Consider the following 115,343-nt stretch of genomic DNA (forward strand, 5'->3'; position numbering starts at 1 on the left):
CCGAGTTGCCGTCCCCGGGCTCCTACTGCACCAAGACCGTGATGGGGCGCTCGATCCTGCTGACGCGGATCTCCGATGGAACGGTCAAGGCGTTCAACAATGTCTGCTTACATCGCCAGTCGCAAGTGGCGAGTGGCTGCGGCAGCGCGAAACGGTTCACCTGTCCCTACCACGCATGGACCTATGACAACGCTGGGCGGCTGGTGGCGGTGCCCGGTCGCGAAGGCTTTCCTACCGTGGATGTGAAGTCGGACGGGCTCACGGAGTTGGCGGCCACCGAGTTCGCCGGATTCCTGTGGGTGTCACTCGAACCGGGCGCGACGCTGGATGTCGCCGAACATCTAGGTTCGCTGGCCGAGGAACTCGACTCGTGGGGCATCGGACGGTGGTCTCCGTTGGGCGAGAAGGTGCTCGACTCCCCGATCAACTGGAAGCTCGCCGTCGACACCTTTTCGGAGAACTACCATTTCGCTACCGTGCACCGACAGACGTTCGCCACCATCGCACGCAGCAACTGCACGGTCTTCGATGCGTTCGGCCCGCACCACCGGTTGATTTTTCCGCTCAACTCAATCCTCGATCTGGAGAACGTTCCCGAAGACCAGTGGGACCCGTTCCAGAACATGGTGGTGATCTATGCACTGTTTCCCAACATCGTGTTGTCGGTGACGATCGCCAACGGCGAGCTGTTTCGCATCTACCCGGGCGACAAGCCGGGCAGATCGATTACTGTCCACCAGAACTCGACACCGCTGGAGCTCGCCGACGAATCCGTCGCCGCCGGCGCGCAAGCTGTCTTCGACTACGCGCACGCCACGGTCCGGGACGAGGATTACCGGCTTGTGGAAGGCTTGCAAGCCAACCTCGAGTCCGGTGTGCGCGATCAGTTGTTGTTCGGCCGCAACGAGCCCGGGCTGCAACATCGTCACCTCAGCTGGGCAGATGCGCTCGCCTCGTTCTAGGCGTGTACGTCGGCCAGTTCCCAGTCGCGGTAGAGTGCCAGCGAGCGCTCGTAGAACCCGAAGCCGCTCACCGGCTCTCCGCGGAAGGTGCCGTGGTAGCGGTATGGCCCTTCCATGTATTCGATCGGCAGGGCATGCGCCGGGGCGGGCACCAGCGGCTCGCCCACCAGATCCAGTTGCAGTGTGGCGCAGCTGAGGCGGTGGCGATCGGGCATGAACCGGTCGGCGGCCAGCGGCGGTACCAGTGAGCGAACTGAATCCGGCCAGCGCACATAACTCTCGATCACGACCTCGACATCCTCGGCGCACTGCGGTTGCTCTTCTGGATAGCTGACGGTCACACCCGAGAACGGTTGCAGGGCGTTGTTGTTGGTGCGGTCGAACTGTCGCCAGATGCTCAAATCCACACCGGTGTCCAGGTTGATCGTTCGCCATTCGTGTGAGCGGGCGCGTGGATCTCCGCCGGTTCCACCGCCGCCCGCATAGCGGGGAAACCACTGGCGATCGACATGACCGGCGCTGCCACTGACTTGTTCGCGGACGTCGCCCCAGCGCAGGCTTCCGGTCATCGCCATCCGGGTCTGGAAATACGAATAGGTGTCGTGCTGGCCGAAACAGGCGATGCGGCCGTTGTAGGTTGACGCGCCCAGCGGTACCGGCGGTCGGGTGGGTGTGACGGTCAAGTCCAGCGCCATCGACTGACCCGCTTGGTCGGTGCCGACCAGAGTCAGTCGATAGGTGTAGGGCAGCAGGTTGCCGTCATCGCCGCGGCGGCTCGTCCACTCCGCGGTGCCGGCGCTGCTTCGGTATTGGATGTCGAGATACCCGTCGACGGCCGATAACTTGGGGGGCGCGTCCGTGTTCACGTTGGCCGGCGGCATGTCGTAGTCAGTATAGGTGCCGTATGTGCCTGTGTCACAGTCGAATAGCGCCATGGTGTAAAAGTCGGCGACCACTGTCTTACCGGGACGGTTCCTGTTGAAGATGGTCAGAAACGCAAATGATCGTCCAGTTGCCGCGGTCAATTCCCCGGCGATGAACCAGGTATCCGACTCGTGGTCAGCGTGCTGCCCTTCGGCGGCGGGGAATTCCAGCATGCTGTCATCGGGCACCAACTGGAACGGGTAGCCACGCCAGTCGGATTTCACGGCGGCCTCACTCGGTTCTTGCGGCGACCCGCTGCGGGAGTCGTTTTTTTGTTATGTTAGCAGCAATAGCAGATTTGACCTCCCCGAGGTGGTGCCCGATGACGGAACACCGTTCGTATGACCAGCTTTTCATCGGTGGGCGGTGGCGCAAACCCGCGAGCGGAGAGCGGCTGACGGTCATCTCGCCACATTCCGAAGAGCCGGTCGGCCAGGCTCCGTGCGCCGGCCCAGCGGATGTCGACGCGGCGGTGACCGCGGCGAGGCAGGCCTTCGACCATGGGCCCTGGCCGCGACTCGACCCAGGCGAACGGATGGCCAAAGTCGAGCAACTCGCCGCGATCTATGCCGGCCACATCGACGAAATGGCCGATCTGATCACCGCCGAGATGGGTTCGCCGCGCAGCTTCAGCCGGTTGGGTCAGGCGGCCGGGGCGGCGTCGATGATGCACCTCGCGCTGGCGGCCGCGCGCGACTTTCCCTGGGCCGAGCGCCGCCAAGGTGTGCTCGGCGAAGTACACCTGCGCCGGGCGCCGGTCGGGGTGGTGGGCGCGATCGTGCCGTGGAATGTGCCGCAGTTCTTGATCATGCCCAAACTGATTCCCGCCCTGATCGCGGGCTGCACCGTCGTCGTCAAACCGGCGCCGGAAACCCCGTTGGACGCACTGTGGTTGGCCGAGATGCTCGAGCAGGTCGAGCTTCCCGAGGGTGTGGTGTCGGTGATCACCGGCGGCCGTGACGTCGGCGAGGCGCTGGTTCGCCATCCCGGCGTGGACAAGATCGCGTTCACCGGGTCGAGTGCCATCGGCCGTCGCATTGCCGCGATCTGCGGGGAGCAACTCAAACGCGTCAGCCTGGAGTTGGGCGGTAAGTCCGCGGCGATCATTCTCGACGACGCCGACATCGGCAAGACCGTCGCCGGACTCAAAAACGCCGGCCTGATGAACAACGGGCAGGCCTGCGTGGCGCAGACCCGCATCCTGGTGAGCGAACGGCGCCGCGACGACGTCGTCGACGCGCTGGCCGAGATGATGTCGAGTCTGCAGGTCGGCGATCCGGCCGACGAGGCGACCGATGTCGGCCCGCTGGTGGCCCAACGTCAACAACAGCGGGTGCAGGACTACATCGGCTCGGGGATCGAAGAGGGCGCCCGCATGGTGCTCGGCGGCAAGGACAACCCAAGCGATCGCGGCTGGTATGTGCAGCCAACGCTGTTCGCCGACGCCACCAACGAGATGCGCATCGCGCGGGAAGAGATCTTCGGTCCGGTGCTGACGGTGCTGACCTACCGCGACGAGAACGACGCGCTGCGTATCGCCAACGACAGCGACTACGGACTGGCCGGATCGGTGTGGACCGCAGATGTCGCCCACGGCTTGGAGATCGCTGCAGGTGTGCGCACCGGCACCTATGGCATCAACATGTACACGCTTGACATCGGCGCTCCATTCGGCGGTTTCAAGCAGTCCGGCATCGGACGTGAATTCGGCCCGGAGGGCCTGGCCGAATACGTCGAACTGCAGACGGTGGTCAGCAAGGGAGCGATGCCGCCGCTGTCCGCGTCTTAGTCCATCGGTTGCCACGCGGGATCGCGGCCGAGCCGAGCAAGAAGTTTCGACTGCGCATCGGCCTGATCGTTGACATCAACTGGTGCATTGAACATCCCTGATGCGGTCAAAGCCTTGGGATCATCCGGCAGTTCCGCGTAGAAGTGCTCGCACCAGCGAAGGTCGAGCCGGTCATCGGCTCCTACGGCGCGAGCGAGGTCCCAGGTGTGCACCAAAACATCACGGGTCAGGTTCGGCACCAGTGCGCGTGCATCCAACCGCGTCGCCGGATTGCTGCCCACCGCGGGTACGTCAACGACGCGTTGGAACAGCCCGGCAGCAAACGCCTGCTCTAGGTGGTCGTAGGTCAGCGCCCACCGAACCTGCGGGTCATTCCGCGGCCGCTCCGGCTTCAGGCCCAGTGGCCGTAGCAGTAGCACGTCGTGAAAACCGATGACGTGCTCGAGCACTCCTCTGGCATCCCAGGCATTACACGGAGAGCGACGATCCCAATTTCCGTCCGCAGCGCGAACCGCCTCGCCAAATCTACGACACACCGCTAAATGCAGTTTTCCTACGTCATGGACCATCGCGGTTATCCCGGCGGTACCTGCAACGTGAGTTCGACAGGACAGCACAACTCACCGCGCTGGTTGCGCAACTCAATCTGCAGATCCACCAGGTGGCGGGGCGGGTCTACGGTGGTGTCGCAGCGCTTGGCGACGACGCGTCCGCGCCCAATCATGCTGTCCCCCGCATAGATGGAACCGGCCAGCGTCATCTTTCGGCGCACCACCCGGCTGTGCGGGCCAGCCCAATCGGTGGCCATCCGGTCGGCGAAGCCAGCGAGGTGCATGGTGTTGACGAAAATTGTTGGGTGACCGTGGCTTTTGGCGTAGCCAGGGTCGAAGTGGCCGGGGAAATAATCCCAGGTCGCACCGGAGTTCATCACCACACGCTGGTAGTCGATCTCGTCGACCACCTCCGGCAGCTCGAGCGGGACGCTGAGTTGCTGCCATTGCACACTCATGGCGTCCGCTCAGGGGTGAAGCGGAACAATGTGTTTCGGTTGCGGGCCACCACCGCACCGTCCTGGCGGCTGAAAGTATCGAGCGTCTCGACGAAATGGCCGACGCCGAGCCTGGTCCGCTTTTCCGGCGACACCGATACCACCTGCTCGACGACGGTCAATCGGTCCCCCTCGACGATCGGCAGCAGAAATTCAGCGTCGTTGGCGGCGTTGATGAACGTGGTGCCCGGCAGCGGTACCCGTAGCGCAATCGCTGACACTCGCGGTCCGTCGGTGGGTTCCCATGGCGGCGGGGTCAACCACCCCATCAGCAGCCCCGGTGGAGCCAACAGCCCTCCCCAGGTCTCACCGGCGAAGTCGGTATCCCAGTACGACGGATTACCGTCACGGACCATCGAGGCGAACAACTGGATCCGCGCGGCACTGACCACCGTTCCTGCCGTGCGTGGCTCGGCCGACGTGCCCACCATTCGCAGCGCGTCCTGGTAGCTGCCAAAGGCGAGTTGGGGGATCATCACACGTGGGCGGGCGTCGAATCCCATTGCAGCTCACGGGAAGCGAAGTACCAGCCACCGCGCTCGTAGACCAGCCGGTCGCGATAGGTTCCAGTGGCCTGCAGCGTGCTGACACCATCGTCGCCCACCGCGAACAGCAGCGCGACGCAGCGCTGGGTGGCCTGGACGCCATCGACATTGATCTCGTGGTCGACGCAGATCAGTCGCTGCCCGCCACCGCCGTCGAAACCAGCGCCCAGATCGTTGAACTGTTCACCGCCGCGGGTGAAGCTTGCCCCGGAATGCCGGAACGTCGCAATCCAGCCGTGGCGGTCGCCGTCGGAATAACACCGGTTGTGGCGTGCGGTGAGATCCAGTATCGCGGCGCGACCCGCAACGCCGTCTAGTACATACTGTTGCTGGTAAGTCATGGTCATCGTGGTTTCTCCAATGTCATCGGCTGACGATGTATCCGTGGCTTTCGCGGTCCCAGACCCCGGGCCGCAGTCCTCGGGCGCGCAGTACGTCTTTGCGTACCCGCCCGATGATGGTCTTGGGGATATCGTCGACGACCTCGACGTAGCGCGGTATGCAGAAGTACGGCATCCGCGCCGAGCAGAAGTCCAGTAGATCGGTGTAATCCAACGACGACTGTGGATCCAGTCTCACGATCAGCAGGATGTCGTCCTCGCCCAGGTCGCTGGGCACCCCGACCGCGGCGGCCTCGGCGACCGCCGGGTGGGCCATGACCGTGGTTTCGATTTCGACCGACGAGATGTTCTCGCCGCGCCGACGCAGCGAATCCTTCAGCCGGTCCAGGTAGGTCAGGTTCTGATCGCCATCCAGCACGCCGAGGTCTCCGGTGCGAAACCACTCAGGGTACGGCTGGACCGTTCCATCAGAGTCGACATACCCCTCGCTCATCACGTACGGAAAACGGCCTCGGCACGCGATTTCGCCCACCTCGCCGGGCGGCAGCGGATCGCCGTTCGCGTTCAGGATCGCGACGTCGAAGCTCGGGTTCGGCCGGCCCGACGTACCGGGCACCCCGTCGTCGTCGACAGCTTTGACCGCGATCGGGAAGGCCTCGGTCATGCCGTACATCGTGACAACACGGCAACCGTAGCGCTTTTCGATATCGCGATAAATTCCGGCGTCGATCGGCGCCGCGGAAATGAACCGCAACGGCAACTGCGCGTCACGCGGATCTGGCGGTTGATTCCACAGCATCGACACCATCGCTCCGGCACCCGCGAAGCCGATGGCACCGCATGCTCGGACCTCGTCCCATACCGTCGCCGGGTGAAAAGCCGACGCCAGCACAGTGGTGCCGCCGACCAGCATGGGCGCCAGCACCATCGGGGCCGCGCTGAGATGAAACAGCGGCATGGCGCTCCACAACACCTCGCCCGCACTGAACTTCCACGCGGATGCAACCGTCGACGCCGCAGTGAACAAGTAGTGCCAGCTGGTGGCAACGGCTTTCGATGGGCCAGTGGTGCCCGAGGTGAAAAACAGCGACCCGACCTGTCCTGCTCCGCCCGGATGGCCGGTCGGTTGTCCGGTTCGATGCAGTACCGCATCAAGCGTCTCGCCCCGGACCAGAATTCCTTTCAGCTTCGGCAGCCGGTCGGCGACCTCGTCGACGCGCGCACGTCTTTCGGCATCGGTGATGATCGCCTGCGCCTGTGACAACCGAAGTGCGTGCAGCAGGAACTCGCCTTTGTTGGCGGCGTTCACTGCGGCGGTCACCGCGCCGATCCGTGCGGCGCCCAGCCAGAAGTAGATCCATTCCGGGCAGGTCGCGGTGAACAGTGCGACGCAATCCCCGCGGCCAATACCCATGTCGTGCAGGAGGTTCGCTGCCGCGCAGGACCGCTGCCGCATCTGCTCGAAGGTCACCGGGGTGCCGGCGATCGATATCAGAACCCGGTCGGGGTACTGCTGGGCGCGACGATCGAGCACCGCTGGCACGCTGAATTCCGCCACACCGAACTCAGCGGGCCCGGCGGGCATCAGGCGTCCGCGGCCGCCGGGTCGGGCTGGCCGTCGGAGGTGTACCCGAAGTCGTCAGGCGCGCGCTGTTCGCCCGGATAGAAGCGGTGTGCCCAACGACGCAGCGCGGCATAGTCATGCGCTTCTTCGGGTGCGAGATTGGGCTTTTCCAGATACTTCATGTTCTCCCAGGTGAAGAAGTCCTGCTTGATGACTTCTTGTTGCAGCGCAAGGAATCTCGCCGCACGCCCGCTGGGCGCATCACCCGTGTCGCCGGGGTCGCGCACCGATGCCTGTGTGTAGAAGTAGTCGGTGTAGTCCTCGTCGACCGGCGTCTGCCCGGTGACTTGGATGGTGGCGACCAGCTCACTGGGAAAACGTACGACCCCCAGGCCCAGCGAGTAGTTGTCGTAGATGATTTTGGCGTCGACCGGGCCGTTGGGGGTCAGCCAGGTCTGGGCACGGCCGCCGCCGAAGTGGGCGTTGACGGTGGCGTGCAGATGGTAGCCGGACACCTCGAACGAGGCAGTGTTGGCCGGGTTGGCGGCCTTGTGCACGTATTGCACGTGGTAGGGGTCGGCAGCGTTCTCGATGATCATCTGTGCGTGCACCTTGACCCGGTTGAGCATCCGGCTATGCGGGTGCAGAGGGTAGTACTCGTCGGTCTCCAATTCGGCCAGCACCGGCGGCTGCCAGTACGGCGACCGGCCATGCCGCTCGTGCCAGACCAGGATGAAGCCGTACCACTCGACACTCGGGTAGGTGCGAATACGGACGTTTTGCTTGCAGCCGATCTTGCTGTAGGGGATCAGCGCATTAGTTCCGTCGCCGCGCCAGTGCCAACCGTGCCAGGGGCAGACGATGTTCTCGCCCTCCACGGTGCCGCCGACACTCATGTTCGCACCCAGGTGCTGGCAATAGGCGTCCAGCACGTGCACGTCGCCGGACTCGGTGCGAAACAGCACCAACTCCTCGCCGAAGTAGTGCGCCCGCTTGACGTCTCCTGCGGCGAGGTCGGAGGCGAAGCCGACGATGAACCACCCGGTCGGGAAGCGGTACTTCGACAGCGCAATACCGGTTGGCCCGAATTCGCGTTCAGATGGGTCTGCGTCCGAAACCGTGTGCGTCACTGCCTCTCCGCTCTCACACAACCTGGCGATAAATTGGTGGCCCTTAGACCACTCCGCGGCCGCCCGGCGGCTTCACATCGAGCGTACGCACGACAAACGCCCACATCCATGGGCCTTGCTAGTGAACTATTTTTGCTATTTTAGGTATTCTAGTCAACACCTCAGCGACCTCCAGAGCGCACGTCAGACAAAGTCTGAGCCGCCATCGACGTTGACCGTCGCACCCGTCACGTATCCGTTGCGTTGGGAAGCCAGATAGGTGGTGATGGAGGCGATTTCCTCGGGTAGCCCGGCCCGACCAAGGTCACATGGCTGATGGAAGTTGTCGTCGATCCACTTCATCACGTCGGTCGGGTTTGCCGCGTCCAGCCCGTCGGCCGCGAGGACATCTTTGAGAACCTCGGTGAAGCTCGCGGTCACGATCGTCCCCGGGCACACGCAGTTCACTAAGATGCCATCCTTGGCCAAGCTTTTCGACAGATTCTTGGTCACGCTGCTCAAGGCCGCTTTCGAGGCGGTATAGGCGACGATGCGCGGGTTTTGCCGTTGGATCGAATGCGCGGACAATGTCACGATGCGCGCCCAGTCGGCGGCGCGCAGCATTGGCAGTGCGGCGCGGACCGATCTAACGCCCGACATGGTGCCGAGGGCGAAAGCCGCGTCCCAATCTGAATCGTCCATCTGCTCGAAGTACCCATCCGCCGGGCCGATCGTGTGGACCAAACTGTTCAATTCGCCCCAACGCTGGGCGACGATCCCGAATGCGGCAGCGATCGAATCGGCATCGGACATGTCGACACTGATTCCGACGGCGTCGGGCGCTCCCGCTTCCTGCAGGGATTCGACCGCGGCGTCTAGCGCCGCTTTCCCTCTTGCCATGACCGCTACGCTCGCACCTTCTGAGGCGAGCGTCTCGGCGATGGCCAGTCCCATGCCCTTACTGCCGCCTGTGACAACAGCTTTCGAGCCGGCCAAACCCAGATCCATGAAGTCTCCTCGAGTCGATGTTTTCCGTGGTTGAGTCAGTTCTGGCCGATAACCGCCGCGATCAGTGCAGGCGGGGCACCCAGGCCGCTCAAGCAGAAGCGCTGGGCCACTTTCCGGATTTTGCCGCGATGGCAATTTCCGGTAGCCCATTGCCGTTCGAGGCAGGCCCAGATGGCGCCCTGCAACAACTCCGCATCGGTCACCGGATCGATGTCGGTAAATATCCCCTGCTGCTTGCCGAGCTCGAGTTGCTCGATGAGTGGCGCCAGCATCTCCCGGTATGCCGGGCTCACCGCCTCAGGCGCGGCAAACATCTGCGTTTGGGCCTCCAGAGACAGGGTGCGAAGGTCGGACCGGACATCGTCGTCAAAAGCAAGATCGAGCCGCCCGTCGATCCATGCTGCCACCGCATCAACCGGATTCGATGCAGATCGCATCTTGCGGCGTAGTCGGAGCCTTTCGACACGAGCCATCTCCAGGAAGACGAATTGAACCAATTGGTCTTTCGAGTCGAAGTGCCGGTAAAAGGCGCGGGTTCCCAGCTTCGCGCGGCTCAGCACCTCCGCGACGGTCAGTTCGCGGGCTCCTTGTTCCCGAATGATTTTCGAAGCGGCGGATACCAGCGCGATGCGGTCGCCCGGGTTCGGGTTCCGGGTCCGCCGTCGTCGTTTTGGGGTAGGTCCAGCGGCCGCGGACGCTATCGGATCAGGCGGTGGCATCGTAGGTCGCGAGGTACTCGGTGAAGCGCTCCCGAACGCGCTCGGGCGTGAGACCATAATCAGAAAGCTGGTATTCATGTGCTCCGCGAGATCCCGGCGCGTGTTCAGCAGCCCATTGCTGCACTGACCGGCGAGTAGCGTCGGTGAAGGTCAGACCGAGCCGCTGGTAGCTGTTCTTCAGTGTGTTGACCGGGTCGGTCTGCAGTTCAGCGAATGACACGTCGGCAAAGCGGTCGTCGCCGGACCGCCTGCGGAAGTCCATCGCGCGCCGGACCCCTTCTGCCCAGCACTCGAGTTGCTCGGCGCCGAGTTCCTCAGCGTCGTCACGGTCACTACTCCAGCTGCGGACGTACCGAATGAGACTGCACACCGAGGCCATCACCTTGGCCGGATCGCGATGACTCCACATGAATTTGGCGTTCGGGTATGCCGCGACGAGCGCGTCGAGTGAGAACATGTGCACGGGCGTCTTGAGGTGCCACAGGCGGGGCGGACAGTGCCATTGCAGGACTTTGAGGACTCGCCGGTGATAGGTGTAGGTCTCGCACATGTCGCACGTCAACACCCACTCAAGGTATCTCGGTACCCGGACAACACCGTCGAAATGCACCGTGCGAAAACTCATTCCCATGAGGTCCTGACATTCGGTCGCCGCAGTCGCTTCCGAGTTGTACAGAGTTTTCATGAGCGGAAACATCTCATAGAGCATGGTGAGCCCGGCCTCGGCCGCTGCAATACGGGCGTCACTGTGCTGGGTGGTCGCCTCAGGAGGCGGTGTGGGGGCCTGTGACTCCCACATCCGCAGTGAACGAAATTGCGGATCGGCGCCTACTAGCTGGCTCAAAGCCGTTGTGCCCGTTCGCGGCAAACCGATGATGAAGACCGGTCCTTCGACGACCTCGTTGTCGATCTCCGGATGCTGCTTGTAGACGTCTTCAATCTTTAGACGTTGTATGAGGGCATTGCTGATGGTCGCGTGCTGGATCACCTGCCCGAGCGCGTTGAGACCGGCCTCGTTGTTCAACGCCTCGACAGTGCGCTCCAAGCCTTCGCGGTAGTAGGGCGAACCGAAGTCGTCCAGACCCGTTGCGGCACGAGCGCCATCCTCGAGTTCATCAACCGAAAAGCTCACCATGCGAACCTGTCGTGTACGGCGCGGCGGCGCGCTGTGACGATTGCCGCCCGCTCCTCAGCCGTGACCATTGTGGTGCCCGCAGGCAGCGCTGACTCGAGGTCGTCGAACTTCACCACCCGGGTGGCCGGCGTCGGTGCTGTGTCGGTGCGCACGCATCGCAAGATCATCGCCCCGTTGCTGTAACCGGCTGTATCGAGCCAATTCGCAACCCCAGGGTCGCGCGAACACACGACCACCCGAAGAAGCCCGTCGGAGTCGATAACTGCTTGGTGAGCATTGAGGCTGGATTGGTGCCGGCCGTAATGGATTGTCTCCCACCAGGGATTGCCCAGCGAGTAGCTCCAGTAGACACCCGTGGGCGGTTCCACCTCGAGAATCAGCGCCTCATCGGGCGCCAGCTCCCAGCGGCCGATGACAGGCCGGTTCTCCGCCGCCCCGCCGACCGCAGAAAGGTTCATCGGTGCGAGGAACCCGTTGGCGGTCGGTGTGCTACCCCAGTCATGGAAAAACTTCAGGTTGTCATGCACGAACTCGCCCAGTGCCACCAATTGCCGCGAGACCACCACATCATGATTGATCGTTGAAGCATTGCTCTGCGCGGTTGCGTCGACCCGTTCGATCCGCAACGACGACGGCACCTCGGTGTTCCAGTCATAGAAGAAGTGGCGGACGACCAAAGTGGGGCTGTCACCGTCGATCTGCATCCAGTTACCGTCGTGCTTGTCCGCTGAGATGATGACTTCGAAGTCGCCGCCTGGACCTCCCTCGAGCTCATCGACCAAGACGTTTGTGGTTGCGACGATCCCGTTCATGGTCTGCAGTCCGACATAACGGGCAGTGCCGCGGTTACCGAATAAGCGATAGGTCTCTCCGCCACGCAGCATCGCGCGGAAGTAGATCGCGTCCGGGCAGTCCATGCCCCACGTCAGAACGTCGTCGGTAGATGTCCGTGAAACACCAAGGACCGGATCTGGATCGAATCGCAACGCCTCGTCGATCCCCATTGCCAGCAGGACCAATAGGTGTCGCATTCCCGACGCCAGATCGAGCTGGTTCCGGGCGAACGGACTGCCCTTCACAAGTTGTGACGCTGCTTTCAACCGATCGAGGAGCTGCTCCCAGGCGTCCGCCACGTCGAGGTCGTCGTTGCCGCCGCCAGCTGCATAGGACGCCTCAGCGATGGAAAACGGCAACCACGACAGCTTCTGCGTCCCGCCCGTCATCCGCGCAGCCCAACCTCAGACATCTCGGGGCCCTTCTACGAAAACGATGTTTTCACTTAAGACCAGTGAACTATCACACCCACAGCCCACAACTGTCAATGGGTTCCGTAGTCTGCCGCTGTAGACCGAACGGAATGCGCGCGAAAGTAGTGTCGCTGCATGTGTATCTGCTCATGCACCGGCGACCGAGGAAACAGACAACTAAGAGCGCTCCAGCGCGTATGGGATGCGTGGGACGCGCATCAGTAAAGTTGAGCAAATCAACCCACTAATAGGGGCGGAGGGCTGGCCAGGCGGCCGAGTGAGCCCTATTATGCTTAAATAGCAAAGATTGCGGCCTTGGCGCTCGCAGTGTCTGCGGCCGCGACGCACTAGATGGGTGACCCCAGAATCATGACGACAGCCGAGCTGGATCTGTCAGATTTCGCTTTGTGGCATAACGGCTTTCCGGATGCGCTGTTCACCGATCTACGAGGCAGCCGCCCGCTTTTTCGGCACAATCTCACGCCCGGTGCCGCCAAGATGGGTGTCCAGCGCGAATTCTGGATGACCACCAAGCATCGCCACGCCGTGCGCATCCATCGCGACGCCGACTCGTTCACGGCCAAGGACGGCCCACTCATCCAGCCGCTCGACACGTTCTCGTCGTATCCGACGATCATCAACATGGACCCGCCGGAACTCAACAAGCGCCGCAAGCTCATCTCGAGCGCATTCACGCCACGGGCGATCGCCCAACTCGAGGACGGCATCCGGGCCCGGGCCGCGCGGATGATCGACAAAATACTGGGCCGCGGCGGCGGTGATTGGATCGCCGACGTCGCCGACGCTCTGCCGATGACCGTGATCGGCGACATCATCGGCATGCCCGACGAGGATCGGCCCCGCATCTTCGACGCCTTCGACCGTATTCTGACCGCCCGCTCGCCGAAGACCCGACTGTCGCAGCAAGAAGAGCTCGACCTCTACGCCACCATCTTCGGCTACGCGCTCGAACTCACCGACCAGAAGCGGCGCAATCCCGCCGACGACATCTGGAGCACGCTGGCTTCAGCGGTGATCACCGGCGAGGATGGGGAGCAATTCCGGTTGCCCCCCAACGAACTGGAGATCTTCTTTTTCGTATTGGCCTTCGCCGGCAGCGACACCACCAAGAACGCGTTGGCCGCCGGACTGCAGGCATTCGTCGCCAACCCCGAGCAGATCGAGCGCTACCGCGACGACGAGGCGGTGCGGGCGAGCGCCGTGGAAGAAGTGCTGCGCTGGGCGACACCGGTGGCGTACTGGACGCGGACCACCAAGGTCGACATCGACATGGACGGCCAGCACATCCCCGCAGGCGAGCGCATCGTGTCGATGCTGCGCTCGGCCAACCGCGACGAAGAGATCTTCGAGGAGCCGTTTCGCTTCGACATCGGCCGCCAGCCCAACCCGCACGTGGCGTTCGGCGGCGGCGGCCCGCACCACTGCCTGGGCGCGATGCTGGCGCGCGCCGAATTGCGCGCCGTGTTCGACGAACTGCTGTTGCGTTGCGACAACATCGAGTTGGGGCCGGCCACCGTGGCCTACCCCAGCCTGGCCACCAACATGTCGATCTACGACGAGATGGCGATCTCGCTGAGAGCGCGTTAGTCGACGATCCGCAACGCCGCCTTCGGGCACTGGTCGACGGCGGCACGAACGTCGATCTCCAAGCGCTCGGGCACCGGGCCCTCGGCGATCTGTACGACCTCCGCGTCGCCGATCTCGAATACGTCAGGCGCTAAAGACTCGCAGAAGCCGTTGGCCTCACACAACGACTCGTCGACGGTTACTCGCATCGAGTTGCTCCTAGTCTGGGTCCGTCGCTCACTTCACCATCATCAAGGATATTGGCAGAACCCACAATGAGCGGCAGGACAGGTGCATAACCGCTGCTCACGGCGGTTTGCATCGTTCTGTAGCTTTCCTAAAGAGTAGAGTTGCGGCATGACAACGCCGATCGCGAAGAAGGGCAAACCGACGAATCCAAAACCGGGGCTGCCGGACGAGTCCACCGGACGCGGCCTGGCGCGCTTGCGGGAAATGAACCTGGGAATTCAGACCCAGCCCTTGCGGGAGATGCGGCTGGAACTGAACCTCGACGTGCACGTCGTGTACTTCGGCATCCGGGTCCCGGTCGCCGGCGGCAAAACGCTTCGCATCCCGGTGATGTTGACGGCCAAACCAACGTTCAACTCGCCCACGTCATAATCCCTTGGGCCTCGTCCCGATCACTCCGGCCGACCTCAGACGGGCGAGGTCAGCGTCGGTGAGTCCACACCGGTCGCGCAATACTTCTTCGTTGTGCTCGCCGAGGGTCGGCGGAGCGCTCAACAGCCAGCGGCGTTGCCCGGTAAGCGGGGCGAACGGCGGACGCGGATACCAGCCGGTGCCGGTGCGTGGGTGATCTAACGCCTCGAAGAATCCCCGCTCGATTAATTGCGGATTCTCGGTCACCAACGATGGCGACACGACCGGTGCGGCGGGTATGCCCGTCCCCGCCAATTGCTCCACCACGGAGCGCAACTCCTGGCCGGCGAACCAATCGGCCAGCCGACGATCGATCTCGTCGCCCCGCTCCCGGCGGTCGGCGACCATGGCTAGGCCTGGGTCGTCGCACCAGGGCGGTCGACCCATCAGCTCGACCAGCGCCCGCCACTGCGCATCAGTGGTCACGGTGACCGCAATCCAGGCGTCGTCCCCGAGGCAGCGGTAAAGGTTTTGGATGGCGCAGCTGTGGCCGCGGTTGCCCTGGCGGCTCAGCGTCACGCCGAACACCTCGGCTTCCATCGGCTGAATTGCGGTGGCGTTCAACACCGTTTCAACCATCGGCAGCTCGACGAGTTGGCCGGCCCCGGTGCGTTCCGCGAATGCCAGAGCCGCCAGCACGGCGAAGGCGGCGTGGATACCGGCCAGCGGATCGCAGGCGCCGCGCGGCGGGACCGGCGGGCCGTCGGGCAGTCCGGTCACCCAGGCCAAGCCGCCGATCTGCTCCATGGTGGGCGCGAAACCGACCCGGTCGCGCCACGGTCCGTCAAGTCCGAACGCCGGCATCCGGGCAACGACCAGCTTCGGGTTGACGGCCAGCAGCACCTCTGCGGTAAGCCCGAAGTGGTCCATCACCCGCGGCGAGAAGTTCTCGATCACGACGTCGGCACCAGCCACCAGCGTCGTGAACTGGCGACGGCCCTCGTCCGACTCGAGATCGAGGGTCACCGAGCGCTTGTTGGTGTTCATCGCGTGAAACACCCAGCCGTACTCCCACCAGTCCTCGACGTCGGTGCGCATCCCGCCCGAGTACCGGATGCCGTCCGGACGTTGGATCGACTCCACCTTGACCACGTCGGCGCCGAACGCGGCCAACAGATGCGTCGCGGCGGGCCCGGCCCAGAACGCGGTCAGGTCAACCACTTGGACACCATCGAGTGGCAACCGGTGATCTGCCTGCCGCGTACCGGGTTCGCGCGTGGGCCAGGGTGATTCGCCGTTCGCCTCGCCGAGTCCAGGTGTGCCGCGCACCGGCGCCGGCTGGCACCGCGACATCAACCAAGGCGGGCGCGGCTGGTGATACCCGGCCGGGTTGCGCACGAACGCTCCGCGCTGGGTCACGTAGTCCAGGTCGCGGATGGTCGAACCGTTGCCCAATGCGGCGATCGGCAAGCGGAACAGCTGCCCGAGTTCGACGATCTCGTCCACGCTGCGCTCGGCAAACCACGGACGGATCCGGTCGCGAATCAGATCACGGTATTCCCACCGGCCGATCTGGAACCGCAGCTGCGGGATTTCGGTCAGCTCCGGGCAGTCCACCATCGCAGCGAAATCGAGCCACTGCTGGCCGGTGACCATGGTGATCCCCACGTAGCCGTCCTTGGCCGCTTCGATCGACGGCACCTCGACGGTACGCGTGACCGGTGGCACCTGCAGCAACTGCGAGTGCAGCCATTCACCGCTCTGCATCAGTGTCATCGCTTCGAGCATCGAAAGGTCAAGGTGCTCACCGGCTCCGCCGCGCTCGACCCGGCGGCGCAGCGCCAGCGCGCCGAACGCGGCGAACACCCCGCCCATGTACTCCCCCACGTCGCCGCCGATCGCGATCGGCGGCCCGGCCGGGTCACCGCGGAACCCGGGCGAGCCGGCCCACGCCTGCAGGGTGAATTCGCTGGCGGCGCGCTCGGCATACGGGCCGCTCCATCCGAAGTCAGAGATGGTGACCAGTACGACATGCGCACACTTGGCCAGCAAATGCTGCGCGTCGATGCCCAATTCGTTCGCCTGCGACCGGCTGGCGGCCAGCACCACAATGTCGGCGCCGGCGAGTTCAGCGTGGATTCGGCTGTCGCCGGGCAGCAGCATCAGACTGCGCTTGCCTGCGTTGAGGTAGCCGAACAGCGGTGCGTCGGTCCCGTCCGGGACCGGCGAACGGCTGGCACTGAACCGCCGGAACGGATCTCCCTGCGGCGCCTCGATTTTGCGGACATCCGCGCCGGCATCGATCAACAGCTTCCCGCAATAACTGCCGGCAATCCGATCACTGATTTCGACGACGCGCAGGTCGGCCAATGGTGTCGGACGACGGTCCGGCCTCTCGTCCACCTGGCTATTGTGCCATTACTGCTAAGATTGCATCCAATGGAGTTCGCGGGTTGGCGGCCGTGCGCTTCGTCGGATCATTCGCTCCTGGAATCGTATGACAGCACTCGGAATTGGCCCTGAGGCCCGACGCCGGTTGTCGGCGCCGAGGATAGCCGAGATCGTCGCCGACGAGTTGCGACGCCAGATCATCGACGGTGAATTGGCCGACGGTGACCTGCTGCCGCGCCAGGAGGTGCTCGTCGAGCAGTTCAACGTCAGCTTGGTCTCGCTGCGCGAGGCGCTGCGCATTCTGGAGACCGAGGGGTTGGTGTCGGTGCGCCGCGGCAATCGGGGCGGCGCCGTCGTGCATGCACCGGCGAAAACCAGTGCCGCCTACATGCTCGGGCTCTTGTTGCAAAGCGAGAACGTCGGTCTCGCCGACCTGGGCGCGGCGCTACGTGAGCTCGAACCGGTCTGCGCGGCACTGGCCGCCCAACGGCCCGACCGCGCCGACACCTTGGTGCCCGAGCTCAACAAGGTCAACGACGCGATGGCCGCTCACCTCGACGACGGTGGGCAATTCACCGAAATCGGCCGCCAGTTTCACAACCTTCTCGTTCGCGGCTGCGGAAACCACACCATGCTCGCGGTGGTCGGCAGCCTGGAGACGTTGTGGACCAGCCACGAGCAACAGTGGGCCGAGGAAAGTACTGCCAAGGGCACATATCCCTCGCTGGCCAAACGCCGCGCGGTGCTCAACACGCATGTCAAATTGACCGATTCGATCGAAGCCGGCGATGTCGACCGAGCCCGTCGTATCGCCGCCCGGCACGTCGCCGACACCCAGACCTATGTGCTGACCGGTCGCGACGACCACCGGATCTATGCGTTGTCGCCGCAGGCTCTGTCCCGGCCGCGGGAGAGTCGCCATCTCTGAGACGCGCATGCGCACCGCACTGGTCACCGGCGGTAGTGGCGGAATCGGCAAAGCCTGCGCCCGCAAGTTATCCGAGCACGGCTACGACGTGGTGCTCACTGCGCGCCGCGACGCCCCGTTGCGGGCTGCAGCGGACGAGATCGGAGCACGCTACATTGCTGCCGACGCCGTCGATCCGGTTGGGTTCGAGCACGCGATAGCTCCGCTGGAGCGGATTGATCTGGTGGTGCACGCGGCCGGAACGCTCGGTGGCACCTACGCGCGCAAGCAGACATTCGAGCAGTGGCGGGCGATCATGTCGGCCAACCTGGACTCCTGTTTCGTGGTGACCGCCGCTGTGCTGCCACGGATGCGAGCCGGTTCGCGGCTGGTGTTTATTTCCTCATCCGCCGCACACGAGCCGATGATGGCCCGTACCGCCTACTCGGCATCCAAAGCCGGGATGAACGCGTTCGCCCGGGCGCTGGCACTCGAAGTCGACCGGGACGGCATCTGTGTTCATATCGTGACGCCGGGGCCGGTGGAAACCGAGATGCTGCAGGATGTTCCGTTCGAGATGTACGCCATCCAGGTCGCCGACGTTGCTGACACTGTCGCCTGGCTCGATACCGTGGACCCGTCAGTGGATCTACCGGAGATACGGCTGAACGCCGTACGTCGCGGTCCGTTCGCCCGCGATCCGGTGGTGCCTACCGAGGCTCGCCGCCGCGCCGCGCAGGAAAACCCTTGATCACCGATTCGCCGAATTCGTGCAGCGATTCGGGAGCGGCGAAGTCGGCGAACCAGACGTAGAAGCGCTCGACGCCCAGGTCGGCCAGCCCGGCGAAATGCCCGATCAGCTCGCCGGCGTCACCGCAGACCAGGCCTGGTCCCAGATAGCCGAACCGCCGAGTGCTCACCTCGCGCACCGCGGCCGGGTCGGCGCCGTCGCGCACGAAACCCACCATCTGCTGGGCCGATACCCGTGCCGGTGCCGCGTCGGGCGCCAGCTGCGACAGCCGATCGATGTGGTTGGCGGGCACGTTCCACCAATCCGCGTATTGGCGAACGAGTTTCATCGTCCGCCGTCCCGTGCCGCCGAGTACCACCGGGATGGGATGTTCAGGCCGTGGCTGCTGGCTTCGCTCGGGGTCTTCGCCCCGACCCCAGTACTGCGTGATCAACTCGAGGTGGCGCCCCAGTTGCTCGACTCGGGCAACCGGATCTTGCTGCCCGACATCGAACCTGGCGAACTCGGCGGGCCAGGAGCCGGAGCCGAGACCGAGCTCGAATCGCCCGTTCGAGGCCGCCGAGAGCGTCACGGCTTGTTTGGCCAATACCGCCGGATGCCGGAAGGCGTCACAAAGCACGAGGTGACCGATCCGCACCCGCTCGGTTGCGGCAGCTACCCACGTTGCGACAGTCATTGCCTCCCAGATGCTTTCGTCGGGCAGCCCGGGCGCCTCGAGGTGGTCGATGAATGCGATGCCGTCGAAACCGCTGGCCTCGGCGTGGCGGGCGCGATCCACAATGTCGGCGATCGGCAACCGCAGTTGCGGCAGGAACAAAAACCACTCGACCATGGCTGACCACCATACGGCCTTCCGTTGACCGTCGTACGAGCAACGGTATTCAGCTAGTTTGCTATCTTTGCTATGTTAGGCATCATGGACGTCGGGCTGAATCCCGGGCAGCTAGCGCTGCGCGACACCGTGCGCGATGTCCTACATACCGAGTGCCCCACCGGCGTCGCCCGCCAGGCAATGACGGACTCCGAACGCTGGCGCACTTTGTGGAAAACCGTCGTCGACCTGGGTTGGACGGAGCTGGCTGCATCGGATGCGGGCGACTACGGCAGTCTCGACTTGGCGGTGGTGCTGGAAGAGTGCGGGGCCGCTATCGCGCCGATTCCGTTGCTGTCCAGCGTCGGTCTCGCCGCCGGGGTGCTGCGTGCCGCCGGCTCGGCAGTCGACGACGTGCTGCGTGACATCAGCGGCGGCGTCGTCGCCGCGCTGGCCGTGCACCCGCCCGGGACGCGGCTGCCTGGTGTGCCGATGACCTTGCAGCAGGGCCGGTTGCAGGGGCGGGCGGTCGCCGTCGCCGACCTGTCCCGCGCGGAACTGGTGGTCACTTTGGCCACCTCAGCAGAGGGAGTTGTCGCCGCGGTCGCACGCACCGGCGCTGGCGTCACGGTGGAACCGCTTGAATGCATCAACGCCGCCCAGCCGGTCGCCGACGTCGAGATCGACGCGACGCCGGTGGCCGTCGCACCGGTGGATGTCGAATCGGCGCTGGCGGTGCCGCTGCTGGCTGCCGCCGCCGACTTGGTCGGCGTGGCCGGCGCCGTGCTGTCCCGATCCGTCGAACATGCCAAGACCCGGTTGCAATTCGGCAAGCCGATCGGCGCCTTTCAGGGCGTCAAGCATGCGCTGGCCGACAACTACGTCAGCCTCGAGCGCGCACGCAGCCTCACCTATGCCGCGGCCGCCCGCCTCGACGATTCCGCCGTCACGCCGACCGCCGGCTGGACCGCCGCGGCGCTGGCCAAGGCGGCCGCCGGTGACGCTGCCGTCAACTGCTCGCGGACTGCGGTTCAGGTACACGGCGCGATCGCGCAGACCTGGGAGCACGACATCCATTTGTATCTGCGGCACGCGTGGCAGGGCGCCGCCGCGCTGGGCGACTCCCGTGCGCTCTACCACGCCGTCGGCCGCCACTTCGCCGGAGATGCCGCATGACGGCGCCGAGCGACGTCGTCGCGGAATTTGCCTGCTGGTTAACCGATTTCCTGCCGGACGACTACACCCAGCGCTATCGCGAATACCGCTGGGACTTGACGCTGCGCCGCGACTATCAGCGGGCCGCGTTCGAGGCCGGCTGGCTGCAGCCGACCTGGCCGCGCGAACACGGCGGACGCTCGCTGGGGCTGCGCGATGCGATGGAAATCCGGCTCGAGGCAGCAATGCGCTCAGCACCCAAGCTGCCCAACATCGCCGGCCCCAACGTCGCCGCACCGGCGATCCGCCAGTTCGGTACTCCCGACCAGATCGACCGGCTGCTGGTACCGCTGCTGCGCGGCGACGAGTGGTGGGCGCTGGGCATGTCCGAGCCGGAAGCCGGGTCCGACTTCGCCGGCCTGCGTACCCGCGCCGAACGTGTCGGCGACGTGTTTCGGGTCAACGGTCACAAGATCTGGACCACCCAGGCGCACCTGTCGCGATGGTGCACGCTGTACGCGCGCACTGACCCGACAGCACCCAAACACCGCGGGATCTCCTGCCTGATCCTGGATTTACATTCGCCCGGCGTACGAATCGAGCCCATCCGCATGGCGTCGATCTCCGACGAGACGTTCTGTGAGGTCTTCCTCGACGACGTCGAAGTGCCGGTGGCCGATCTGTTGGGCCCGTGCAACGGCGGCTGGCACGTGGCATTGGCGTCGCTGCAGCATGAGCGACAGATGATCTGGATCATGAACTGGGTCGAGATCCACCGCGGCCTGGCGTCCATCCGGGGCGCCGAAAGCGACGACATCTTCAGCGAACTCGGCTCATTACTCGCCGACGCCGAGGCGCTGCGCGCCACTGGATACCGGGCGCTACACAATGAACTGGCTAACCGGGCCTCTCCAGAAGCCGACATCCTTAAGCTGCTCGGATCGGTGACTTTGCAACGTGTTTGGGAATTGAGCGCCGCGGCGGGCGGACCGGATTCGATCGGCGATCCGGACCTGCTGTTCGAACGTCAAGACGCCCTGGCTGCCACCATTTATGGGGGGACATCCGAGGTCCAGCGCAACATCATCGCCGAGCGGCTGCTCGGGCTGCCGAAGGGATGAGGATGGATTACGACCTTGGCGCCGGCGCCGACGACCTCAGACAGCGCTTGCGGGAATTGATTTCCGCGCACATCCCCGACGGCTTCCTGGGAGCCTGTACCGACGATCCCCGCGATCTGGCGACTACCGAGTCGTTCTGCAAACTTCTGGCTTCGAGTGGGCTGCTGGCATTGGCCTGGCCGAAAGAACATGGTGGCGGCGGCGGTTCGGTCTGGCAGCAGACCGTGCTGCGCGAAGAGATGTGGGCGCACCACGAACCCCGCGGTGCGCAGTACATGGGGATCAACTGGGTCGGCCCCGCAGTAATGCGTTACGGGACCCCCGAGCAGAAGGCCCGTCATTTATCCGCAATCGCTGCGGGGGAAGTGATCTGGTGCCAAGGCTTTTCCGAGCCCGAAGCCGGAACGGACCTTGCGTCGCTGCGCACCCACGCCGTCGCCGACGGTGACGGCTGGCGCATCACCGGCCAGAAGGTCTGGACGTCCTACGCGCAGATGGCGTCGTGGTGCGTACTGGCGGCCTGCACCGACGCCGATGCGCCGAAACCCCAACGGCTGACCCTGTTCCTCCTGCCGATGGACCGGCCGGGCATCACGGTGCGCCCGATCCGGTCGATGCTCGGGCCGCACCACCTCAATGAGGTTTTTCTCGACGATGTCCGGGTGTTTCCCGACGAGGTTCTGGGCGAAGTGGGTGCCGGCTGGCGGGTGATGCGTGAGGCGCTGGCCTTCGAGCGAGTCGGAATCGCCCGGTATGCCCGCTGCGAATCGTTACTCGACCGGCTGCAGGCCGAACTCGGCAACGACTGGGACCGATTGCCCGAATCCATCCGCGCCCGCTGGGTGCGAGCGCTGGTCGATTTGCGGGTGGCCCGGCTGCTGGCCTACCGGGCAGTGTCGCTGCAGGACGATCCGTCGGCGGGCGCCGCTGCCAGCGCCGCGCGCATCGCCACCACCACGTGTGATCAGCAGGTGGCCGAATTGCTGTTCGACGTCTTAGGGCCGTCAGCTCTGGACAGCGGTGCTGCGGCCCGGCTGCACGGGGCGGCCGAAGACCATTGGCGCTACGCTCAGGCCGCAACCGTGGCGTCCGGAACCATCGAGGTACAACGCATGCTCGTCGCACGAGAGGTCTTGGGAGAACACCGGTGAACACCGCTCTGCCGGAAGACATTCAAGAATTCGCCGCGGTCGCGGCCAAACGCTTTGCCCGCCTCGGCGGCCCGCAGGCAGCGTTGCGCGCCGAAACCGACGACACCATCCGCGGGGAAGCCCGACGCGCATTGACCGACGTCGGTGCGTTCGACCTCGACGTGCGTTCGGAGCCGGATGACCTGCTGGCGGCCGCGGTGCTCTGCCGGGCCGCCGGCGCTGCAGCACTGCCCTACCCGCTCGCCGAGGAGCTGTTGGCCGTCGACGGCGCGCGACTGGCCTTGGTCAATCCGGCCGCACCGCGGGTCGATCACGGAGATCTGCCGGGCGAGTGGATCGCCGCCGACCTCGATGGCAGGCGCTACCGTCCGCAGCTGTCGTCGCGAACCGACGCCAAGCTCGGGCCGTTTCTGGTGCCGGCCACCGTAACCGGGCCCGACGGTACCCTGCCCGCCCTCGACGTAATTCTGCATCTGGTGCTGGGATCGTGGCGAATCTTGGGCGCCGTGCAACAGGTACTGGCGATCGCCGCAGAACACGTTCGCGCTCGGACTCAATTCGGCAAGCCGCTGGCCGACTTTCAGGCCGTCCGCTTCACGATCGCCGATGCGTCGGTCACAGCGCGCGGGCTTGACGAACTCGCCAAGTACACCATCTGGCGACTTGACTCGGCCGCGACGCAATTCTGTGCGGCCGATGCGCTGATCCTGCGGGTCAAGGCCGCCGACACCGCCCGGCAGGTGTTCCGAACCGCGCACCAGCTGCTCGGCGCATTGGGGTTCTGCGACGAGTCCGACGTCAGCGTGCTCGATCGCCACACCCAACCGCTGATTCGGTTGCCGCTGAGCAGCGAGATGCTCGCGCTCCGGTTGACGGCGGATGTGCGCAGCGGTCATCTGGAGACGCTGTTCTCGGTGGTGCAGCCGGCATGAACGCTGCCGACGACGGTATCCCGTTCGGGCTGCGGCTCCAGCAGCTCGCTGACCAACGCGGCGAGGAGCAGGCCGTGATCACGCTGGCGCCCGACGGCGCTGCGCGCTCGCTGAGCTTTGCCGAACTGGACGCATGCGCCAATCAGTGGGGGCGGGCACTTGCCGCATCCGGCGCCGACGCCGGTTCGCTTGTCGCGCTGGGGATCCCCAATTCGGAGCACCTGGTTCTGGCGGCATTGGGATGCTGGAAAATCGGCGCGGTCCCGGTTCCGATGCGATGGGACCTGCCGGATTGGGAGCGGTCCCGGGTACTCGACGTGATCAAGCCTGCCGTTCTGCTCGACGAGCACAACCGGGCACAGCTGGCCTCGTCGGCCGCAGGTCAAGCCGACGCGCCGCTGCCGATCGTGGTCTCGCCAACGGTCAACGGTATCTGCAGTAGCGGATCGACCGGCCTGCCGAAGGTGATCCTCAATCTGGCGCCGGCAACCTGGACACCGCTGTTGTCTACCCCGTTTCTGGCGGCCTGGACGTCGGTGGACACGCCGCAAACGATCCTGGTCCCCGGGCCGATGTATCACACCAACGGCTTCGCCCCGCTAAACAACATGTTGGGCGGAGACCGACTGGTAATTCTCGAAAAGTTTGACGCGTCAACAGTTGTCGACGCGATCGAACAATATCGGATCAGCAATTTCACTGCCACGCCGACGATGCTGGCGCGCATCGCCGCGCTGCCGGACATCCGCCGCCGCGACTTGTCCAGTGTGGTGTGGATCTTGCAGGGTGCCGCGGTCATGCCGCCCGCGTTGCTGCAGACCTGGTTCGAGCTGCTGTCCCCCGGGCAGGTCGTGATGGCCTACGGGATGACTGAAAACCTCGGGCTGACCGCGTTGCGCGGCGACGAGTGGCTGACCCATCCCGGCAGCGTCGGTCGTGGCTTCCGCGACACCGAGATTCGCATCCTGGACCCCCAGGGCGTTCCGTTGGGGCCGGGCGAGCGCGGCGACATCTATTTGCGCGCGCCGATGAGCGCGGGCTATCGCTACCTGGGCGGAGCACCGGCGCTTCCGTCGACGCCGGACGGGTTCCGTTCAGCCGGAGATATCGGTCACCTGGACGCCGACGGCTATCTCTACGTCGCCGACCGCCGGGCCGACATGATCATCACCGGTGGCGCCAATGTCTTTCCGGCAGAAGTGGAATCCGCGCTGGCCGAACACGACGCGATCGCCGACGTCGTGGTCATCGGGCTCGCCGACCCGCAGTGGGGCCGCCGGGTGCATGCCGTGGTGCAATTGGGGGCGCCACTCACCGAACAGCAAGTGATCACCTATGCCAAGAGCCGGCTGGCGGCCTACAAGGTGCCCAAGACGGTCGAATTCGTCGAGCAGATCCCCCGCACCGCGGCAACCAAGGTCAACCGGTCGGCAATGATCGAAGCTCGCGGCGGGTAATCGCGGAACTACGCGTCGATGCGGGTGAACTGTCCGGTCCGGTACTGCTCGAGACACGTCGCTCGTCTGACCTTGCCGCTTGTGGTGATCGGTAACGCTCCGGGCGACACCGCAACCAGATCCGCCACGCTGATGCCGTGTGAGTTCGAGATCGCCGAGGCGACTTCACTTTTGATTTGGGTGATCTTGTCCAGCGCTTCCTCGCCAGTCCCGGCCCGCTTTTTGACTTCGATGATCACGACAAGCTTTTCCGTGCCACTGTCCGGAACGGCGATCGCGGCGCACCGGCCCCCACTGATCTCCTGCACCGTCGCTTCAATGTCATCAGGAGCGTGGTTGCGCCCGTAGATGATCAACAGATCCTTGATGCGGCCGATGATGAACAGCTCGTCGTCGGAGAAGAAACCCAGGTCTCCGGTTCGCAGCCAAGGGCCTTCCGGTGTACCGGCCGAGGGAGCGACAAGCCGTCCAGCGAAGGTAGCTTCGGTTTCGCGTGGTTTCTGCCAATAGCCCGCCGCTACGTTGTCGCCGTGGACCCAGATCTCTCCGACCGTTCCAGCCGCGCACTCGATACACGTCTCGGGATCGACGATGCGGACCACCGGAGACTGCGGCCTCCCGTAGCTGATCAGCGCTGTGCCGTCGCGAGTTTCGCAGCGCTCCGCCTTACCGGCGGTCAGCTTCTCGGATTCGAAGCGCACGACGGCCGGTGGTTCAGCACATGCGCGGGTCGCCACATACACCGTTGCTTCGGCCAGTCCATATGACGGTCGGATCGCCGCCTCGCTCAGATTGAAGCGGGCGAACCGTTGGGTAAAGCGCCGCAGTGTGGCCGGGTGCACCCGTTCGGCTCCGTTGAGGATGCCCAGCACGTTCCCGAGGTCATGCCCGGCCATGTCGTCGTCCGATGTCTTTCGCACCGCTAGTTCGAATGCGAAGTTCGGTCCCGCTGAAAATGAGGGACCATCGGTTGCCATCAAATGCATCCATCGAGCCGGCCGCTGCAGAAACGCCACCGGGCTGGTGAGCACAGCATGGACCCCCGCCAGAATCGGTGCGCAGACTCCCATAAATAAACCCATGTCGTGGTAGAAGGGCAGCCACGACACGAGAGTGCCGTCCGCTGGCGGCAGCCCTCCGTAATCCGCAAAGTAGCAGGACATGAGTTGCCCGAAATTGGCCACCACGTTTCGGTGCGACATCATGACCCCGGCCGGTTGGCGAGTCGACCCCGACGTGTACTGCAGATAGGCCGTACCCGGATGATTCTCGCCGCTACCACCGGATCTGGTCGCGGCATCAAGATCGAGCAAGTCGACCTCGACGACGGAGGGCGCAGATGCGCCCGACCGCGACTTGATGTGCTCGGCCACCGTGCCTGCGGCAGGAGACGTTGTGAGAACGACTGACGGCGACGCGTCATGCAGCACCGAGCTCACGCGCTCGTCGCTGACGCCGCCTAATGGAACCGAAAGCGGGACGGCGATCCGTCCCGCCTGTAGCGCACCGAAAAACGCAACGATGTAGTCAAGACCCTGCGGCGCCATAATCACAGCACGGTCGCCTATCGAGCCAGACCCTCGAAGCGCTTCCGCGACATTCTGTGTCCTGCGATACAGCCGCGACCAAGTCAACGTCTGCGAAATCCCAGCCCAGTCTTGTTCGTAATCAACATATGTGAACGCCGCGTCATCGGGCTGCAAGCTGGCCCGCTCGCAGAGCAAAGTCAAGACAGAAGCCCCCACCACCCACAAGAGGTTACCGTGCGCTCCGGGCAGGACGGCCGGAATAGCGAAGTCCGGCGCGCATACCGGCCCACCGTCGGAACGCCTGCCGAATCGCGGTATCGGGTCGTGTCCGCGTGGGTTATCGCGTTAGCTCGTCGGAGGTCACGTTTCGGTAACGGTTTCGGCTAACGCGCCTCTACGCTTTTCCGGCGCACACTAGCCTCTAACCGGCCACCCAGGTCGCTGACGTGCACGAACGCCCTGACATGGGCACGGCATCTCGTCCTAAACGAAGGCGCTTTCCTTGATAATTTGAGGGGGTTCCGCGCCGTGAGTCAAGCGGCGGCCTAGGGCACCGCGCGTTTGCTGGGGAGGTGGAATGGTTTCATTCGGCGCGACCGATGATCGTGGCCATCGTTCATCGTCGTCCGATGAGCCGCCGGCAATGGGCACCACACCTGCTACTCCCGTCGCCGTCATCGGTATGGCATGTCGACTTCCGGGCGGCATCGAATCGCCGGATCAGTTATGGGAAGCTTTGCTGCGCGGCGATGACCTGGTCACCGACATTCCGCCCGACCGCTGGGAAGCCGACGAGTACTACGACCCCGAACCGGGGGTGCCAGGTCGATCGGTGTCCAGATGGGGCGCGTTCCTCGATGACATTGCCGGCTTCGACTCCGAGTTCTTCGGCATCAACGAATCAGAGGCTATAGCGATCGATCCGCAGCAGCGATTGCTACTCGAAACCTCTTGGGAGGCAGTGGAGCACGCTGGACTCAGCCCGACAAGCCTGGCCGGATCCCGCACCGGCGTGTACATGGGCTTAACGCACGGCGACTACCAGCTCCTGGCGGCCGACGCCCATTCCTTGGAGGGGCCCTACGGCTTCCTCGGGAACAACTTCAGCATGGCGTCTGGCCGGGTCGCCTACGCGATGGACTTGCGCGGCCCGGCGGTAACGGTGGATGCCGCATGCTCGTCCGGGCTGGTCACTGTGCATATGGCATGTCGCAGCCTGCGCGAAGGTGAATGCGACCTCGCGATGGCCGGCGGCGTCGCCGTGGCGTTGGACCCGCGGAAGTTTGCCTCGGGTTCGGCCGGAGGCATGCTGTCTCCGACCGGACGCTGTCATGCCTTCGACGTGGCCGCGGACGGGTTCGTGCCTGGCGAGGGTTGCGTGGTGATGCTGTTCAAGCGATTACCGGATGCGCTGCGCGATGGTGACCGAGTCTTGGCGGTGGTGCGCGGTACGGCACTGAACAACGACGGCCGCACCGTCACCATCACCACACCATCGCGGTCCGCACAGGTCGCCGCCTACCGGGCCGCACTGGCTGAAGCCGGTGTGGACGCGAGCACCGTCGGCATGGTGGAGACACACGGGACCGGAACGCCGACCGGGGACCCGATTGAATATGCCGGCCTGGCCGAGGTTTACGGCCTCGACAAGCCCTGCGGGCTGGCGGCCGCAAAGACCAATTTCGGGCATAACCAATCGACCTCTGGGACATTGGGCCTGATGAAGGCCGCGCTGGCACTGCAGCATGGCGTTATTCCACAGAATCTGCACTTCACCCGGCTACCCGATGAGCTTGCCGAGATCAAAACCAGTCTTTTTGTCCCGCAGGAGAATACACCGTGGCCCACCAACGGTCACACGCCCCGGCGGGCGGCTGTGTCGGCCTACGGGTTCTCCGGAACCAATGCCCACGCCATTGTGGAGCAAGCTCCCGCAGCATCCGACACCGATGCGCAACACAACGGGAAGGCAGCAGAGACGACGACGGCGCCGCTGCTGTTTCCGCTGTCGTCCACGTCGGCCGACGGACTGCGCCGGACCGCCGGCCGGTTGGCCGACTGGGCAGACGCACGTGACGATGTCGCGTTACCAGACCTGGCCTACACCCTGGCGCGTCGGCGCGCGCACCGCCCGGTGCGTACTGCCGTCATCGCAAGCAGTCGACCGCAACTCATCGACCTTTTGCGAGAAGTCGCCGACGGCGATACTCCCTATCAGGCCGCGGTCGGGCAGGACGACCGCGGCCCGGTATGGGTGTTTTCCGGGCAGGGTTCGCAATGGCCTCGGATGGGCGCTGAGCTGCTGGCGACCGAACCGGTGTTCGCCGCAACTGTCGCCCAAATCGAGCCGCTGATCGCCGGTGAGTCCGGGTTCTCGGTGACCGACGCGATGTCGGCGCCACAGATCGTCACCGGTCAAGACCGGATCCAGCCAACGCTGTTCACCATCCAGATTGCCCTCGCAGCCACCATGAAGGCATACGGGGCACACCCCGGCGCGATCATCGGGCACTCCCTGGGCGAGGCGGCGGCGGCCGTCGTCGCGGGAGCGCTCTCGCTGGAAGACGGGCTTCGCGTGGTCTGCCGCCGGTCCCGCTTGATGTCTCGCATCGCGGGTAACGGTGCCACGGCATCGGTGCAACTTCCTGCCCAGCAAGTACTTTCGGAACTCACCGTCCGGGGTATCAACGACGTTGTCCTGGCAGTAGTGGCTTCACCGGAGTCCACGGTGATTTCCGGTGCAGCGCAACCGGTTCGCGAGCTGGTGGCAGCCTGGGAACAGCGTGACGTGATGGCTCGCGAGATACCCGCCGACGTTGCCTTTCATTCACCCCAGGTCGACCCCATCATCGGTGAGCTCACCGACTTGCTCGCCGAACTCACCCCAATGACGCCGGAAGTTCCCTTCTACTCGACAACTTTGTACGACCCGCGCGAGCGACCGGTGTGTAACGCCGGTTATTGGGCGGACAATATGCGAAAGATGGTGCGGTTCTCCGCAGCGGTGCGGGCCGCGCTCGAAGACGGCTACCGAGTATTCGCAGAGCTGACACCACACCCACTGCTCACCAGCGCTCTCGAACAGACGGCCCGAGGTCTCGACGTGCCACTGGCCGCATTGGCCAGCATGCGCCGTGAACAACCGCTGCCGAACGGGCTGTGCGGCTTCTTCGCAGATTTGCACAGCACCGGCGCCGAGGTCGACTTCTCGATGCTCTACCCGAGCGGGCGACTCGTCGACGCGCCGCTGCCGACATGGACGCACCGTCAATTGCTGCTCAGCCGCGAGACTCAAGAATCTCCAGTACACGGTGGCTGTACCGTGTCGGTACATCCGCTGTTGGGTCCGCATGTGCGTTTGCAGGAGGAACCGGAACGCCATGTGTGGCAGGCCGAAATCGGCACCGCCGCACAGCCGTGGCTGGGCGATCACCAAATCCGCAATGTGGCTGTCCTCCCTGGGGCGGCTTACTGCGAGATGGCGCTGGCAGCGGCCCAGGCTGTGCTGGGCGAGCGGGCCGAGGTTCGTGATATCCGCTTCGAGCACGTGCTGATGCTGGATGAGCAGACCACGGTCGGTGCATCGGCGTCGTTGTCATCACCGGGCACCCTCGACTTCACGGTGGAAACAAATCGGGGCGGTGACCAAACGCGCCATGCCGCCGCAATGCTCCACACCGCAACAGATGAGCAGTCACCTGCGCATGACCCATCCGCGTTGCTGGCCGCCCTCCCGCATCGCCAAGACGGCGCCGAGGTGCGCAAGCGACTCGACGAGCGTGGTCTTCAGTATGGTCCGGCCTTCACCGGCCTTACTGCCGTGCACTCCGGTGCGGCGGGAAGCGGCGCCGTGGTGGCCGAGGTCGCGCTACCCCGCCAAATCCGCTCGCAGCAAGACGCTTACGGCGTGCATCCAGCGCTGCTGGATGCCTGCTTCCAGTCCGTGGCTGCTCACCCGGACGTGCAGGCTATTGGCGGGGACGTGCCGGCGTTGCCGTTGGGCGTCCGGAGGCTACGTGCCTACCGCGCTGCCCGCAACGCGGGCTACTGCTACACCCGGGTGACCAAAGCCGACACGTCGGGCATCGAGGCCGACATTGACGTGCTCGACGAGCACGGCGCCGTGTTGCTCGCCGTACATGGGCTGCAATTGGGTACGGGTGTCTCGGACAGCGCCTACAAAGAGCGGGTGCTGGCCGAGCGACTGCTGACGATCGAATGGCAGCAACGAGAATCCCCGGAGGCCGAACACGACGATGTCGCGTCCTGGCTGCTGATCAGCACCGGCTCCACCGCGGACGTGGCTGCCGCCACCTTGAGCGATGTCATGAAAAGCCATGGCGCACAGTGCTCCACCATATGCTGGCCGTTGCAGGCCGACCACACCTCAAACCGCGATGAGCTGCGAAGCCAGTTGCGTACCGGAGGATTCAGCGGTGCCGTGGTCCTCACCGGACCGACAAACAGCGACGATGACAGTGACTGTCCGCTGCGAGGCCGCGAGTATGTGCAGCATCTAGCGCGGATCACCCGCGAATTGCCTGAAGTCCCTGGCCAGCCGCCCCGCCTGTACGTCGTGACACGCAGCGCCCAGCCGGTGGTTGCCCGTGACTTACCCAATCTGGAGCAGGCCGGGCTGCGGGGGTTCATGCGGGTAATGGGCACCGAGCACCCGCACTTGCGCGCAACTCAGATCGATGTCGATACCGACACCAGCGCCGAGGAGCTGGCGCACCAACTGCTCAGCGGGTCCGAAGAAGACGAGACCGCCTGGCGCAACGGCCAATGGTACGTCGCGCGGTTGTCTCCCACCCCGCTGCTCCCCGAGGAGCGGCGAACCATCGTCGCCGACCATGAGCGCGACGCCGTCCGTCTACAGATCCGTACACCGGGTGACTTGGAGTCGATGGAACTCGTTGCCGATGAACGGGTTCCGCCGGGACCGGGAGAGATCGAAGTCGCGATCAGCGCCTCGAGCATCAACTTCGCCGATGTACTCGTGGCGTTCGGCCGCTACCCTGCCTTCGAGGGGCGGCTACCGCAACTCGGTACTGACTTCGCCGGCGTGGTGACCGCGGTCGGGCCAGAGGTGACGGACCATAAGGTGGGCGATCATGTCGGGGGCCTGAGCGCTAACGGCTGCTGGGGAACCTTCCTGACTTGTGATTCGCGTCTGGCCGTTACCCTGCCGGCCGGCCTGTCCGATGCGCAGGCGGCCGCAGTGACTACTGCCCACGCCACCGCTTGGTACGGCCTGCACGATCTGGCCCACATCAGAAGCGGCGACAAGGTCTTGATCCATTCGGCAACCGGGGGTGTGGGGCAGGCGGCCATCGCCATCGCCCGTGCCGCGGGAGCCGAGATCTTCGCCACCGCCGGTAGCGAGCGGCGACGGCAATTGCTGCGCGACATGGGCATTGAGCATGTCTACGATTCCCGGAGCCTAGACTTCGCCGAGGGAATCCGCCGCGACACCGAGGGGTATGGGGTCGATATCGTGCTGAACTCGGCGATCGGCGCCGCACAGCGCGCAGGCATCGAAATACTGGCGCTGGGTGGACGATTCGTCGAGATCGGCAAGCGTGACATCTATGGCGACAGCCGTTTGGGGCTTTTCCCCTTCCGGCGCAACCTCGCGTTTTACGGTCTCGACCTGGGTCTGCTGTCATATAGCCATCCAGACCGGATGCGAGAGCTGTTGACAACGGTGTACCAGCTCACTGCCGACGGTGTCTTGCCGATGCCCGAGAGCACGCACTACCCACTGGCCGACGCCGCCACCGCCATTCGGCTGATCAGCGGTGCGCAGCACACGGGCAAACTGGTGCTCGACATTCCGCGCAGCGGGTCTGGCCGGGTGGTGGTGCCGCCGGGACACGCCCAGGTCTTTCGCCGCGACAGCGCTTACATCATCACCGGCGGCCTGGGCGGTCTTGGATTGTTCTTGGCCGAGAAGATGGCAGCAGCCGGCTGCGGACGTATCGTGTTGTGCGCTCGTTCGCAGCCGACGCTGGAAGTGCTGGAGACCATCGAATGCATCCGCGCGATCGGTGCAGACGTCGCAGTCGAATGCGCCGATATCGCCGAACCCGGTACCGCGCAGCAATTAGTCGCCACCGCGACGGCCGCCGGGCTTCCGGTCCGTGGCGTACTGCATCTGGCGGCCGTGATCGAGGACGCCACACTACCCAACATCACTGATGACCTCATCGAGCGTGACTGGGCGCCAAAGGTTTACGGTGCATGGAACTTGCACACCGCTACCGCCGACCAACCGTTGGACTGGTTCTGTTCGTTCTCGTCGGCGGCCGCGCTGGTGGGCTCGCCCGGTCAGGGTGCGTACGCCGCGGCCAACAGCTGGTTGGACGCCTTCACCCGATGGCGGCGGGCTCAGGGCCTGCCTGCCACCGCGATCGCTTGGGGCCCTTGGGCCCAGATCGGGCGCGCCACCGCCCTGGCGGGAGCCGACATTGCTATCGCTCCCGACGAGGGCGCGTACGCATTGGAAGCGCTGCTGCGCCATGACCGCGCCTACACGGGCTATACGCCGTTGACGGGAGCCCCATGGTTGAGCGCCTTCGCCGAATCCACGCCATTCGCCGAAGCCTTCCGTTCAGTAGGGCAAAGCTCCTCGGGCACAAGCAAACTGCGTGCCGAACTCAACGAATTGCCTGCGGATGAATGGCCAACGCGGCTACGGCGTCTGATCTCCGATCAAATCGCCCTGATCCTGCGTCGCAGCGTCGATCCCGACCGGTCGCTCGCCGAGTACGGGCTTGACTCGCTCAGCGCCCTCGAGTTGCGGACCCGCATCGAGACGGAGACCGGAATACGACTCAATCCGACGGATCTCACCACCATCGGCACGATTCGCGGTTTAGCAGAACTGCTTTGCGAAAAGCTGGCGCCCGCCGACGCCGTGTGACACCGTCACAGCGCATCGGCGTCGCTGCGTGACAGCACGATGTCGAGCCGCGATACGCGGCGCCCCAGTATCGTGAGGTCGCGGAGCCGCTGTGGAGCACCGACATCCCTAGGCCACAGATAGCGCCATGGTGTGTAATCGTTAGGCAGCAGATAGACATGGAAGCCGCGCTCAAGGAAAGGTCCCAGCACGTCAATCGGCCGCAGCTGCGGATCGCGCCAGCATGTTGGTGACAGTTCAACCACCAATTCCACATCGGCGGCGAGAGCATCGCCGGATGCCAAAATGCCGGCGAGCACGCGGTCCTCGGCGCCCTCCACATCGATCTTGATCACGCGTGCGGTCGCAAGCTCCCGGCTGGTTAAGAGCGAGCCGAGCGGCGCTGCCCGGGCGCGGCCCTGCTCGTGGAGGCCGCGGCGGGCCACCGTCGAGGTCAGCCCGATGTTGTAGCTCGGTCCCACATACAGCGGGAGTTCGTGATCGCGATCCGACGCCGCGGCGGCGACCAAGCGGACATTCGTGAGGTCGTTCCTCGCCACGATCTCCTCCAGTTCGGAGATCACTGCGGGCAGCGGTTCGATCGCCACCACGGTGCCGCGCGGTCCGACCATCTTGCCGGCCAGTGCGGTCATGCACCCGATATTGGCGCCGACGTCAACGAAAGTGTCACCCGGATGCAGCCGGCGGCGCAGAAACGCCGAGAGATCAGGTTCCCACGTGCCGAACAGGTAGATATACGTCGGGATTAAATCTGGGACCCGGCATCGAAAGTGGACGCCATCCTCGCTGGTGCTGTCGACGGTCAGCGGTCCTCGGAGCGCGGTCCGGACCCACAGCGGCACAGCCACTACGAGGTAGGGCACTATCACCAACAGCGCTCGCGCCCAACGCTCGGCGACGCCGACGTGTTCCTTATCGGTCTGTAGAAATCGCATGTACCGCCGCCACAGCGGCAGGATCAGCGCCTCGAACATCTCCCCGGCCCACCCCTCCAGAGACCAATACGCGTGAAATCGGTACGCGCCGACGGCGGATCGACATTGCCCGTCCCAAACGCGCAGAAGAGCACTGTCGACACGGCTATCTCGGTGTCCCCAGCTCGAATACCCGGGTACGGTGACAAACCGGGTGATCGCCGGTGGCCCAACGGCATAGCGCTTCCGTCCTCAACCCGACCCTGGGCCGTGTCCGAGCTGAGTTGGGTCTCCGAGATTTTGACAGCCACACACCATTAGATCGCAGAGAGCCTTGACAACGGCAGAGAATCGAGATCTTCCTCGAGAACTTCCTGTCTTCGGGCTCTGTCCTAGGCGGCGACGATCACCCCAACAGTTGCCTCAGCTCACACACTGCAGGCGGGCACTCTCAATCTCTTAACTACTTGCGCCACAGCGCACCACACCCGTCTATGTCAATGATCTCTGCGGATACCCCATGCTTCGCGCGGTAGTCGGTGACAGCTTCCCGACACGGTTTAAGCACGTAGTCATCGATGATGCAGAAACCACCGGGCGACAGTCGCGGGTAAAGCGCGTCGAGCGCTTGGATCGTGGATTCGTAGAGGTCGCCATCAAGCCGCAATACCGCGATGCGATCGATCGGAGCGTCGTGCAGCGTGTCTTTGAACCAACCAGGAAGAAAGCGAACCTGGTCATCTAGCAGCCTGTAGCGCTCGAAATTCGCCCTGACTTCCGTTTCCGGCACTGCCAGTACGAACTTCATGCGGTCGAACTTCATCCGCTTATCTGCTTTGTACTTGGCGGGATTCGGGGACGGCATGCCCTCGAAGGAATCGGCTAACCACACGCATCGCGACTTATCCCCATAGGCTGCCAGGACCGCGCGCATCAGGATGCTGGCACCGCCGCGCCATACCCCACATTCGACCAGATCGCCCGGTATGTCATCAGCCAGTACCGTCTCAACGCAGTGCTGCAGGCTGGTGAGTCTCTGCATTCCAATCATCGTCTCGGCTTCGGCCGGACAGTCTAGGCCCAAGTCGCGCTTGCGCTGACCGAACGGGCTTATACCCATGGTCATGGGTTGAATGATGTTGCCCGTTTTGAACAGCAGGCGTCCCCACAGTGGCCAGCCCCCAGGCATTTGCTCGAGCATCCCGTATCTGGTGAGGTTGCGTCGCATCAAGTCGAGGTACAGAGATCGCACGTCGCTATCGGTCACCGTCAAGACTGTCCCCAATCCCCTATGCCAGTGCTGTGGGCGATGAGTTTAGACTCTCATCGACGCCGTATGTTTCGGAGTTCATCGAGCAGGCTCCCAATCCGAGCGTGGCCGTCTCGACGGCCTGCTTTCGCCCATCAGCCAACGCTCCTGAGGCGGGCGCCGTTTTCCATAAGATCAGCGGCGGCTGCAACGCTTTCGGCGGGCTTCGTCATCCGCGTGGCGAACTCACGGGCCCGGGCCGCGTATTGCGGGGCAAGGATGGTGCGCAGGTCCTCGGTCAGCGATTGCGGGGTAGTGCTCGAAAAGCGCCGGGCGGTGCCCAGCTTCAGTCGTTTGATCTGAATTCCCCACTGCGGCTGATCGGCCGCCGTCCACAGGATCAACGTGGGAACTCCAGCGCGCAGACCCGCGGCCGTGGTGCCCGCGCCGCCGTGGTGCACGACGGCGCGGCATGCCGGGAAGGCGGCTGCATGGTTCATCGCGCCCACAATTTTGACGTGTTCGAAATGGGGGATGTCGGCGACGTCAGACCCGCCAGCGCAAACCAAGGCCCGCTCGCCCAGTTGCGCACAGGCCGCACCGATCATGGCGACCGTGGCTGCGGCAGATTCGACCGGTACGCTGCCAAACCCGAAATAAATCGGCGGCGTTCCCGCCGCAATCCACGACGCGACCTCGTCATCGGCATCCGTCGGCAACTCCATTGTCAACGCACCAACAAACGGCCGTTGCCCGTTCCATTTCGCCCATTCGGCCGCCAACCCGGGGAAGCAAACCTCGTCGTAGGCTTGGATTTCCAGCGACCCGCGCTCGGCGATCCGCCGCGATGTGGATCTCCGTGTCTTCGGGAGGCCTAGTTCATTGCGCTGCGCGTCCTCGACCTTCTTCGTCATGCGCCAATACAGCCGCAGGTTCAAAGCCATTACCGAGCGTCCCAATGACGGCAGCATTGGAGTGAGCTGCCCGTGGGCCCTCGACGGGGCGTAATGCAGCGACGTTAACGGAATGCCGTGATACTCCGCGACATTCGCAGCGGGCTCCTCCAAACTCTGGCCGGTGATGAGTAGGTCGGCACCGTCGGCAAGCGACGTCAGTGTCGTGCTCGCCTCTCCCCAGCACTGGCTAACTAGTTCCCAAAGTTCGCGCCGCAATCTGTTCACATCTCGGACCCTCCAGAATTTGCGGAAGAGACGCGTCCACAAGTCGCGGTGCACGTCCATCCATGTCTGCGTGTCCAGTGCATAGCCGACCGCCGCAAGCCCCGCCGCCTCGGCGAAGCCAACCAGGTCGGGCGGGACCGCCATGCGTACTTCGTGCCCCCGGCGCAGCAGCTCACGGCCAACCGCGACACCGGGCTCGACATCGCCACGAGTTCCATAGCATGCCAGCACAAATATCATCGCGATTCCAGCCTTTCACTCACGTTTCCAATGAAAATTTGAGTTGTTGGCCATACAGGCTCAGCGATTCGGCAGTCAACATGACTTCATGAGAGCAGTCGACCGGATACGTCGTGATGTCGCCAGTGACGTAAGGGCGCCAACTTTGCCGCAGAGACAGACTGCGGTCGCCCTCATCCCACTGAGCAGAAAATATAGTTATATCGCCGTCGAAAACGCCCGGCTCGTGAGCTCGTTGCAGCGCCATGCTGCTGTTCATGTTTTGAATAAGGAAATCCAGAAGTTTTTTGTATCGAGGGAACTCTACGACTCCCAGCTCGCGAAGCAGTTCTTCTATCCGTTCGTAGGTAAGCGGACCATCCTGTTCTGGGATGTCTATGCCGTTGAACCGCAAGGCTTCTTCCAGTATCTGCGCTTCGTCGATGGTTTGGTTTTTCTGGGTGTCGCTGATGTCGACACAGGGCTGAGCGTCGAGAAGAATAACGTGGCTGATTGCGCATCCGCGTCGCTGAAGCTCGATTGCAAGTTCGTGGGCGACGACACCTCCAAAAGACCAGCCGAGAACGTTGTAGGGTCCGTCGGGGTAAGCCGTCTGGATTCTGTCGGCATAGTTTCTCGCCATATCGCGAATTGAGCGGGGTTCAGCTTCTTCGGGTTGCAGGATTCGTTGAATTCCGATCAGGGCACAGTCCACGTAGTTACCCAGCGTCTGATATGGCCAACTCACCCCGCCCCCGGGATGAATGCAGAACAGCGGAACACCGGTGCCATCCTTGAGGACCTCAACAGGAACTATCTCCGCGTCGTCAGCGTGGCTAGCCAAATGCTGGCTCAGACTTGTCACGGACGGAGCGTGGAACAAGGTGCGCACTGCGACGTGGGCGTCGAGGCGTGTCTTGATAGCGGCGATCACCCGCATCGCCGAAAGTGAATCCCCGCCCAAGTCGAAGAATGAGTCGTCGACGCCGACGCGCTCGAGGCCGAGTACCTCCGCGTAAATGCCGGCCAGGATCTCCTCGGTGGGGGTGGCGGGGGCGCGATAACGGCCGCGGTCTTGGTATTCCGGTGCCGGTAGCGCGCGAGTGTCGAGTTTGCCGTTGGGGGTCAGCGGCAGCTCCTCCAAGGCCACCACCGCGGCGGGAACCATATACGCCGGCAGCCGCTCGGCCAGCGCGCTGCGCACCATGACCGGATCAGCTGTGCCGGCGATATAACCCACCAACCGCTTATCACCGGGACGGTCCTCGCGGGCGATCACCACCGCCTGACCCACCCCGTCCAGCCCGGCCAGCGCCGCCTGGACTTCACCAAGTTCGATGCGGTACCCGCGGATCTTGACCTGCTCGTCAGCACGCCCCACATAGTCCAGCTGCCCATCGGCACGCCAACGCACCAAATCCCCGGTGCGATACATCCGTGTTCCGGGCAGGCCAAACGGAGATGCCGCAAACCGCGACGACGTCAAGCCTGCCCGGCCCACATACCCACACGCCAGCCCGCCACCGGCCACATACAACTCACCAACCACCCCGACCGGCACCGGCTGTAACCAACTGTCCAGCACGAAAAAGCCAAGATGGGCCAACGGCCTCCCAATGGGACTGACACTGCGCTCGACGTCGGCGTCAACAATCGGCCTAAACGAGGCATGCACCGTCGTCTCGGTAATGCCATACATGTTGATCAGCCGCAGGGATCCCGGGTGCTGGCCCAGCCACATGCCAAGACGTTGCGGGTCGAGCGCTTCACCGCCAAACACCACCGTCTCGAGCTTGAGCCGATCTGCCAGCTCTGGCGATTGCGCATCGACAATCTGCAACGCATAAAACGCAGATGGTGTCTGGCTTAACACGCTGACCTGTTCACGAATCAGCAACGCATGCAAGTCTTCTGGCGAGCGGGACACCTCTTCGGGCACCACGACCAGCCGCCCGCCATGCAACAGTGCACCCCAGATCTCCCACACCGAGTAGTCGAAGGCCAAGGAATGACTCTGCGTCCACACCTGCCCCGACAGCTCCAAATCGGTGTTCAGCGACTCCAGCAGTTGGGTGACATTGCTGTGGGTGACAGCCACTCCCTTGGGCGCACCGGTGGTACCCGAGGTGTAGAGGATGTAGGCGATGTCGTCGGCCGCCGGCGCCGGTAAGCCCGTACTGGGTTGGGTGCCGATGCGCGCGTCGTTGATATCGATGACCAGCAAGCCACGGTCCTCGAGCCGTTCGGCCAACCCCCTTGTGGTGAGCGCCGCGACCGGCGCAGCGTCGTTGAGCAAGAACTCGATGCGCGCGTCAGGATGCATCGGATCGATCGGCAAATATGCCGCCCCGGTTTTGAGCACCGCCAAAATTGCCACGACCGCCTCGGCCGACCGCGAAAACAGCAGCGCCACATGCTGGCCCGGACTCGCACCATAGCCGGCCAACAAATGCGCCAACTGATTAGACGCCTCATCGAGCTGCCGATACGTCATCGAACGGTCCGCAAAGCTGAGCGCTACCGCCTCCGGCGCACGAGCCACCTGCGCACCAAACAACACCGGAATCGACACCCCAGACACCGGAGGCGCGCTCAACACCGCCCGATTACCCCACCCATCCAAGCGGAGATGCTCACCAGCATCGAGCAGATCGACCGATGACAACGGCCGGGTCGGGTCTGCGGTGATGGCCACCAACATCCGCTGCCAGCGCTCGATGAGCGCTTGGATGCTGGCCGCGTCGAACACGTCGGTACGAAATTCGACCATCCCGCCGATCCCGGCGGGCTCACCAGCTTCGCTCCACCGCTCCCCCAACGAAAACGTCAGATCCATGCGGGCGGTGTGGATTTCCGCCGACAGCGGGGCGACCTGCAGATCCCCCAAGGTCTGCTCGGCGCCGAGGTTGTTGGCATGGCCGGCCAGGTTCTGCCACGCCATCATCACCTGAACCAGCGGCTGATGGGTCAGGCTTCGGGTGGGGTTGAGCCGCTCGACGAGCACCTCGAAGGGCACGTCTTGGTGCTCGTAGGCAGCCAGGCTGCGGGCTCGCACCTGGGCCAGCAGCTCAACGGCGGTGGGATCACCGGCCAGATCGACCCTTAGTACCAAGGTGTTGACGAAAAAGCCCACGAGTTCGTCGAGTGCGGGGTCGCCACGTCCGGCGATCGCGATGCCGACGGCCACATCACTGCTGGCGCAGAGCTTAGCGAGCAGCGCCGTCAGGGCGGCCTGGATCACCATAAAACTGGACGCGTGGTACTGGTCGGCCACTCGGGCAACCTGCTGCTGCAGCTCGGCCGGCCAATCGATCGCCACACTGGCGCCCCGGTAATCCGCCACCGGTGGGTAGGGCCGATCGGTGGGCAATTGCAGACGCTCGGGCACACCGGCCAGCGCTTGCTGCCAGTAGGCCAGCTGCGCGGCGATGGGGCTGTCGGGATCGTCGAGCTCACCGAGGTGATCACGTTGCCACAGTGTGTAGTCGACGTACTGCGCCGTTAACGGCGCCCATCCGGGGGCTTGCCCCGCACTTCGGCTGGCGTAGGCTACGCCCAGATCACGTACCAGCGGGGCGACCGACCAGCCGTCGGCGGCGATGTGGTGCGCCACCGCCACCAGCACATGCTCGTCCTCGCCGACCCGGAAAAGGGTTGCCTGCAATGGGATCTCGCTCGCCAGGTCGAAGGTGTGGCCGACGGCCGCGGCGATAGTCTGGCCCAGCCGGTCCGGCGGCCAACCGGTGGCATCGACGATGTCCCACCCGAAGTCGGCTTGCTCCGCGGGCACCACCACCTGCTGGGGTATACCGTCGACCGCTGGGAAAAGCGTGCGCAGGCTCTCGTGTCGGACAAGCACATCGGCCAGCGCCGCACCCAATGCTTCGGCATCCAGCGGCCCACGCAGCCGTAACGCTACGGGCATGTTGTAGATCGGTGTGGGCCCCTGCAATTGGTCGAGGAACCACAACCGGCTTTGCGCATAGGACAACGGGATTCGGGGTGGGCGCTCCACCGCTTGCAGAGGCGGGCGGGCGGGGCCGCCACGATAGTGGTGCAGATACTCGGCCAGCTCGGCGACGGTCGAAGCGTCGAACACATACCGCACCGGCACTTCCCGGCCAAGTGCTAGTTGCAGCCGCGAGCTGACTCGGGTAGCCCTGAGCGAATCTCCACCCAGGGCGAAGAAATCGTCGTCGAGTCCGACGCGGGCCGTGCCTAACACCTCGGCGAAGACCTCGGCGATGATCTTTTCGGTCTGGGTCTGCGGCGCCCTAAAGACAGCGGCTGCAAACACCGGCGCCCGCAGCGCTTTACGGTCGATCTTGCCTGAGGAGGTCAACGGGAACTCGTCGAGCACCACAATCTGCGATGGCACCATGTAGTCGGGCAACCACGCACCCAATTGCTGACGCACCTCGCCGATCTTGGTATCGGTCTGCGGATCGTTGGCGTAGGTGGCGCGCTGCTGGGCCTCGGCTACCGGCACGTAGAGGTCGGTCAGTGCGATGTGCTGCTCAGCGTCGGTGAGCGTGATGAAAACCGCATCCAGCATGCCCGGGCGTGTGCCCCAAGTGACGGCCACGCGGTATCCGGTGGTCTCACCGAGGCGGTACAACGCTTCGGGCACAACGCCATCGGCGGTCGTCGCGGCCTCGGTGAGCGCGTCGGCCAGCGACACCCCGGCGGCCAAACCGGCTTCGATGCAGGCCTCGCCGATCAGCCCGGCGCGCGGAATACCGGTGACGCGAACCGCGTCCGGTTGTTGGGATGCCAACCGGTCCTGCAATCCGCCCAACCCGACGCAATCATTCCATGCCCAGGTAACTGCGCCGGCCAGGGAACGCACCGGCGTGGGAGCTGTGTGGATGACGACGTCGTAGCGATGCCAGGTCAGCTCGTTGTCGGCCACCCCGCGTTTGACTTCGAGGTCAACTCCGGCCACCGAAGCATGCTGGCCGGCCCAGGTGGTGAAAAACTCCGGGGCTAGCAGCAATTCGGTCTCACCGAGCATAGCGCGCTGGGCGCGTTGGCGAATCCCGTCGGCATCGTCATTGTCAGTGCGTGCCAACGCCACCCCGGTCTGCAACGCGCCATGCAAAGCGTGGTTACGCACATCACCGAGGAACAACGTCCCGCCCGGAGCCAACATCTCGATGGCGTTATCAATGACGTCGGCCAGATATGCGGCGTTGGGAAAGTACTGGATAACCGAGTTCAGAATGATGGTGTCGAAATAACCCTGCGGCAGCGCGTCGACGACGTGCGCGGGACGGCACAGCAATTCCACCCGCTCACCCCACGACTGTGCGGCCACCGCTGCCTGCAAGCCCTCGATCGCCGGCGCCGACATATCGGTGCCGACATAGTGCTCGCAGTGTGGGGCGACCTGAGACAACACCAGCCCCGAACCCGCGCCGATCTCCAACACCCGTGCCGGTTGCAGGCACAGGATCCGATCAACCGTGGTCGCTCGCCACTCGACCATCTCCTCGAGCGGAATCGGATCGCCGGTGTAGCTGCTGTTCCAGCCCCGGAAATCCATGCCGAATCCCGGCGCCTCCACCTCGGCGCCATACAACTCGTTATAGAGGTGTTGCCATTGTCCGACCGCTTCGGCGTCATGGTCGGTGGTAGCGGTCTGCGCCAGAGTGATGTAGGCAACCAGATGTGAGCCAGTGGCGCTCCGGTGCATGGCGGCGGCGGCCTGGATGACTTGTGGGCACGCCAGCAAGGTGTTCTCGATTTCACCCAACTCGATACGTTGCCCGCGCAGCTTGACCTGCGCATCGGCGCGGCCCAAATACTCCAACTGCCCATCAGCACGCCAGCGCACCAGATCCCCGGTGCGATACATCCGCGTCCCAGCACCTCCGGTGGGGTTGGCCACGAACCGGTCCGCGGTCAACTCCGGCCGGCCCACATAGCCGTGCGCCAGCGCCGGCCCTCCTAGATACAGCTCGCCGACCACTCCGATCGGCGCCGGGTGCAGCCGCGCGTCGAGCACCAGCGCGCACACTCCCGAGATGGGGGCACCGATCGTGACCGGCTGCCCTGCCACCAGCGGCGCACAGGTAACCCAGATCGTGGTCTCGGAAGGGCCGTAGCCGTTGAACATCCGCCGACCCGGCGCCCAGGCGGCCACCAACTCTCCGGCGCAGGCTTCCCCTGTGACGATCAGCGTGTCCATCCCGTCTAGCCGGGTCCGATCCAGCGTCGCCAGCACCGTCGGGGTCAATACGGCCGCGCTGACCTGCTGGTTCTGCAGTAACGCGGTCAACGCCTCCCCGGCGTACGCCTGGGGCGGCACCACCACCAACGTCGCCCCCGCGCCGACCGCCAACAACATTTCGCCGATCGACACATCAAAGGTCGGCGCGGCCACCATCAACGTCCGTGCACCGGCGCCCAACCCGAACGCTGCGTGTTGCGCGGCCACCGCCAGCAGACCGGCGTGGCTGACCGCCACTCCTTTGGGCACCCCGGTGGACCCCGAGGTGAAGACCGCATAGGCAGTGTTGTCCGCCCCCAGCGGCGCCAGCCGATCAGCGTCGGTGATCGGATCCGCGCAGCGCCCGGACACATCCAGGCCGTCGATGCGCAGCACCGGGCGCGCCCCGGCCCCGGCCACCGTGTCGGCGCCGCAGCTCAACACACACACCGCCGCCACCGCGTCCAACACCGTGGCGATCCGCTCGACCGGATGGGACCGATCCAGCGGCACATACACCCCACCGGCCTTGACCACTGCCCACCAGGCCACCACCAACTCCACACACCGATCCATCGCCACGCCCACCGCGCGCTCTGGACCCACGCCCGCCTCGATCAGTACCCGCGCCAACCGCGTCGACCACGCATCAAGCTCGCCATACGACACCGCGCGGCTACCATCGAGCACCGCCACCGCATCCCGGTCGGTGGCCACCGCCGTCGCCAACAACTGCGCCGCCGTCCCCACCGGCGCCGCCACCCCAACACCTGACCACCCTGAGAGCACCAGATCACGCTCACCGTGATCCAGGAACGAGATCTCGCCCACCACCACCGCGGCGTCGGCCACCACCGCCTCGATCACCCGGCCAAACCAGCTGACCACCCGCTCGACGGTGGCCCGGTCAAACAAATCGGTGGCATACGACACCACCCCGGTGGCCATCGGCGCGCCCGCGTCCTCGCTGGGCATCTCACCCAACTCGAAATCCAGATCGAACTTTGCGGTGCGGGTGGTGGCCCCCGCCCCCAGCATTTCGGCGCTGACCCCGTCGAGCGCCACCGCGTCTGGGCGCACATTGTTCTGGAAGGCCATGAGCACTTGAAACAATGGATTATGCGCGGTGGAGCGCACCGGGTTGAGTTGCTCGACCAGCCGCTCGAACGGCACATCCTGGTTGCTGTAGGCATCCAGCGCCTTAAGGCGCACCTGCTCGAGCACCTCGTTGAACCGCTGCGAAGAGGTGACCCCCACCCGCAGCACCCAGGTGTTGACGAAGAACCCGACCAGATCATCGAGCGCCTGATCCAACCGTCCGGCGATCGGCGTGCCCATTGCCACGTCTTCACCGGCCCCGGCCCGGTGCAACACCACCGCCAACACCGCCTGCAACACCATCGAAGCCGTCGCGTTATGCGCTGCCGCCAGCGCCTTGACCCCCGCCCACGCCGGCGGGTCGATGCGCACCTCGATTTCGTCACCGCGGTAACTGGGCACCGGCGGGCGGGGCCGATCCGTCGGCAGCGACACCACCTCGGGCAGATCCGCCAACTCTTGTCGCCAGTAGGCCAACTGCGCAGCGATCACACTGTCGGGATCAGACTCCGAACCAAGCCAGTCCTGTTGCCACAGTGTGTAATCGGCATACTGCACCGCCAATGGCGCCCAATCCGGCGCCCGGCCCTGTAGCCGCGCCCGATACGCCTCGGCGATATCCCTGACCATCGGCGCCAGTGACCAGCCGTCAAACGCGATGTGGTGCACCACAATCCCCACCACATGCTGCTCAGGACCCAGCGCATAGATCTGCGCGCGCATCGGGATCTCGTTCGACAGATCAAACCGATACCCCGCCAACGCCACCAACTCGCCGACCACATCCTGCTCGGGCACCGACACCACCGCCGCGTCGGCGTGCCACCACATGTCTGGCTGAGACGGCAACACCTGCTGGAACGGCACACCGTCAACGTCGGGAAACACGGTGCGCAGCGATTCGTGGCGCGCGATCACATCATCGAGCGCCGCCCCTAGCGCCTCCACATCCAACGGCCCAATGATCCGTAAAGCACTCGGCATGTTGTAGGTCGCCACCCCGCCCTCGAACCGGTTGAGGAACCACAACCGGCTCTGCGCGAACGACAACGGCACCCTCGTCGGCCGTGGGCCTGCCACCAACGGCTTGCGCCGGCTACCGCCCGCAGCGATACGCGGCGCCAACTGGGCAACCGTGGGCGCCTCGAACACGCTGCGCACCGCAATCCCGGCATCCAGGTCGGTGTTGATCGCCGCGATCAGGCGCATTGCGGACAGTGAATCCCCGCCCAAGTCGAAGAACGAGTCGTCGACCCCGACCCGCTCCAGCCCCAACACCCGGGCATAGATGCTGGCTAAAATCTCCTCGGTGAGGTTGGTCGGGCCGCGGTAAGCGTCGGCGTCCTGATAATCCGGTGCCGGCAAAGCCCGCGTGTCGAGTTTGCCGTTGGGAGTCAACGGCAAGGTGTCGATTGCCACTACCGCGGCCGGGACCATATACGCCGGAAGCCGCTCGGCCAGTCGCGTACGCACCTCGGCCGGATCCGTTGTGCCGGTGACATAACCCACCAGCCGCTTGTCACCGGGGCGGTCTTCGCGGGCGATTACCGCCGCCTGGCCCACCCCGTCGAGTCCGGCCAACACCGTCTGGATTTCGCCGAGTTCGATGCGATACCCGCGGATCTTGACCTGCTCATCGGCGCGGCCCGCATACCGCAGCTGCCCATCAGCACCCCACCACACCAAGTCCCCGGTGCGATACATCCGTGTTCCAGACCCCCCGAATGGGCACGCCACAAACCGCGACGCCGTCAACCCGGTCCGGCCCACATACCCATATGTCAGCCCGGCACCGGCCACATACAGCTCACCGACCACCCCAGCCGGCGCTGGACGGAACCACCCATCCAGCACAAACAACGCCGCGCCGGGCACCGGCGAGCCGATCGGCGGTGCCCCCGACCCGGCCGTCAACGGCGCACTCAGCATCACAACCATCGTCGTCTCGGTCGGGCCATAGGCGTTGACCATCACCCGCGCGGGAGCCCACCGATCCACCACTTCAGCCGGGCAGCTCTCACCCGCCACCACCAACGCCAACGAATCCAAACCCTCAGCGGAGAGCATTGCCACCGCCGAGGGCGTCTGGGTAAGCACGCTGACACGTTCAGCGATTAGCAAGGCGTGGAAGGCTTCCGGCGAGCGTGTCACGGAGTCGGACACCACCACCACTCGCCCACCGTGTAATAGCGGGCTCCACATCTCCCAGACCGACGAGTCGAACCCATAGGTGTGGCACTGCGTCCACACGCCCGCCGTCGGCAGATATGCACCCAGCGACTCCAACAACTGGATGACGTTGTGGTGGCTGACGGCAACCCCTTTGGGGACGCCAGTCGTACCCGAGGTGTAGATGAGGTAGGCGATGTCCTCGGGCGCCGGCGGCGGCACCGCGGTGCCGGGTTGACTGTCCACCGCGGAATCGTCGACATCGATAATCAACAGCTCATGGCCGTCCAGTCGATCGGCCAAGTCAACAGTGGTGATCGCGGCGATAGGCGCGGCGTCGGCGAGCATGAACTCGATCCGCGCCGTCGGCAGCGTCGGCTCGATCGGCAGATAAGCCGCCCCCGTCTTGAGCACCGCCAAAATCGCGACGATCGCCCGAGCCGACCGGGGAACCAGCAGCGCCACAACCTCGCCTGCCCCCACCCCGTGAGCGACCAGTACGCGCGCCAACCGGTTTGCGGCCTCATCGAGTTCCCGGTACGTCATCGACCGGTCCTCGAATGTCACCGCCATCGCGTTGGGTGTGCGCGCCACCTGTGCGGCGAACAACACCGGAATCGACACTGCCGCGACCGGCGGTGCAGCCAGGACCGCCCGGTTGCCCCACTCATCGAGCCGGGCGTGGTCACCCTCATCGAGCAGATCGATCGACGACAGCCGCCGCATGGGCTCGACGGTGATCGCTGATAACAACCGCTCCAGTCGGTGGATGAGCGTCTGGATGCTGACGGTGTCGAACACGTCGGTGCGGAACTCGACTACACCGCCAATCCCGGCGGGTTCACCGGCCTCGGTCCATCGCTCGGCCAACGAGAATGTCAGGTCCATGCGGGCGGTCTGGGTGTCCGCTGTCAGGGGGCTAACCTGCACGTCACCCAAGCCCGGCTGGGCGGCGGCGTTATTGTCACGCCCGGGAAGGTTCTGCCAGGCCAACAACACCTGGATCAGCGGGTGATGAGTCAGGCTTCGGGTGGGGTTGAGCCGCTCCACCAGCACCTCAAAGGGCACGTCTTGATGCTCGTAAGCGGCCAGACTGCGCGCGCGCACCTGGGCCAGCAGCTCAACGGCGGTGGGATCACCGGATAGGTCAACCCGCAACACCAAGGTGTTGACGAAAAATCCCACCAATTCATCTAGTGCCGGGTCACTGCGCCCGGCGATCGGGAACCCTACCGCCACATCGGAACTGGCGCTCAGCTTGGACAACAACACCGCCAACGCGGCCTGCACCACCATGAAACTGGTCGCCTGGTGCTCACCAGCGATCCGGGCAATCTGCTGCTGCAGCTGCGCCGGCCAATCCACGGCCACACTGGCACCCCGGTAATCAGCCACCGGCGGGTAAGGCCGATCGGTGGGCAACTGCAGCCGCTCGGGCAACCCCGCCAACGCCTGCTGCCAGTAGGCCAACTGCGCAGCGATCGGGCTGTCGGGATCCTCAAGATCCCCCAACTGCTCGCGCTGCCACAACGTGTAATCGACATACTGCACCGCCAGCGGCGCCCAGCCGGGAGCCTGCCCGGCACACCGACTGGCATAAGCCACACCCAGATCACGCACCAGCGGGCTCACCGACCAGCCGTCGGCAGCGATATGGTGAGCCACCGCCACCCACACATGCTCATCATGGCTGATTCGGAAAAGCGTTGCCCGCAAAGGGATCTCGGTGGCGAGGTCGAAGGTGTATCGCACTGCTGCCGCGACCACCTCACCCAGCCGCTCTGCCGGCCAACCGCTGGCATCGACGACGTCCCAACCAAAGTGGGCGAGCTCGGCCGGCACCACCATCTGCTGCGGTATCCCCTCGACCGCCCCATACAAGGTGCGCAAGCTCTCGTGTCGGCCCACCACATCGGCTAGCGCCGCAGCCAACGCCTCAACGTTCAGCGCCCCGCTCAACCGCAACGCCACCGGCATGTTGTAGACCGGCGAAGGCCCCTCCAACTGGTCGAGGAACCACAACCGGTTTTGAGCAAACGACAACGGAACCCTCGCCGGCCGCTCAACGGCCACCAACGGCTTACGCCGAACCCCACCCCCGGCCACCCGCGGGGCCAACTGGGCAACCGTGGGCGCCTCAAACACCGCCCGCACCGAAAGTCCGGCTCCCAGAGCAGCATTAACCGCCGCCACCAGGCGCATTGCCGACAGCGAGTTCCCGCCCAGGTCGAAGAATGAGTCATCAACCCCGACTCGTTCGAGTCCGAGGATCTCGGCGTAGATGTCGGCCAAGACTTCTTCGGTGGGGGTCTCCGGAGCGCGATACTGCGTCGCGGTGTATTCCGGTACCGGCAGCGCGCGGATGTCCAATTTGCCGTTGGGAGTCAACGGCAGGGCGTCCAGTGCCACCATCGCCGCGGGGATCATGTAGGCCGGCAGCCGCTCGGCCAGCGCGGTACGCACCTCGGCCGGGTCGGCATTGCCGGTGACATAACCCACCAGACGCTTATCACCGGGGCGGTCCTCGCGAGCAACCACCACCGCCTGCTCCACTCCGGGTTGGGTCGCCAGCACCTCCTCGATCTCACCGAGTTCGATGCGATACCCGCGTATCTTGACCTGTTCGTCAGCGCGCCCGAAATAGTGCAGCTGCCCGTCGGCACCCCACCGCGCCAGGTCCCCGGTGCGATACATCCGCGTCCCGAAACCTTCGAACGGGCAGGCCACGAACCGCGAGGCAGTCAACCCGGACCGACCCAGATATCCGCAGCCCACTCCGGAGCCCGCCACATACAACTCGCCGACCACACCGGCAGGTACCTGATGCAACCAGCCGTCGAGCACGAACAGCGCCGCCCCCGCCGCCGGCGCGCCGATCGGCACCACATCCGACCCCGGCCTCAATGGCGCACTCATCGCCGCGTACACCGTGATCTCGGTCGGACCGTAGGCGTTGATCATCACGCGGCCCGGCGCCCACCGATCCACCACGTCAGTAGGACAAGCCTCACCGCCAACCAGCAAGGCCACTGACTCCAACCTCTCCGGCGAGAGCACCCCCACCGCCGACGGGGTTTGGGTCAACACGCTGACGCCTTCGCCGATCAGTAGGTCCTGGAAGTCATCTGGTGAGCCGGCCACCGACTCAGGGACCACCACTAGCCGCCCACCGTGCAGCAACGCACCCCAGATCTCCCACACCGAAAAGTCAAAGGCGAAGGAGTGACACTGCGTCCATACCTGTCCGGGCGGCAGGCCGGCATTGAGCGAGTCCGACAACTGGGTCACGTTGTGGTGGGTAATTCCCACCCCCTTCGGCACACCGGTGGTCCCCGAGGTGTAGATGATGTGGGCGATGTCATCGGGTTTCGGTGTCGGCAGTGCCGTGCTCGGTTGGCCCTGAACAGCAAGGTCATCGACGTCGATGACGAGCACGTTGTGTCCGTCCAGCAGCGACCGCAGCGCCGCCGTGCTGATCGCGGCGATCGGCGCGGCATCGTCGAGCACGAACCCAATCCTGGCTGTCGGCACTGTCGGGTCGATCGGCAAATAGGCTGCCCCGCTTTTCAGCACCGCCAGAATCGCCACGATGGCCTCAGCCGACCGCGGCAATAGCAGCGCAACGCACTCTCCCGGCCCGACGCCTTGGCCAGACAGCAAGTGCGCCAACTGGTTTGAGGTCTCGTCAAGCTCACGATAGGTCCACGACACCTCACCGCAGCTGATCGCCATCGCATCGGCAGCGCGGGCTACCTGCCCGGCAAACAATTCCGGTATCGACACCGGCGTCGCCGGCCGGCTCAACACCGCCCGGTTGCCCCACCGATCCAGGTGGGCACGCTCGTCGTCATCAAGCAGATCTACCGACGAAAGTGCTCGCGCCGGGTCGACGGTGATGGCCACCAATACCCGCTCTAGCCGCTCGATCAGCGCCTCGATGCTGGCGGGATCGAACACGTCGGTCCGAAATTCCACGCCCCCTCGGATCCCGGCGGGCTCACCGGTATCATCCCAGCGTTCAGCCAGAGAAATCGCCAGATCCATTCGCGCAGTGTGGGTATCAGCCGACAGCGGGGCGACCTGCAGATCGCCAAAACTCGACTTGACGGCCGGCTCGGCGTTCTGCGCAGGCAGATTCTGCCAGGCCAACAACACTTGCACCAACGGGTGATGGGCCAGGCTTCGGACGGGGTTGAGCCGCTCGACGAGCACCTCGAAGGGCACGTCTTGGTGTTCGTAGGCGGCCAGGCTGCGCGATCGAATTTGGGTAAGTAGCTCACCGACGGTGGGATCACCGGATAGATCGACCCGCAACACCAATGTGTTGACGAAAAAGCCCACCAGGTCATCGAGTGCGGGGTCGCCGCGCCCGGCGATCGGGAAGCCAACCGCCACATCAGAACTGGCGCTCAGCTTGGACAACAACACCGCTAGCGCGGCCTGCACCACCATGAAACTGGTCGCGTTGTGCTCACCGGCTACCCGGGCGATCTGCTGCTGCAGCTGCGCCGGCCAATCCACGGCCACACTGGCGCCCCGCTGATCAGCCACCGGAGGGTAGGGCCGATCGGTGGGCAACTGCAGCCGCTCGGGCAGCCCCGCCAAGTTCTCTTGCCAGTAGGCCAACTGCGCGGCGACGAGGCTGTCGGGATCGTTGAAGTCCCCCAGCTGTTCGCGCTGCCACAGCGTGTAATCGGCATACTGCACCGGTAGCGGCACCCAGCCCGGGGCCTGCCCGACAGATCGGCTGGCGTACGCCACTCCCAGATCACGCACCAACGGGGTGGTCGACCAGCCGTCCGCGGCGATGTGATGGGCCACCGCTACCAACACGCACTCATCATCAGCAACCCGGAAAAGCCATGCGCGCAACGGGATCTCAGTGGCCAGGTCGAAAGTATAACGGACCGCGGCGTCGACTGCCTCAGCCAGCCGCTCCGCCGACCAACCGCTGGCATCAACGACGTCCCAACCCACCTCGGCCCGCTCAACCGGGACCACCATCTGCTGAGGGAGGCCCTCAACCGCGACGAACAGTGTGCGCAGACTCTCATGGCGGCCCACCACATCACCCAGCGCCGCAGCCAAGGCCTCGACATCCAACGCCCCGCTGATCCGCAACGCGACGGGCATGTTGTAAATCGGTGACGGCCCCTGCAACTGCTCCAAGAACCACAACCGGTTTTGGGCGAACGACAATGGGACCACCGCGGGCCGCGGGACCGCGACCAACGGCTCACGTCGACCCGTACCACCGCCGACACGGAGCGCCAACTGGGCAATCGTGGGCGCCTCGAACACGGTCCGAACGACAAGGCCGGCATCCAGGCCGGCATTGACCGCCGCGATCAGACGCATGGCGGACAGCGAATCCCCGCCCAGTTCGAAGAATGAGTCGTCGACCCCCACCCGCGCGAGCCCGAGGACCTGGGCGTAGATGCCGGCCAGGATCTCTTCGATGGCGTTGGCCGGAGCTCGATAGCAATCGCCATCTTGGTAGTCCGGTGCGGGCAAAGCCCGCTTGTCGAGTTTGCCGTTGGGGGTCAGCGGCAGCGCTTCCAGCGCCACTACCGCGGCCGGAACCATATAGGCCGGTAGCCGTTCGGCCAGCCTGCTACGCAGCCCGGCGGGATCGGCTGTCCCGGTGACATAGCCCACCAGGCGCTTGTCACCGTGGCGATCCTCGCGGGCGATCACTACCGCGTGCTCCACGCCGTCCACGCCTGCCAGCGCTGCCTGAACCTCACCGAGTTCGATTCGATACCCGCGGATCTTCACCTGCTGGTCAGCACGCCCGACATACCGAAGCTGGCCATCGACGCCCCACCACACCAGGTCTCCGGTGCGATACATCTGCGCGCCCGGCCCGCCGAAGGGGCAGGCCACAAAGCGCGACGACGTCAACGGACCGCGGCGCACATATCCATATCCCACCCCAGAACCGGCCACATACAACTCACCGACCACTCCAACCGGAGTTGGGCGCAGCCAGCCATCCAGCACAAAAAAGGCAAGATGCGCCAACGGCACTCCGATGGGACTGGCATGGCTGTCGATATCCGACTCGACGATCTCCCGGAACGAAGCATGCACCGTCGTCTCGGTCGTGCCGTACATGTTGATGAGGCGGGGGGATTTCGGGTGATGGTGCACCCACATCCCAAGGCGCTGTGGCTCCAGCGCTTCGCCGGCGAAGACCACGGTCCGAAGCTTGAGCTGTTCTCTCAGCTCCGGCGTCAGCCCGTCGGCGGTTTGCAGCGCATAAAACGCAGAGGGGGTCTGGCTTAAGATGCTGACTTGTTCGGCAGCCAGCAACGCATAAAACTCTTCCGGCGAACGGGCCACCGACTCGGGCACAATCACTAGCCGGCCGCCGCGCAGCAACGCACCCCACATTTCCCAGACTGAAACGTCGAAAGCCAACGAGTGCCATTGCGTCCACACCTGTTCCGATGCCAAGTCGGCGTTCACTGACTCCAGCAGCTGAGTCACATTGCGATGGGTGACGGCCACCCCTTTGGGGACACCGGTAGTGCCTGAGGTGTAGATGACGTAGGCGACATCGTCGGGGCGTGGCGCAGGTAGTGCTGTGCTGGGTTGGGTGTCAATGTGGGTGTCGTCGACATCGATGATCGGCAGGTCACACCCGTCGAGCCGCGACCGCAGACCCACGGTGGTGAGAGCCGCGATCGGCGCAGAATCTGCGAGCATGAACTGCATTCGCGCTGCCGGTACCACCGGGTCGATCGGCAGATAAGCCGCCCCGGTTTTGAGGACGGCCAGTATTGCGGTGATCGCCTCGACCGACCGTGAAAACAGCAGTGCGACATACTGGCCGGGGCCCACACCATGACCAACCAGCAAGTGCGCCAACCGGTTAGCGGCATCGTCCAACTCCCGGTAACTGACGGAGCGGCCTTCAAACGTCAGCGCAGTCGCCTCTGGGACACGCGCGACCTGCGCCGAGAACAACGCTGGTACTGAAATCGCGGTGGTCGGCTGGGTCAATGCCGCCCGGTTGCCCCATTCGTCTAGCCGGGTGTGCTCGCCCTCATCGAGCAGATCGATCGACGACAGCCGCCGGGTGGGCGCGGCGGTGATCGCCACCAGCACCCGCAGTAGCCGTTCGATGAGCGCATCGATGCTCGTCGCATCGAACACGTCGGTACGAAACTCCACTGCTCCCCGAATCCCGGCGGGCTCACCGGCGGCGGTGAAATGTTCGGCCAACGAAAATGTCAGATCCATGCGCGCCGTTTGGGTGTCCACCGTCAAAGGGCTGACGTGGACATCGCCCAGGCTTGGGTTGGCGGCGGGGCCGGTGTCTTGTCCGGCGAAGTTCTGCCAGGCCAACAACACCTGGATCAGCGGGTGATGAGTCAGGCTTCGGGTGGGGTTGAGCCGCTCCACCAACGCTTCAAAGGGCACGTCTTGATGCTCGTAGGCGGCCAGGCTGCGCGATCGTATCTGGGCCAGCAGTTCGGCGATGGTGGGATCACCGGCTAAATCAACCCGCAACACCAAGGTGTTGACGAAATACCCCACCAACCCATCCAGCGCCGCGTCGCCGCGCCCGGCGATCGGGAACCCCACCGCCACATCGCAACTGGCGCTCAGCTTGGACAACAACACCGCCAACGCGGCCTGCACCACCATGAAACTGGTCGCCTGGTGCTCACCAGCGATCCGGGCAATCTGCTGCTGCAGCTGCGCCGGCCAATCCACGGCCACACTGGCACCGCGGTAATCAGCCATCGGCGGGTAGGGCCGATCGGTGGGCAACTGCAGCCGCTCGGGCAACCCCGCCAACGCCTGCTGCCAGTAGGCCAGCTGCGCAGCGATGCGACTGTCGGGATCCTCAAGGTCCCCCAGCTGTTCGCGCTGCCACAACGTGTAATCGACATACTGCACCGGAAGCTGCGCCCAGCCAGGCGCCTGACCGACGCACCGGCTGGCATAGGCCACGCCCAGATCACGCACCAACGGGGTGATCGACCAGCCATCAGCGGCGATATGATGGGCCACCGCCACCAACACATGCTCATCATCGCCGAGGCGGTAAAGCGTTGCCCGCAACGGGATCTCGGCTGACAAGTCAAACGTGTAGCGCACCGTCGCTTCGATGGCCGCACCGAGCGACTCTGCCGGCCAGCCGCTGGTATCGATGACCCGCCAACCGAAGTCGGCCCGCTCAACGGGAACCACCACCTGCTGAGGTACGCCATCGGCCGCGACAAACCGAGTGCGCAGGCTCTCCTGGCGACCCACCACATCGCCCAGCGCCGCAGCCAACGCCTCGACATCCAACGCCCCGCTCAACCGCAACGCCACCGCCAGGTTGTAAACCGGCGACGGCCCGTGCAACTGATCGAGGAACCACAACCGGTTCTGCGCAAACGACAGCGGAACCCTTGCCGGCCGCTCCACGGCCACCAACGGCTGACGCCGACCCTCGCCCTCAGCGACCCGTCGGGCCAACAGGGCAACCGTGGGCGCCTCAAACACCGCCCGCACCGAAAGATCCGCCTCCAAAGCGGTATTGGCCGCGGCGATCAGCCGCATCGCCGAAATGCTGTCCCCACCCAAATCGAAGAACGAGTCGTCGACCCCGACCCGCTCCAGTCCCAGGATTTGGGCGTAGATGTCGGCCAGGGTTTCTTCGGTGGGACTGGCCGGAGCCCGATACTGCGTCGCGCTGTATTCCGGTGCCGGCAGCGCACGGGTATCGACCTTGCCGTTGACCGTCAACGGCACGGCGTCCAGGGCCACCACCGCTGCGGGGATCATGTAGGCCGGCAGCCGCTCAGCCAATGCTGCGCGCGACTCGACCGGATCTGCGGTACCGGTGATGTAGCCCACCAGGCGTTTGTCGCCGGGGCGGTCCTCACGGGCAACGACCACCGCCTGCTCGACGCCCGCCAAACCCGCTAAGGCTGTTTGGATCTCGCCGAGTTCGATGCGATAGCCGCGGATCTTGACCTGCTCATCAGCACGCCCCAAATACTCCAGCTGTCCATCAGCGCGCCAACACACCAAATCCCCGGTGCGATACATCCGCACCCCAGTTCCGCCGAACGGGCAGGCGACAAACCGCGACGCCGTCAACCCGGCCCGGCGCACATACCCAACACCGACCCCGGACCCGGCCACATACAACTCACCGGCCACCCCCGCCGGCACCGCACGCAACCAGGCATCAAGCACAAACAACGCCGCCCCCGGCACCGGCGACCCGATCGGCACCACGCCCGACCCTGGCTTCAGCGGCGCACTGATCGCCGCATACACCGTCGTCTCCGTCGGCCCATAGGCGTTGACCATCGCCCGCCCCCGCGCCCACCGCTCCACCACCTCGACCGGACAGGGCTCAGCGGCCACCACCAACGCCGCCGATTCCAGCCTTTCCGGAGAAAGCGCACCAACTGCCGAGGGGGTCTGGCTCAACACACTGACTGCTTGAGCAGCCAACAGGTCGTGAAAGTCCTTCGGGGAGCGCGTCACCTCGTCGGGCACCACCACCAGGCGCCCGCCGTGCAGCAGCGCCCCCCACATCTCCCACACCGAATAGTCGAAAGCCAACGAATGACATTGCGTCCACACCTGCCCGGGCGCCAGCTCCCAACCCACATCCAGTGAGTCAAATAACCGGGTCACGTTGTGGTGGGTGACCGCCACCCCCTTAGGAGTGCCCGTCGTGCCCGAGGTGTAGATGATGTGGGCAATGTCATCAGCGTCCGGCGCCGGCAACGCCGTGCTGGGTTGAGCATCGATACGAGGATCGTCGACATCAACGACGGCCAACTCGCACCCGTCGAGCCGCGACCTCAGACCGGCGGTGGCGATCACCGCAGTCGGCGCGGCATCATCAAGGATGAACTGCATCCGCGCCGCGGGCACCACCGGATCGATCGGCAGATACGCCGCCCCGGTCTTGAGCACCGCCAGAATCGCCGCGATCGCCTCAGCCGAACGCGACAACAGCAGCGCCACACATTGTCCCGGACCGACACCATGAGCACACAGCAAGTGCGCCAACCGGTTAGAGGCTTCATCGAGCTGGCGGTACGTCACCGAAAGGTCTTGAAAGACCAGCGCAACCGCGCTGGGCCTCCGCGCCACCTGGATCGCGAACAACTCCGGAATCGACACCGCCGCCGGCGCCGGCGCAGCCAACACCTCCCGGTTGCCCCACTCCTCCAACCGAACCTGCTCAACCGCATCAAGCAGATCTATCGACGACAACCGCCGAGCCGGCTCAGCGGTGATCGCCACCAACACCCGCTGCAGCCGTCCGATCAGTGTTTGGATGGTGTCTGCATCGAATACGTCGGTACGAAACTCCACCGCCCCACCGATCCCAGCAGGCTCACCCGCGCCGGTAAAGCGTTCACCCAGCGAAAACGTCAAATCTGTACGGGCCGTAGAGGTATCAGCCCCCAACGGGGTCACCTGGAGGCCACCCAGGGCCATCCCGGCGGCGTTACTGTCCTGCCAGTCGGAGTTCTGCCAGGCAAGCAGCACTTGGATCAGCGGATGGTGGCTCAGGCTTCGGGTGGGGTTCAGGCGCTCGACGAGGATTTCGAAGGGCACGTCTTGGTGCTCGTAGGCGGTGAGGCTGCGCGATCGTATTTGGGCCAGCAGCTCAGCGACGGTGGGGTCACCGGCTAGATCAACACGCAGCACCAGGGTGTTGACGAAGAAGCCCACAAGGTCATCGAGCGCGGGGTCGCCGCGCCCGGCGATTGCGATGCCTAGTGCCACATCAGAACTGGCGCTGAGCTTGGACAACAGCACAGTTAGCGCGGCCTGGATCACCATGAAGCTGGTGGAGTTGTGCTCACTGGCTACTCGGCCGACCTGCTGCTGCAGCTGTGCCGGCCAATCCACGGCCACACTGGCGCCGCGGTAATCCGCCACCGGCGGGTAGGGCCGATCGGTGGGCAACTGCAGGCGCTCGGGCAGCCCGGCCAACGCCTGCTGCCAGTAGGCCACCTGGGCGGCGATCGGGCTGTCGCTGGCGGCTAGGTCACCGAGGTGTTCACGCTGCCACAGCGTGTAGTCGACATATTGCGCCGGTAGCGGCGCCCAGTCGGGAGCCTGCCCGACACAGCGGCTGCCATAGGCCACCCCCAGATCCCGCACCAAAGGGGTGACCGACCAGCCATCGGCGGCAATATGATGCACCACCGCCACCAACACATGCTCGTCGTCGGTCAGGCGGAAAAGCCATACCCGCAAAGGAATCTCGGTCGACAAATCAAACAAGTACCGCACCGCCGCGTCAATGGCCTCGCCCAGCCGCTCCGACGGCCAATCAGCGGCATCAACGACCTGCCAACCCAACTCGGCCCGCTCAACCGGGACCACTATCTGCTCAGGGGTCCCCTCGACCGTCGCAATCAGAGTGCGCAGACTCTCATGGCGGGCCACCACATCGCCCAACGCCGTACCTAACGCCTCAACATCCAGCGGTCCGCTGATCCGCAATGCCACGGGCATGTTGTAAATCGGCGACGGCCCCTGCAACTGATCCAAGAACCACAACCGGTTTTGGGCATACGACAACGGAATCCGTTGTGGGCGAGGCATCGGCTGCAGCGGCGCGCGGGCGGGACCGCCACGATGACGATGCAGATACTCGGCCAGACCCCCGACAGTGGGCGCGTCGAACAGGTACCGCACCGGCACTTGGCGGCCCAACGCCAGTTGCAGCCGCCCACTGACCCGCGCGGCGATCAGCGAGTCCCCGCCCAGGGCGAAGAAGTCGTCATCAAGACCGACCCGGGCCGTCCCCAACACCTCGGCGAACACCTCGGCCACCAGCTTCTCGGTAGGGCTTTGCGGCGCCCGAAACGTCGTGGCTGCAAAGATCGGGGCGGGCAGCGCTTTTCGGTCGATCTTGCCCGAGGAAGTCAGCGGGAACTCCTCGAGCACCACGATCTGAGCCGGCACCATGTAGTCGGGCAACCACGCGCCCAGCCGCTGTCGCACCGCACCCAGTTTGGAGTTGGTCTGCGGGTCGTTGGCGTAAATGACGTGGTGCTCGACCACCGGCAAATACAAGTCAGTCAGCGCGATGCGAGGGTCCGCATCGTTGGCGGCCAGGAAAACCGCATCCAACATGCCTGGCCGGCTACCCCAGCTCACTGCGACCCGATATCCGGTGCTGTCCGCAATGCGATACAAGTCTTCGGGCACAACAGAACCGGCGGTCGCGGCGGCAGCGTCGGCAAGCGCGTCGTCCAGCGCCAGCCCAGCCTCGAGGGCATGGTCGGTGCAGACCTCACCGATCAGCCCAGCACGCGGAATTCCGGTCACGCGAACAACCCCCGGATGTTCGGCTAGCAACCGCTCCGCCAACCCCTCCAGGCTCGGGCCATCGGTCCATGCCCAGACCGGTGCATCGGCCAGTGAGCGCACCGGTGTGGGGGTGGTGTAGATGATGACGTCGTAGCGGTACCGGGTCAGTTCGTTGTCGGCCACCCCGCGTTTGACTTGCATCTCAAGCCCGGCCACCGATGAATTCTCGGCGGCCCACGTGGTGAAATATTCCGGGGACAGCAGCAATTCGGTCTCAGCGAGCAGCGCGCGTTGGGCTCGTTGGCGGATCTCGTCGGCATCAGCTTTAGCGTCCTGGGCGAGCGCGATCCCGGTCTGCAACGCACTCTGCAGGCTGTGGTTGCGCACATCACCGATGAACAACGCGCCACCCGGGGCCAACAACTGCAAGGCGTTGTCGATGACTTGGCGCAGATAGGTGGCGTTAGGGAAATATTGGATGACCGAGTTGATAATGATTGTGTCGAAATAACTGTGGGGCAGCGCTTCGATGACATCGGCGGCCTGGCAAAGCAATTCGACACGCTCACCCCAGGGCTGTGCGGCCGCCGCCGCCTGCAGGCTCGTGATCGCCGCCGCCGACATGTCGGTGCCGACATAGTGCTCACACTGCGGGGCGACTTGCGAGAGCACCAACCCCGAACCGACCCCGATCTCCAGCACCCGCGCCGGATGCAACGCACGGATCCGCTCCACGGTGGCCGCGCGCCACTCGGCCATCTCCTCCAGTGGAATCGGCATTTCGGTGTAGCTGCTGTTCCAGCCCCGAAAATCCATGCCGAATCCCGGCGCCGCGGCCTCAGCGCCGTACAACTCGTCATAGAGGTGCTGCCACCCCTCAACGGTCTGAGTGTCGTCCTCGGCGCTGGCGATGTCCTCAAGCGTTACGTAGGCGACCAACTGCGCGCCGGTAGCGCTGTGGTGCACGCTGGCAGCAGCCCCAGCGACTTGCGGGCAGGCCAACAAGGTGTTTTCGATCTCGCCCAATTCGATGCGCTGCCCGCGCAACTTGACCTGCGCATCAGCGCGACCCACATACTGCAGGCGGCCACCGGCAGTCCAGCGCACCAGGTCCCCGGTGCGATACATTCGCGCCCCGACACCGCCAAAGGGGTTGGCCACAAACCGTTCCGCGGTCAACCCCGCCCGGCCCACATAGCCACGCGCCACCGCCGGCCCACCCACATACAACTCACCGACCACCCCCACCGGCGCCGGGCCCAACTGCCCATCAAGCACCCATGGGCGCACCCCCGCGATCGGGCCACCAATGTCGATCGGCTGCCCCGCCACCAACGGCGCACTACCGGTCGCCCAGATGGTGGTCTCGGTTGGCCCGTAAGCATTGATCATCACCCGGCCCGGTGCCCAAGCGGCCATTAACTCACCCGGGCAGGCCTCCCCCATCGTCAGCAGCGTGCCGAGGTTTTCGAGCCGGGTCCGATCCAGCGACGCCAACACCGTCGGCGTCACCACCGCCGCACCGACGTGTTGCTCCGCCAACAGCGCGGTCAACGCCTGCCCGGCATACACCCCCGGCGGCGCCACCACCACCGCCGCGCCCGCCCCCGCCGCCCACAACATTTCAAACACCGAGGCATCAAAGGTCGGCGCGGCCACCATCAACACCCGCGCATCGTCACCCAGGCCAAGCAGCTCGCGTTGCGCCGCAGCCACCCCCAGCAGCCCGGCATGGCTGACCGCCACCCCCTTGGGCACCCCCGTCGACCCGGACGTGAAAATCACATACGCGCCGTTGTCAACCCCCAACGGCGCGAGTCGATCCGCATCGGCAATCGGATCACCACTGCGCCCCGAGACATCCAGCTCGTCGATGCGAAACACCGGGCGACTCCCGGTCCCGGCCACCGTGTCTGCAGTGCACGCCAATACACACACTGCACCCGCCGCATCCAACACCGCGGCGATGCGCTCCACCGGATGAGCCGCATCCACCGGCACATAAATCCCGCCGGCCTTGACGATGGCCCACCAGGCCACCACCAACTCCACACACCGATCCATCGCCACGCCCACCGCGCGCTCAGGCCCCACCCCCGCCTCAATCAGCACCCGCGCGAAACGCGACGACCACACATCAAGCTCGCCATACGACACGCTGCGCGCACCGTCGACCACAGCCACCGCCTGCGCATCGGCGGCCACCGCCGCCGCCAATATCTGCGGCGCCACCCCCACCGGCGCCGCCACGTCCACCCCAGACCACCGCGATAGCAACAGATCTCGTTCGCCGCGATTCAGCAACGACACCTGGCCCACTACCACCGAGGCATCAGCGACTACCGCCTCGATCACCCTGCCAAACCAGCCGACCACCCGCTCAATGCTGGACCGGTCAAACAAATCCGTGGCATACAACACCACCCCGGCAGCCATCGGCGCGCCCGGATCCTCGCCGGGCGCCTCACTCAGCTGGATATCAAGGTCAAACTTTGATGTGTGGGTGAAAACGGCCAGCGGTTCGACGCCGACTCCGCCGAGCGCCACTTCGGGGCGCGCATTGTTCTGGAAGGCCATGCCCACCTGAAACAGCGGGTGGTGCGCCGTGGAGCGCACCGGATTGAGCTGTTCAACGAGCCGCTCGAACGGCACATCCTGATTGCTGTAGGCATCCAGCGCCTTATCCCGCACCCGCTCCAGCACGTCGGAAAACCGGTCCGCGGAAGTCAGCCCGACACGCAGCACCCACGTGTTGACGAAAAACCCGACCAGATCATCCAGCGCCTCATCGACCCGCCCGGCGATCGGGGTGCCCAACGCAATATCCTCACCGGCCCCGGCCCGGTGCAACACCACCGCCAACACCGCCTGCAACACCATCGACGCCGTCGCGTTATGCGCCCCCGCCAACGCCTTGACCCCCGCCCACACTTGCGGGTCGATGCGAACCTCCACCACATCACCGCGGTAACTGGGCACCGCCGGACGGACCCGATCGGTCGGCAGCGACACCACCTCAGGCATGTCAGCCAACTCCTGGCGCCAATAGGCCAACTGCGAAGCAATCACGCTGGCGGGATCAGACTCGTCCCCGAGCCAATCCTGTTGCCACAGCGTGTAATCCGCATATTGCACTGCCAAATCAGGCCACCCCGGCGCCCGGCTGCGCCGCCGCGCCTCATACGCCTGTCCCACATCCCGGACCATCGGAGCCAGTGACCAGCCGTCAAAAGCGATGTGGTGCACCACAATCCCCACCACATACTGCTCGGGACCTACCGCATAGATCTGGGCACGAATGGGGATCTCGCTCGCCAGATCAAACCGATGCCCGGCCAGCCGCACCAACTCGCCGGCGACATCTTGCTCAGCCACCGCCACCACGGCAGCATCGCCGCGCCGCCACATCCCCGGCTGAGCCGGCAACACCTGCTGCACCGCCACACCGTCCACATCGGGAAATACCGTGCGCAGCGCTTCATGGCGAGCGATCACATCATCGAGCGCCGCGTCCAGTGCGTCGGCATCCAAGGGCCCATTGATCCGAAACGCCGTCGGCATGTTGTAGGTCGCCGCCCCGCCCTCGAACCGGTCCAAAAACCACAACCGGCTCTGAGCAAACGACAACGGGACCCTCGCCGGTCGCGGGCCGGCCACCAACGGCGCACGGCGATCCCCGTCTTCGCCGATACGCGGCGCCAACTCGGCCACCGTCGGCGCCTCAAACAGCGTGCGCACCGCAAGGCTGGCACCCAAGCCGGCGTTTGCGGCAACAACCACGCGCATCGCCGACAGTGAATCCCCACCCAGGTCGAAGAATGAGTCGTCGACCCCGACCCGATCCAGCCCCAGCACCCGGGCATAAATACCGGCCAGAATCTCCTCGGTAGGGGTGGCCGGCGCACGGTAAGCATCGGCATCCTGGTACTGCGGTACCGGCAAAGCTCGCTTGTCGAGTTTGCCATTTACGGTCAACGGCAGGCTATCTAGCACCACCACCGCCGCCGGAATCATGTAGGCCGGTAACCGCTCAGCCAGCCGCGCGCGGATCTGCGCGGGATCTGCTGCGCCGGTGACATAACCCACCAGACGTTTATCACCAGGGCGGTCTTCACGATCAACGACCACCGCCTGAGCCACTCCATCCAGCGCGCTTAACGCCGCCTGAACCTCACCGAGCTCAATGCGGTACCCGCGAATCTTCACCTGCTCATCGGCGCGCCCCAAATACTCCAGCTGTCCGTCAGCTCGCCACCAGACCAAATCGCCCGTGCGATACATGCGTGTTCCGGGCGCCCCTGACCCTGCAAAGGGACACGCGACAAACCGCGACGACGTCAGCCCCGCGCGGCGCCAATACCCAACCCCCACACCGGTGCCGGCTACATACAACTCGCCGACAACACCGGCCGGCACCGCCTGCAACGATTCGTCCAGCACGAACAACGCCGCCCCGGCCACCGGCGCACCGATCGGCACCACTCCGGACCCCGCTACCAGCGGCGCACTGATCGCCGCATAGACCGTGGTCTCCGTCGGGCCGTAGGCGTTGATCATCACCCGCCCCGGCGCCCACCGATCCACCACCGCCACCGGACACGCCTCACCGCCGACCAGCAACGTCACCGATCCCAAACCGTCGGGCGAGAGCATTCCCGCGGCAGACGGGGTTTGCGTGAGCACGCTGACCTTTTCGGCGACGAGCAGGTCGTGGAAATCGTCCGGGGAGCCCGTTACCGCTTCGGGCACCACCACCAGCCGCCCACCGCGCAGCAACGCACCCCAGATCTCCCACACCGAAAAGTCGAAGGCCAACGAATGGCACTGCGTCCACACCTGACCTGACAGCTCCGCGTCCAGTGCCTCTATCAGCTGGACCACGTTGTAGTGGGTGATGCCCACCCCCTTGGGCACCCCGGTGGTGCCCGAGGTGTAGATCAGGTAGGCAATATCGTCGGGCGCCGGCGCCGGCAATGCGGTACTGGGTTGGGTGGCCGTAACGGGATCGCTCACGTCGATGACCAACACGTCATGCCCGTCGAGCCGGTCGACCAGCCCGGTGGTGGTGATCACCACGACCGGCGCGGCATCGGCGAGCATGAACCGCATCCGTGCAGCCGGCGCGGCCGGGTCGATCGGCAGATACGCCGCCCCGGTCTTCACAACCGCCAAAATCGCCACGATCGCCTCAGTCGACCGCGACAACAACAACCCGACACACTGTCCCGCACCCACACCATGTGCAACCAGCAAGTGCGCCAACCGGTTTGCAGCCACATCCAGTTCGCGATACGTCCACGAACTCTCGCCGCAGACCACCGCCCTCGCTTCGGGTGTGCGCTCCACCTGCGCAGCGAACAACTCCGGAATCGACACCCGCCTAGTGGCCGGCGCAGCCAACACCGCCCGGTTGCCCCACTCATCCAACTGGGCCTGCTCATCCTCATCGAGCAGATCGATCGACGACAGCCGCGGCCCCGTGTCGGCGGTCATGACCGCCGCTTCGTGTCGGCGGTCAACGCCACCAGCACCCGCCGCCACCGCTCGATTAGCGCCTCAATTCTCGGTGCGTCGAAAATGTCGGTGCGAAATTCCACCGCCCCTCCAATCCCGCCAGGCTCCCCGGCCTCGGTGAAACGTTCGGCCAAAGAAATTACCAAATCCATTCGCGCCGTTTGGGTGTCCACTGTCAGCGGGCTGACCTGGACATCACCCAACCTCAGCCCTGCTGCAGGTTCGCGTTGCTCGGGAAGGTTCTGCCAACCCAGCATCACCTGGATCAGCGGGTGATGCTTCCGAGACCTACTGGGGTTGAGCCGCTCCACCAGAACCTCGAAGGGCACGTCTTGATGCTCGTAAGCGGCCAGGCTGCGCGCGCGCACCTGGGCCAACAGCTCAGCGACGGTGGGATCACCGGACAGATCAACCCGCAACACCAAGGTGTTGACAAAAAATCCCACCAACTCATCCAGTGCCGGGTCACCACGTCCGGCGATCGCAATCCCCACCGCCACATCTGAACTGGCGCTCAGCTTCGACAACAACACCGCCAACGCGGCCTGCACCACCATGAAACTGGTCGCCTGGTGCTCACCAGCCACCCGGGCAATCCGCTGCTGCAGCTGCGCCGGCCAATCCACGGCCACACTGGCGCCACGCTGATCAGCCACCGGCGGGTAGGGCCGATCGGTCGGCAGCACCAAGCGATCGGGCACCCCGCCCAACGCCTGCTGCCAGTAGGCCAGCTGCGCGGCGATCGGACTACCGGGATCATCGAGATCCCCCAACTGCTCGCGCTGCCACAACGTGTAATCGACATACTGCACCGGTAGCGCCGCCCAGCCCGGAGCCTGCCCGACACACCGGCTGGCGTAAGCCACGCCCAGATCACGCACCAACGGGGTGACCGACCAGCCATCGGCAGCGATATGGTGGGCCACCGCCACCAACACATGCTCATCGTCACCGAGGTGCAAAAGCGTTGCCCGCAAAGGGATCTCAGCAGTCAAGTCGAACGAGTACCGCACCGCCATGCTGATCGCCTCAGCCAGCCGCTCTGCCGACCAACTAGTGGCGTCAACGACCCGCCAGCCGAAGTCGGCCTCGTCGGCCGCCATTACCACTTGCTGGGGTGTCCCGTCGACTACCGGAAACAACGTGCGCAGACTCTCGTGCCGGCCCACCACATCGCCCAGCGCCGCAGCCAACGCGTCGGTATCCAGCGCCCCGCTCAACCGCAACGCCACCGGCATGTTGTAGACCGGTGAGGGGCCCTGCAATTGGTCGAGGAACCACAACCGGTTCTGGGCAAGCGACAACGGAACTCTCGCCGGCCGCTCGACGGCCACCAATGGCTTACGCCGACTCTCACTTCCACCGACCCGGGGGGCCAACTGGGCCACCGTGGGCGCCTCAAACACCGACCGCACCGAAAGATCCGCCTCCAGAGCGGTATTGGCCGCGGCGACCAGCCGCATCGCCGAAATGCTGTCCCCACCCAGATCGAAGAATGAGTCGTCGAGCCCAACCCGCTCCAACCCCAGCACCCGCGCATAGATACCGGCCAGAATCTCCTCGATAGCGGTGGCCGGGACGCGATAACCGGTCTCGTGATACTCCGGCGCCGGCAGCGCGCGGGTGTCCAGTTTGCCGTTGGGGGTCAACGGCCAGGTGTCCAGGGCCACTACCGCTGCGGGGATCATGTAGGCCGGCAGCCGCTCAGCCAATGCTGCGCGCGACTCGACCGGATCGGCGGTGCCGGTGATGTAGCCCACCAGGCGTTTGTCGCCGGGGCGGTCCTCACGGGCAACCACCACCGCCTGGGCCACCCCATCTAGGGCATTGAGCGCCGCTTGCACTTCGCCCAATTCGATGCGATAGCCGCGGATCTTAACCTGCTCATCAGCACGCCCCAAATACTCCAGCTGTCCATCGGCGCGCCAACACACCAGATCCCCGGTGCGATACATCCGCGACCCGGTCCCGCCGAGCGGGCAGGCGATAAACCGCGAGGCCGTCAACCCGGGCCGACGCACATACCCGACACCGACTCCCGACCCGGCCACATACAACTCACCGGCCACCCCAGCCGGCACCGCACGCAACCAGGCATCGAGCACAAACAACGCCGCCCCCGGCACCGGCGACCCGATCGGCACCACCCCCGACCCTGGTGTCAGCGGCGCACTGATCGCCGCGTACACCGTGGTCTCCGTCGGCCCATAAGCGTTGACCATCGCCCGGCCCGGCGCCCACCGCTCCACCACCTCGACCGGACACGGCTCAGCGGCCACCACCAACGCCGCCGATTCCAGCCTTTCCGGGGAAAGCACACCCACCGCAGAAGGGGTTTGGCTTAACACACTGACCTTTTCAGCAACCAGCAAGGCGTGGAACTCGTCTGGGGCGCGCGTCACGTCGTCGGGCACCACCACCAGGCGCCCACCGTGCAGCAGCGCCCCCCACATCTCCCACACCGAATAGTCGAAAGCCAACGAATGACACTGTGTCCACACCTGTCCCGGCGCCAGCTCCAAGCCAGCGTCCAGTGAATCGAACAGCCGGGTCACGTTGCGGTGGGTGACGGCCACCCCCTTGGGTATCCCCGTCGTGCCCGAGGTGTAGATGATGTGGGCGATGTCATCGGCGGCCGGCGCCGGCAACGCCGTGCTGGGTTGGGTATCGATGCGAGGGTCGTCGACATCAATGACGGCCAACTCGCAGCCGTGCAGCCGGCCGGCCAGCCCGGCTGTGCTGATCGCGACGGTCGGCGCGGCATCGGCAACCATGAACTGCATCCGCGCCGCGGGCGACATCGGATCGATCGGCAGATACCCCGCCCCCGTCTTGAGCACCGCCAGAATCGCCGCGATCGCCTCAGCCGACCGCGAAAACAGCAGCGCCACACACTGTCCCGGGCCCGCACCGAGACCAAGCAGCAAGTGCCCCAACCGGTTAGAGGCCTCATCCAGCTCCTGGTAGGTCCAGGTGCAATCGCCGCAGACCAGCGCCACCGCCTCCGGGGCGCGCGCCACTTGGATGGCGAACAATTCCGGAATCGACCTCCCGGCGGGCGCCGGTGCAGTCAACACCGCCCGGTTTCCCCACCCATCAAGCCGGGCCTGCTCAACCGCATCAAGCAGCCCGATCGACGACAGCCGCCGAGTCGGCTCGGCAGTGATCGCCGCCAGCACCTGCTGCAATCGCCCGACGAGCACCTCGATGCTCGCGGCATCAAATACGTCGGTACGAAATTCCACGGTCCCGCTAATCCCGGTCGGGCTGCCAGCCTCGTCCCAGTTTTCGGCGAGCGAAAATGTCAGGTCCACGCGGGCGGTGTGGGTGTCCGGCGACAGCGGAGCGAGCTCCAGGTCACCCAAAGCGAAGCTGGCAGGATCGGTGCTCTGCGCGGGAAGGTTCTGCCAGGCCAACAACACCTGCACCAACGGGTGATGGGTCAGGCTGCGGGTGGGGTTGAGCCGCTCCACCAGCACCTCAAAGGGCACGTCTTGATGCTCGTAGGCGGCCAGACTGCGTGCTCGCACCTGGGCCAGCACCTCGGCGACGGTGGGATCACCGGCTAGATCAACCCGCAACACCAAGGTGTTGACGAAAAACCCGACCAACTCGTCCAGCGCCGGATCGCGCCGCCCGGCGATCGGGAACCCCACCGCCACATCGCAACTGGCGCTCAGCTTGGACAACAACACCGCCAACGCGGCCTGCACCACCATGAAACTGGTCGCCTGGTGCTCACCAGCGATCCGGGCAATCTGCTGCTGCAGCTGCGCCGGCCAATCCACGGCCACACTGGCACCGCGGTAATCCGCCACCGGCGGGTAGGGCCGATCGGTGGGCAACTGCAGCCGCTCGGGCAACCCCGCCAACGCCTGCTGCCAGTAAGTTAACTGCGCGGCGATGCGGCTCTCGCTATCAGCCAGATCACCCAGCTGATCACGCTGCCACAACGTGTAATCGACATACTGCACCGGAAGCGACACCCAGTCAGGAGCCTGCCCGACGCACCGGCTGCCGTAAGCCACGCCCAAATCACGCACCAACGGGCTCACCGACCACCCATCGGCAGCAATATGGTGGGCCACCGCCACCAACACATGCTCATCATCGCCGACCCGGAAAAGCCATGCCCGCAACGGGATCTCGGCCGACAGGTCAAACGAGTACCGCACCGCCGCGTCGATGGCCTCACTCAGCCGGCCCCCCGACCAACCGCTGGCATCAACGATGTCCCAGCTGACCTCGGCCCGCTCTACCGGGACCACCACCTGTTGAGGTACCCCATCGACTGCGGCAAACAGCGTGCGCAGACTCTCATGACGGCCCACCACATCAACCAACGCCGCACCCAATGCCGCGACATCCAGCGCCCCGGTGATTCGATATGCGGTAGCCATGTTGTAAATCGATGACGGCCCCTGCAACTGCTCCAAAAACCACAACCGCTGCTGCGCATACGACAACGGAACCGCCGCAGGTCGATGCTGCGCTGTCAAGGCTGTCTCGGCCCGTTCCGCGTGATGCGCGCTCATCCATTCGGTCAACCCGGCCACGGTGGGCGTGTCGAACAACGCTCGGATCGGGACCTCCACACCCAGTTCAGCCCGCACCCGCGCTTGCAGCCATGTCGCAGACAGTGAATGACCACCCAGGTCGAAAAACGACTCATCGATGCCGACCCGGGTCACCCCGAGAACCTCGCCGAACAGCGCGGTTAACGTCTGCTCGCGTTGATCACGCGGCGCCCGATAGGCCACCCCGCTGACGAACTCCGGGGCTGGCAACGCTCGGCGATCAAGTTTGCCGTTGACCGTCAATGGCAGCGACTCCACCACCATGACCGCGGCTGGCACCATGAACTCCGGCAACCTTTCGGCCACAAAGCGACGCAGCTCAGTGGCTCGCTCGATCGCCGCCGGGTCGTTGACGTACCCGGCCAGTGAACCCACCGGTGTGGCCGGCAGGTACAGATCCGACAGTGCCGTCGGCCCCGAGCCGTTGGCTGGTGCAGCGGGGTGAGTGAAGATCAGATCCACCAGGCCAGCAGTCGGCGACCATGTCACCGCCGTGGCATATCCCAGTTCCTGGCCCAGTCCATGACACTCGTGTGGCAATACCCCATCGGGTGTGGACAGGCCGGCGCGCAATTCGCTGATCGGCACCCGGCCGCTGGACTGAGGCAGCGCTCGCGCCAAGGCTTCCTCAGACCAGATCCCGCTGTGCGGCACCCCGGTTATGCGTAATTCCGGCAGCCCCTGTGACTGCAGGTGTTCGGCCAGCCGGTCCAAGCTTCCGAACTGTTGCCACGGTTGCGACGGTAGGTCTGTAAGGGAACGCACCGGTACCGGCGCCTTGCGCAGCACCACGTCGTATCGGTAACCGCTGAGTTCGTTGACCGCCCGCATCTGCTTGAGTTGGACGTCCACCGCGCCGATGTCGGGAAGGCGCTGCGGCAAAGCCGCGAAAAATTCTGGCGCCAATAGCAGTTCCTGCTCGGCAAGCATTTCCCGGCGCACCCGCTCGGCCACGACGGCGGCGCTGTCCTCGCCATCGACCGAATTCGCGCACACCACACCGGTGGTGAACGCTTCCAACAACGACAGGTTGCGCACGTCGCCGATGAACAACGCCCCGCCCGGTGCCAGCAATCGCATCGCTACTGCCAGCACATCAAGTAGATACCCCGCGCTGGGGAAGTACTGGGCTACCGAGTTGAGGACCACGACATCGAAATGCCCCTTCGGCAAACCGTCGGCCACGTCGGCTGGCTGCACCCGCAACCGCACCCGATCACCCCACGACTGCCCGGCCAGCGCCGCCTGCAACGTCTGGATTGTCGGCGCGGCGAAGTCCGTGCCCCAATACTCGACGCACTCGGGTGCCAACCGCGCAAGCAACAGCCCGGAACCGACGCCGATCTCCAGCACCCGCGCCCCGCGCAACCCACGGATTCGATCCACCGCAGCAGCGCGCCATTCCCGCATCTCCTCAAGCGGAATCGGGCTGCCGGTGTAACTGCTGTCCCAGCCTGCGAACTCGTCTCCCAACGCAACCGGGGCGTCCGTCGTCGATGCCAACCCCGAATAGAGGCCCCCATAAAGTTCCTGCCACTGCGCAACGAGCTTCGCTTCTCGCCCGGGCTCGCGGACCAGGATCATCTCCTGATCCAGCACCACATAGCCGACCAACTGTTTGTTGCTCGGCTCGTCGCCGCCACCCGCTGTTCGCGTGTCCGTGTGAGCGACGACCACCGCCTGCCCCACCCGAGGATGCTCCGCCAACGCGGCCTCGATCTCGCCGAGTTCGATGCGGTAGCCGCGGATCTTGACCTGTTCGTCGGCACGCCCGAAGTAGTCCAACTGCCCGTCGGGGCGCCAACACACCAAATCCCCGGTGCGATACATACGTCTTCCCGGCGCCTCCGCGCCCCCGAACGGGCACGCCACAAACCGCGACGCCGTCAGCGCACTGCGGCGCACATACCCACAGGCCACCCCGGCACCGGCCACATACAATTCACCCGCCACACCAGCGGGCACCGGACGCAACCATTGATCGAGCACAAACAACGCCGCCCCAGGTATGGGCGACCCGATCGGCACGACACCTGGACCCGGCCGCAACGGCGCACTGATCGCCACCACCATCGTCGTCTCGGTCGGGCCGTAGGCATTGCGCATCACCCGGCCCGGCGCCCACCGATTGACCACCTCGGCCGGGCAGGGCTCACCGGCAACGAACAACGTCGCCGACTCCAACCCCTCTGGCGACAACGCCGCCACCGCAGACGGCGTCTGGGCGAACATGCTGACGCCTTCGCTAACCAGCAACGCATGCAAGTCTTCTGGCGAGCGCGCGACCGACTCGGGCACCACCACCAGTCGTCCACCCTGCACCAGGGAACCGAAGATCTCCCACACCGAGGTGTCGAAGGCCAAGGTGTGGCACTGCGGCCGCACCCCCGCTTGGGGCACGACGAGATCCGGCGACGCCAGCAGTTGGGTCGCGTTGTGGTGAGTGACCGCCACCCCCTTGGGCAGACCGGTAGTGCCCGAGGTGTAGATCAGGTAAGCGATGTCATCGGGCGCCGGTGGCGGCAAGCCACTGCTGCGCTGATTGCTCACCGCGGGGTCATCAATGTCGATGACCGTCAGGTCGTACCCCTGCAGCCGCTCGGCCAGTGCGGTCGTCGTGACCGCGGCCATCGCCGCCGTGTCCTCGATGATGAATGTGATCCTGGCTTCGGGATGCGCCGGGTCCATTGGCACATACGCCGCCCCGGTCTTCAAAACCGCCAACATCGCCACGATCGCCTGGGCGGAACGTGAAAACAGAAGCGCCACAGTATGTCCCGGGCCCACCCCGTGGCCCGCCAACAGGTGTGCCAGCCGGTTAGAGGCCTCATCCAACCCGCGATACGTCATCGAGCGGCCCTCGAAAACCAGCGCAACTGCCTCCGGAGCGCGCGCCGCCTGGGTGGCGAACAACGCCGGAATCGACATCGGTGGGACAGCGCGCTGGGTAAGCACCGCCCGGTTACCCCACTCATCCAACTGGGCGCGCTCGTCGGCATCGAGCAGATCCATCGACGAGAGCCGTCGACCGGGATCGTCGGTCATAGCCACCAACACCCGGCGCAGCCGCTCAATCAACGCTTCGATTCTGCCCGCGTCGAAAACGTCGGTTCGAAATTCCACCACCCCGTAAATGCCGGCAGGTTCACCGGTTTCGTCCCAACGTTCGCCGAGGAACAGCACCAAATCCGTGCGGGCAGCCTGGGTTTCCACCGCCATCGGTGCGATCTGCAGATCCTCAAAACTCACCCGGCGCAAGGGGTCGGTGTCTTGCCCAGGGAAGTTCTGCCAAGCAAATACCACCTGAACCAATGGGTGATGAGTCAGGCTTCGGGTGGGGTTGAGTCGATCAACCAGGACCTCAAACGGCACATCCTGGTGCTCGAACGCCTCCAAACTGCGCGCCCGCACTTGGGCTAGCAGCTGCGCGACGGTGGGGTCTCCAGCCAGATCGACACGTAAGACCAACGTATTGACGAAGAACCCCACCAGCTCATCCAGCGCAGGGTCACGACGCCCTGCAACCGGGAACCCGACTGTCACATCAGGGCTTCCGCTGAGCTTGCCCAGCAGCGCCGCCAGCGCGGCCTGTATCACCATGAAGCCAGTCGTGTTGTGCTGGCGGGCCACCGCTGCAATCCGCTGCTGTAGCTCGACGGGCCAGTCCACGATCACGCTGGCGCCGTGGTAGTCAGCAATCGGCGGGTAGGGCCGGTCGGTGGGCAATCGTAGGTACTCGGGCAGCCCGGCCAGGGTCTGCTCCCAGTAAGCCAGCTGCACAGCAATCGGACTCTCGCTATCGGCCAGATCACCGAACTGCGCGCGCTGCCACAGCGTGAAATCGGCGTACTGGACCGGCAACGGCGCCCAACCGGGGACTTGCCCCGCACACCGGCTGGTATAGGCCGTACTCAGATCACGCACCAGAGGGCTAATCGACCAACCGTCCCCGGCGATATGATGCACCACCGCCACCAGCACATGATCGTCATCGCCGACACGGAAAAGCCAAGCGCGCAAGGGAATCTCGGCCGCCAAATCGAAGCTGTAACGTACCGCGGCGCCAACCGCCTCATCCAGTCGGCTTGCCGACCACCCGGTCGCATCGACAACGTCCCAACCGAAATCGGCCCGCTCGGCAGGGATCACTACTTGTTGGGGTGTCCCGGCAACCGCCGGGAACACGGTGCGCAGGGTCTCATGGCGGCCCACCACGTCGGCCAGCGCCGCACGCAGCGCCTCGACGGCCAGCGGCCCGCTGATCCGAAAAGCGGCCGGCATGTTGTAGGTCGCAGCCCCGCCCTCGAATCGGTCGAGGAACCACAACCGCTGCTGAGCAAACGACAAGGGAACCACTTCGGGCCGCTCAACCGGTGTCAGCCGCGGCAACCCGCCCGGCCCCTCAGTGATGCGGGGCGCCAACTGGGCAACCGTGGGGGCCTCAAACAAGGCGCGCGCCGAGAGAGCGGCATTCAGGCCGGTGTTGACCGCTGCGACCACCCGCATTGCTAGAAGCGAATCCCCGCCCAGGTCGAAAAACGAGTCATCCACACCGACGCGCTCCACATCGAGCACCCGGGCGTAGATGCCGGCCAGAATCTCCTCAACCGCGTTGGCCGGAGGGCGGTAATGATCAACGTCCCCGTACTCCGGTGCGGGCAGAGCGCGCTTGTCGAGTTTGCCGTTCGGTGTTAACGGCAGTGCCCCCAGCGCTACTACCGCAGAAGGCACCATGTACGACGGAAGCCGCTCGGCAAGCGCGACCCGCAACTCGGCGGCATCCGCTGTGCCGATGACATAGCCCACCAGACGCTTGTCGCCGGGGCGGTCCTCGCGGGCGATCACCACCGCCTGCTCTACGCCGTCCAACTCGGCCAGCGCTGCGCGCACCTCACCGAGCTCGATGCGATACCCCCGGATCTTGACCTGCTCATCGGCGCGCCCGAGGTACTGCAGTTGCCCCTCGGTGTCCCAACACACCAGATCCCCGGTGCGGTACATCCGCGCTCCCGGAACCCCAAACGGGCAGGCCACAAATCGCGCCGCCGTCAGACCCGGGCGACGCCAATAACCGCACCCCACGCCTGCGCCGGCCACATACAACTCGGCTACCACACCGGCCGGCACCGGGCGCAACCACGCGTCCAGCACAAACAACGCCGCCCCGCTCACCGGCGAGCCGATCGGCACCACACTCGACCCGACCGCCAACGGCGCGGTCATCGCCGCATACACCGTGGCCTCGGTCGGACCATAGGCGTTGATCATCACCCGCCCAGGCGCCCACCGGTCGACCACCTCGCCCGGGCAATCCTCACCAGCCACCACCAACGCCATAGAATCCAAGCCATACGGCGGCAACATCCCTACGGCAGAAGGGGTTTGGCTCAAAACGCTAACTTTTTCAGCGACCAGTAAGGCGTGGAAGTCGTCCGGCGCACCGACTGCCGACTCGGGCACCACCACCAGCCGCCCACCGTGCAGCAGGGCACCCCAGATCTCCCACACCGAAACGTCAAAGGCCAACGAATGCCACTGCGTCCACACCTGACCGACCGGTTCCAGGTCGGCCTGCAGTGACTCCACCAGCTGGGTCACGTTGTGGTGGGTGACGGCGACCCCCTTGGGAACACCGGTAGTGCCCGAGGTGTAGATGAGGTAGGCGACGTCATCAGGGCTCGGTGCCGAAAGAGCCGTGCTGGGCTGGGCGCCAATACGGGAGTCGTTGACATCGATGAGCAGCAGATCGCACCCGTCCAACTGGGACCCCAAGCCCGTGGTGGTGATCGCAGCGATCGGTGCGGCATCGGCGAGCATGAAGTCAATGCGGGCCGCCGGCAGCGCCGAGTCCATCGGCACATACGCCGCCCCCGTCTTGAGCACCGCCAAAATCGCCACGATCGCCTCAGCCGACCGGGAAAACAGCAACGCCACGCACTCGCCGGGGCCCGCGCCGTGCGCAGTCAGCAGATGCGCCAGCCGATTCGCGGCTTCCTCGACTTCGAGGTAAGTCATGGAGCGGCCTTCGAAGGTCAGCGCCAGCGCTTCCGGGGTACGGGCCACCTGCGCAGCCCATAACGTCGGAATCGACGCCGAGGCAGGTGCCGGCGCCGTCAATACCGCCCGGTTGCCCCAGCCGTCCAGTCGGGCATGCTCACTGGCATCCAACACATCCAGCGATGACAACTGGCGTCCCGGATCGGCGGTCATCGTCGCCAATACCGACTCCAACCGCTTCGCCAAATCGCCGACACCGAAATTCGACAATGGATGCCCAGCGCCCAACGTGCTGAGAAAGAGGTCGTCACCGCTACCGGAGAAGATCAGCCCAAAGCCGTCCACGAGGCCGGCATTAGTCAACGATGCCGATGCCGTGACGCCACCGAAATCGAGTGTGAATGCGGCCGGCAGGAAATTGACGCTCACCCGATCGAGCGGCTGCGCTGCGCCGCGCGAGCGGGCCTTGCGCTCAAGGGCTTGCACCGGGAACCGCTGATGTTGCAGCGCTTCTCGTATTCGGGCGTCAACATGCGCACAGAATTCAGTCACCGTGGTTTGGGGTGAAACCGTCAATACCAACGGCACGACCCCGGCAACCATCCCAGGAAGCGTTTTTGACTCCGGATGAACTCGCCTGGTGACCGGAAAGTCCAGCGCCACCTCCAAACCCTCAGCACACCACCTACGCACCAAAAGTGCGCACGCCGCAGTGATCACCGATGACCGAGGCACATTCCACGCCCGAGATAAGTCTTCGACTCGGCGAAGGACCACCGGGTCCAATTGAACCGGTGCGGAAGGCCAATACGAATCACCGTCGTTCCCGCCTTGCGGGGACCGATAATGCGGTCCACGCTCGACTGGCAAATTCCTTACCCAATACTCGTGATCGTCGAGGTAATCAGTTGACGCTTCGTATTCAAATTCAGAATCAACTAAGTCCTGCAATGAGCCGAAGACCGCAGGGGGAATGGGCGAGCCGGAAACAATTGCCGAATATACAGTCGCAATCCGATGACCGACCAGCGCGATGCCCGAGCCATCGAGGACTATATGATGGCCGCACCCGAACAAATAGAATTCATCGAGTCGCGTCTGAAATAACGCGAATTTGAACAGCGGGCCGCTGAGCGGCATCGGCGTGCGTTGTATCGATGCTGCTAGCTGCCTGGCTTCCTGCGCCGGCTGGTGGGAACCGGTCAGGTCGCAAAATTCCAGCTGGACGTCCGGATAATCAACTGCTTTTTGAAAAACCTGTCCATCGACCTCAACGACGGCAGCCCTGACTGGTTCGGCCTCTTGTATCACTCGGCGGATCGTCCACTCGAGCGGATCGCGTTCTACGGAACCCGCTATTTTTACGAATAGGCCGAGCTGCCACTCCGTGTCGGATTGGCCCGTCTCCTGCGCAAGCCAAATGTCCAACTGTCCGCGCGTCAGCGGAAGTCCTGCGTCGCGCTCCATTGTCTCTCCGCGCGTCAGCAGAAGCGACCGGACATCAAGCTCCATTCATCTTCCCCAAAGGCTCCCCAACCCACGGTTGAATCTTGAGGGCCGTCAGCCCGATGCCAGCCTGTCGCGTAAACTCTTCGGTCGTATATCGGCCCAGTTCTGTTCGATGTACTCCAAACATGCCGCGCGGTCCGCTTCGCCGTAAACTACCTGCCAGCCAGCTGGAACGTCGGCGAAGGTCGGCCACAGGCTGTGTTGCTCCTCGTCGTTGACCAAGACGAAAAAGTTGCCATTGTCATCATCAAACGGATTGATACTCACCAGTTCCCCCAGGGCGTCTAATTGACATGCCGCCGCAGACTTTACGGGAGTCCAACAGCGGCCGTCCGAGGTTTCGAGAAAGTGAGGCTCGCAAAAGCGGTGGGCATCTGAAGTAGCTGACGGATGGTCTGGAGAACGAGCGCGCCCGCCACGACGTGATACGCATGGCCGAGCTTTGGCGGCGAAACTGACACCGCCGACCTGCGGCGTCGTGTGGTAAAGGTCGAAATCCAGGACAGCGGACGATCACAAGTCGGACGGCCGGTAACAGATGCGCGCGATAATTGCTGACGATTGCTGGATTACGGCTTACACGCGGCGATATGGCGATCCGACGCCCGGCGGACTGGCGGTTGTTTACAGTTCCCCGGCGTCGGCGGCCCGCTTGACTTCCTGCGCGCGCGCCACCTGCTGCGCGGTGTAGCCGATGAGCAACGCCACCCCGGCGACCAGGATGACCAACCCGGCCAGCCACAGCAGACCGTACGTGTAGCCGCGGTCCAGCGCATGCAACTGCACGGGGTTCATGGCTTTCACCGGTCCGATGATGCCGCCCAGCTGCAGCGTGCGCGATGTGACAGCAACCTGGACGACGGCCAACACCACCGGCCCGCCGAGGGTCTGCAGGATCATTGCGATCGCTGACGCGGGCCCGATACGGTCTGAGCCGACGCTGGCGATCAACGACAATGTCAGCGGGAGGCCCATCGCGCCGATACCGAGACCGCCGACGACGATTGGGACAACCAGGTTCGGGAAGTACGGCATGCCGTGATTGAACGTCGAGCCGTACAGCATCGCAACCAGCACCAGGACGCTGCCGGCGAGCACCACCACCCGCGGCGAGAACCACATCACCAGGCGTGACGACGCCCCCACCCCGACCGCCATCGCGATGGTGAACGGGATGAAGCTGATGCCCGCCCGCAGCGGGCTGTAGCCCATGATGTCCTGCACGTACACGGCGACCAGTAGGACCAAGGTGAACATCAACCCGCCAGCAAGAAACATGGCCACCAACGTGGCCAGCCGGTTGCGGTCGAAGAACAAATCGAACGGCACGATGGGATTCTCGGCCCTACGCTCCACCAGGACGAACGCCACTGAAGCAGCCAAAGCTACCGCTGCCAAACCGATGGTCGGCGCCGAAAGCCAGCCCTTCTCCGGCCCGATCGAGAAGCCGAAAACCGCCGCAGTGCCGATCAAGGTGGCCAGCACGGCCCCGGCGGCGTCGAGCTTCATCCGTTCCTTCTGGGTTTCCCGCAGCGCGGTCTGGGCCAGCCAGAGCACCAGGACCCCGATCGGCACGTTCACCAAAAACACGAGCCGCCACGACACCTCGGTGAGCATTCCGCCCACAACCAGGCCGAACACTGAGCCGATGCCGGCCATTGCACCTAGCACCGCTACCGCGGTGTTGCGTGCGGGCCCTTTCGGGAACGTAGTCGCCACCAGCGCCAAGCTGGTCGGTCCGACGATCGCGCCCCCCACCCCCTGCAGCAGCCGACCCAGGACGAGAACGCCCTCGTTCCAAGCAATGCCGCACAGGCCCAGGGCCGTGGTGAACACCACCACACCGATGACGAAGGCGCGTTTGCGCCCGATGGTGTCGCCCAGGCGGCCGCCCAGCAGCATCAGGCCGCCATAGGTCAGCAAGGCGGCGGTGATCACCCAACTCCGCCCGGCATCCGAGAGCCCCAGCTCGGCCTGGATCTTAGGAAGCGCGATCACCGCGATGGTGTTATCCATGCCCACCATCAGCTGCATGCCGCCGATCGCGACAATCGCGGCGAGGAACCAGCGAGACGGCCGCCAAGCCGGCGCATCGTCACTCGAACGGGGCGCCGTGGTGGATTCGACAGTCGTTGGCGTCGCTTGTTCAGCGGATTCCGTCATCGACGGAGATAGCGCCTGTTGCGCATCATCACGAGCCCCCATAGCTGGCCACCGTACTGGAACCTCCTCGTACCGCGTGCGAAATCCAAACGGATCGCCGCCACTTTGCGGCAGACCGTACTTGCCGATTCCCGGTGAGGCCAACGACTTTCACTGTCGCACAGCCTTTCTCGGCAACAGACGGATGCCCGAGGAACTGGCCATATCCGCTGACCAGCTCACCAAGGGCCGCCACCGCGGCTAACTCATCAGCTATGCGGCGGTCGGGCCACTACCTGCGGTAACCTCATTCTCGAAGTGCGATCAGGCGCGGCGGAAGAGGAGATGCGCCCATGCCCATCCTGGACGGCGAAGCCGACGTCACGCGCGGTGAACGCTTCATCAAGACAGCGGTGGAAATCCTCGGCGAGACCGGCCGCACCGATTTCACGGTGCAAGAAGTGGTCGCCCGTTCCAAGACGTCGCTGCGGGCTTTCTATCAGCACTTTTCCAGCAAGGACGAGTTGCTGCTCGCCCTGTTCGACAAGACCATGGCGCAGACGGCGCGGGCCTGGCGCGCGGAGACCACCGGACTAGACAGCACCGCGGCGATGAAGTTGGTGATCGACCGAATCAGCGCACAACCCGAATCCAGCACCCAGGACAGCCTCAACCGGGCGTTGAGCCTCTACAACCAGCACTTGGCCGAAACCCGGCCGCGTGACTACGCGCGGGTGCTCTCGCCTTTGCATCAACTGATTCGCGACATCGTGCAGCGCGGCGTCACCGAAGGCGTGTTCGGTCCCAGGCTCGACGTCGGATCCGCCGCGGCGATCATCATGCAGACCGTATTGGGTGCGCAGCGATTGCATTGGCTGGGCGCCGAATTGACTGGCGCGCCAATCGACTCGGCCCAGTTGTACGACTTCTGCATCCATGCGCTCGGCGCCGACGACGAGCGCGAGGTGACCGCGCCGACGCTGGGCGAATTGTTCGCCCAAATCGGTCTCCGCGAAACCGACCACGACGACGAGTACACGATGGAGTTGACGGTCAGCCCTCAGGTGGTCAACACTTCCGGCGCGGTTCAAGGCGGACTGCTCGCCACGCTGGCCGACGTAGCCGGCGGTCAACTTGGCCTGCATTACCTGCCGGCGGGCGCCGGCTTGACCACCGCTGATCTGTTCATCCGTTATCTGCGCCCGATCACCGCCGGTTCCGCGCGGGCGGTCGCCCGGGTCCTGCGGGCCGGCCGACGCGCCGTCGTCACCCAGGTGGACGTATACCGCAGCGACGACGACGAACTCGCCGCGACCGCGACGGTGAATTTCGCCATCGTCAACGCCCCGGAACGACACTGAACCGGCCGGCACTGACCGCCGTACGACTATTCCGCATCCGCCCATCGGGGTGGTAACGTCATTACCGCCTGTCCGCCGCTGCTTTTCGGAACCACCACGATCAGGAGTCGCCATGCCGTCCCGCGAACTGTCCTTCCCGGTATTCGACGCCGACAACCACATGTACGAGCCGCAGGAGGCGCTGACCAAGTTCCTGCCGGAGAACCGCAAGCGTGTCATCGACTATGTGCAGGTCCGCGGTCGCACCAAAATCGTGGTCCGCGGCCACATCAGCGAGTACATCCCCAACCCCACGTTCGAGGTGGTGGCCCGGCCGGGCGCACAGGAGGACTACTTCCGCCACGGCGCCCAAGGCAAGAGCTACCGAGAGATTCTGGGCGAGCCGATGAAGGCCATCCCAGCGTTTCGTGAACCGGGCGCGCGGCTGGAGGTCATGGACGAACTCGGCATCGACTACGCCTTGATGTTCCCGACTCTGGCCAGCCTGGTCGAGGAACGCATGAAGGACGACCCGGAGATGACCCACGACGTCATCCACGCGCTCAACGAGTGGATGTACGAACAGTGGTCGTTCAACTACAAGGACCGCATCTTCGCCACTCCGGTGATCACCCTGCCGATCGTCGAGCGCGCGCTCGAAGAACTCGAGTGGTGTCTGGAGCGGGGCGCCCGCACCGTACTGGTCCGCCCGGCACCCGTGCCCGGCTACAAAGGTAGCCGGTCGTTCGGCCTCGAAGAGTTCGACCCGTTCTGGCAGGCCTGCATCAAAGCCGAGTTACCGGTCTCGATGCACGCTTCGGACAGTGGTTACTCCGAATTCGCCAACGTGTGGGAGCCCGGCGATGAGTTCCTGCCGTTCAAGCCGACCGCCTTCCGCAGCTTCGCAATGGGCCATCGACCGATCCTGGACGCCATGGGTGCACTGGTGTGCCACGGTGCGCTGTCACGCAACCCGGAACTGCGGATCCTGTCGATCGAAAACGGCGCCGATTGGGTACCGGATCTGTTCAAGGGCCTCAAGGGCGTCTACAAGAAGATGCCGAACGCGTTCATCGAGGACCCCATCGAGGCGTTCAAGCGCTGCGTCTACATCACCCCGTTCTGGGAGGACCGGTTCACCGAGATCGTCAACATGGTGGGCACCGACCGGGTGCTGTTCGGATCCGACTGGCCGCATCCCGAGGGCCTGAAGGATCCCATCTCCTTCGTCGACGAGCTCACTGACTTCGATGACGAGGACGTCGCAAAGATCATGGGCGGCAACCTGATGAAGCTGATGAAGGTCGCCAAACCAGTCAGCGCCTAAGCTCTGCGCTACTGGGATTTGCCGTGCCGCACTTGGTTGAACGGCACGCCGCGGTCGGCAGCGTACTCGCGGGGGAAGTCCAGCACCCGCTCGCCGATGACGTTGCGGGCCATCTCCGTGGTTCCACCGCCCATGCACACCGTCTGGCGGGCCAGATACCGCAACCCGGTCTCCAGTCCTTCGCCCTGTTCCCCCACCACCCCGGCCGAGGCCGCAATTGCCAACGCGGTATCCATGTCCAACGTCACGGTCTCGGCGTGGAAGAGCCGGATGAGCGTGCCGCCGGCCGGTGGCAGGGCGCCGTCCCGCACGCTGCGGTACACGTGGCCGGATAGCTGATCGCTGACCGCGCGGTGCACCAACACCCGTCCGGCCATCTCGCGCACCCGTTCGTTGTCGGCCTGGCCGGTGTTGTCGACCAGCGCCACATAGTCCACCGGCGTCGACCGGCCCCCTTCACTGCCTGTGCCACTGGCGAATTCGGAGCTTTGGCCCACCGCGCGACGCTCATGGTAAAGCTGACGCGACGCGACCGCCCAGCCGTTGTCCACCTCGCCGACGACTGCGTCAGGACCGACATCGACGTTGTCGAGGAACTCCTCGCAGAATTCCGTCGAGCCGTTGAGTTGGGTGATGCGCCGCAACGTGATTCCAGGATGGGCGATCGGCACCAAGAACATGGTCAGCCCATCATGCTTGGGGACCTCCCAGTTGGTGCGAGCCAGGCACAACCCGTAGTCGGCGGCAAATGCACTGGTGCTCCACGTCTTTGCACCGTTGATCACCCAACGGTCGCCGTCACGGTCGGCCCGGGTGAGCACACCGGCCAGATCCGATCCGCCGCTCGGCTCAGACAGCAGTTGCACCAACACCTCGTCGCCGCGCAACGCCGCAGCTATGTGCTGTCGTTTCTGTTCCTCGCTGCCGGTGTCGAGCAGCGTCGCACAGCAGATCGTGAACGTCGGTGTGTTGAGGATCAGCGGCATCTCGTAGGCGAGGCTCTCCGCGTCGAACGCCTTCTGATACTCGTAATCCAATCCCAGTCCGCCGTACTCCGGTGGAAAGCAGATGCCGGCGAATCCGCCCTCGTACAACAACTTTTGCAGTTCACGGGCCCGTTGCCAGCAGTCTTCGTCGTCCCGGTGGGCGGCCGGCGGCGCCGCCGGATCGATGCGCGGCATGCTGTCGGCCAGCCAGGCCCGGGCCCGGGCGCGGAACTGCTCGACCGACTCGACGGCAGCTGTCGCCTTGGCCTGCGTCATCAAGCCGACCGCGGTGCTTGTTTTCCGGCTTCCTGCCATGCGTACACCCGCAGGTTATGCTCCTCCGGGGTGCCGAACATCGAGCGGTACAGCGCAACTCGCCGCAGGTACAGGTGCAGGTCGTGTTCCCAGGTGACGCCGATGCCGCCGTGCATCTGGACGCAGCCTTGCACGATTTCGCTGGCCATCTCCCCGACATAGGACTTGGCGATGCTGGCCGATAACCCGGCTTCCGGCGAGCAGGCGGCGATGGCGGAGACCGCTGCACCCGTCGTCGCCCGGCATGCCTCCAACCACATTTTCATATCGGCGAAGCGGTGTTTGAGCGCTTGGTAGGACGCGAGCGGCCGCCCAAATGTGTGGCGATCCAACGCCCATTGCACGGTGAAGTCGAACACCGTCTGCAGGATGCCGACCACTTCGGCGCATTGCAGCACCTGGGCAATCTGACTCTGCCGCTCGATCAGCGCGGTGGTCTCGGCGGCGCTGCCGACGGCTGCGCTGTGTTGAATCTCCACACCGTCGAAATGCACACGGGCGTACTGCTTGACCAGATCGATCGACTGTTGCGGTTCGATCCGCACTCCCGCCGCATTCGCCGGCACCAGGAATTGGCGCACGCCGTCGTCGCAGCGCGCCACCACCAACAACAGGTCACTCTGGGCGCCCGCCTCGACGCGGTCTTTGACGCCCTCAATGCGGTAGCCGGAATCGGTCGACGTGGCGGTGACTGACGGTTGGTGCGGCGTCCAGCCCTGACCCGGCTCGCAGACGGCCCAGGAGGCCACCGTCTCTCCGGAGATCAGCGATTCGATCGTGTCGGCGTGGGTTTCGGCCTCGCCGCAGCCCGCCAGTCCGGCGAGCACGGTGCTGACCGGATACAACGGCCCTGGCGCCACGGTCTTTCCGAGTTGCTCGGCGACCATGGCCAGGTCCGCAACACCGCTGCCGGAAACGGTTCCTCCGCCGAACTCCTCGGGAACCAGCAGGCCCGTCCAACCCAGTTCGGCCGCGCGCCGCCACCACGCCCGATCGAAGGAGATGCCCGCCGCATGTAGCTCCCGCACCCGGCTGAGCGGAGTCTCTTTTTGCAGAAATGCTTGGGTGGTGGAGGCAAAGAGTATCTTTTCGGGAGAGTCGACGGCAGTCATGATATTGGCCAAGCCTCCTGGGCCTTCCTACGAACGCTGCGGATGAAGGTTGGCGCGTCCTGATCATCCGATGGTAGCAATGACCAATACCGTAAGAGATTCTGGAGTTCGGTCGATAATGACGTTGTCAAGCTGGGGCCAGCATGGTTGACGAGCGCCCAAAAGATGCCAAGGCGGACGCGGACGCCCTTGCGCTGGCCGAGGAAGCCGAAGCCGAAGCCGCTGAAGCCGAAGCGCTGGCTGCGGCAGCACGGGCCCGTGCGCGGGCGATCCGATTGCGCCGCGAGGCAGCGGAAGCGGCCGAACACGGCGATGACGCGGAGAGCACCGCTAGAGAGATAACGACCACCACCGCCGCATCCCCCGAGTCGACCGAGCCGTCCGCGTCGAGCGACCCGGTCCTGCGACGCCGGCGGATACCGGGCATAGGTATGGCGCTCACCGCTGCGGCGATCGTCGCCATTTGCGCTCTGCTTGGCGCCAGCGGGTACCTGATCTGGCATCACCGCGGCGTAGTGGCGCAACAGCAGCGATCCGCAGCGTTCGTCGCCGCGGCCAAACAAGGCATCGTCAACATGCTGTCGCTGGACTACAAAAACGCCAAGCATGACGTCCAGCGGGTGATCGATAGTTCCACCGGCGAATTCTTGGACGACTTTCAGCAGCGGGCCGCCGATTTCACGTCGGTGGTTGAGAAGTCCAAGGTCGTTACCGAAGGAGGGGTAGTGGCCACGGCGGTCGAGTCAGCGGACACGGATTCTGCCGTCGTGCTGATGTCGGCCACTGAACGCGTCACCAATTCCGCTGGCGCCCAAGACGAGCCGCGCACGTTCCGGTTGCGGGTGTCGGTCGCACGGGACGGCGATCAGATCAAGCTATCGAAAGTTGAGTTCGTACTGTGAAAGCGGACGACACAACCGAACGCGTCGACGCTGAGTCCGACGATAAGGCTGTAGCGCCACCCGTCGCATCACCGCAACGCACGCCGGCCACTCGGCGGAATGCGGCGGTGCACATCAAACTCACTTCGGCCATCCTGGTGCTGCTTCTGTTGGTCTCCAGCGGGCTGGCGGCTTGGCTGTATTTCAGCCAATACCGACCCGACACGCAGACCGGCGACGCTTCGGCCACAGCGGCGGCCACGGCCGCCGGGGAAGGCATGGTTGCGTTACTGTCCTACAAGTCCAAAACCCTCGACCAAGACCTCACGGCGGCCAAATCCCACCTCAGCGGGGATTTCCTGAACGATTACGAGGCGCGGGTCCGCGAAGTCGTCGTGCCGGCGGTCAAGGGAAAGGACGTGACGACCACCGCTCAGGTCATGGGTGCCGCGGTGTCCGAACTGCACCCAGACTCGGCGGTCGCGCTGGTCTTCATCGACCTGACCACCGTGAGCAAAGACCGGCCGGATCCGGCGATGTGGGCCAGCAGCGTGCTGGTGTCGTTGACCAAAGCCGACGGCAAGTGGCTGATCACGAAATTCGAGCCGGTATAGTCTGCTGACCCGTCCGCCCTTGGATGGGCGAGCTTCGCCGTTGGGCTTCGTTGCTATTTATATTATGATAGCGAAGTTCGCCCGGGACGGCTGGTCCGGGGCAGGCCCTACCGGTTGCTCAGGAGGGATGCTGGTGTCGATCAGCACCGACCCGCACGGCCAACCTGTCACGCTCGATATCACCGGGCAAACCAGCCCATACCCGTTCTTTGAATACATGCGGCGCACCGAGCCGGTCTGGCACGGCACGCTCAGCGACCAGTCACAATTGCCGCCAGAGCTGGTGCCCGACGACGAGTGGGTGTTGTTCGGCTACGACGACGTATTCCGGGCTTTCCGCGACGACCAGATCTTCAGTTCGCACGCCTACGACCAGACCATCGGGCTGGTGATCGGACACACCATTTTGGCGATGGGCGGCAAAGAGCATCACGACCATCGCAACCTGGTAGCCAAGGCTTTTCGCGCCACGGCGCTGGAGCGCTGGGAACCGTCGGTCATCGGACCGGTCTGTGATCAGTTGGTCGACGAGATCAAGAACGACGGCACAGCCGATCTGGTCAAGGCTCTGACGTTCGAGTTCCCCACCCGGGTCGCCGCCACGCTGCTTGGGCTGCCGCGCGAGGACCTTGACGTGTTCCGGCGATTGTCTTTCGACCTCATCTCGATCCCAGTCGACATCGAAGCGGGACTGAGAGCCTCGATCGAATTGCACGACTACTTCCTCGCGCAGGTCGAGCAACGCCGCCGCAAGCTCACTGACGACATCATCGGCGATCTCGTTGCCGCCGAGATCGACGGGGAGAAGCTGACCGACGAGGCCATCATCTCGTTTCTGCGGCTGCTGCTGCCGGCCGGCCTGGAAACCACCTACCGTTCTTCGGGCAATTTGCTCTACCTGCTGCTGACCCATCCCGAACAACTGGCGATGGTCTACCAGGACCGGTCGCTGATCCCAGCCGCGTTCGAAGAAGGCCTGCGGTATGAGACACCGCTGACCACGGTCCCCCGAACTACCATCGAATCCGTCGAAATGGGCGGGCGGACAATCCCCTCGGGCGCACAGGTCGACCTGTGCATGGGTTCGGCCAACCGCGACCAAAGCCGCTGGACCGATCCCAACACGTTCGACATCCACCGACCGCGGCAAGCGAATCTGTCCTTCGCCGGGGGTATTCACATGTGCCTGGGAATGCATTTGGCCCGGCTGGAGACCCGGGTCATGCTCAACAGCCTCTTCGACCGGGTGGGAAACCTGACGCTGGAACCCGACGACGAGGCCAAGATCGTGGGGCTCACCTTCCGCTCCCCCGACATGCTTCCGGTCACGTTCACCGTGGCGTCATGAAGAGCCGGGCGGCGATCCTGCACGACGTGGGCGGACCGTGGTCTGTCGAGGAATTCGAGCTCGACTCGCCGCGCGCCGGCGAGGTTCTCGTCGAGATGGCCGCCGCCGGGTTGTGCCATTCCGACGACCACATCCTCAAAGGCGACATGTCCGCACCCAACGAGGTGCTTCGGTCACTAGGGCTGCCGACGATGTTTCCCACTATCGGCGGTCACGAAGGGTCCGGCAGGGTGGTCGAAGTCGGCGCAGGCGTCACCGAATTGGCACCGGGTGATCATGTGGTGACCTCGTTTGTCGCGGTTTGCGGTCAATGCCGCTGGTGTGCAACGGGGATGGAGTACCTCTGCGACACCGGAATCGGAACTTTGACTCCCGGTATGCCCACCGACGGGACGTTTCGTCACCACACACTCGACGGCAAGCCGTTGGGCCACATTTCCAAGATCGGTGCTTTTGCCGAACACACTGTGGTGGCGGCTGATTCGCTGGTCAAGATCGAGCCGCAGATACCGCTGGCGCCTGCTGCGCTGTTGGCCTGCGCTATCCCGACCGGATACGGATCGGTCGCCAACCGCGGCGGAATGCGGGGCGGCGATACGGTCGTCGTCATCGGTGTCGGGGGCATCGGCACCGGCGCGGTCCAGGGTGCCCGCATCAACGGCGCCGCGCACATCATCGCCGTCGACCCGGTGGAGTTCAAACAGAAATCGGCGCTGCAGTTCGGCGCCACCCACAGCGCGGCTTCCGCCGCCGAGGCACTGGATCTGGTGCGGGCGCTGACCTATGGGGTGATGGCCGACGCGGTGGTGGTCTCGCCGTCGCTGATCACGCCCGACGATGTGCGCGACGCGCTACAACTCACCCGCAAGGGCGGGACCTGTGTGCTCACCGGCATGACGTCACAACTCACACGGTCGATCAAATTCGACCTGCAAGACTTCATCCTGATGAACAAAACGTTGGCGGGCACGGTTTTCGGATCATGTAACCCGAAGGCCGACGTTTTCCGGCTGGCCCGGCTCTATCAGACCGGCCAGCTACAGCTTGACGAGATGATCACCAGGCGCTACCGGCTCGACGCCATCAATGAGGCGTACGCAGACCTGCTCAATGGTGAAATCATCCGGGGCGTCATCGATTTCGGGGCGTAGTGCCGTAACGGTCGATTACCGGAACGAATACCGCACCGGGAGGTGCTTGGGGCCACCGACGAAGGTGGTGGCGACATATTGCGGGTCTGCGGTCAACTCGATGGATTTCAGCCGCGGCAGCAGTTCGGTGAAGAAGCTGTTGACCTCCATGCGGGCCAGCGCGGCACCCAGACAAAAGTGCACACCGTACCCGAAGGACACGTGCTTGTTCGGGTCGCGACCGACATCGAAGTGGAATGGATCGTCGAAGACTTCCTCGTCTCGGTTAGCCGACATATACGACAGCAGTACCGACTCCCCCGCTGAGATCGGTACACCCCGCACAGTGGTATCCGCGGCGGCGGTGCGCATGAACGCCTTGACCGGAGTGACCCAGCGGATCATTTCCTCGGTGGCCAATGGCATCAGGCCGAGATCGCTGCGCAGCCGGTGTTGTTGGTCGGGATTGTCGATCAAAGCGTGCAGGCCACCGGAAATCGTTGCGCTGGTGGTGTCGTGGCCGGCCGCGGCCACGATCGCGTAGTACGAAACGGTGTCGATATCCGACAACGGCTCACCGTCGATACGGGCGTTGGCGATGGCTGAAGCCAGGTCCTCGGTGGGGCTTGCGCGCCGTGCGGCGGTCAGCGCGGTGAAGTACTGGAACATTTCCAGCAGCGCGGTGGATTGGTCCTCCACTGTGGCGCCGCGCTTGTACTCGTCGTCGTCGCTGCCGAACAGTTCTTGGGTCAGCTTGAGCATCAGCGGAAAGTCGGATTCGGGCAGACCCAGGAGCGACATGATGACATACAGCGGATAGTTCACCGCGACCTGTTGCACGAAGTCGCATTCCGGGCCGATCGCCGCCATCTTGTCGACGTAGGACTTGGCGAGTTCATCGACGCGGACCTTCAATGCCCGCATGGCCTTTGGCCGAAACCAATCGGCGCCGATTGCCCGCATGTCGCGATGCTCGGGGTCGTCGAGGTGGATCAGTGTGCGCACTCCGACAGCGGCTTGCATCTCGTCGGCTTCCGCAGTCACCAGTACCGGGCGCGGAGAGTTGGTGAACACCTCGTTTTCCCGCTCGATATCCATGATGTCGACGTGTTTGGTGATAGCCCAGAACGGGCGATAGTTCGGCACGTCGACCCGCGCCACCGGAGCGTTGGCGCGAAGATGGGCCAGCGCCGCATGCAATTTCGGCTCGTCGGTATAGGCCAGCGGATCGGCCAGCAGCTTGGCGGCCTCGTCCATCGTCGGTGTGGTCATGGCGACTCCTTACTGACGCAACTCTTGCAGTACAGCGGTGGTTGTGGCCTCCGAAAGGCTGGGTGGAAGCGACGGCATCACCCGCTCGATCACGCCGTCGCAGCGGCTCGCAAGCGCGGCGGCCAACTTTTCGACCGGCGCAACGACCGCGAACGCCTCGAGTATCTCGTCGTCGATCAGCGCGCTCATCGCATCCCATTCGCCTTGCAGCGAAAGGCGATGCAGCTCCGTTGCCACCTCTCCCCACCCATGCAGCTCGAGAACCTTGCGATAAGCCGGCGTCGATCCATAGAAGGCAATCTGTTTGCGGACTCGGGCCGCGGCGCCGGCCAAGTCGGCATCGTCACTGCCGGTCACCGTGAATACCGGGCACGCCACCTGAAACCCGCTACGTTCACGGCCGGAACGTCGCATACCGCGCTCGAGCGCCGGAATCGTCACCTCGTGCAGGTAGCGCCTGGTGGTGAACGCGTGAACCAGTAATCCGTCGGCGACTTCGCCGGACATCTCGGTCATCGCTTCGCCGACCGCGGCGATGAAGACTTTGGGCGCCGGATACGGCTGCGGCTCCGGGGTGAACATCGGCGTCATCAGCTTGTGCGTATAGAACTCACCTTCGAACTGCAGCCTGGTGCCGTCCTTCCACGCCGACCAGATCGCGTGCAGCGCCAGCACGAATTCGCGCATCCTGCGCACCGGATGACTCCACGGCATGCTGAATCGCTTTTCGATGTGCGGCTTGATCTGTGTGCCCAGCCCGAGGATGAACCGACCCTGCGAGTAGGTCTGCAAATCCCAACCGAGGTTGGCGACGGTCATCGGGTTTCGCGCGAACGCCACCGCAATACTGGTGCCCAACTCCAGCTGCGAGGTGTGTTCGGCGGCCAGCAGCAGCGGCAGAAAAGGATCATGGTTGATCTCACCGGTCCAGCAGCCGTCGTAGCCCCGGTTTTCCAGTGTGCCCGCCAACTCCGGCACCCGAGCGAGGTCGCTGAAGAGGCCGCCGTCAACCTTCATCGCGGCGCCAGCCCGACACCCATCTCGCCGACGCTACAGTAAGCACTTCAGTACGGTCAACGGAGGTTAGGCTCTAAGCGACCCGTCGACGAGTGAGGACATACGGATGACCAAGCCCCCGGATTGGGAGGAGACGCTCGACGATCTCAGTCGCCGTCGCGAGTATGCGTGGGGCATGGGTGGACCGGAGCGGCTCGCTAAGCACCGCGGCAAGGGCAAGCTCGACGCCCGCGCCCGGGTGGAGCGACTGCTGGACCCGGGCACGTTTCGCGAACTGGGCACGCTTGTCGGCGGCGACGCGGCCGCCGACGCGATCGTTGTGGGTTCCGGATTGGTCAACGGCTCGCCAGTGATGGTCGGCGCCGAGGACTTCACCACGTTGGCGGGCAGTATCGGGCCCGGCGGGAACTCCAAGCGGTACCGGATCGCCGAATTGGCGCTGCGCGACAAGGTTCCGTTGGTGATGCTGCTGGAGGGCGCCGGCTTCCGGCCCACCGGAGGGCATTACGGCCGCACCCCGACCGACCTGCTTGCCCAGGCGCAGTGCTCGGGGCGGGTGCCTACTGTCGCCGCGGTGCTCGGCCCGTCGGCCGGGCACGGTGCCCTGGTGGCTCCGGTGTGCGACTTCCGGATCATGAGCCGGCAGGGCGCGATCTTCACCGCCGGACCGCCCGTCGTCAAAGAGTCGACGGGCGAAGACATTTCCAAGGAAGACCTGGGCGGCCCGGATGTCGCGTTGCCCAGCGGCGTGATTCACAACGTCGCCGAGGACGACGAGGCCACGCTCGCCGACCTCCGGCGTTACCTGTCCTACTTTCCGTCGAGCGCCTGGTCCTATCCCCCACCGCTGTCGGCCGACGAAACCGCCGAGCCGCGCCCGACGCCGGAGCTACTCGAGATCGTCTCGCGCGATAACCGGCGGGTCTACGACATGCGCGCGGTGCTCGACGTCGTCTTCGACCGCCCCGACTGGTTCGAGGTGCAGCCGCAATTCGGGCGGGCGATCATCTGCGCCCTTGCACATCTGGGCGGTCATCCGGTGGCGGTGGTGGCCAATCAGCCGCAGGTGCTGGCCGGTTCGATCGACGCCGATGCCGCCGACAAGGCAGCGCATTTCATCATGGTGGCCGACTCATTTCACCTGCCGATCGTGTTCCTGGCCGACAACCCGGGAATGCTGCCGGGCAGCAGGTCGGAGCGTCAGGGCGTGCTGCGCGCCGGCGGGCGGATGTTCGCCGCCCAGACCGCGGCCACGACGATCAAGCTGCATGTCACGTTGCGCAAAGCCTACGGGTTCGGGTCGATGGTGATGTCGCTGCTGGGCTTTGACTCCCAAGCTGCGACGTTCGCCTATCCGGGCGCGACGATGGGCGCGATGAGCGCGACGGCGCTCAGCCGCGCATCGCATGCCGGCGAAGATCTTTCGGTCAAACTGCGCAACGCCGAGCTACAGGCGTCGTATCGGTCGGCTGAGCACATGGGTTTCGACGAGCTCATCGATCCCCGCGAAACCCGCGACGCACTGTTGGCCACGCTGCAACGCAGTCTGCACAGCCGCCAAGCCGCTCCGGAGCCGGTGATGCGGACGGCGATACTGCCGTGACCCTTCTCGCGTTCTCGCGCGAGCGTGCGTGTCCCCGGCCGACACGCCGAACTAATTTCCGGGTTTGCGCACGCTCGCGGCTATCTGGGGCTAGGGGTCAGTAGACGTAATTCTCGCCACTGGCCCGCACTGTGACGTCGCTGAGGTTGATGCCCCACGGCTGGTCGATGACGTGCACCACGGCGTTGGCGAGGTCGTCGGGCGTGATCAACCAGTACTGCATCGACTCAATATCCATCTGCTCGGGTCGAAGCGACCCCTTCGCCAAATCGTCGACATTCTCCAAGAATTGGGCGGCTTTGTGTCCGACGATCCCCACGACCGCCGCTTCGTTGACAACCCAGCTGGCGAGATTGGTTCCCAGCACGCCGGTCGGCTTGACCGTGGTCACCTTAATCTTGCCTTGGGCCTCAACGCGTAACGACTCCGAGAGCGCATCGACCGCCGCCTTCGTCGCGCTGTAGACCCCGGAGCCCTCAGTTCCAGCGTTGCCGTAAATGGACGAGATGTTGACGACATGTCCCCGGCCCTGTTGGATCATCGTGTCGTAGACAGCCGCGATTCCGTTCACGACGCCTTTGATGTTGATGTCGATCGCTTTGTGCCATTTCTCCCACGCGCGTTCGTGATCGGCGAAGAATGCCAGCGGCATCACGCCTGCGTTGTTCACGATGACGTCGATGGCACCGTAGGTGTCGACGGCGTGTAGGGCCGCCGCTTTGACCTGGCCCATGTCGGTGACATCGGCGACACGGGCACTGCCTTCGAAGCCGGCGGCCCGGATTCCGTCGATGACCTCGTTCAGGCTTTCGGCGTTGACATCCACGCCGACCACCTTTGCGCCGCCGGCAGCACATTTCTCCGAGATCAGCCTTCCGAAGCCGCTCGCGGCTCCGGTGACGATAATGACCTTGCCCGTCAAGTACTTCGACATACCGCCTATGGTTGCACGTCTCGATACTCGGCGACGATCGGCTCCAACTCGTCGGGCGTGGCGCCGTGCATGATCACCGCGTCGGCGCCGTAGTCGAACTCCTTGCGGATGCGCTGCACGCATTGGCCGGCTGATCCGGTGGCCGACGGTTCCAGCCACTCCTCGGGGGTCAAGCCCGCGATGTGCTCGATCTGCTCGGGGGTGGCCTTGTGGTCGATGCCGCCGGCGATCGACGTTACCACCGGATCCTCCCGAAAGCGCTGCAGCACTGCGGGGTCCCAGTTATTGGTCTGCACCAGAAGGTCCCCGTAGCCCTGAAGGTAGGTGGCCAGCCGTGCGACGGTCTTCTTCAGGCGCAGCTGTTCGGGAAGGTGATCGCCGACGGTGGCGAAGCACGACCACACCCGCACACTGTCGGGGTCGCGGTCGGCTTTCTCCGCCGCATCCTTGACGGTTCTGACGCAGCGCTGCACAGTCTCCGGCGTGAAATAAGTGTGCAGGATGACGTCGTCGAAGACACGGCCGCCCAGGGCAAGGGACTGCGGCCCGAAAGCCACCAGCGCCAGCCGGATGTCCTCGTTGAAATCGGGGTCGAGGAACAACACTTGGTACTTGCCCATCGGGCCGTCGTGGTTGAAGATCACCTCACCGCGCCACAGCCGGCGCATGACCTGGGCCCAGTCCTCCATCGCAGCGGTGGTTACCGCCGGTATGCCGAACGCCGCGTACATCGCGGCCACGCCGCGGCCGATGCCCAAGGTGAACCGTCCGCCGGAAAGCCGGTGCATGGTGGTGGCCCACGATGCGGTAATCAACGGATGCCGGGTGTTGTGATTGGTTGCGGCGGTGGCGATCTGCATACGCGACGTGACGGCGCAGGCGGCGCCGACGAGCGACGACGCCTCTTTGACGTTCCAGCGCTCGGAGATGAAAGCGGTCCCGAAGCCCAATTCTTCGCCGCGACGGGCTTCGTCCATCAAGGTGGCCGGCCCCTCACCGCCGGCCCCGGCCAGCAGATAGTAGCCAAGTTCGCCGAGCACTCGACTGCTCAATTCCACACCCCTTGCTTGTAGCCGCAATTCCACACCTCGGTGATCTGGCCGTCGACGACGCGGAAAACCTCGATGCTGGCGATATTGACTTCGGCGCCATCAGTATTGGTCATCGTCGAGTCGTACACGATCGCGACGTGCTCGCCGTCGTCGCCGGCGATCACGACATTCAGATCGAAACGCAGCGAGTCGAACATCTCCCAGACGTCCTCAACCCGTTTGCGCGCCTCTGCGCGGGTCAGCGTGCGCGCCTCCCCGACCTCATGGCGAACCATGGTCTCGGCAATCAGTTCGTCGGCCAACTCGACGTTGCGCTCATTCCACAACGCCAGGTTGTACAACTCCACCACCTCACGGGCAGTACGGCTCAACCGACCACCTCCCGCAGAAAGCGCTTTGATACCGCCTGCACGCGCCGGGAAAAGATGTGGCCGACGTGACTGCCGTCGTACCAGTAGAACTGGCCGCCCCAGCTTTCCTGTAACGCCACGGCGGGCTCGCGCATGGCCATTCGATCATGCCATGCGCCGACGATCAGCCGGCGATGCGGCGGCGGCGCGGGCTCGACCGAGAGCGGATCGATCACCGAGGTCAGCGCCGTCACTAGCGGTGACCCCAGCAGCTCTCGAACCGGGCCGCGCGAGGCATCCCAACGCGCCAGGTGGCGGGCGATCATCGCATTGAGTCCGAGGATCGGTGTGTACAGAGCGACGGCGTCGACCTGCTTCTCGAAATGCGCTACCAGGGCCGCGACCGCGCTGCCCATCGAAATTCCGGACACCACAACGGCGGTCGACTGCGGCTGGACCCATTGCACGACGGCGCGAACCTCCGATACGGCGCGCATCATGCCCGCGACATTGGTCAGCGGATCCATGTTCGGATACGGCGGCCACTGGCGGCGACGGCTGCCGTGTCCCGGCTGCACCGGCACCGCAACGTTAAAACCCAGCGCGTGTTGCAATCGTCTGGCCCGGGATACCAACAGGTCCTCCGCGCGGCCCTGACCGGCGCCGTGAACCCACACCAGCCACGGCCGGGGCTTGTCGCGATACCGGCACACGTGCACCACCGCGGTCGCGGGCCCACCCAGCCCCGCGGCCGTCAGCGTGGTAGGCAGCAATGGGTCGTGCTCGAAGGTCACTCGCTCGTAGGCGAGCATGCCAAGGCGACGGCGGCGGATCGCCTTGACGTGCAACGGTTGCGGGTCGGCGTGCGCGCTGTCGACGCCCAGGGTGGACAGCTCCTGGGCCGCGGCGGTGCACTCGTTCAATGGCCGAACTCCCCCGGTGAGATCTCCGCTGAACAGCGAGAAGCCGGTGAGAACCAGCTCGTCCATCATGACCTCGCCGAACTGGCGCACACCGCGTGGCGATGCGGTCCAGCCGGTCGATTCGGTGAGCCCGGACACCGTCCGCGGCAGCACCATGGCGAGTTCTCGGCCAGCATCCAGTGCGCGGTTCGCCATCTACGCCAGCTTGAATCCGGTGTATCCGCCGGCAGCGATCTCGTCGCAGCGACGCCGGTATTCGGGGATTCCGCCGGTGTAGCCCATATACATCCTTTTCTTTCCGGGGACATTGCCGCCGTTGTACCAGGAGTTGCAGCTGGGGTGGACAAGTACCGTCGGCGCGACGAGCGCGGTGGCGTAATCAATCCACTCCTGTTGCGCGGCAGCAAGCGCTTCGATCGTACGGATCCCGTTGGCGCGCAGATAGGCAATGCAGTCGCCGATCCACTCCACGTGCTGTTCGAGGGCGGCGACGAAGTTGGTTGCTGCGCTCGGGCTGCCGGGACCCTGGGCCGTGAACAGGTTGGGAAAGCCGGCGACGGCCAACCCCAGATACGACAGCGGCCCCTGGCCGGCCCAGAAGTCGCGCAGCGACGACCCGTCGCGACCACGCACATCGATGCGGTTGAGCGCACCGGTCATCGCGTCGAATCCGGTGGCGTAGATGATCACATCGAGCTCATACAAACCATCATTGGTGCGGATACCGGTGGGCGTCACCTCGCGGATCGGGTTTGCACGCAGGTCGACAAGGGTGACGTTGTCCCGGTTGAACGTCTCGTAGTAGCCCTGGTCGATGATCGGGCGCTTACACGCAAAGGGATGACTGGGCACCAACGCGGCGGCGGTCCGCGGGTCCTTGACGATCCGGGCCACCGCTTCTCCGTACAACCGGGCAGCCATCCGGTTGGCATCGATGTCGAAGAAAACGTCGCCCCAGTTCAGTGCGCCCATCACACCATGTTCGTCGATGGCGCGCAGTTGCTCGTCGCGCGAGGCGGTCTTCAACGGTGGACTGCCGAGCATGTCGAGTAGCACCGAGAACGCGCTCAGTCGCGCCGCGCCGACCGGGTGTTCGCGTTGCGCGGCGCGGATTTCGCTGTAGCGGGCCTTCAGTTCGTCGAGCTCGCCGGATTCGAATGGTCGTACCTGCCACGGCAGGGTGTAGGCCGGGGAACGCTGAAAAACACACAGTTGCGCTGCTTCCCGGGCCACCACCGGGATAAGCTGCACACCGGTCGAACCGGTGCCAATGACGCCGACCCGTTTGCCGGTGAGATCGCAGCCGTCGCGGGGCCAGCGGCTGGTGAACAGCGACGTGCCCGTGAAACTGTCCATCCCGGCAATGTCGGGTTCGAGCGGTATCGACAGGATGCCGGTAGCCGCGACCACGAATGGCACGGTGAAGGTCTGGCCGGCCTCTGTCCGCACGACCCATTCGGCAGCATCCTCGTCGAACGCCATCGCGACGACCCTGGTGCCGAACTGGATATCGCCGCGAAGGTCGAGCCGATCGGCGACGAAGTTCAGGTAGGCCTCTACCTCGGGCTGGGCCGGCATCGTCTCGGTCCAGGTCCATTCCTGCTGAATCTCGTCGGAGAAGCTGTAGGAATATTCGATGCTTTCGATGTCGCAACGCGCACCCGGATATCGGTTGAAAAGCCAGGTGCCACCGACATTTTCAGCTGCTTCGAGCACCCGGGTCCGGATTCCGAGCTCGCGGAGCCTATGCAGCGCATACAAGCCGGAGAAGCCGGCGCCGATGACTAGCGCGTCATAGGAGTCCGCAGCCGTCATGGCTTGACCGCCTCCGGTCTGCGCTGTGCCCGTTCGACATAGAAATGCGCCGCACGTCGTATCGAGTCCGATGTCGGATTGGGATTCCAGCCCAACTCCCGGACGGCCTTGCTGTGATCAAGTGGCGACGTCAGCCGCATCAATCGCACGGTGGTGGCGTTCACCGGGAAGCCAAGACGCAGCAGGCTGACCGCATGTCCCAACATCGTCACCAGTTGTAGCGGAACACCGAAGCGCGGCGGGGCGACCTCGACGGCATGGGCGGCGGTTTCCAGGACTTCGCGTGTGGTCATGAAGCTTTCGGAGATGATGTAGCGTTCGCCGATGCGGCCGTGCTCCCCCGCCAACAGCATTGCCGCAGCGGCATCTTCGATGCCGACCACTTCTGCTGCCACATCCTTCACGTAGACCGGCATCTTTCCCAGGGCGGCCGCCGCGACCAGAGAGCCATGCGGGGTTGGCTGCCAGTCACGGGGGCCATACGTATTGGAGACGCACATCGCCACAGCCGGGAGTCCGCGTTCTTCGGCGTATCGCATGACCAGCTGCTCGGCCTGTAGCCGAGACTCGATATACGGACCGCCCTGGCCGTGCCAATTAAACGGTGTTTCCTCGCTGGCCGGCCTGTCGCCGGAGCCAACCGCAACGGTCCCGATCGTGCTCAGGAACACGAAGCGGTGCAGATTGGCCTCGGCCGCGACGTCGAGCACGTGCCGCAGGCCCTCGACGTTGGTCGCGAACAGCGGAGCGGGATCATGCAACCATGCCCGGGCATCCACGACGCAGTAGTAGACGACGTCGCGGTTGTCCATCGCCCGGCGCACGGTCTGCTCGTCGATGAGGTCGCCGTAGTGCAATTCGACGTCGAGGTCGTCGATTCCTCGTGTCGAGCTGGTTTTCCGGAGCAGCACCCGCACCTCATCGCCCCGCTCGACGAGTTGGCGGGTGACATGCGAACCCACAAAGCCGCTCGCGCCCATGACCAGTGCACGCCGTCCGATTCCGGTATGGCTTTCCATCGCTGCTCCCACACCCCGTCTCCAGCCTGTTACTGTAACAATTACAGTATCTGGTCCGAACTGTGTGCCAACTCCGTTGCGAGTGAGTGATCTTTAGTGGTCACGCGACTCGCACCCCGTCTCGGGGTTGTTCGCCAGCTGGGTGGCTGGTTCCCTTCCGCGCTTCACGGCCACCTGCCCGGCCAGGCCGGGTCTTAGGGTCGGCTCCACGCTTGACGGCGGCCCCGACTGGGCCGACGACGCTAATCGGTTCCTCGTAGCGTGCGAGGTTGATGGATGCGTTGTCATCACGTTGATGCGACGCTGAGCAACGATCACATTGCCAGTGTTCGTTCCATCCGATGTCCTGCACATGCCCACAAAGGTGGCAGGTTTTCGACGACGCAAACCAGCGGTCAGCGACCACTAGCTGCGAGCCGTACCAGCCTGTCTTGTACGACAGGTGCCGGCGCGGTGTGGCCAGGGCTGCATCCGAGAGTCCGCGCCGACGAGCGCGGGCACCCGAGAGGCCCTTTTGCCGCAACATCCCTGCTGCGTCCAGCCCTTCGACAACGATGCGGCCGTGGGTTTTGGCCAACCGTGTCGTCAGGACATGCAGATGGTGAGTGCGGACATCGTTGACCCGGCGGTGCAGCCGGGATATCTGGGTGGTGCGTTCACGGTAGCGCCGCGAACCCTTGGTGCAGCGTGACCGTGCCCGGCTCACATGCCGCAACCCACACAACGCGGTGTGCAGCGGTCGTGGGTTGGTGGCCCGTTCGATCACCGTGCCGTCGCCGGTGGCGACGGTCGCCAGACGACGTACCCCGACATCGACGCCTACCCGCGAACCGGGTAGCGCGACGCTGGGTTGCTGCGGGCGCTGGACCAGCACCCGCACGCTGGCATCGAGGCGTGTACCGTTGCGGCGCACCGAAATCGCCAAGACCCGCGCCCGCCCGGCACGGATGAGTCGTTCGATACGGCGGGTGTTCTCGTGCGTGCGGACGGTGCCGATGACCGGCAGTGTGAGGTGGCGGCGGTCAGGTTCGACGCGCATCGCCCCGGTGGTGAAACACACCCGGTCAGGATCACGACCTTTGCGTTTGAACCGCGGAAACCCGACCCGCTTGCCGGCACGCGTGCCGGCACGGGCGCGCTGCCAGTTCCAGTACGCGTCCACCGCACCCCGGATTCCATCGGCATAGGCTTCTTTCGAACACTCCGACCACCAAACCGCACCTGTCTCGGCGTTCACACAAACGTCGCTTTTGACGGTGTTCCACCGCTTCCGCAACACCTGAAGCGATGGCTTCGCCGTCGCAACACCCGTCGCATGCCACGCGGCGATATCGCCCTTCAAGGTGGCGACAGCCCAGTTGTACGCCTTGCGCCGAGCCCCGAAATGCCGTGCCAGCGAGCGGGCTTGATCCTCGCTCGGATCCAAAGTGAACCGGAACGCCTGCACACACCAGCCCTCAGGCACCTCGAACTGCGCCATCACGCCGCCTCGCAATCGTCGGCAGCGGCGGTGATCGCGCGTTTGGCTCGGTTCTGCCCGCCACGTTGGCCGTACAAGCGCACACAGACCGAGGTCAAGATCTCAGTCATATCCCGCATCAGGGCGTCATCAACCTCGGCCGAATCCACCACCACCAATTCGCGGCCCTGCGCAACGGGGGCGGCCTGCACACACTCAGAGCCGAACCGGAAGAACCGATCCCGATGCTCGACCACGATCCGCCCCACCACCGGGCCACGCAGCAGAACAAGGAACTTACCGCGGTGCCCGGTTATCGCCGACCCGACCTCGCTGACGACTCTGTCGACCGGGATCTGCCGGGCGGTGGCCCACATCCGTCGCCCCACCTTGCGGGCAGGTACCGCCAACAGCCGCGCGCGAAACCAGCGGTACGCGGCCACCCGCGCAACACCGTTGCACTCTGCCCACACCGCCAGATCCATACGTCTGTTCCTACAGCACGCCACCGACAACCACCGACCACTCAACCCGCAGCAGTTGGCAGCCCAGTGAGCTGCTCACCTCACCCGACGAGTTCCTGCCGCCAGAGGTGATTCGCGTTCATCAGGGCCTTTGGTGATGCGGTCATCGCGCCGGCCGGCTAGGTCAGCCCCCGATCACCTTCAACATCGTTCGGGTTAGGTGCAGGCTCTTGATTCGCCACGCGCCGTCCGTTTTCTCGTACGTCTCGTGGTAGTGACCGGCGCCGTGCAACTCACGGCCGTCGCCGAAGACGAGAAGGTCTTCCATCGCCCAGATGCCGGTGGCCGTGGTGGCCGAGGTGAGCGTGATCTCCGGGGTGTGGCAGTGATGCATGGTCGCCACGCCCTCGAGGCCGCCCATCACCGTGGGAGCAAAGTTGTCGACGCCCTCGGTCGGCGGCGCCGTCATCGGGTCGGCACCGCCGGTGGACACCGCCATATCCAACGTGACCACCACATCGGTGGTGAACACACTGCGCCACGAGTCGAGGTCCTTAGTGTCGAGGAATCGGCAATAGCGTGCTTTCAACTGTCGGATCGCCTCGAGTTCGTCCGCCACCCGGAACCACCTCCTTGCCTGAAAGCTATACTGTAACGTCTTTAGTATCAGCGGACGAAGGCAGGAAGGCGCCCGGTGTGAAAGTCCCGTTCACCTGGAAAGTCACCGGCTGGTTCATGATCGGCTGGTCGCCGGAGTTCCCGGTCGGCGAAGTCCGACCGCTGCGCTACTTCGGTGAGGACCTGGTCGCCTACCGTGATGAGTCCGGGGAGCTGCACGTACTCGAAGCGCACTGCAAACACCTCGGCGCCCACATCGGGCATGGCGGCAAGGTAGTCGGCGATTGTGTGGAGTGTCCCTTCCACGGGTGGCGCTGGGGACCTGACGGCTGTAACAAATACATCCCCTATCAGCCCGACCGGCCGAACCGGGCACTACGGCTGCGGGTCTATCCGGTCATGGAACAGTACGACTGTGTGTTCATGTGGCACCAGCCGGAGGGCAAGGAGCCACAGTGGGAGATGCCGGATATCTTCCGCAAATTCCCGCAATTCGAGATCGATCCGGCGGCCTACTACCGGGCGTATCCCGAGTTCTCCCGACGTGCCGAATACGAACCGGTGCATCCGCAGATCGTGGCGGAGAACGCCCCCGACAGCGCGCATTTCGAGTACGTGCACCATGCCACGGTGACGCCCAGGGTGCTGGACTGGAAAATCGTCGACCACGAATGGCAATTCATCGCGGGCTGGCCGGATGCCAGTAGCGACAACGCCGACGACTTGGCGTTGCGGTTTCACAGTCACTTGTTCGGTCTTGGCGGGGCGATCAGCGTCTTCGAGGGTGCGCAGAACCATCGGCTGATCTTCACCTGCACGCCGGTCGACGATGAATGCTCCGACCTGTTCTACTCCATCTGGTGGCCGCGCACCCCCGGTGACACCGCCGACGTACCGTCCGGCAAGCTGCGCGACGTCATCGAAAAGCAGTTCCTGTCCACCGTCTTCGACGATCTGCAAATCTGGCGCTACCAGAAGTACGTGGAACATCCGCCGCTGTCCAAGGTCGACGCGAAAGGATATATGGCGCTGCGGAAGTGGGCGACGCAGTTCTACGAAGTGCCGGCATGACAGCCCTCGCCGAGCTTGCGTCCCCCGCACACACCGCGATCGTCACCCAGGAGTGTCAGGGTGCAGTCATCGGACCCGACGCCGGACTGGCCGCACTTGCCAGCGAAGCCCGCCGCGTCGCCTTGCCCAACATCGTTCGGCTGCTGCCGGCGGCACGGGCCGCGGGCGTGCGCGTGGTGCACTGTCTGGTGCAGCGCCGACCCGATGGGCTCGGTGCCAACCACAACGCCAAGATCTTCGCTATCGGCCGCGGCGGTGTGGAAATCGCTCCGGGCACGCCCGGGGCAGCCCTGCTGCCCGAGTTAGGCCCCGAACCAACCGATTTGGTGCTCAGCCGCTGGCACGGTGTCGGGCCGATGGGCGGCACCGACCTCGATGCGATCCTGCGCAACCTCGCTGTGTCCACCATCGTCGTGGTGGGCGTCTCGCTCAACATCGCCATTCCCAACATCGTGATGGACGCGGTCAACGCCGCCTACCGCGTTGTTGTGCCGCGCGATGCCGTCGCGGGCGTACCCGCCGAGTACGGCGACGCAGTCATCGACAACACGCTCTCGTTGCTGGCGACGATCACCACGACCGACGACCTGCTCAGCGCATGGAACAGCCGATGACTGACACCGACGACGACACCCGCGGCGGATTCCCCGAACCGCTACGATGACAAGCGCCGATGGCACCCTGCTCACCGAAGCCAGCGACCTGATGGTCCGCCTGCTCCCCCGCCAACCGTAAGAGGCACGATGTCCGACACTGCAGCGCAGTTCACGGTGCCGGCGGTCGCAGCCGCCGTCGCGGCGGCGATCGGCGACCGCGAACTGGTCATCCAAGGCGATCGTCGCGTCACGTACACGCAAATTCTCGAGCGATCCCACCGACTGGCGTCGTTCATGCACTCCCGCGGACTGGGATGCCACACCGAGCGATCCGCACTCGCCGGCCACGAGGTGGGACAGGACCTGGTCGGGCTTTATGCCTACAACGGAAACGAATTCGTCGAAGGGTTGCTGGGCGCGTTCCAAGCGCGGGTCGCCCCGTTCAACGTCAACTTCCGCTACGTCAAGAGCGAACTGCAGTACCTGCTCGCGGACTCCGGCGCGACCGCACTGATTTACCATGCTGCATTCGCGCCCCGGGTCGCCGAGGTGCTGCCGGATCTTCCTCAGCTGCGTGTGCTCATCCAGATCGCCGACGACTCGGGTAATGACCTGGTCTACGGCGCAGTCGATTACGAGACCATCGTCGGATCCGATTCATTGCCGTCGTCGCCGGTACAGCCTTCGCCCGACGATTTGTACGTGCTCTACACCGGCGGCACCACCGGGATGCCCAAAGGCGTTTTGTGGCGCCAGCATGACATCTTCATGACATCCTTCGGCGGTCGAAATCTGGTGACCGGCGAGACCGTCGGTTCTATCGACGAGATCGTCGGACGACTCGCCGAGGGCCCCGGCACCAAACTGCTGATCTTGCCGCCGCTGATTCACGGCGCCGCACAGTGGAGCGTGATGACGGCGATCACGACCGGGCAGACGTTGGTCTTCCCTTCTGTGGTTGACCATTTGGACGCCGACGATGTCGTCCGAACCATCGAGCGGGAGAAGGTCTCGGTGGTAACGGTGGTCGGGGACGCGATGGCGCGGCCGCTGCTGGCCGCAATCGAAAAGGGGATCGCCGACGTGTCGTCGTTGGCGGTGGTGGCCAATGGCGGTGCACTGCTGACCCCGCACGTCAAGCAACGCTTGATCGAGGCCCTGCCCAACGCCATGATCATAGACGGCGTCGGATCCTCGGAGACCGGTGCACAGATGAGCCACCTGTCGATGACCGGGGCAGTGTCGACGGGCACGTTCAATCCCGGCCCGGATACCTACGTGGTCGCCGAAGATTTCGGCTCGCTCCTGCAGCCGGGTCACGACAACATGGGCTGGCTCGCGCAGCGTGGGTATGTCCCGCTCGGCTATAAGGGCGACGCCGCTAAGACCGCCAAGACGTTCCCGGTCATCGACGGTGTCCGCTATGCGGTGCCCGGCGACCGCGCGCGCCACCGCGCCGACGGCATCGTCGAGCTACTGGGCCGCGACTCGGTGTGCATCAACTCGGGCGGCGAGAAGATTTTCGTCGAGGAGGTCGAGACGGCCGTCGCGTCACACCCCGCGGTGGCCGATGTTGTGGTCGCCGGGCGGCCAAGCGAGCGGTGGGGCCAAGAAGTCGTCGCGGTGGTTTCGCTCGCCGAGGGTGCCGATGCCGACGCCGAGGAGTTGATCGCTCATGCCGCAAACTCGTTGGCCCGCTACAAGCTTCCCAAAGCGATCGTCTTCCGGCGGGTGATCGAGCGCAGTCCGTCGGGCAAGGCCGACTACCGGTGGGCGCGCGAGCAGGCGGCCGGCGACTGAGGGTTATGCCGCTACCTTGGCGGCCAACGCGGCCAACTTGGCGTCGAGTTCCTGCGCGGCCGCCTCGAGCTCCGGGTTGTGCTGATAAACCATCAGCGATGACGGCTTGACGTAGATCAAGCTGCTGTGGCCGTTGTCCTCCTCGGCGACAAGCAACTCGACCGGGGCGAAGAGACCGGCAGTTACGTCGTGGCGCAACATCGTGAGTGCGATCAGCGGGTTGCCGATAATGACGCGCAACGCCTTCCGGTCGATGCCGGCCTTCTTGATCCAGCCGCCGTGGTCGAGAAGACCGAACAACATGAATCCGCCTGGCCCTGCGTGGGATTCGACCTCTTTCGCATACGAGTCCCAGCTGTCGAACGCCTTGGCAAGGTCGTCGATCGGGACAGGGTCGCTGCCGACGTCGGCAAGCAACGCGGCAACCAGCTCGTCGTAGCTCTTCGCTGTCTCGTAGCGCAACCGGACGCCGTCAAAGCGCGTCTCGCGCGGATCAGAGTGCGACATAGTCCGCCTCCTCGACCTCGGCGAGGGTGGATTCCTCGAACCGCTCATGCAGGTGTGCCCTCGGGGTGCGGTCCACCACCAGGCTGAGTAATTCGGGCCGGCTGTAGTGGCCACTAGCATCCATCTGTGACTTGCGGGCATCGATCAACCCGAAGTCGAGATCGGCGACCACGTCGCCCTCACCCGTGCGTACCGGTTCACCCAATAGTTCGCCTTGCGGGGTAATGATCGCGGTGAAACACCCGCTGGAAATAGGGCCGATCGGGCATCCGGTGTCGGCCATGATCTGCGCCTGCTGGTCGGCGTCCAGCCAGGCGGTGGCGTTCACGACGAAAGCAGCCGACTCGAGCGCGTGATTACGCACGCTGATCTCGACCTGTTGCGCGAACAGGTCGCCGGCGAACGACCCCGGCCACATGCCGGAGTGGATCTGCTCGCCGTCGGCGATCAGGGCATAACGGGCCAGCGGGATGTAGTGCTCCCAGCAGGCCAGCTGTCCGATCCGCCCGACGGCGCTGTCGACGGCCCGCAGTCCGGTGCCGTCGCCCTGGCCCCAGATCATCCGTTCGTGGTACGTCGGCATGATCTTGCGACGGCGCTGGACCAAGGCGCCGTCGGCGTCGAACAACAGCTGGGTGTTGTACAGCGACCCGCCGTCGCGTTCGGTGACACCGATCGACACCACCATCTCGGCCTGTCGGGCCGCTGCACTAATCGCATCGGTTACCGGTGACGGGATCGTGACGGCTTGCTCCATCAGTCTGAGGTGTTCGGGCCGCATCTCGAACGGACGTTGTACGAACGAGAAGTACGGGTAGTACGGGATCACTGCCTCCGGGAACGTCGCGAACTGGACGTCGTGGCGCGCCAGCTGTTCGATCTTGGCGACGACGCGTTCGACGGTCCCGTCCCGGCTGTAGAGCACCGGGCTGATTTGCACCGCTGCGGCTCGGATTGTAGTCATGGCGTCACCTTTGGAGCCGCTCGATGATGGTGGCGTTGGCCATGCCGCCGCCCTCGCACATCGTCTGCAGCCCATAGCGTTTGCCGCGCTGCTGCAGCGCGTTGACCAGTGTCGTCATGATGCGGGCACCGCTGGCGCCCAGCGGGTGGCCGAGTGCGATCGCACCGCCGTTGACGTTCGTCTTGGCGAGATCGGCTCCAGTGTCCTTCGCCCAGGCGAGCACGACGGGCGCAAACGCCTCGTTGACCTCGAACAGGTCGATATCGGGCAGGGTCAGCCCGGCGCGTCGCAACACCTTTTCAGTGGCCGGGATGACGCCGGTGAGCATGTAAAGCGGATCCGAACCGACCACTGTCGTGCTGTGGACCCGCGCCAGGGGCCGCAAACCCAGTTCGGCAGCGGCCTCGCCGCTGGTGATCAGCACCGCGGCGCTGCCGTCGGAAAGCGGTGACGAGTTGCCGGCCGTGATCTCCCAATTGATCTGCGGGAAACGGGCTTCGATGGCGGGGTCGTAGAACGACGGCTTGAGCGCGGCCAACGTCGCCACACTGGTGCCGGGACGAATAATCTCGTCGGTGGCCAGCCCGGCGATCGGGGCAAGCTCGTCGTCGAACAGGCCGTCTTTGGTGGCGCGGGCGGCCTTCTCATGGCTGGCCGCAGAGAACTCGTCGAGCTCGCTGCGTGAGAAACCCCACCGGGCGGCGATCAGTTCGGCGCTGATCCCCTGCGGCACCAGTCCCTCGGCATAGCGCTGGGTCATCGCTTCGCCGAAGGGATTACTGCCCGGCAGCACCGAGCTGCCCATGGGAACGCGGCTCATCGATTCCACGCCGGCCGCGACGACGATGTCGTACGCGCCGGCAACCACGCCCTGGGCCGCAAAGCTGATCGCCTGCTGGCTGCTGCCGCATTGCCGGTCGACTGTGGTGCCGGGAACCGAATCAGGAAAGCCGGCGCCCAGCAGGGCATTCCGGGCAATGTTGACAGCCTGGTCGCCCACCTGGGTGACGGCGCCGGCGATGACGTCGTCGATCTGCGCCGGGTCGATGCCGGTGCGCGCCACCAACTCGCGCAGACTGTGCGCCAGCAGGTCGGCCGGCAGGACACCGTGCAACGCCCCACCGGGCTTGCCTTTGCCGATCGGGGTGCGTACCGCGCCGACGATTACCGCGTCGCGGCCCTGATAAGCGGTCATCACTTCTCCTCGCGTTTAACGCCCTGAGTATTCTTCGCTATACTCAGGTATACACTCCTAGGTACAGTAGAGGCAACCCAGGTTGGAGGTGAGTTAGATGACATTCCTGCAAGGGTCGCTCGTCGACCGCGAAGCTTGGTCCGCGGTCGGCGAGTGCCCGATTGAAAAGACCATGGCGGCCGTCGGAACCAAATCGGCGATGCTGATCATGCGCGAGGCCTACTACGGCACCACTCGCTTTGACGACTTCGCCCGCCGGGTGGGCATCACCAAGGCTGCGACCTCAGCTCGCTTGGCGGAACTGGTCGACCTTGGGTTGCTGGCCCGGCAGCCCTACCGCGAGCCGGGTCAGCGCAGTCGCGACGAGTACGTCCTCACTGAAGCCGGCAGCGATTTCATGCCGGTGGTCTGGGCGATGTTCCAGTGGGGGCAACGCCACCTGCCTAACCGCGCCCGGCTACGCCTCACCCATCTGGGCTGCGGCGCCGAGGCAGCAGTCGAAATCCGCTGCACCGAAGAGCATCACGTACCCCCGGACGAGCTCGGTGCACGACTGGTCAGGCCGAGGGGCCACCCCGGCGCTTGAGCCGCCGACGGGTGCGCATCCGGGCGATCCGCATCGCCGCATTGGCGCCGAGCCGCAACGGCATGCCGAACGGCGGGGCCGCAGTTCCGGTGATGCTGAACGGCAGATCGTTGCCGACCACGGTGCGGTAGTGGCTGAACGTGTCGAAGCCAGCCTTGCCGTGGTAAGCACCCATCCCGCTGCGGCCCACTCCCCCGAATGGCGCCGCTGACGGAATCATTTGCGCGGCAAAGTCGTTACGCGCAACCCCGCCGCTGCGAGTGTTGCGGACGAAGGTTCGGAAATCGTCGTCGTCGGGACCGTACCAGTAGGCCACCAGCGGCGACGGCCGTTGGTTGATGTAGTCAATGGCCTCACCCAGCTCGGAGTATCCCTTGACGGCAAGCACTGGGCCGAAAGTCTCCTCGTGCGCAATCTTCATGCGGTCGTCGATGCCGCGCACGATGGTGGGCCCGATCTTGCGAGTCGCCCGGTCGGGCACTGACTCATCCTCGGGGGCAATCGTTTCCACATGCGCCCCGTGGATTCGTGCATCCTCGATGAGCCCCACGACCCTGTCGAAATTGGCTTGGTTGACGCTTGAGCAGTAGTCGTCGTTGGTGACGATGCTCGGGAACATGCCGCGCAGCGTCTCGCGCGCGGTATCGACGAATGCCGCGATCCGGTCGTCGGGCACCAACACGTAATCGGGGCAGACGCACACCTGGCCGCCGTTGACCATCCGGCCGCGCGCGATGCGGGCCGCCGAGCGCCGGACATCGGCGCCCGGCGCGACGACCACCGGATTCTTGCCCCCGAGTTCCAGCGTCACCGGCACCAGATTTTGTGCGGCCGCTTGCTGCACCAGCGCGCCCACTGACGGCGAACCGGTGAAGAACAGATGATCGAGCGGCAATGCAGAGAAGGCGGCCGCAACGTCTGGGCCACCGGTCACAACATCGAGTTCGGCCACGTCGAAGTACCTCGGTGCGGTGGCCTTCATCAATTCCGCGGTGTGTGCAGTGATCTCCGACATCTTGATCATCACCCGATTACCGGCCGCGAACGCCGCTGATGCCGGCAGCACCACCAGGTTGACCGGGAAGTTCCACGGTCCGATGATGCCGACGACACCCAGTGGGGTGGGCTGCACCTCCGCTCGCAACCCGGATATCCGCGCGGCCCGCATCAGTTTGGCTGGGCGCATCCATTGCGCCACATGGCTTCTGGTGTGCTCGACAACCGAGATGATGCCGACGATTTCGGTGAACAACGATGCCGCCTTGGACCGGGTGCCGTAATCGGCGGCCATGGCGTCGATGAACGCGTCGCTGTTGTCCAGCAGCAACGCCATCAGCCGATCGATCCGGTTACGCCGCACGGCGACGCTGGGCGGCCCCTCGGCCAGGAATGCTTGCCGCTGGCTTTCCAGGATCGCCTGTAGCCCGGCCTGATGCTGCGCGACGGAGTTGCCGATCCGTTCGTCGACTGAGCTCATGAATGCACAGCTTACGACAGCCGCCCGGGTCTGGCGTAGTCTACTGTAATATTTACAGTACGAGCGTTTGGCCGAGCCGGAGAGCAGCTGTGGAAAGTCAACTTCACGAGGCGGTCGCCGTCGACAAGCCTGCCGGCTACCTTCGTGACCCGTACCCGTACTTCCTCCGGCAGCGTCAAGAGGCCGGGGTGTTCGCCGGAACGGTGATGGATTACTCCAAGACCCCCGATTCGCTACGGCCCAAGCGGTCCTTCGCCGCGATGTCCTTCGACGCGGTGAACAAGGCATTCCGCAACGGCCAGGTGTTCAGTTCGGCAATGTACGACACGACCATTGGCCTATTCATGGGTCCGACCATCCTGGCAATGGGGAGCAAGAAGCACCGCGACCACCGGAATCTGGTTTCAGCGGCATTCAAGTCCAAGAACCTCGCACGCTGGGAGCCCACGATCGTGCGGCCGATCTGCAATGCGCTCATCGACGAATTCATCGACGCCGGCGAAGCCGACCTCGTCGGGCAGTTCACGTTCGAATTTCCCACCCGGGTCATCGCTAAGCTTTTGGGCTTGCCGGAGGCAGACCTGCCGATGTTTCACCGACGCGCGGTCGAACTGATCAGCTACACCGTCAACTACGAACGCGCCTTCGAGGCGTCGACGGCGTTGAAGGATTACTTTCTCGAACAGATCGAACAACGCAAAGCCAGGCCGACCGACGACATCATCGGCGACCTGGTCACCGCAGAGATCGACGGCGAAAAGCTCAGTGACGAAGCCATCTACTCGTTTCTGAGGTTGCTGCTGCCCGCTGGGCTGGAAACCACCTATCGCTCCTCGGGAAACCTGCTGTTCCTGTTGCTCACCCACTCAGAGCAGTTCGCCGCGGTGCAGGCGGACCGCGAGTTGATCCCGAAGGCGATCGAGGAGGGTCTTCGCTTCGAAACACCGCTGACCACCGTGCAGCGGTTCACCAGCGAAGACACCGAACTAGAAGGGGTCAAAATACCCGCGCGATCGGTCGTCGACGTGTGCATCGGTTCGGCGAACCGGGACGAACACCGCTGGGAGCGCCCCGACAAGTTCGACATTTTTCGCCCACACATGCCGCACATCTCGTTCGCCGCAGGTGAACATACCTGCCTGGGCCTGCATCTGGCACGGATGGAAACTCGAGTTGCATTGGAATGCCTACTGAACCGGGCGACCGACATCACGCTCGTCGTCGACGACGATCCGCACATCCACGGCCAGCCGTTCCGTTCGCCCACCGCTCTTCCGGTGACCTTCGATGCCAAGTAACGTGCCGAAAATGGTCAAGGTCATGGAGGGCTTCCGGGTCCTGGAAGTAGCGCAGTTCACGTTCGTTCCGGCGGCCGGCGCCATCCTCGCCGACTGGGGCGCCGACGTCATCAAGGTCGAGCACCCGGTGCGCGGTGACACCCAGCGCGGCTTCCTGAATATGGGTGGTATCCAAATCGACCCGGACCGGCATCCATTGATGGAACATCCCAATCGGGGCAAGCGCAGCGTCGGAATTGACGTATCCACGCCGGGCGGCCAGGAAGTGCTCTATGAACTGGCAAAGATCTCCGACGTTTTCCTGACTAACTACATGCCCGCGCAGCGGGAGAAGAACAAGTTCGATGTGGCGCACATCCGCGCAGCGAACCCCAACATTGTGTATGCCCGCGGTTCGGCATACGGCGACAAGGGGACCGAGCGTGACGTCGGCGGCTATGACGGGACGGCATTCTGGACACGTAGCGGGGTTGGATACGCACTGACGCCCGAGGAACTGGGCGGCGCACTGGGACAGGGTATTCCGGCCTTTGGCGATTCCATCGGCGGCATGTTCATTGCCGGCGGTATCTCGGCCGCGTTGCTGCATCGTGAGCGGACGGGCGAAGCTTTGGAGTTGGACGTGTCGTTGCTGAGCACGGCCTGGTGGGCCGCGGGCGCGAGTGTGACACAAGGTATGGAAACCGGAGAGGTGATGCGTAGCCCCATGCCGGGATCTGCCGCGCCGTCGGTGAATCCCTTCATGGGCAACTACCTGACTTCTGACGGCGGCACGATCAACCTGTGCATCATCAGTCCGACCGGTTTGATCCGCGACACTTTTGAGCACCTTGGCATCCCGGAGGCGGCTGATGATGCTCGCTTCGCGGATGTGCTTCCACTGATACAAAACGCCGACGCGGCCACCGAACTCATAGCGAAGGCCTTCGCCGGCAAGACTTTTGACTACTGGCGACAGCACCTGAAGACGATGAAGGGCCAATGGGCGCCATTCCAAAGTCTCATTGATCTTGCCGCCGATGAGCAGGCGATCGCCAACGACATGGTCGCCGACGTCGAATTGGCCAGCGGTGGAAAGCCGTTCAAAGTCGTTCGCGGGCCGGTTCAGTTCAATCATGAGCCGCTGGTGACGACGCGGGCGCCGCAAGCGTCGGAGCACACCGAGGTCGTGCTGATGGAACTCGGGATGGATTGGGACCGCATCGCCGAACTCAAGGAGTCAGGCGCGATCGCGTGAATGCCTTTCGCGGCGACCGTGCGTAAACCCGGGGATTAGCTCGGCGTGTCGGCCGGGGACACGCACGCTCGCGCCAAAAAAGGGGTGCTATGACGCTCCGTAGGCCGGCCTGCCCAGGCCGAGGACATGCTGGGCGATCATATTGCGGAACACCTCCAGCGTGCCACCGTAGATACCCACCAGCGGCGCAAACCGGTACACATATTCGGCAGCGCCGTCGTCGGCGGCGCGGTCAGTACCGATCGGCAGCGCAGCTGCGGTACCCAGGATGTCCATCAGGTCCGGCGAGATGTCGCGCATCGTCTGGGCGAGCGCCACACGTCCGAAGATGCTCGGCGCGCTCAGCGCCGCCTCCATGCGTGCGGCGCTACGGCCCAACCGGTATGCCACCGAACGATCATCGACCAGACTGCGCCCGTTGGGATCCTGCTCGGCGGCCTTGCCAGCGGCTTTGTCGAGGGCGTCGGCCATGAAACCGGCCTGGTGCATCATGATCGACACATCCTGCAGCCCGTCGGGCGCCGCCGCCACCGCACCGTGCTCGACGTTCAGCGGTTCCCGCAGCACCGTCCACCCGCCATTGACATCGCCGAGCCGGTACTTGTCGTCGACGCGCACATCGCTGTAGTAGACGATGTTGGTGCGGTCCCCGTCGACGGTGCGGATGCCCTGGATTTCGATACCCGGCGAATTCAGCGGAACCAGAAACATCGTCAGGCTTTTGTGTTTCGGCGCTTCGGGATCGGTGTTGGTGATGAGGAACACGTACTGGCAGTTGTGTGCACCGGTGGTGAACATCTTGGAGCCATTAATGACCCAGCTCGACCCATCTGCCTCCCGCACCGCGCGGGTCTTGCAGGTGGCCACGTCGGAACCACCCTCGGGTTCGGTGTAGCCCAGGCATAGCCGGACATGCCCGCTGAACACCCCGGGCAGTACGTCATCGCGCAGTTCCGCAGAGCCGAACGTCGCCACCGACCGAGCCACCATGGACGTGGTGCCCCAGGTTACCCACGGCACGTGAGCACGTCGCTTCTCCAGCTCCCAGATCCGGCGTTGCACCCTGCTGAAACCGCCCTCGGTATGCGGCTTCCATTCGCGTTCGAGGTAGCCGGCGGCACCGAGAGCCAGGTGCACGCCTTCGTCGAAGTTGTCACCGGTTTCGCGGTCGCGGCGTTTGACGTCTTCAGTCACATGTGTGCGCAGGAAATCGCGGGCCTCGTCGAGGAAGGCCTGGTCGTTGTCGGTCAACGTGACTCGAGAGAAATCCACTTATGCCTCCTTCCCGGAACGGCTTTCACGCGCGGCAACCAGCTCACCGATGTAGGTGGCGCTGGCGCCGGGGTCCCCGCCGGCCAGCGCCCACCCGCGGGCACGCACCAGATAGGCCGTCGCCGCCGCCTCCGCAGAAACCCCGAGGCCGCCTTGGATGTGCACCGCCATCGTCGCGGCTTTGGCCGCCTCCTCGGCCATGAACACAAACGCCGACGGTGCCAACTCCGGGCGCTCGTCGGGCTCGTTGTCCAAGAACCATGCCGCGCGCCGAGCCAGATTGCGGCCGGCCTGCACAGTGATCGCGATGTTGGCCAGCGGATGTGAGATGCCCTGCAGGGTCGAGATCGGCACACCGAGCGTATATCGGGTTTTGGCGAATTCTGCCGCGATGTTCATCGTCTCCTCGACCAGGCCGACCAGCGCCGCAGCCGTCAAAAGCCGCCACTCATCAAGGGCCCGCTGGTATTCGGCCAACGCATCCGGTCCTCTGGCAAGCACGGTGCGGCTATCCGCGGCGGCCGGGTCGACCCACGCCATCGGCAGCCTCCCGATGTTGTCCACCTTTGTCGGGCGGGTGGCAAAAGTTAGCCGTACCACGTCTTGACCGTCGCGCACGATGATCTGGTCGGCGATCGACCCCGTCGGGATGAGCCGAGCTCCAGAGCGGGTGTCGTGCTGTGGGTCCAACGCCGCGAGTTGCCGGCCGTTGACGACATCGGGTTCGGCCGCGTCCAATCGGGCCAGCAGCCGGGCCGCGCAGACTTGATCGATCCACGGCACCGGCGCCAGCGAGCGGCCGATCTCCTCGGCCACCAACGTCAAATCGACCAGTGTCGCTCCGTCGCCGCCGACGGCTTCCGGCAGCGCCATGGTCGTTGCACCCATGCCGCACAACCGCTCCCACAGGCTCTTGTCGAATCCGGTTTCCTCGGCGGCGCGCACCGTTTCGATCGAGCAGTGTGCTTTGAAGAAGTCCTTGTACGCGGTCTGCAAGGACTGATGATCCTCGGTCAGACTGTAGTCGAACCTGCGCAGTTCGTAGCGGTCCATGGTCAGCGCTCCTCCTGGCCACCGAAGAAGAATTCGTGTGCGTTGTTGTAGAGGTAGTTCTCGAGCACCTCGCCCGGCAGATCTAACGCGAGAGCTTCGGGGACGACGCGGCGCATCTTGAGCACCGGCCAGTCCGAGCCGAAGATCACCTTGCCGGCTCCGCGAGTCCGCATGTAGTGCAACAGGCTCTCGGGCAGCCGCTTCGGCGACCACGCCGACGTCATCAGCCGCAGATTCGCGTATTTGATCAGCAGCCGGATCGCGATGTCCCACCACGGATCAGCGCCGTGAATCATGCACAGCTTGAGCTCGGGGAAGCGTACGCACACCCGGTCGAGATGCATCGGGTTCTGCACCTCCCCGGGGATCGGCGGCCCCGGGATACCGGTGTTGATGCACAGCGGTAGCCCCAGCTCAGCGCACTTCGTGTAGAGCGGATAGTAGACGGCATCGCTGGGCGGATACTGCCCATCGCCCCAAAAGCTGGGTCCCACAGCGGCATACGCGACCGGTAAGTCGGTAACGACGGCGCTGAGCTCACGCAGCGACGGAATCGGCCGCAGCAGGTTGACGCCGCCGATCGCCAGCGCGAACCGATCCGGCTTATCTTCGACGAACTTGCGGGCGGTGGTCGACGGCTTGGCCAGGTTGTCCATCAGGATGGCCTTGGCGACACCCTGCTCGTCCATTTCGTCGAGCAACTCCGACAGCTCGACGGGCGCGAACATCGACTCCGGGCCCTTGAAGTAGTCGTCGCGGACCTTGAGCATCCAAGTCGGCTGTTTCTCGGTCTCCCCGAAGTGAACGTTGACGAGGCAATCGATTGTTTTCATGTCGGCAGCCCAGCCCTTTCTACAGCCGGCTCGGTCGCCCGACTTTTCGCCCAACGGTAATCGGCCTTTCCGTTGCCCAATCGCTGGACGCGCTCGACGAAGATAAACTCTTTGGGCGCTTTGAATCGCGCCAGCTGCGACGTGCAATGGCTGTGCAGCGTCTCATGGGCCGTCTCAGCTCCGGCCCGCAGTTGCACCAGGGCCACGAGTTCTTCGCCCCAGCGGTCGCTGGGGCGACCCACCACCAACGCATCGGCGATCGCTGGGTGCGCGCGCAGCACTTCTTCGACCTCCTCGACGAAAACCTTTTCACCACCAGTGTTGACCACCAGCGAGTCGCGGCCGAATAACCGCAACGTGCCGTCGGGCTCCAAAGCAGCGCGATCACCCGATATCACCACCCGCTTACCGTCGACCTCGGGAAAGGTCTTCCGGGTGGCGCCGGGATCGTCGAAGTAGCCCAACGGAATTCGCCCCTCCCGGGCGACCCATCCCACCCCGGGCTCGCCGGCCGCAACGAAGTGGCTGTAGTCTTCGGACAGCACCAGCCCACCCTCGCGCAGTATGAAGGTGTCGGTTCGAGTGTCGCGCCGGCTGTGCCCGAACCCCATGTTCCCGGTTTCCGACGAGCCGTATCCGTTGATGAGCGTGATCTGGGGCAGCAATTCCAGCAGCGCCCGTTGGTATTGCGGATTGGTTGCCGCACCGCCTGTTCCGATCGCATACAGCGACGACAAGTCGTAGCAGCCACGCCGTAGCTCGTCGACCAACGGCGCGGCATAGGCGTCGCCGACCATGGTCATCAGACCGACCTTCTCGCGTTCGGCGGTCTGCCAGACCGAACGCGGGTCGAGTTTCTTTCCGGTGTCGTAGAGCACCACAGTAGTGCCGGCCATGATCGCCGAGAAAGCCGTCCACATCCCGGCCGCGTGCATCAACGGCGAGACGGCAAACCACGGCGCCGCGGCCGGACCACGCACTTTGTCGTGGATCTCGTGGACGGAGTCGTGATCGGCGCCCACCATCGACGACACGTAGATGTCGGACTGTCGCCAGAGCACACCCTTGGGGCGACCGGTGGTGCCGC

Annotated in this window: 67 protein-coding genes and 3 pseudogenes (2 of these 70 running past the window's edge); 27 read left to right on the forward strand and 43 right to left on the reverse strand. The window is 64.7% G+C overall.

What is annotated here, in order from left to right:
• On the forward strand, positions 1-962 hold the 3' portion of the coding sequence (locus tag AC5Y5W_RS09795; protein WP_500010422.1) for an aromatic ring-hydroxylating oxygenase subunit alpha. It extends 178 nt beyond the left edge of the window; only the last 962 of its 1,140 coding nucleotides appear in the window; the start codon falls outside the window, past its left edge; it ends in the stop codon at positions 960-962.
• Here the strand turns inward: AC5Y5W_RS09795 and AC5Y5W_RS09800 are convergent.
• Positions 959-2,110, reverse strand: coding sequence for a lipocalin-like domain-containing protein (locus AC5Y5W_RS09800; RefSeq protein WP_500010423.1), 1,152 nt, complete (start codon positions 2,108-2,110; stop codon positions 959-961). The genes AC5Y5W_RS09795 and AC5Y5W_RS09800 overlap by 4 nt on opposite strands.
• Positions 2,111-2,208: 98 nt before the next feature.
• Here AC5Y5W_RS09800 and AC5Y5W_RS09805 point away from each other — a divergent pair, with 98 nt between their 5' ends.
• A complete protein-coding gene (locus tag AC5Y5W_RS09805) occupies positions 2,209-3,675 on the forward strand; it encodes an aldehyde dehydrogenase (protein ID WP_500010424.1) in 1,467 nt (488 codons plus the stop codon).
• On the opposite strand, the gene AC5Y5W_RS09810 is transcribed toward AC5Y5W_RS09805, so the two are convergent.
• From AC5Y5W_RS09810 to AC5Y5W_RS09855, 10 genes are all read right to left on the reverse strand, one after another.
• Positions 3,672-4,244: a maleylpyruvate isomerase family mycothiol-dependent enzyme gene (locus AC5Y5W_RS09810; protein WP_500010425.1), complete on the reverse strand. Its 573-nt coding sequence runs from the start codon at positions 4,242-4,244 to the stop codon at positions 3,672-3,674. The genes AC5Y5W_RS09805 and AC5Y5W_RS09810 overlap by 4 nt on opposite strands.
• Before the next feature lie 5 nt (positions 4,245-4,249).
• A complete protein-coding gene (locus tag AC5Y5W_RS09815) occupies positions 4,250-4,684 on the reverse strand; it encodes a MaoC/PaaZ C-terminal domain-containing protein (protein ID WP_500010426.1) in 435 nt (144 codons plus the stop codon).
• A complete protein-coding gene (locus tag AC5Y5W_RS09820; RefSeq protein ID WP_500010427.1) occupies positions 4,681-5,226 on the reverse strand; it encodes an FAS1-like dehydratase domain-containing protein in 546 nt (181 codons plus the stop codon). The genes AC5Y5W_RS09815 and AC5Y5W_RS09820 overlap by 4 nt, the downstream gene beginning before the upstream one ends.
• Complete coding sequence (locus AC5Y5W_RS09825) at positions 5,199-5,615, reverse strand: nuclear transport factor 2 family protein (protein ID WP_499897763.1); 417 nt, start codon at positions 5,613-5,615, stop codon at positions 5,199-5,201. The genes AC5Y5W_RS09820 and AC5Y5W_RS09825 overlap by 28 nt, the downstream gene beginning before the upstream one ends.
• Positions 5,616-5,631: 16 nt before the next feature.
• Positions 5,632-7,194, reverse strand: coding sequence for an AMP-binding protein (locus AC5Y5W_RS09830; protein ID WP_500010428.1), 1,563 nt, complete (start codon positions 7,192-7,194; stop codon positions 5,632-5,634).
• Complete coding sequence (locus tag AC5Y5W_RS09835) at positions 7,194-8,303, reverse strand: aromatic ring-hydroxylating oxygenase subunit alpha (RefSeq protein WP_500010429.1); 1,110 nt, start codon at positions 8,301-8,303, stop codon at positions 7,194-7,196. Before AC5Y5W_RS09835 ends, AC5Y5W_RS09830 begins: the two co-directional genes overlap by 1 nt.
• 183 nt (positions 8,304-8,486) lie before the next feature.
• Positions 8,487-9,290 carry an SDR family NAD(P)-dependent oxidoreductase gene (locus AC5Y5W_RS09840; RefSeq protein ID WP_500010430.1) on the reverse strand — a complete coding sequence of 268 codons (804 nt, stop codon included), beginning with the start codon at positions 9,288-9,290 and terminating at the stop codon, positions 8,487-8,489.
• A 35-nt stretch (positions 9,291-9,325) separates the two neighbouring features.
• A complete protein-coding gene (locus AC5Y5W_RS09845; RefSeq protein ID WP_500010458.1) occupies positions 9,326-10,009 on the reverse strand; it encodes a TetR/AcrR family transcriptional regulator in 684 nt (227 codons plus the stop codon).
• Positions 9,996-11,141, reverse strand: coding sequence for a sulfotransferase family protein (locus AC5Y5W_RS09850; protein ID WP_500010431.1), 1,146 nt, complete (start codon positions 11,139-11,141; stop codon positions 9,996-9,998). The genes AC5Y5W_RS09845 and AC5Y5W_RS09850 overlap by 14 nt, the downstream gene beginning before the upstream one ends.
• Complete coding sequence (locus tag AC5Y5W_RS09855) at positions 11,138-12,367, reverse strand: DUF1214 domain-containing protein (protein WP_500010432.1); 1,230 nt, start codon at positions 12,365-12,367, stop codon at positions 11,138-11,140. Before AC5Y5W_RS09855 ends, AC5Y5W_RS09850 begins: the two co-directional genes overlap by 4 nt.
• 393 nt (positions 12,368-12,760) lie before the next feature.
• Here AC5Y5W_RS09855 and AC5Y5W_RS09860 point away from each other — a divergent pair, with 393 nt between their 5' ends.
• The gene (locus AC5Y5W_RS09860; RefSeq protein WP_500010433.1) at positions 12,761-13,999 is read left to right on the forward strand and encodes a cytochrome P450; all 1,239 of its coding nucleotides are present in this window, start codon (positions 12,761-12,763) and stop codon (positions 13,997-13,999) included.
• Here the strand turns inward: AC5Y5W_RS09860 and AC5Y5W_RS09865 are convergent.
• Positions 13,996-14,187, reverse strand: a complete 192-nt coding sequence (locus tag AC5Y5W_RS09865; RefSeq protein WP_500010434.1) for a ferredoxin — start codon at positions 14,185-14,187, stop codon at positions 13,996-13,998. The two genes, AC5Y5W_RS09860 and AC5Y5W_RS09865, sit on opposite strands and share 4 nt — an antisense overlap.
• A gap of 148 nt (positions 14,188-14,335) precedes the next feature.
• Between AC5Y5W_RS09865 and AC5Y5W_RS09870 the strand changes: the two genes are divergently transcribed.
• Positions 14,336-14,599, forward strand: a complete 264-nt coding sequence (locus AC5Y5W_RS09870; protein ID WP_500010435.1) for a hypothetical protein — start codon at positions 14,336-14,338, stop codon at positions 14,597-14,599.
• On the opposite strand, the gene AC5Y5W_RS09875 is transcribed toward AC5Y5W_RS09870, so the two are convergent.
• Positions 14,594-16,981, reverse strand: a complete 2,388-nt coding sequence (locus AC5Y5W_RS09875) for a CaiB/BaiF CoA-transferase family protein (RefSeq protein ID WP_500010436.1) — start codon at positions 16,979-16,981, stop codon at positions 14,594-14,596. The two genes, AC5Y5W_RS09870 and AC5Y5W_RS09875, sit on opposite strands and share 6 nt — an antisense overlap.
• Before the next feature lie 94 nt (positions 16,982-17,075).
• Here AC5Y5W_RS09875 and AC5Y5W_RS09880 point away from each other — a divergent pair, with 94 nt between their 5' ends.
• Together AC5Y5W_RS09880 and AC5Y5W_RS09885 are read left to right on the forward strand one after the other, a co-directional pair.
• Complete coding sequence (locus tag AC5Y5W_RS09880; RefSeq protein WP_500010437.1) at positions 17,076-17,897, forward strand: FadR/GntR family transcriptional regulator; 822 nt, start codon at positions 17,076-17,078, stop codon at positions 17,895-17,897.
• Between the two features lie 7 nt (positions 17,898-17,904).
• A complete protein-coding gene (locus tag AC5Y5W_RS09885) occupies positions 17,905-18,627 on the forward strand; it encodes an SDR family oxidoreductase (protein WP_500010438.1) in 723 nt (240 codons plus the stop codon).
• Here AC5Y5W_RS09885 and AC5Y5W_RS09890 read toward each other — a convergent pair.
• Positions 18,587-19,459, reverse strand: a complete 873-nt coding sequence (locus AC5Y5W_RS09890; RefSeq protein WP_500010439.1) for an LLM class flavin-dependent oxidoreductase — start codon at positions 19,457-19,459, stop codon at positions 18,587-18,589. The two genes, AC5Y5W_RS09885 and AC5Y5W_RS09890, sit on opposite strands and share 41 nt — an antisense overlap.
• Before the next feature lie 84 nt (positions 19,460-19,543).
• Between AC5Y5W_RS09890 and AC5Y5W_RS09895 the strand changes: the two genes are divergently transcribed.
• From AC5Y5W_RS09895 to AC5Y5W_RS09920, 6 genes and pseudogenes are all read left to right on the forward strand, one after another.
• Positions 19,544-20,614, forward strand: a complete 1,071-nt coding sequence (locus tag AC5Y5W_RS09895; RefSeq protein ID WP_500010440.1) for an acyl-CoA dehydrogenase family protein — start codon at positions 19,544-19,546, stop codon at positions 20,612-20,614.
• Positions 20,611-21,243, forward strand: a pseudogene (locus AC5Y5W_RS09900) (acyl-CoA dehydrogenase family protein); the annotation flags it as partial. The gene AC5Y5W_RS09895 and the pseudogene AC5Y5W_RS09900, both read left to right, overlap by 4 nt.
• Before the next feature lie 57 nt (positions 21,244-21,300).
• Positions 21,301-21,714 (forward strand): annotated as a pseudogene (locus AC5Y5W_RS09905) (acyl-CoA dehydrogenase family protein); the annotation flags it as partial.
• Positions 21,715-21,716: 2 nt separating this feature from the next.
• Entirely contained in the window at positions 21,717-22,865 is a 1,149-nt protein-coding gene (locus tag AC5Y5W_RS09910; RefSeq protein WP_500010441.1) for an acyl-CoA dehydrogenase family protein, read from the forward strand.
• Positions 22,862-23,797, forward strand: coding sequence for an acyl-CoA dehydrogenase family protein (locus AC5Y5W_RS09915; RefSeq protein ID WP_500010442.1), 936 nt, complete (start codon positions 22,862-22,864; stop codon positions 23,795-23,797). Before AC5Y5W_RS09910 ends, AC5Y5W_RS09915 begins: the two co-directional genes overlap by 4 nt.
• Entirely contained in the window at positions 23,794-25,254 is a 1,461-nt protein-coding gene (locus AC5Y5W_RS09920) for a class I adenylate-forming enzyme family protein (RefSeq protein WP_500010443.1), read from the forward strand. Before AC5Y5W_RS09915 ends, AC5Y5W_RS09920 begins: the two co-directional genes overlap by 4 nt.
• An 8-nt stretch (positions 25,255-25,262) precedes the next feature.
• On the opposite strand, the gene AC5Y5W_RS09925 is transcribed toward AC5Y5W_RS09920, so the two are convergent.
• Positions 25,263-27,002 carry an AMP-binding protein gene (locus AC5Y5W_RS09925; protein ID WP_500010444.1) on the reverse strand — a complete coding sequence of 580 codons (1,740 nt, stop codon included), beginning with the start codon at positions 27,000-27,002 and terminating at the stop codon, positions 25,263-25,265.
• Between the two features lie 424 nt (positions 27,003-27,426).
• Between AC5Y5W_RS09925 and pks2 the strand changes: the two genes are divergently transcribed.
• A complete protein-coding gene (gene pks2 / locus AC5Y5W_RS09930; RefSeq protein ID WP_500022269.1) occupies positions 27,427-33,708 on the forward strand; it encodes a sulfolipid-1 biosynthesis phthioceranic/hydroxyphthioceranic acid synthase in 6,282 nt (2,093 codons plus the stop codon).
• 5 nt (positions 33,709-33,713) lie between these two features.
• On the opposite strand, the gene AC5Y5W_RS09935 is transcribed toward pks2, so the two are convergent.
• The 7 genes from AC5Y5W_RS09935 to AC5Y5W_RS09965 all read right to left on the reverse strand — a co-directional run bounded on the left by AC5Y5W_RS09935 (position 33,714) and on the right by AC5Y5W_RS09965 (position 78,809).
• A complete protein-coding gene (locus AC5Y5W_RS09935; protein ID WP_500010446.1) occupies positions 33,714-34,682 on the reverse strand; it encodes an FkbM family methyltransferase in 969 nt (322 codons plus the stop codon).
• Between the two features lie 403 nt (positions 34,683-35,085).
• A complete protein-coding gene (locus AC5Y5W_RS09940) occupies positions 35,086-35,895 on the reverse strand; it encodes a TylF/MycF/NovP-related O-methyltransferase (RefSeq protein WP_500010447.1) in 810 nt (269 codons plus the stop codon).
• 131 nt (positions 35,896-36,026) lie between these two features.
• Complete coding sequence (locus AC5Y5W_RS09945) at positions 36,027-37,292, reverse strand: glycosyltransferase (RefSeq protein ID WP_500010448.1); 1,266 nt, start codon at positions 37,290-37,292, stop codon at positions 36,027-36,029.
• A 19-nt stretch (positions 37,293-37,311) separates the two neighbouring features.
• Positions 37,312-64,542, reverse strand: coding sequence for a non-ribosomal peptide synthase/polyketide synthase (locus AC5Y5W_RS09950; RefSeq protein ID WP_500010449.1), 27,231 nt, complete (start codon positions 64,540-64,542; stop codon positions 37,312-37,314).
• A complete protein-coding gene (locus AC5Y5W_RS09955; RefSeq protein WP_500022270.1) occupies positions 64,539-76,604 on the reverse strand; it encodes an amino acid adenylation domain-containing protein in 12,066 nt (4,021 codons plus the stop codon). Before AC5Y5W_RS09955 ends, AC5Y5W_RS09950 begins: the two co-directional genes overlap by 4 nt.
• Before the next feature lie 93 nt (positions 76,605-76,697).
• Positions 76,698-76,913 carry an MbtH family protein gene (locus AC5Y5W_RS09960; protein WP_499884473.1) on the reverse strand — a complete coding sequence of 72 codons (216 nt, stop codon included), beginning with the start codon at positions 76,911-76,913 and terminating at the stop codon, positions 76,698-76,700.
• A gap of 357 nt (positions 76,914-77,270) precedes the next feature.
• Positions 77,271-78,809 (reverse strand): MFS transporter, encoded by a 1,539-nt coding sequence (locus tag AC5Y5W_RS09965; protein WP_500012754.1) that lies wholly within the window; start codon positions 78,807-78,809, stop codon positions 77,271-77,273.
• Between the two features lie 332 nt (positions 78,810-79,141).
• Here AC5Y5W_RS09965 and AC5Y5W_RS09970 point away from each other — a divergent pair, with 332 nt between their 5' ends.
• Positions 79,142-80,149, forward strand: a complete 1,008-nt coding sequence (locus AC5Y5W_RS09970; protein ID WP_500012613.1) for a hotdog fold thioesterase — start codon at positions 79,142-79,144, stop codon at positions 80,147-80,149.
• A gap of 112 nt (positions 80,150-80,261) precedes the next feature.
• A complete protein-coding gene (locus AC5Y5W_RS09975) occupies positions 80,262-81,455 on the forward strand; it encodes an amidohydrolase family protein (protein WP_500012615.1) in 1,194 nt (397 codons plus the stop codon).
• 8 nt (positions 81,456-81,463) lie between these two features.
• On the opposite strand, the gene AC5Y5W_RS09980 is transcribed toward AC5Y5W_RS09975, so the two are convergent.
• Positions 81,464-82,717 (reverse strand): acyl-CoA dehydrogenase family protein, encoded by a 1,254-nt coding sequence (locus tag AC5Y5W_RS09980; RefSeq protein WP_500012756.1) that lies wholly within the window; start codon positions 82,715-82,717, stop codon positions 81,464-81,466.
• The gene (locus tag AC5Y5W_RS09985; protein ID WP_500012617.1) at positions 82,717-83,868 is read right to left on the reverse strand and encodes an acyl-CoA dehydrogenase family protein; all 1,152 of its coding nucleotides are present in this window, start codon (positions 83,866-83,868) and stop codon (positions 82,717-82,719) included. The genes AC5Y5W_RS09980 and AC5Y5W_RS09985 overlap by 1 nt, the downstream gene beginning before the upstream one ends.
• Positions 83,869-84,011: 143 nt before the next feature.
• On the opposite strand from AC5Y5W_RS09985, the gene AC5Y5W_RS09990 reads away from it, so the two are divergent.
• From AC5Y5W_RS09990 to AC5Y5W_RS10005, 4 genes are all read left to right on the forward strand, one after another.
• Positions 84,012-84,770, forward strand: a complete 759-nt coding sequence (locus AC5Y5W_RS09990) for an Rv1363c family protein (RefSeq protein ID WP_500012619.1) — start codon at positions 84,012-84,014, stop codon at positions 84,768-84,770.
• On the forward strand, positions 84,767-85,363 hold the full coding sequence (locus AC5Y5W_RS09995) for an Rv1363c family protein (protein WP_500012621.1): 597 nt from the start codon (positions 84,767-84,769) through the stop codon (positions 85,361-85,363). Before AC5Y5W_RS09990 ends, AC5Y5W_RS09995 begins: the two co-directional genes overlap by 4 nt.
• 127 nt (positions 85,364-85,490) lie before the next feature.
• Positions 85,491-86,711, forward strand: coding sequence for a cytochrome P450 (locus AC5Y5W_RS10000; protein WP_500012623.1), 1,221 nt, complete (start codon positions 85,491-85,493; stop codon positions 86,709-86,711).
• Entirely contained in the window at positions 86,708-87,862 is a 1,155-nt protein-coding gene (locus tag AC5Y5W_RS10005; RefSeq protein WP_500012625.1) for a Zn-dependent alcohol dehydrogenase, read from the forward strand. Before AC5Y5W_RS10000 ends, AC5Y5W_RS10005 begins: the two co-directional genes overlap by 4 nt.
• Positions 87,863-87,877: 15 nt before the next feature.
• Here the strand turns inward: AC5Y5W_RS10005 and AC5Y5W_RS10010 are convergent, their stop codons facing one another.
• Together AC5Y5W_RS10010 and AC5Y5W_RS10015 are read right to left on the reverse strand one after the other, a co-directional pair.
• Positions 87,878-89,098 carry a cytochrome P450 gene (locus tag AC5Y5W_RS10010; RefSeq protein WP_500012758.1) on the reverse strand — a complete coding sequence of 407 codons (1,221 nt, stop codon included), beginning with the start codon at positions 89,096-89,098 and terminating at the stop codon, positions 87,878-87,880.
• A gap of 24 nt (positions 89,099-89,122) precedes the next feature.
• The gene (locus AC5Y5W_RS10015; protein WP_500012627.1) at positions 89,123-90,130 is read right to left on the reverse strand and encodes an LLM class F420-dependent oxidoreductase; all 1,008 of its coding nucleotides are present in this window, start codon (positions 90,128-90,130) and stop codon (positions 89,123-89,125) included.
• A gap of 106 nt (positions 90,131-90,236) precedes the next feature.
• Here AC5Y5W_RS10015 and AC5Y5W_RS10020 point away from each other — a divergent pair, with 106 nt between their 5' ends.
• Positions 90,237-91,733 (forward strand): acyl-CoA carboxylase subunit beta, encoded by a 1,497-nt coding sequence (locus AC5Y5W_RS10020; protein WP_500012628.1) that lies wholly within the window; start codon positions 90,237-90,239, stop codon positions 91,731-91,733.
• A gap of 97 nt (positions 91,734-91,830) precedes the next feature.
• Here the strand turns inward: AC5Y5W_RS10020 and AC5Y5W_RS10025 are convergent, their stop codons facing one another.
• The 9 genes from AC5Y5W_RS10025 to AC5Y5W_RS10065 form a co-directional block, all read right to left on the reverse strand.
• On the reverse strand, positions 91,831-92,667 hold the full coding sequence (locus tag AC5Y5W_RS10025; protein ID WP_500012630.1) for an SDR family oxidoreductase: 837 nt from the start codon (positions 92,665-92,667) through the stop codon (positions 91,831-91,833).
• A 5-nt stretch (positions 92,668-92,672) separates the two neighbouring features.
• Positions 92,673-93,719, reverse strand: a complete 1,047-nt coding sequence (locus AC5Y5W_RS10030; RefSeq protein WP_500012632.1) for a TIGR03857 family LLM class F420-dependent oxidoreductase — start codon at positions 93,717-93,719, stop codon at positions 92,673-92,675.
• Positions 93,716-94,090, reverse strand: coding sequence for an ester cyclase (locus tag AC5Y5W_RS10035; RefSeq protein WP_500012634.1), 375 nt, complete (start codon positions 94,088-94,090; stop codon positions 93,716-93,718). Before AC5Y5W_RS10035 ends, AC5Y5W_RS10030 begins: the two co-directional genes overlap by 4 nt.
• Positions 94,087-95,187 (reverse strand): alpha/beta hydrolase family protein, encoded by a 1,101-nt coding sequence (locus AC5Y5W_RS10040; RefSeq protein ID WP_500012636.1) that lies wholly within the window; start codon positions 95,185-95,187, stop codon positions 94,087-94,089. Before AC5Y5W_RS10040 ends, AC5Y5W_RS10035 begins: the two co-directional genes overlap by 4 nt.
• Entirely contained in the window at positions 95,188-96,807 is a 1,620-nt protein-coding gene (locus tag AC5Y5W_RS10045) for a flavin-containing monooxygenase (RefSeq protein ID WP_500012637.1), read from the reverse strand.
• A complete protein-coding gene (locus AC5Y5W_RS10050; RefSeq protein WP_500012639.1) occupies positions 96,804-97,826 on the reverse strand; it encodes an NAD-dependent epimerase/dehydratase family protein in 1,023 nt (340 codons plus the stop codon). Before AC5Y5W_RS10050 ends, AC5Y5W_RS10045 begins: the two co-directional genes overlap by 4 nt.
• A gap of 100 nt (positions 97,827-97,926) precedes the next feature.
• The gene (tnpB, locus tag AC5Y5W_RS10055; protein WP_500012641.1) at positions 97,927-99,306 is read right to left on the reverse strand and encodes an IS607 family element RNA-guided endonuclease TnpB; all 1,380 of its coding nucleotides are present in this window, start codon (positions 99,304-99,306) and stop codon (positions 97,927-97,929) included.
• Complete coding sequence (locus AC5Y5W_RS10060; protein WP_499897703.1) at positions 99,306-99,770, reverse strand: IS607 family transposase; 465 nt, start codon at positions 99,768-99,770, stop codon at positions 99,306-99,308. Before AC5Y5W_RS10060 ends, tnpB begins: the two co-directional genes overlap by 1 nt.
• Positions 99,771-99,933: 163 nt before the next feature.
• The gene (locus AC5Y5W_RS10065) at positions 99,934-100,368 is read right to left on the reverse strand and encodes a nuclear transport factor 2 family protein (protein WP_500012642.1); all 435 of its coding nucleotides are present in this window, start codon (positions 100,366-100,368) and stop codon (positions 99,934-99,936) included.
• 77 nt (positions 100,369-100,445) lie between these two features.
• Between AC5Y5W_RS10065 and AC5Y5W_RS10070 the strand changes: the two genes are divergently transcribed.
• From AC5Y5W_RS10070 to AC5Y5W_RS10085, 4 genes and pseudogenes are all read left to right on the forward strand, one after another.
• The gene (locus AC5Y5W_RS10070) at positions 100,446-101,438 is read left to right on the forward strand and encodes a Rieske 2Fe-2S domain-containing protein (RefSeq protein WP_500012643.1); all 993 of its coding nucleotides are present in this window, start codon (positions 100,446-100,448) and stop codon (positions 101,436-101,438) included.
• Positions 101,435-102,052, forward strand: coding sequence for a cysteine hydrolase family protein (locus AC5Y5W_RS10075; protein WP_500012644.1), 618 nt, complete (start codon positions 101,435-101,437; stop codon positions 102,050-102,052). Before AC5Y5W_RS10070 ends, AC5Y5W_RS10075 begins: the two co-directional genes overlap by 4 nt.
• A 37-nt stretch (positions 102,053-102,089) precedes the next feature.
• A pseudogene (locus tag AC5Y5W_RS10080) lies at positions 102,090-102,173 on the forward strand (PaaI family thioesterase); the annotation flags it as partial.
• Between the two features lie 8 nt (positions 102,174-102,181).
• On the forward strand, positions 102,182-103,834 hold the full coding sequence (locus AC5Y5W_RS10085) for an acyl-CoA synthetase (RefSeq protein ID WP_500012645.1): 1,653 nt from the start codon (positions 102,182-102,184) through the stop codon (positions 103,832-103,834).
• A 3-nt stretch (positions 103,835-103,837) separates the two neighbouring features.
• Here the strand turns inward: AC5Y5W_RS10085 and AC5Y5W_RS10090 are convergent, their stop codons facing one another.
• Genes AC5Y5W_RS10090 through AC5Y5W_RS10100 form a run of 3 tightly spaced genes read right to left on the reverse strand, consistent with a single transcriptional unit; the run spans position 103,838 to position 106,500 of the window.
• Entirely contained in the window at positions 103,838-104,341 is a 504-nt protein-coding gene (locus AC5Y5W_RS10090; RefSeq protein WP_500012646.1) for a DUF302 domain-containing protein, read from the reverse strand.
• Positions 104,328-105,305 (reverse strand): nitrilase-related carbon-nitrogen hydrolase, encoded by a 978-nt coding sequence (locus AC5Y5W_RS10095; RefSeq protein WP_500012648.1) that lies wholly within the window; start codon positions 105,303-105,305, stop codon positions 104,328-104,330. Before AC5Y5W_RS10095 ends, AC5Y5W_RS10090 begins: the two co-directional genes overlap by 14 nt.
• A gap of 4 nt (positions 105,306-105,309) precedes the next feature.
• Positions 105,310-106,500: a thiolase family protein gene (locus AC5Y5W_RS10100; protein WP_500012649.1), complete on the reverse strand. Its 1,191-nt coding sequence runs from the start codon at positions 106,498-106,500 to the stop codon at positions 105,310-105,312.
• A 97-nt stretch (positions 106,501-106,597) separates the two neighbouring features.
• Here AC5Y5W_RS10100 and AC5Y5W_RS10105 point away from each other — a divergent pair, with 97 nt between their 5' ends.
• A complete protein-coding gene (locus tag AC5Y5W_RS10105) occupies positions 106,598-107,086 on the forward strand; it encodes a winged helix-turn-helix transcriptional regulator (RefSeq protein ID WP_500012651.1) in 489 nt (162 codons plus the stop codon).
• On the opposite strand, the gene AC5Y5W_RS10110 is transcribed toward AC5Y5W_RS10105, so the two are convergent.
• Positions 107,058-108,563: a coniferyl aldehyde dehydrogenase gene (locus AC5Y5W_RS10110; RefSeq protein ID WP_500012652.1), complete on the reverse strand. Its 1,506-nt coding sequence runs from the start codon at positions 108,561-108,563 to the stop codon at positions 107,058-107,060. The two genes, AC5Y5W_RS10105 and AC5Y5W_RS10110, sit on opposite strands and share 29 nt — an antisense overlap.
• 89 nt (positions 108,564-108,652) lie before the next feature.
• On the opposite strand from AC5Y5W_RS10110, the gene AC5Y5W_RS10115 reads away from it, so the two are divergent.
• Entirely contained in the window at positions 108,653-109,861 is a 1,209-nt protein-coding gene (locus AC5Y5W_RS10115; RefSeq protein WP_500012654.1) for a cytochrome P450, read from the forward strand.
• A 22-nt stretch (positions 109,862-109,883) separates the two neighbouring features.
• Complete coding sequence (locus AC5Y5W_RS10120; protein WP_500012760.1) at positions 109,884-111,098, forward strand: CaiB/BaiF CoA transferase family protein; 1,215 nt, start codon at positions 109,884-109,886, stop codon at positions 111,096-111,098.
• A gap of 87 nt (positions 111,099-111,185) precedes the next feature.
• Here the strand turns inward: AC5Y5W_RS10120 and AC5Y5W_RS10125 are convergent, their stop codons facing one another.
• The 4 genes in view from AC5Y5W_RS10125 to AC5Y5W_RS10140 are tightly spaced (at most 2 nt apart) and all read right to left on the reverse strand, a layout consistent with a single transcriptional unit that may run on beyond the window.
• The gene (locus AC5Y5W_RS10125; RefSeq protein ID WP_500012655.1) at positions 111,186-112,370 is read right to left on the reverse strand and encodes an acyl-CoA dehydrogenase family protein; all 1,185 of its coding nucleotides are present in this window, start codon (positions 112,368-112,370) and stop codon (positions 111,186-111,188) included.
• On the reverse strand, positions 112,371-113,423 hold the full coding sequence (locus AC5Y5W_RS10130; RefSeq protein WP_500012657.1) for an acyl-CoA dehydrogenase family protein: 1,053 nt from the start codon (positions 113,421-113,423) through the stop codon (positions 112,371-112,373).
• A gap of 2 nt (positions 113,424-113,425) precedes the next feature.
• Positions 113,426-114,256: an amidohydrolase family protein gene (locus AC5Y5W_RS10135; protein ID WP_500012658.1), complete on the reverse strand. Its 831-nt coding sequence runs from the start codon at positions 114,254-114,256 to the stop codon at positions 113,426-113,428.
• A protein-coding gene (locus AC5Y5W_RS10140) for an acyl-CoA synthetase (RefSeq protein ID WP_500012660.1) crosses the window boundary here: on the reverse strand, positions 114,253-115,343 show its 3' portion. Its footprint extends 547 nt past the window's final position; 1,091 of the gene's 1,638 nt are visible here — the last part of the coding sequence; its start codon lies off the right edge, out of view; the stop codon is at positions 114,253-114,255. Before AC5Y5W_RS10140 ends, AC5Y5W_RS10135 begins: the two co-directional genes overlap by 4 nt.

The sequence above is a fragment of the Mycobacterium sp. NGS51 genome (assembly GCF_059812525.1).

Coding starts and splice junctions, on each gene's coding strand:
- AC5Y5W_RS09805 (WP_500010424.1), top strand. CDS start 2,209: ATGACGGAACACCGTTCGTATGACCAGCTTTTCATCGGTGGGCGGTGG.
- AC5Y5W_RS09810 (WP_500010425.1), bottom strand. CDS start 4,244: ATGGTCCATGACGTAGGAAAACTGCATTTAGCGGTGTGTCGTAGATTT.
- AC5Y5W_RS09815 (WP_500010426.1), bottom strand. CDS start 4,684: ATGAGTGTGCAATGGCAGCAACTCAGCGTCCCGCTCGAGCTGCCGGAG.
- AC5Y5W_RS09820 (WP_500010427.1), bottom strand. CDS start 5,226: ATGGGATTCGACGCCCGCCCACGTGTGATGATCCCCCAACTCGCCTTT.
- AC5Y5W_RS09825 (WP_499897763.1), bottom strand. CDS start 5,615: ATGACCATGACTTACCAGCAACAGTATGTACTAGACGGCGTTGCGGGT.
- AC5Y5W_RS09830 (WP_500010428.1), bottom strand. CDS start 7,194: ATGCCCGCCGGGCCCGCTGAGTTCGGTGTGGCGGAATTCAGCGTGCCA.
- AC5Y5W_RS09840 (WP_500010430.1), bottom strand. CDS start 9,290: ATGGATCTGGGTTTGGCCGGCTCGAAAGCTGTTGTCACAGGCGGCAGT.
- AC5Y5W_RS09845 (WP_500010458.1), bottom strand. CDS start 10,009: ATGCCACCGCCTGATCCGATAGCGTCCGCGGCCGCTGGACCTACCCCA.
- AC5Y5W_RS09855 (WP_500010432.1), bottom strand. CDS start 12,367: ATGACGGGCGGGACGCAGAAGCTGTCGTGGTTGCCGTTTTCCATCGCT.
- AC5Y5W_RS09860 (WP_500010433.1), top strand. CDS start 12,761: ATGACGACAGCCGAGCTGGATCTGTCAGATTTCGCTTTGTGGCATAAC.
- AC5Y5W_RS09865 (WP_500010434.1), bottom strand. CDS start 14,187: ATGCGAGTAACCGTCGACGAGTCGTTGTGTGAGGCCAACGGCTTCTGC.
- AC5Y5W_RS09870 (WP_500010435.1), top strand. CDS start 14,336: ATGACAACGCCGATCGCGAAGAAGGGCAAACCGACGAATCCAAAACCG.
- AC5Y5W_RS09880 (WP_500010437.1), top strand. CDS start 17,076: ATGACAGCACTCGGAATTGGCCCTGAGGCCCGACGCCGGTTGTCGGCG.
- AC5Y5W_RS09885 (WP_500010438.1), top strand. CDS start 17,905: ATGCGCACCGCACTGGTCACCGGCGGTAGTGGCGGAATCGGCAAAGCC.
- AC5Y5W_RS09890 (WP_500010439.1), bottom strand. CDS start 19,459: ATGGTCGAGTGGTTTTTGTTCCTGCCGCAACTGCGGTTGCCGATCGCC.
- AC5Y5W_RS09895 (WP_500010440.1), top strand. CDS start 19,544: ATGGACGTCGGGCTGAATCCCGGGCAGCTAGCGCTGCGCGACACCGTG.
- AC5Y5W_RS09910 (WP_500010441.1), top strand. CDS start 21,717: ATGGATTACGACCTTGGCGCCGGCGCCGACGACCTCAGACAGCGCTTG.
- AC5Y5W_RS09920 (WP_500010443.1), top strand. CDS start 23,794: ATGAACGCTGCCGACGACGGTATCCCGTTCGGGCTGCGGCTCCAGCAG.
- pks2 (WP_500022269.1), top strand. CDS start 27,427: ATGGGCACCACACCTGCTACTCCCGTCGCCGTCATCGGTATGGCATGT.
- AC5Y5W_RS09935 (WP_500010446.1), bottom strand. CDS start 34,682: ATGTTCGAGGCGCTGATCCTGCCGCTGTGGCGGCGGTACATGCGATTT.
- AC5Y5W_RS09945 (WP_500010448.1), bottom strand. CDS start 37,292: ATGATATTTGTGCTGGCATGCTATGGAACTCGTGGCGATGTCGAGCCC.
- AC5Y5W_RS09950 (WP_500010449.1), bottom strand. CDS start 64,542: ATGACCGCCGACACGGGGCCGCGGCTGTCGTCGATCGATCTGCTCGAT.
- AC5Y5W_RS09955 (WP_500022270.1), bottom strand. CDS start 76,604: ATGGAGCGCGACGCAGGACTTCCGCTGACGCGCGGACAGTTGGACATT.
- AC5Y5W_RS09965 (WP_500012754.1), bottom strand. CDS start 78,809: ATGACGGAATCCGCTGAACAAGCGACGCCAACGACTGTCGAATCCACC.
- AC5Y5W_RS09970 (WP_500012613.1), top strand. CDS start 79,142: ATGCCCATCCTGGACGGCGAAGCCGACGTCACGCGCGGTGAACGCTTC.
- AC5Y5W_RS09975 (WP_500012615.1), top strand. CDS start 80,262: ATGCCGTCCCGCGAACTGTCCTTCCCGGTATTCGACGCCGACAACCAC.
- AC5Y5W_RS09980 (WP_500012756.1), bottom strand. CDS start 82,717: ATGACGCAGGCCAAGGCGACAGCTGCCGTCGAGTCGGTCGAGCAGTTC.
- AC5Y5W_RS09985 (WP_500012617.1), bottom strand. CDS start 83,868: ATGACTGCCGTCGACTCTCCCGAAAAGATACTCTTTGCCTCCACCACC.
- AC5Y5W_RS09990 (WP_500012619.1), top strand. CDS start 84,012: ATGGTTGACGAGCGCCCAAAAGATGCCAAGGCGGACGCGGACGCCCTT.
- AC5Y5W_RS10000 (WP_500012623.1), top strand. CDS start 85,491: ATGCTGGTGTCGATCAGCACCGACCCGCACGGCCAACCTGTCACGCTC.
- AC5Y5W_RS10005 (WP_500012625.1), top strand. CDS start 86,708: ATGAAGAGCCGGGCGGCGATCCTGCACGACGTGGGCGGACCGTGGTCT.
- AC5Y5W_RS10010 (WP_500012758.1), bottom strand. CDS start 89,098: ATGGACGAGGCCGCCAAGCTGCTGGCCGATCCGCTGGCCTATACCGAC.
- AC5Y5W_RS10015 (WP_500012627.1), bottom strand. CDS start 90,130: ATGAAGGTTGACGGCGGCCTCTTCAGCGACCTCGCTCGGGTGCCGGAG.
- AC5Y5W_RS10020 (WP_500012628.1), top strand. CDS start 90,237: ATGACCAAGCCCCCGGATTGGGAGGAGACGCTCGACGATCTCAGTCGC.
- AC5Y5W_RS10025 (WP_500012630.1), bottom strand. CDS start 92,667: ATGTCGAAGTACTTGACGGGCAAGGTCATTATCGTCACCGGAGCCGCG.
- AC5Y5W_RS10040 (WP_500012636.1), bottom strand. CDS start 95,187: ATGGCGAACCGCGCACTGGATGCTGGCCGAGAACTCGCCATGGTGCTG.
- AC5Y5W_RS10045 (WP_500012637.1), bottom strand. CDS start 96,807: ATGACGGCTGCGGACTCCTATGACGCGCTAGTCATCGGCGCCGGCTTC.
- AC5Y5W_RS10050 (WP_500012639.1), bottom strand. CDS start 97,826: ATGGAAAGCCATACCGGAATCGGACGGCGTGCACTGGTCATGGGCGCG.
- tnpB (WP_500012641.1), bottom strand. CDS start 99,306: ATGGCGCAGTTCGAGGTGCCTGAGGGCTGGTGTGTGCAGGCGTTCCGG.
- AC5Y5W_RS10060 (WP_499897703.1), bottom strand. CDS start 99,770: ATGGATCTGGCGGTGTGGGCAGAGTGCAACGGTGTTGCGCGGGTGGCC.
- AC5Y5W_RS10075 (WP_500012644.1), top strand. CDS start 101,435: ATGACAGCCCTCGCCGAGCTTGCGTCCCCCGCACACACCGCGATCGTC.
- AC5Y5W_RS10085 (WP_500012645.1), top strand. CDS start 102,182: ATGTCCGACACTGCAGCGCAGTTCACGGTGCCGGCGGTCGCAGCCGCC.
- AC5Y5W_RS10090 (WP_500012646.1), bottom strand. CDS start 104,341: ATGTCGCACTCTGATCCGCGCGAGACGCGCTTTGACGGCGTCCGGTTG.
- AC5Y5W_RS10095 (WP_500012648.1), bottom strand. CDS start 105,305: ATGACTACAATCCGAGCCGCAGCGGTGCAAATCAGCCCGGTGCTCTAC.
- AC5Y5W_RS10100 (WP_500012649.1), bottom strand. CDS start 106,500: ATGACCGCTTATCAGGGCCGCGACGCGGTAATCGTCGGCGCGGTACGC.
- AC5Y5W_RS10105 (WP_500012651.1), top strand. CDS start 106,598: ATGACATTCCTGCAAGGGTCGCTCGTCGACCGCGAAGCTTGGTCCGCG.
- AC5Y5W_RS10110 (WP_500012652.1), bottom strand. CDS start 108,563: ATGAGCTCAGTCGACGAACGGATCGGCAACTCCGTCGCGCAGCATCAG.
- AC5Y5W_RS10120 (WP_500012760.1), top strand. CDS start 109,884: ATGGAGGGCTTCCGGGTCCTGGAAGTAGCGCAGTTCACGTTCGTTCCG.
- AC5Y5W_RS10130 (WP_500012657.1), bottom strand. CDS start 113,423: ATGGACCGCTACGAACTGCGCAGGTTCGACTACAGTCTGACCGAGGAT.
- AC5Y5W_RS10135 (WP_500012658.1), bottom strand. CDS start 114,256: ATGAAAACAATCGATTGCCTCGTCAACGTTCACTTCGGGGAGACCGAG.